Annotated in this window: 82 protein-coding genes, 1 other RNA gene, 1 pseudogene and 1 riboswitch; of the genes and pseudogenes, 52 read left to right on the forward strand and 32 right to left on the reverse strand. The window is 43.4% G+C overall.

The features are described 5' to 3' along the window. Window positions 1–564 precede the first annotated feature (564 nt). The 13 genes from KUV50_RS16640 (at window position 565) to truA (ending at window position 16,370) form a co-directional block, all read left to right on the forward strand. Window positions 565–2,133, forward strand: a complete 1,569-nt coding sequence (locus KUV50_RS16640; RefSeq protein ID WP_222581321.1) for a class I SAM-dependent DNA methyltransferase — start codon at window positions 565–567, stop codon at window positions 2,131–2,133. 163 nt (window positions 2,134–2,296) lie between these two features. After that, window positions 2,297–2,689 carry a GxxExxY protein gene (locus tag KUV50_RS16645; RefSeq protein WP_222581322.1) on the forward strand — a complete coding sequence of 131 codons (393 nt, stop codon included), beginning with the start codon at window positions 2,297–2,299 and terminating at the stop codon, window positions 2,687–2,689. Window positions 2,690–2,769: 80 nt separating this feature from the next. Further along, window positions 2,770–3,858, forward strand: a complete 1,089-nt coding sequence (locus tag KUV50_RS16650) for a restriction endonuclease subunit S (RefSeq protein ID WP_222581323.1) — start codon at window positions 2,770–2,772, stop codon at window positions 3,856–3,858. 51 nt (window positions 3,859–3,909) lie between these two features. Further along, complete coding sequence (locus tag KUV50_RS16655) at window positions 3,910–4,407, forward strand: hypothetical protein (protein ID WP_222581324.1); 498 nt, start codon at window positions 3,910–3,912, stop codon at window positions 4,405–4,407. Window positions 4,408–4,427: 20 nt separating this feature from the next. Then, a complete protein-coding gene (locus KUV50_RS16660) occupies window positions 4,428–4,745 on the forward strand; it encodes a helix-turn-helix domain-containing protein (protein WP_222581325.1) in 318 nt (105 codons plus the stop codon). Window positions 4,746–4,806: 61 nt separating this feature from the next. After that, window positions 4,807–8,244 (forward strand): DEAD/DEAH box helicase family protein, encoded by a 3,438-nt coding sequence (locus KUV50_RS16665; RefSeq protein ID WP_222581326.1) that lies wholly within the window; start codon window positions 4,807–4,809, stop codon window positions 8,242–8,244. A gap of 54 nt (window positions 8,245–8,298) precedes the next feature. After that, the gene (locus KUV50_RS16670) at window positions 8,299–8,865 is read left to right on the forward strand and encodes a Crp/Fnr family transcriptional regulator (protein ID WP_222581327.1); all 567 of its coding nucleotides are present in this window, start codon (window positions 8,299–8,301) and stop codon (window positions 8,863–8,865) included. A gap of 89 nt (window positions 8,866–8,954) precedes the next feature. Then, window positions 8,955–10,337 carry a TolC family protein gene (locus KUV50_RS16675; protein ID WP_222581328.1) on the forward strand — a complete coding sequence of 461 codons (1,383 nt, stop codon included), beginning with the start codon at window positions 8,955–8,957 and terminating at the stop codon, window positions 10,335–10,337. A 13-nt stretch (window positions 10,338–10,350) separates the two neighbouring features. After that, on the forward strand, window positions 10,351–11,313 hold the full coding sequence (locus KUV50_RS16680) for an HlyD family secretion protein (RefSeq protein ID WP_222581329.1): 963 nt from the start codon (window positions 10,351–10,353) through the stop codon (window positions 11,311–11,313). A 7-nt stretch (window positions 11,314–11,320) separates the two neighbouring features. Beyond that, window positions 11,321–12,505 carry an ABC transporter permease gene (locus KUV50_RS16685; protein WP_222581330.1) on the forward strand — a complete coding sequence of 395 codons (1,185 nt, stop codon included), beginning with the start codon at window positions 11,321–11,323 and terminating at the stop codon, window positions 12,503–12,505. Between the two features lie 169 nt (window positions 12,506–12,674). After that, window positions 12,675–13,679, forward strand: coding sequence for an alpha/beta hydrolase (locus KUV50_RS16690; protein WP_222581331.1), 1,005 nt, complete (start codon window positions 12,675–12,677; stop codon window positions 13,677–13,679). 480 nt (window positions 13,680–14,159) lie between these two features. Next, complete coding sequence (locus tag KUV50_RS16695; RefSeq protein WP_222581332.1) at window positions 14,160–15,449, forward strand: sialidase family protein; 1,290 nt, start codon at window positions 14,160–14,162, stop codon at window positions 15,447–15,449. Window positions 15,450–15,566: 117 nt separating this feature from the next. Then, on the forward strand, window positions 15,567–16,370 hold the full coding sequence (gene truA, locus KUV50_RS16700; RefSeq protein ID WP_222581333.1) for a tRNA pseudouridine(38-40) synthase TruA: 804 nt from the start codon (window positions 15,567–15,569) through the stop codon (window positions 16,368–16,370). Between the two features lie 115 nt (window positions 16,371–16,485). Here the strand turns inward: truA and KUV50_RS16705 are convergent, their stop codons facing one another. Beyond that, window positions 16,486–17,511 carry a helix-turn-helix domain-containing protein gene (locus KUV50_RS16705; RefSeq protein ID WP_222581334.1) on the reverse strand — a complete coding sequence of 342 codons (1,026 nt, stop codon included), beginning with the start codon at window positions 17,509–17,511 and terminating at the stop codon, window positions 16,486–16,488. A gap of 368 nt (window positions 17,512–17,879) precedes the next feature. Between KUV50_RS16705 and KUV50_RS16710 the strand changes: the two genes are divergently transcribed. From KUV50_RS16710 to KUV50_RS16730, 5 genes are all read left to right on the forward strand, one after another. Then, complete coding sequence (locus KUV50_RS16710) at window positions 17,880–18,164, forward strand: hypothetical protein (protein WP_222581335.1); 285 nt, start codon at window positions 17,880–17,882, stop codon at window positions 18,162–18,164. Window positions 18,165–18,500: 336 nt separating this feature from the next. Continuing rightward, window positions 18,501–18,923: a DUF1801 domain-containing protein gene (locus tag KUV50_RS16715; RefSeq protein ID WP_222581336.1), complete on the forward strand. Its 423-nt coding sequence runs from the start codon at window positions 18,501–18,503 to the stop codon at window positions 18,921–18,923. A 224-nt stretch (window positions 18,924–19,147) separates the two neighbouring features. Next, window positions 19,148–20,053 carry a restriction endonuclease gene (locus KUV50_RS16720; RefSeq protein WP_222581337.1) on the forward strand — a complete coding sequence of 302 codons (906 nt, stop codon included), beginning with the start codon at window positions 19,148–19,150 and terminating at the stop codon, window positions 20,051–20,053. Between the two features lie 49 nt (window positions 20,054–20,102). Further along, window positions 20,103–20,414 (forward strand): DUF6122 family protein, encoded by a 312-nt coding sequence (locus KUV50_RS16725; protein WP_222581338.1) that lies wholly within the window; start codon window positions 20,103–20,105, stop codon window positions 20,412–20,414. A 115-nt stretch (window positions 20,415–20,529) separates the two neighbouring features. Next, window positions 20,530–22,089 (forward strand): NAD(P)/FAD-dependent oxidoreductase, encoded by a 1,560-nt coding sequence (locus KUV50_RS16730; protein WP_222581339.1) that lies wholly within the window; start codon window positions 20,530–20,532, stop codon window positions 22,087–22,089. Window positions 22,090–22,201: 112 nt separating this feature from the next. On the opposite strand, the gene hemF is transcribed toward KUV50_RS16730, so the two are convergent. Together hemF and KUV50_RS16740 are read right to left on the reverse strand one after the other, a co-directional pair. Then, the gene (gene hemF / locus KUV50_RS16735) at window positions 22,202–23,101 is read right to left on the reverse strand and encodes an oxygen-dependent coproporphyrinogen oxidase (protein ID WP_222581340.1); all 900 of its coding nucleotides are present in this window, start codon (window positions 23,099–23,101) and stop codon (window positions 22,202–22,204) included. Further along, window positions 23,094–23,456: an arsenate reductase family protein gene (locus KUV50_RS16740; RefSeq protein ID WP_222581341.1), complete on the reverse strand. Its 363-nt coding sequence runs from the start codon at window positions 23,454–23,456 to the stop codon at window positions 23,094–23,096. The genes hemF and KUV50_RS16740 overlap by 8 nt, the downstream gene beginning before the upstream one ends. A 205-nt stretch (window positions 23,457–23,661) precedes the next feature. Between KUV50_RS16740 and KUV50_RS16745 the strand changes: the two genes are divergently transcribed. Next, on the forward strand, window positions 23,662–24,492 hold the full coding sequence (locus tag KUV50_RS16745; RefSeq protein ID WP_222581342.1) for a hypothetical protein: 831 nt from the start codon (window positions 23,662–23,664) through the stop codon (window positions 24,490–24,492). A 584-nt stretch (window positions 24,493–25,076) separates the two neighbouring features. On the opposite strand, the gene fsa is transcribed toward KUV50_RS16745, so the two are convergent. The 7 genes from fsa to KUV50_RS16775 form a co-directional block, all read right to left on the reverse strand. Continuing rightward, window positions 25,077–25,733 (reverse strand): fructose-6-phosphate aldolase, encoded by a 657-nt coding sequence (gene fsa / locus KUV50_RS16750; RefSeq protein ID WP_222581343.1) that lies wholly within the window; start codon window positions 25,731–25,733, stop codon window positions 25,077–25,079. A 239-nt stretch (window positions 25,734–25,972) separates the two neighbouring features. After that, window positions 25,973–26,070, reverse strand: an RNA gene (gene ffs / locus KUV50_RS16755) — signal recognition particle sRNA small type. Window positions 26,071–26,106: 36 nt separating this feature from the next. Then, window positions 26,107–26,784, reverse strand: a complete 678-nt coding sequence (locus KUV50_RS16760; protein WP_222581344.1) for an RluA family pseudouridine synthase — start codon at window positions 26,782–26,784, stop codon at window positions 26,107–26,109. Window positions 26,785–26,791: 7 nt separating this feature from the next. Further along, the gene (locus KUV50_RS16765; protein WP_222581345.1) at window positions 26,792–27,526 is read right to left on the reverse strand and encodes a tRNA1(Val) (adenine(37)-N6)-methyltransferase; all 735 of its coding nucleotides are present in this window, start codon (window positions 27,524–27,526) and stop codon (window positions 26,792–26,794) included. A gap of 1,621 nt (window positions 27,527–29,147) precedes the next feature. After that, on the reverse strand, window positions 29,148–30,611 hold the full coding sequence (locus KUV50_RS16770; protein ID WP_222581346.1) for an arginine decarboxylase: 1,464 nt from the start codon (window positions 30,609–30,611) through the stop codon (window positions 29,148–29,150). Window positions 30,612–31,058: 447 nt separating this feature from the next. Then, entirely contained in the window at window positions 31,059–31,187 is a 129-nt protein-coding gene (locus KUV50_RS19480; RefSeq protein ID WP_261395342.1) for a hypothetical protein, read from the reverse strand. Between the two features lie 143 nt (window positions 31,188–31,330). Further along, window positions 31,331–35,722 (reverse strand): T9SS type A sorting domain-containing protein, encoded by a 4,392-nt coding sequence (locus KUV50_RS16775; RefSeq protein WP_222581347.1) that lies wholly within the window; start codon window positions 35,720–35,722, stop codon window positions 31,331–31,333. Window positions 35,723–36,219: 497 nt separating this feature from the next. On the opposite strand from KUV50_RS16775, the gene KUV50_RS16780 reads away from it, so the two are divergent. Both KUV50_RS16780 and KUV50_RS16785 read left to right on the forward strand, forming a co-directional pair. Beyond that, window positions 36,220–36,453: a DUF433 domain-containing protein gene (locus tag KUV50_RS16780; protein ID WP_222581348.1), complete on the forward strand. Its 234-nt coding sequence runs from the start codon at window positions 36,220–36,222 to the stop codon at window positions 36,451–36,453. Further along, window positions 36,437–36,763 (forward strand): DUF5615 family PIN-like protein, encoded by a 327-nt coding sequence (locus KUV50_RS16785; protein WP_222581349.1) that lies wholly within the window; start codon window positions 36,437–36,439, stop codon window positions 36,761–36,763. The genes KUV50_RS16780 and KUV50_RS16785 overlap by 17 nt, the downstream gene beginning before the upstream one ends. Window positions 36,764–36,939: 176 nt before the next feature. Here the strand turns inward: KUV50_RS16785 and KUV50_RS16790 are convergent, their stop codons facing one another. Both KUV50_RS16790 and KUV50_RS16795 read right to left on the reverse strand, forming a co-directional pair. Further along, the gene (locus KUV50_RS16790) at window positions 36,940–37,053 is read right to left on the reverse strand and encodes a nucleotidyltransferase domain-containing protein (protein ID WP_222581350.1); all 114 of its coding nucleotides are present in this window, start codon (window positions 37,051–37,053) and stop codon (window positions 36,940–36,942) included. A 214-nt stretch (window positions 37,054–37,267) separates the two neighbouring features. After that, window positions 37,268–38,809, reverse strand: a complete 1,542-nt coding sequence (locus tag KUV50_RS16795; RefSeq protein ID WP_222581351.1) for an acyl-CoA carboxylase subunit beta — start codon at window positions 38,807–38,809, stop codon at window positions 37,268–37,270. A gap of 440 nt (window positions 38,810–39,249) precedes the next feature. On the opposite strand from KUV50_RS16795, the gene KUV50_RS16800 reads away from it, so the two are divergent. The 11 genes from KUV50_RS16800 (at window position 39,250) to KUV50_RS16850 (ending at window position 48,584) form a co-directional block, all read left to right on the forward strand. Continuing rightward, entirely contained in the window at window positions 39,250–40,434 is a 1,185-nt protein-coding gene (locus KUV50_RS16800; RefSeq protein ID WP_222581352.1) for an ATP-binding protein, read from the forward strand. Between the two features lie 152 nt (window positions 40,435–40,586). Continuing rightward, window positions 40,587–40,994 carry a hypothetical protein gene (locus tag KUV50_RS16805; RefSeq protein ID WP_222581353.1) on the forward strand — a complete coding sequence of 136 codons (408 nt, stop codon included), beginning with the start codon at window positions 40,587–40,589 and terminating at the stop codon, window positions 40,992–40,994. A 97-nt stretch (window positions 40,995–41,091) separates the two neighbouring features. Then, window positions 41,092–41,283 carry a hypothetical protein gene (locus tag KUV50_RS16810; protein ID WP_222581354.1) on the forward strand — a complete coding sequence of 64 codons (192 nt, stop codon included), beginning with the start codon at window positions 41,092–41,094 and terminating at the stop codon, window positions 41,281–41,283. A gap of 181 nt (window positions 41,284–41,464) precedes the next feature. Next, entirely contained in the window at window positions 41,465–41,743 is a 279-nt protein-coding gene (locus tag KUV50_RS16815) for a hypothetical protein (protein WP_222581355.1), read from the forward strand. Window positions 41,744–41,788: 45 nt separating this feature from the next. Continuing rightward, the gene (locus KUV50_RS16820; RefSeq protein WP_222581356.1) at window positions 41,789–42,979 is read left to right on the forward strand and encodes a hypothetical protein; all 1,191 of its coding nucleotides are present in this window, start codon (window positions 41,789–41,791) and stop codon (window positions 42,977–42,979) included. 96 nt (window positions 42,980–43,075) lie between these two features. Next, window positions 43,076–44,290: a hypothetical protein gene (locus KUV50_RS16825; RefSeq protein ID WP_222581357.1), complete on the forward strand. Its 1,215-nt coding sequence runs from the start codon at window positions 43,076–43,078 to the stop codon at window positions 44,288–44,290. Further along, on the forward strand, window positions 44,271–44,798 hold the full coding sequence (locus tag KUV50_RS16830) for a condensin complex protein MksE (protein WP_222581358.1): 528 nt from the start codon (window positions 44,271–44,273) through the stop codon (window positions 44,796–44,798). Before KUV50_RS16825 ends, KUV50_RS16830 begins: the two co-directional genes overlap by 20 nt. Before the next feature lie 176 nt (window positions 44,799–44,974). Next, window positions 44,975–45,931 (forward strand): DUF542 domain-containing protein, encoded by a 957-nt coding sequence (locus KUV50_RS16835; RefSeq protein WP_222581359.1) that lies wholly within the window; start codon window positions 44,975–44,977, stop codon window positions 45,929–45,931. Window positions 45,932–46,132: 201 nt separating this feature from the next. Further along, on the forward strand, window positions 46,133–46,966 hold the full coding sequence (locus tag KUV50_RS16840) for a DUF2249 domain-containing protein (RefSeq protein WP_222581360.1): 834 nt from the start codon (window positions 46,133–46,135) through the stop codon (window positions 46,964–46,966). Further along, window positions 46,963–48,240: a hypothetical protein gene (locus tag KUV50_RS16845; protein WP_222581361.1), complete on the forward strand. Its 1,278-nt coding sequence runs from the start codon at window positions 46,963–46,965 to the stop codon at window positions 48,238–48,240. The genes KUV50_RS16840 and KUV50_RS16845 overlap by 4 nt, the downstream gene beginning before the upstream one ends. Before the next feature lie 11 nt (window positions 48,241–48,251). After that, complete coding sequence (locus KUV50_RS16850) at window positions 48,252–48,584, forward strand: metal-sulfur cluster assembly factor (RefSeq protein WP_222581362.1); 333 nt, start codon at window positions 48,252–48,254, stop codon at window positions 48,582–48,584. Window positions 48,585–48,791: 207 nt separating this feature from the next. Here KUV50_RS16850 and KUV50_RS16855 read toward each other — a convergent pair whose 3' ends face one another. Next, window positions 48,792–49,130, reverse strand: a complete 339-nt coding sequence (locus KUV50_RS16855) for a DUF86 domain-containing protein (protein WP_222581363.1) — start codon at window positions 49,128–49,130, stop codon at window positions 48,792–48,794. After that, the gene (locus KUV50_RS16860) at window positions 49,120–49,428 is read right to left on the reverse strand and encodes a nucleotidyltransferase family protein (protein WP_222581364.1); all 309 of its coding nucleotides are present in this window, start codon (window positions 49,426–49,428) and stop codon (window positions 49,120–49,122) included. Before KUV50_RS16860 ends, KUV50_RS16855 begins: the two co-directional genes overlap by 11 nt. Before the next feature lie 406 nt (window positions 49,429–49,834). On the opposite strand from KUV50_RS16860, the gene KUV50_RS16865 reads away from it, so the two are divergent. Continuing rightward, a complete protein-coding gene (locus tag KUV50_RS16865) occupies window positions 49,835–51,043 on the forward strand; it encodes a pyridoxal phosphate-dependent aminotransferase (protein WP_222581365.1) in 1,209 nt (402 codons plus the stop codon). A 281-nt stretch (window positions 51,044–51,324) separates the two neighbouring features. On the opposite strand, the gene KUV50_RS16870 is transcribed toward KUV50_RS16865, so the two are convergent. The 8 genes from KUV50_RS16870 to KUV50_RS16905 form a co-directional block, all read right to left on the reverse strand. Beyond that, window positions 51,325–51,858 (reverse strand): Uma2 family endonuclease, encoded by a 534-nt coding sequence (locus KUV50_RS16870; RefSeq protein WP_222581366.1) that lies wholly within the window; start codon window positions 51,856–51,858, stop codon window positions 51,325–51,327. Window positions 51,859–52,169: 311 nt separating this feature from the next. Continuing rightward, window positions 52,170–52,703, reverse strand: coding sequence for a Uma2 family endonuclease (locus tag KUV50_RS16875; RefSeq protein WP_222581367.1), 534 nt, complete (start codon window positions 52,701–52,703; stop codon window positions 52,170–52,172). A gap of 39 nt (window positions 52,704–52,742) precedes the next feature. Then, the gene (locus KUV50_RS16880; protein ID WP_222581368.1) at window positions 52,743–53,276 is read right to left on the reverse strand and encodes a Uma2 family endonuclease; all 534 of its coding nucleotides are present in this window, start codon (window positions 53,274–53,276) and stop codon (window positions 52,743–52,745) included. Between the two features lie 62 nt (window positions 53,277–53,338). Beyond that, window positions 53,339–53,983: a TrmH family RNA methyltransferase gene (locus tag KUV50_RS16885; protein WP_222581369.1), complete on the reverse strand. Its 645-nt coding sequence runs from the start codon at window positions 53,981–53,983 to the stop codon at window positions 53,339–53,341. Window positions 53,984–53,995: 12 nt separating this feature from the next. After that, a complete protein-coding gene (locus tag KUV50_RS16890) occupies window positions 53,996–55,282 on the reverse strand; it encodes a hypothetical protein (protein WP_222581370.1) in 1,287 nt (428 codons plus the stop codon). After that, entirely contained in the window at window positions 55,239–56,771 is a 1,533-nt protein-coding gene (guaA, locus tag KUV50_RS16895) for a glutamine-hydrolyzing GMP synthase (RefSeq protein ID WP_315899995.1), read from the reverse strand. Before guaA ends, KUV50_RS16890 begins: the two co-directional genes overlap by 44 nt. A 10-nt stretch (window positions 56,772–56,781) precedes the next feature. Further along, window positions 56,782–57,714, reverse strand: a complete 933-nt coding sequence (nusB, locus tag KUV50_RS16900; protein WP_222581371.1) for a transcription antitermination factor NusB — start codon at window positions 57,712–57,714, stop codon at window positions 56,782–56,784. Window position 57,715: 1 nt separating this feature from the next. After that, entirely contained in the window at window positions 57,716–59,185 is a 1,470-nt protein-coding gene (locus KUV50_RS16905; RefSeq protein WP_222581372.1) for a hypothetical protein, read from the reverse strand. Between the two features lie 193 nt (window positions 59,186–59,378). Between KUV50_RS16905 and KUV50_RS16910 the strand changes: the two genes are divergently transcribed. Further along, window positions 59,379–60,065, forward strand: coding sequence for an IMPACT family protein (locus tag KUV50_RS16910; RefSeq protein WP_222581373.1), 687 nt, complete (start codon window positions 59,379–59,381; stop codon window positions 60,063–60,065). 759 nt (window positions 60,066–60,824) lie between these two features. Here the strand turns inward: KUV50_RS16910 and KUV50_RS16915 are convergent. Continuing rightward, window positions 60,825–61,457 carry a 6-bladed beta-propeller gene (locus tag KUV50_RS16915; protein WP_222581374.1) on the reverse strand — a complete coding sequence of 211 codons (633 nt, stop codon included), beginning with the start codon at window positions 61,455–61,457 and terminating at the stop codon, window positions 60,825–60,827. A gap of 286 nt (window positions 61,458–61,743) precedes the next feature. Between KUV50_RS16915 and KUV50_RS16920 the strand changes: the two genes are divergently transcribed. Further along, a complete protein-coding gene (locus tag KUV50_RS16920; protein ID WP_222581375.1) occupies window positions 61,744–61,896 on the forward strand; it encodes a hypothetical protein in 153 nt (50 codons plus the stop codon). 256 nt (window positions 61,897–62,152) lie between these two features. Here the strand turns inward: KUV50_RS16920 and msrB are convergent, their stop codons facing one another. From msrB to rimO, 3 genes are read right to left on the reverse strand one after another with little or no spacing between them, the layout of a single operon-like run. After that, window positions 62,153–62,662 (reverse strand): peptide-methionine (R)-S-oxide reductase MsrB, encoded by a 510-nt coding sequence (gene msrB, locus KUV50_RS16925; RefSeq protein ID WP_222581376.1) that lies wholly within the window; start codon window positions 62,660–62,662, stop codon window positions 62,153–62,155. Window position 62,663: 1 nt separating this feature from the next. Beyond that, window positions 62,664–63,095, reverse strand: a complete 432-nt coding sequence (locus KUV50_RS16930) for a hypothetical protein (RefSeq protein WP_222581377.1) — start codon at window positions 63,093–63,095, stop codon at window positions 62,664–62,666. Then, a complete protein-coding gene (gene rimO, locus KUV50_RS16935) occupies window positions 63,092–64,399 on the reverse strand; it encodes a 30S ribosomal protein S12 methylthiotransferase RimO (RefSeq protein ID WP_222581378.1) in 1,308 nt (435 codons plus the stop codon). The genes KUV50_RS16930 and rimO overlap by 4 nt, the downstream gene beginning before the upstream one ends. A 64-nt stretch (window positions 64,400–64,463) precedes the next feature. On the opposite strand from rimO, the gene KUV50_RS16940 reads away from it, so the two are divergent. The 8 genes from KUV50_RS16940 to KUV50_RS16975 all read left to right on the forward strand — a co-directional run bounded on the left by KUV50_RS16940 (window position 64,464) and on the right by KUV50_RS16975 (window position 73,583). Beyond that, entirely contained in the window at window positions 64,464–65,051 is a 588-nt protein-coding gene (locus KUV50_RS16940; RefSeq protein ID WP_222581379.1) for a hypothetical protein, read from the forward strand. A gap of 189 nt (window positions 65,052–65,240) precedes the next feature. Then, window positions 65,241–66,923: a dihydroxy-acid dehydratase gene (ilvD, locus tag KUV50_RS16945; RefSeq protein ID WP_222581380.1), complete on the forward strand. Its 1,683-nt coding sequence runs from the start codon at window positions 65,241–65,243 to the stop codon at window positions 66,921–66,923. A 12-nt stretch (window positions 66,924–66,935) separates the two neighbouring features. Continuing rightward, on the forward strand, window positions 66,936–68,690 hold the full coding sequence (gene ilvB / locus KUV50_RS16950) for a biosynthetic-type acetolactate synthase large subunit (protein ID WP_222581381.1): 1,755 nt from the start codon (window positions 66,936–66,938) through the stop codon (window positions 68,688–68,690). A gap of 3 nt (window positions 68,691–68,693) precedes the next feature. Further along, window positions 68,694–69,236 carry an acetolactate synthase small subunit gene (gene ilvN / locus KUV50_RS16955; RefSeq protein ID WP_222581382.1) on the forward strand — a complete coding sequence of 181 codons (543 nt, stop codon included), beginning with the start codon at window positions 68,694–68,696 and terminating at the stop codon, window positions 69,234–69,236. A 14-nt stretch (window positions 69,237–69,250) separates the two neighbouring features. Next, the gene (gene ilvC / locus KUV50_RS16960; protein ID WP_222581383.1) at window positions 69,251–70,297 is read left to right on the forward strand and encodes a ketol-acid reductoisomerase; all 1,047 of its coding nucleotides are present in this window, start codon (window positions 69,251–69,253) and stop codon (window positions 70,295–70,297) included. Window position 70,298: 1 nt separating this feature from the next. Then, window positions 70,299–71,576 (forward strand): threonine ammonia-lyase, encoded by a 1,278-nt coding sequence (gene ilvA, locus KUV50_RS16965; protein WP_222581384.1) that lies wholly within the window; start codon window positions 70,299–70,301, stop codon window positions 71,574–71,576. A 318-nt stretch (window positions 71,577–71,894) separates the two neighbouring features. After that, complete coding sequence (locus KUV50_RS16970) at window positions 71,895–72,257, forward strand: DUF3887 domain-containing protein (protein ID WP_222581385.1); 363 nt, start codon at window positions 71,895–71,897, stop codon at window positions 72,255–72,257. A gap of 108 nt (window positions 72,258–72,365) precedes the next feature. Further along, the gene (locus KUV50_RS16975; RefSeq protein ID WP_222581386.1) at window positions 72,366–73,583 is read left to right on the forward strand and encodes a bifunctional alpha/beta hydrolase/OsmC family protein; all 1,218 of its coding nucleotides are present in this window, start codon (window positions 72,366–72,368) and stop codon (window positions 73,581–73,583) included. Between the two features lie 66 nt (window positions 73,584–73,649). Here the strand turns inward: KUV50_RS16975 and KUV50_RS16980 are convergent, their stop codons facing one another. After that, window positions 73,650–74,519 (reverse strand): RNA polymerase sigma factor RpoD/SigA, encoded by an 870-nt coding sequence (locus KUV50_RS16980; RefSeq protein ID WP_222581387.1) that lies wholly within the window; start codon window positions 74,517–74,519, stop codon window positions 73,650–73,652. Window positions 74,520–74,720: 201 nt separating this feature from the next. On the opposite strand from KUV50_RS16980, the gene KUV50_RS16985 reads away from it, so the two are divergent. Then, window positions 74,721–75,095, forward strand: coding sequence for an START-like domain-containing protein (locus KUV50_RS16985; RefSeq protein ID WP_222581388.1), 375 nt, complete (start codon window positions 74,721–74,723; stop codon window positions 75,093–75,095). Window positions 75,096–75,169: 74 nt separating this feature from the next. Here the strand turns inward: KUV50_RS16985 and KUV50_RS16990 are convergent, their stop codons facing one another. After that, window positions 75,170–75,487: a 2Fe-2S iron-sulfur cluster-binding protein gene (locus KUV50_RS16990; RefSeq protein ID WP_222581389.1), complete on the reverse strand. Its 318-nt coding sequence runs from the start codon at window positions 75,485–75,487 to the stop codon at window positions 75,170–75,172. 65 nt (window positions 75,488–75,552) lie between these two features. Between KUV50_RS16990 and KUV50_RS16995 the strand changes: the two genes are divergently transcribed. The 5 genes from KUV50_RS16995 (at window position 75,553) to KUV50_RS17015 (ending at window position 84,084) form a co-directional block, all read left to right on the forward strand. Beyond that, on the forward strand, window positions 75,553–76,677 hold the full coding sequence (locus KUV50_RS16995) for a DegT/DnrJ/EryC1/StrS family aminotransferase (RefSeq protein ID WP_222581390.1): 1,125 nt from the start codon (window positions 75,553–75,555) through the stop codon (window positions 76,675–76,677). Between the two features lie 6 nt (window positions 76,678–76,683). After that, window positions 76,684–77,970, forward strand: a complete 1,287-nt coding sequence (locus KUV50_RS17000; protein ID WP_222581391.1) for a DUF7033 domain-containing protein — start codon at window positions 76,684–76,686, stop codon at window positions 77,968–77,970. 393 nt (window positions 77,971–78,363) lie between these two features. Next, window positions 78,364–81,015, forward strand: a complete 2,652-nt coding sequence (locus KUV50_RS17005) for an MGH1-like glycoside hydrolase domain-containing protein (RefSeq protein WP_222581392.1) — start codon at window positions 78,364–78,366, stop codon at window positions 81,013–81,015. Between the two features lie 84 nt (window positions 81,016–81,099). Then, window positions 81,100–82,410 (forward strand): mechanosensitive ion channel family protein, encoded by a 1,311-nt coding sequence (locus KUV50_RS17010; RefSeq protein WP_222581393.1) that lies wholly within the window; start codon window positions 81,100–81,102, stop codon window positions 82,408–82,410. A gap of 288 nt (window positions 82,411–82,698) precedes the next feature. Next, on the forward strand, window positions 82,699–84,084 hold the full coding sequence (locus KUV50_RS17015; protein ID WP_261395348.1) for an IS5 family transposase: 1,386 nt from the start codon (window positions 82,699–82,701) through the stop codon (window positions 84,082–84,084). Between the two features lie 546 nt (window positions 84,085–84,630). Here the strand turns inward: KUV50_RS17015 and KUV50_RS17020 are convergent. The 3 genes from KUV50_RS17020 to KUV50_RS17030 form a co-directional block, all read right to left on the reverse strand. After that, window positions 84,631–85,242, reverse strand: coding sequence for an autotransporter domain-containing protein (locus tag KUV50_RS17020; protein WP_222581395.1), 612 nt, complete (start codon window positions 85,240–85,242; stop codon window positions 84,631–84,633). 291 nt (window positions 85,243–85,533) lie between these two features. Next, window positions 85,534–85,857: a hypothetical protein gene (locus KUV50_RS17025; protein WP_222581396.1), complete on the reverse strand. Its 324-nt coding sequence runs from the start codon at window positions 85,855–85,857 to the stop codon at window positions 85,534–85,536. A 346-nt stretch (window positions 85,858–86,203) separates the two neighbouring features. Next, a complete protein-coding gene (locus KUV50_RS17030; protein WP_222581397.1) occupies window positions 86,204–86,980 on the reverse strand; it encodes a pyroglutamyl-peptidase I in 777 nt (258 codons plus the stop codon). Window positions 86,981–87,069: 89 nt separating this feature from the next. Then, a riboswitch (SAM-I-IV-variant riboswitch) is annotated at window positions 87,070–87,167 on the reverse strand. 440 nt (window positions 87,168–87,607) lie between these two features. Between KUV50_RS17030 and KUV50_RS17035 the strand changes: the two genes are divergently transcribed. The 3 genes and pseudogenes from KUV50_RS17035 to KUV50_RS19485 all read left to right on the forward strand — a co-directional run bounded on the left by KUV50_RS17035 (window position 87,608) and on the right by KUV50_RS19485 (window position 89,798). Further along, entirely contained in the window at window positions 87,608–88,435 is an 828-nt protein-coding gene (locus KUV50_RS17035; RefSeq protein ID WP_222581398.1) for a DEAD/DEAH box helicase family protein, read from the forward strand. Next, complete coding sequence (locus tag KUV50_RS17040) at window positions 88,425–89,045, forward strand: hypothetical protein (protein ID WP_222581399.1); 621 nt, start codon at window positions 88,425–88,427, stop codon at window positions 89,043–89,045. Before KUV50_RS17035 ends, KUV50_RS17040 begins: the two co-directional genes overlap by 11 nt. A 246-nt stretch (window positions 89,046–89,291) precedes the next feature. Then, window positions 89,292–89,798 (forward strand): annotated as a pseudogene (locus KUV50_RS19485) (DUF4268 domain-containing protein). A 223-nt stretch (window positions 89,799–90,021) separates the two neighbouring features. Here the strand turns inward: KUV50_RS19485 and KUV50_RS17055 are convergent. Beyond that, the gene (locus tag KUV50_RS17055; RefSeq protein WP_222581402.1) at window positions 90,022–91,137 is read right to left on the reverse strand and encodes a hypothetical protein; all 1,116 of its coding nucleotides are present in this window, start codon (window positions 91,135–91,137) and stop codon (window positions 90,022–90,024) included. Window positions 91,138–93,076 lie beyond the last annotated feature (1,939 nt).

The following is a 93,076-nucleotide window of genomic DNA, read 5'->3' on the forward strand; positions in this document are numbered from 1 at the left end:
ACTAGATAGACTTCAGCGTATTGAATCGGCTGAGGCCTTCTTTCGGTATCTTTAAATTAAGAAAATATTTTGAGAAATAACAATATAAATACTTGGATTAGATCATAGTATCTGTCAGGTTTCCACACACGCTGTGAAGCTACCAATAAAGTGCTGTGGTGCCAAAATTTCTATCGTTAAAGCTCTGCGCTTCCAGATCCCTATGGGCTCACGAATCGCAGGCTCTATCAGGCGATTCGTGAGCCTGCCTGGCTATAATTTTTGTCCCTAATTGCCGGCAGACAGGCGTGAAATGATCTGGAAGCGCCTGGATTACATGTAAAACTGATACCTCTGTGCAATAAATACCCCCCCAACCAGAACCCCGCATGGGGTTCAATATGAATAACCCCCAATAAATAAGGTGCAACCGCTGGATAAAAACTACTCACCAACCAGAACCCCGCATGGGGTTCAATCGGACCAAACTTTTATAACTACCAGATTCCTTTAATTTTTGCCAGCTAAAAATTCTAAAAGACCAGGCAGGTGGTTAACTTAGTGGCCAAACACCAAACCCAACTTATGCTCACAGGAGAATTACGCAACCAGGTCGACAACATCTGGAATACATTTTGGAACAACGGCATCTCTAATCCGCTCACCGTTATCGAACAGTTTACCTACCTGATCTATCTCAAACGATTGGATGATCAGCAGCTGCAGAAAGAAAAAGAAACCAACTTACTGGGCATCCCGATGGATGATCCGCTCTACCCCGAAAAATACGAAGCGCTGCGATGGTCCCGGTTTAAGGATCTGGATCCGGAAAAGCTCTTTGACATCGTATCAAAACCGCAGGCAGATCTGGACAACCTGTCCGCTTTTGAGTATATGAAAAACATCGGTGACAAAGGCGGCGTCTACGCGCAGTATATGAAGGACGTCAACTTTATCATTCCGACGCCGAGGACGCTTTCCAAACTGGTCGATCAGATCGATAAACTTCCGCTCGATAAGCGGGACACCATGGGCGATCTCTATGAATACATGTTGTCCAAAATCGCCGATGCCGGACAGAACGGGCAATTCCGGACCCCACGACACATCATTCGCATGATGGTTCACCTCACGGACGTTCACCAGGATGATGTCATCTGTGATCCGGCATGTGGCACCTCGGGGTTCCTGGTCGCAGCGAACGAATACATCAATGAGAACCACAGCAGCTGGTTCGAAGAAAAAGACTTTCGCGAACACCACCGGGATCATATGTTTTATGGTACGGAGGTCGATTCGACCATGCTGCGGATCGGTGCGATGAACTTGCAACTGCACGGTATTTCACCCCAGCTGAGCTCCAAAGACAGCCTGAGCAACAGCAACGGGGATGTCAAAGATGAATTTAGCCTGGTCCTGGCCAATCCACCGTTCACCGGCAGCCTCGATTATGAAGATGTAGAATCGAGCCTGCTGCAGACCACCAAAACGAAAAAAACCGAACTCCTGTTTATGAGTTTGATTCTCCGCATTCTGAAAAAGGGCGGCCGCGGGGCGGTCATTGTACCCGACGGGGTGGTATTCGGGAGCAGCCGGGCGCACAAAAGTCTGCGAAAAACGCTGGTGGAAGATCATCAGTTGCAGGGAGTTATCTCCATGCCCAGCGGGGTATTCAAGCCTTATGCCGGGGTAAGTACGGCCATTCTGCTGTTTACCAAGACCGGAAAGGGCGGCACCGGCAATGTCTGGTTTTACGATATGAAGGCCGATGGCTACAGTCTGGATGACAAGCGGAACCCGTTGATCGAGCACGATGAACTGGAGCAATGCTTTTCCGCACCGGAGGAAGCGGCGAAAACCGTCGAAGACAAATGCGATATTCCATTAATTATACGGGACTGGCAGGCGATCCGCCACGATTTACAATCCGAACTGAGCGACGGCGATGCCTTCACCGACCGCACCGCCAAAAGTTTCCTCGTACCCAAAAGTGAAATCGTGGAGAACGACTACGATCTCAGCATCAACCGGTACAAAGAAATTGTGTATGAAGAGATCGAATACGATCCACCAGCGGTGCTGATCGACAAAATAAAGCAACTGGATGAAGAACGGAATGCGGCTTTGAGGGAGTTGGAAGGGATGCTGGGGTAGTTTCTTGAACGTGGGTGGAAGGAACCTAAGCCTGGTGGGAGCCAGCGGGTGCCTTTCACCTGAAAACCAGCGGACGGTGGCAAGGACAAAATCCTGGCGCACATTGTCTGAATCAGGATGGTCAGGATTGAAGGATTTGCTGGATTCTTATTAATATTGAAATATGAAATTGGATGATCAAACATACAAAATTAATGGATGTGCGATGAAAGTTCATCGAACACTCGGAAATGGTTTTCAAGAAGTAATCTATCAAAGGTGTTTAGCTATTGAACTGGATAGAGCTAATATTTCATATGCTCGGGAGTTAGATCATGACATATATTATGACGGATTAAAAGTCGGCACCCGAAGAGCTGATTTCGTTATCGAAGACAAAGTAATCGTTGAATTAAAGGCCCTGATAAATCTGGAAAATGTCCATTTGGCTCAAGCCAAGAATTATGTAGTGGCCTATGACAAACCAATAGGTCTTCTTATCAATTTTGGGGCGACTAGTTTGCAGTTTAAAAAAATCTATAATCCCAAATACAATGTTCAATCAAGAAAATCCTAAAATCAAGAAAATCCTGATTCAGACAAACACCCATAAAAACCAAAAACCCCCACAACCAACCCGATAAAAACAAAGACAATATGAAGATGGTAGAATGGAGTAAAGTCCTGACAATTAAAAACGGTAAAAGTCAGAAAAAAGTAATTGATGCAAACGGGAAATATCCAATTTTCGGAAGCGGTGGAAAAATGGGGATGGCTAATGAATTTCTATGTGAAAGTGGTACAACTATTATTGGTCGCAAAGGAACAATAAATAGTCCTATTTTCGTAGATGAAAAGCTCTGGAATGTTGATACGGCTTTTGGAATTCAAGCAAACACTGATTTTTTAAATAAAAAATACTTATTTTATTTTTGTCTTGACTATAATTTCCTTAAACATGATCGGTCAACTACTTTACCAAGCCTAACAAAAGGAGATTTATTAAAAATAAAAATCCCCCTCCCCCCGCTCCCCGTCCAAAAACGGATCGCAGCCATCCTGGACCAGGCCGATGAACTCCGTCAAAAAGATAAGCAACTCATCGACCACTACGACCAGCTCAGCCAGTCCCTGTTCCTGGACATGTTCGGCGATCCGGTGACGAATCCGAAGGGGTGGGAGGTGGAAGAGTTGGGGGAAATAGCTCAAGTAATAATGGGACAATCACCAAAAGGTACGACATACAATGAAAATGGGATTGGAACACCTCTATTAAATGGACCAACTGAATTTGGACCAAAATATCCAACCGAAACTCAATGGACTACAGCACCTAAAAAGGTATCCAAGAAAGGAGATATTCTTTTTTGCGTAAGAGGTGCTACAGCAGGTAAAATGAATTGGGCGAATAAGGAATATTGCATTGGCCGAGGAATCGCTTCAATCAGAAAGAATTCAGATATTTCTTTGAAATACATTTTCAATATTTTGAAAATGAGGTACAAGATATTTCAAGCAGAAAGCAATGGTAGTACATTTATTAATATCAGTAAATCGGATTTATCGTCAATAGAAATTCCTTTAACAAGTTCACGAATACAAAACGAGTTCGCCGACCGGGTCCGGGCGATCGAGCAACAAAAGCAGCAGGCCGAAGAGGCAGCCCGGTACAGCGAAGAATTATTTCAGAGTCTGTTGCAGCGCGCCTTCAAAGGCGAGCTGGTGAAGGAAGATCAAATCACTTAAAAGTGAATAATTAGTGAAAAAGGATGTATTTAATCGTAAAATCACTTAAAAGTGAATATCTTTACCATCCAGTTATTTGAAGAACATGAAAAGTGCAGTTTCTATACCGTCGTGAAGGATGGACAATCGAAATCAGAAACAGATCTGTTTTTTGAAAAGCATGCTGAATCGCATAGAGCTGAGCTTCTAGATTTCATAAAATTGCTTGAATATATCGGCAATGAGAGAGGAGCGAATGAACACTTATTTCGATTTGAAGGACAAGCACTCGCCTTGCCAAAAAATGAAAGAAGGCAAAAACAATTTTTAGAAATAGATTTTAAAGAGTTTCCGCTTCGATTGTTTTGCTTACGGATATCAGATGCATTGATCATCTTCTTTAATGGCGGCATCAAAGATGCTCAGACCGCACAAGAGTCATCTCTTTCTGCACAGTTTAGAGAGGCAAACCAATTTGCAAAAGCAATCGATAAAGCAATTATACAAAAAGACATTGAAATCAACAATCATATACTAATAGGAGAAAATACGGTTGAGATCTATTATTAAACGATCAAAATAAACCAAAAATGGGATACAAAAAGAATGCATTCTTAGAAGAACTAAGAAAAGAAATCACAGCTGAAGATCGAATCTTTACAACAAACTACTACGATTTAGTCATTCGCATTAATGAACTACTAGATAGAAAGGAGTGGACTCAAAAGGATTTTGCAGAAAAGCTTGGTAAACGACCTTCCGAGATAAGTAAATGGCTCAATGGCGGGCATAACTTAACGCTCAAGTCCATTGCGAAGATGGAGGCTGTATTAGGAGAAAAACTAATTGTGGTACCACAGCACAAAAATTCTATGAACACAGTACTGAAAACAGCGGTAGAGTCCTGAAAAGTTTATAATTCTGCAGTAGATTGAAAAGAAAGTCTGGCCATCCCAAAAACAAATCACATTGAGCAACTTTACCTTCCTACAACCCGATTTTCCCGATTTATACCGCGAATGCCGCAAGGCGGAACAATACGCCTGGTCCGAACCCAAGATTTGTGCCATCCTCTGCCGGTCTGCCCTGGAAAAAGGGATGCATATCCTCTATGAATCGGACCAGAGCCTGGTTCTTCCCTACGACACCAACCTCGGTGCCCTGCTCTTTACCGATGAAATGAAAGCCCTCCTGGACCGATCCATGTTCCAGGAACTGAATGTCGTCCGGAAAATCGGCAATGCGGCCGCCCACTCCACCCGGAAGATCAGCAAAAACCAATCGTTCCAGTCGGTCAAGAACATCTTCCGATTTGCACGCCACCTCAGCATCTACTACGGCGACAGTCTGGACAAAGTGCCCCGGTGGGATGAAACCCAACTCCGACGGGAAACCAAAGAACAAAAGACCATCCGCGAGCAGGCCCGGATCATCGCCGAAAAAGAAGAACAACTCGCCAAAGAACGCGAACAACTCCGGGCCTTCCAGGAAGAACTGAAACACAGCGAAGCCCAACGGGCCGCCTTCGAAGAAAAGACCCGCCGGCTGACCGAACGTAAAGAAGCCCGCGAACGGGAACTCATCAGCGAAGAAGTCAATCCACCGCTGACCAGTGAACACGAGACCCGACTCCAGTTGATCGATTTATTGCTGACAGAGGCGGGCTGGACTGACCGCCAACCCGGCCGGGATGTGGAATATCCCGTCACCGGAATGCCCGAAAGCACCAATCGGACAGGAACGGGCTACGTCGATTACGTCCTGTGGGGGCGTGACGGTCTTCCCCTGGCCCTGGTCGAAGCCAAAAGCACTATACACAGCCCCAGAAAAGGCAAGCACCAGGCCAGCCTGTACGCTGATTGTCTGGAAAAAGAATTTGGTCGCCGACCCATCGTTTATTACAGCAATGGCTGGGAGACCTTCCTGTGGGATGATCAGTTTTACCCACATCGGAACGTGTCCGGTTTTCACAAACCCGAAGAACTGCAGCTGATGATCGACCGGAGAAAAACGCGGAAAGACCTGCGGGCATTTGATGTGAATCCGGATATTTCAAACCGCCCCTATCAGCTCGAGGCGATCAAGCGAGTAGCAGCACGGTTTGTGACCACGCAGGACGGGCAGCTGAAAGGGCGACATCGAAAGGCCCTGCTGGTGATGGCGACGGGCAGCGGAAAAACCCGGACGTCCATCTCGATCGTCGATATGCTTACGAAAAACAATTGGGTCAAAAGGGTCTTGTTCCTGGCCGATCGAAATGCGTTGGTGAAACAAGCCAAAAATGCATTTAAAGACCACCTCCCCCACCTGGCCGGAATCGATCTGACCCGCGAGGAAGATCCGGATGCGCGACTGGTCTTCTCGACCTACCCGACCATTTTAAATAAAATCGATGGTACCAAAAATGAGGACGGCCGGTATTACGGGGTGGGTCATTTTGACCTCATCATCATCGATGAAGCCCACCGCAGTGTGTATCAAAAGTACAGAGCCATTTTTCAGCATTTTGACAGCCTGCTCATCGGCCTGACCGCGACCCCCAAAAATCAGGTGGACCGGAACACCTATGAACTGTTTGATCTGGAGGACGGCGTCCCGACCTTTGCCTACGAGCTGCACGATGCGGTGGACCAGGGTTATCTGGTGCCGGCGAAAGCAATCGAAATTCCGGTCAAACTGCCCCTGGAAGGCGTGAGATACAAGGATCTTTCGGAACGCGAGAAAAGAGAATACGAAGAACACTTTGGGGATCCGGGCGAAACCGACTTTGTCGATAACATCAGCGGTTCCGCGGTCAATTCCTGGTTATTCAATAAAAACACCATTGATCAGGTCCTCAAATACCTCATGGAGCACGGCATCAAGGTCAAAGGTGGCGATAAACTCGGCAAGACCATCATATTTGCCAAAAACCACAAACATGCCGTGTTCATCGAAGACCGGTTCAATGCCTGCTTTCCCGAATACAGCAGTACCTTCCTGGAGGTCATTGACAATTACAATGACAAGGCCCAAAGCTTGCTGGATCGGTTTGTCAATGATCAGCAAGAGCTGGATCCACAGATTGCCGTTTCCGTGGATATGATGGATACAGGCGTGGATGCACCCAGGGTGGTTAACCTGGTCTTCTTCAAGAAGGTCTATTCACAATCTAAATTTTGGCAGATGATCGGTCGGGGGACCCGGTTGCGCCCTGATTTATTTGGACCGGGCAAGGACAAGGAATTTTTCCTCATTTTTGACCTGTTGGAGAATTTTAAATTTTTTGATGAGAATCCGGAGGGTTACATTTCTTCTGAAGGAAAGTCACTCACGGAGAAGATCTTCCAAACCAAATTGCAGCTGGCTCTGGCCATCCGCAATTACAAGGAGGTGCAGCCAAAAGACCGGAACTTCAGTGAGCATCTCATTCAGGAACTGCACGGGGCCATCTCCCGGCTCAACGAAGAGAACATCAATGTGCGCCAGGAATGGGAGCACGTCCGTAGATTTAAGCAAGCGGAAGAATGGCAGGATCTCAATATCCACGATCGCGGAATCCTGGTCAATCAACTCGCCAAGTTAACGACCATCGTGGATGAGGAGGAAAAGGCCTTGCGGTTTGATTTCTTGATGTACTCCCTTATGCTGTATTTCTATACCAATGATCCATTGCAGACTCGAAAAATAGACCAATTGACCAACATTGCCGTACAGCTGGAAAAAAAGGCCAATATTCCCGCCATTGGGGATAAACTCCCCATCATCCAACGGGTGCAGACGGATACTTTCTGGCAGAACGCAGACCTCAATGCGCTGGAACAGGTCCGGGAGGCCCTGCGTGACTTGATGGTCTTTCTGGAAGCTGAGCGGACGCCCTACATAGAGTCTGATTTTGAAGATGAACTGGAACTGAAGCAGGTGCGGGAGGATATTCTGCCGGAGTACAAAAAAACGGTGCCCTACCGCGAAAGAGTGGAACAGTTTATCCGCAAGAATAAACACCATCTGGTGATCGATAAACTCTATAAGAACAAGGCTATTACAGCGCAGGAATGGCAACAGCTTGAAGATTTTTTGTACAGCCAGGAATTCATCAGCAAAGAACGATTCGAGCAGGAATTTGAGGATACCACGCTGGGTCGATTTATCCGTCGGATCGTGGGGCTTGATCAAAACGTGGTGAATGAACTGTTTTCCAGCTTTATCCAAAATGAAAACCTCACGCCGAATCAAATTACGTTTGTCCAAAAAATCATCGATTATGTTCAGAAAAACGGATACCTGGATAAAAAACTTCTGGTTTCACCACCGTTCGATCAATTGCATGAAAAAGGTATACTGGGTGTCTTTGAAGGCCAGGATGCCGTCATACGAGCACTGAGTAAAACCATTGATCAAGTCAACACAGGAGCAGAGACCGCGTAATGAAACAAACCCAAAAAGTCATACCAGATACACGCCCAGACCAATAAATATCACATGGATTTAGCAGACCTACTCAAAGAATATGTTCCATTCACACACGATGAACTGAATGGTATCCTGGCTCATTTCACAAAAGAAAGTATTCCCAAAAATGAGCTGTTGGTCCGGGAAGGCCAGATATGCCGAAAACTGTACTTCGTCGAGAAAGGCATCGGAAGAAGCTATTACATCAAAGAAGACGGCAAAGAAGTCACACAATGGTTTTTTGGTGAAGGGGCATTTATGTCCAGTGTGGACAGCTTCTTTAACCAAAGTCAAAGTCATTATTACCTGGAGGTATTGGAAGATGCCGTGCTGTATAGCATTTCGCTGGACAACATTGATCTGCTCTTAGCCCAGTACCACAAAATGGAAAGACTGGTTCGATTGATAACCATAGATATGCTGACCAAAGTGGTCAACAAACTCAATGCCCTCCAGTTCCAGACGGCCAGAGAACGGTACGATTATATGATCTCCGAATACCCGGACATTTCCTATCGCGTTCCTTTGGGTCACATCGCTTCCTACCTGGGCATGACCCAGGAAACGTTGAGTCGAATCAGAAAAAATGAGGGATAATTAACCCTTTCCTTCATTATTTGATCTAGGTCAAATGAAAGTCCTTTGATCGATCTGATATTTGCATTGTAATCAAAAATTAGTACGCAATGCATGTCAATCGATTAAAAATAAGTATCCTGATTATGGCACTGGTCGGGTTCAGTTCAGCAGCGTCCCGAGCCCAACAACTGGATCCGGAGCTTAAAGAACTCATCAGCAAAGGTCTCCACAAAAGCCACAGCGTTCAAATTTACAAAATGGAAGCCGAACAGGCTCAGGTGGACCAAAAGCTGGCCAAATCCACTTTCCTACCCCATGTCACCGTGAATGGGAGTTACACGCGGTTGAACGACGACATTACCTTCGATCAAAACACGCAAAATCTATTGGTAGCCACCCAAAAACTGCTCATCAAAGAAGCCGCTGGTATTCCGTTTCATGCGCCGTTCCCGGAAAATATTCCCTTAACTGAGATAGCTAATCTCCAGGATAAGAACATTTTAAAATCATCGGTCGATGTAGACTGGGTTTTATTTAGCGGGATGCAAGCCACTAATGCTCTGAAAGCCAGCAAACACCAGGAGGCCTCTTTGAATTATCTTGGCAAGGCGGAGGAAGACAAACTGGCTTTGCAGATCATCGAAACCTACGACAAACTGGCGTTGGTCCATGCTTCCAGACAGGTCATCACCACCTCCGAAAAATTCTTGAATGAACAAGCTCATTATGTCAATAAGGCCATTAAGAATGGATTAGCCACCCCCCTTTCCCGTCAAAAGATTGAATTAGCCCAGCAACAACTGGCCTCGAAAGAACTGGAATTCCGGCAAAATACGACCCTGCTCATCGAAGTCCTCCAGCAGCTTACCGGCGAATCCAGGACAAATTTAGCTCAAATAGAGCCCCGATTGTACGCACCATCCCCTGTCGTACAATCAGATCTGGAGAAGCGTCATGAAATAAAGGCACTGGAAGAAGCTGAAAGAGCAACCCAGTATAAAGCTAAAATGGAAAAAAGCAGCTTTATCCCCAAGGTGGCTTTACAAGGACATTATGAATTCCTGGAAGAGAACCTCTCCTTACTGGAACCAAAGTGGTATGTGGGCGTAGGCGTAAAATGGAATTTATTTGATGGGAACAGAGCTCGGCTAAAAAGTCAGAAATCCAACATTGAAAGTCGAAAATACAGGGCAAAAATTAATCAGGCTGAAGAGATGATCGAATTGAGTGTCGTCCAGGCACAACTGAACTATGAATCAGCACTGCAAAATACCCAGATCGCCCAAAAAGAAATCGACCTGGCGCAGGCCACCTATGATATGGTTGACAAACAACATAAAAACAACCTGGCTTCCATCAATGAGGTACTCGATGCCTTGACCGACCTGGAGAAAGCCAACTTCAAACTCCAGGAAACGTATTTCCATCAACGGAGAGCCATGACAGAATTACTCCATGCCAAAGGCAACTTGACTTCTTTTTATAACTAAAAACAAATCAAAAATGAAAGCAATAAAAAATATCCTGATCGGGCTAATCGCTGCAGCAACGATAACCTCCTGCGTCACCGAAGAACCCATCACCCCTTACCGGGGGAAGGTGAAATTTGAAACCATTTCTGTAAGTAGTAAACTGGGTGGTCGGATACAGACGATCTATGTCGAAGAAGGCCAGCAAGTACACCAGGGCGACACGTTGGCCTATATTGACCTGCCGGAAGTCAGTGCCAAAATGAGACAGGCTGATGGAGCCATTCGGGCGGCCAGAGGCCAATTGAATCTGGCCAACAACGGTGCCACCAAAGAACAGTTGAATCAAATCAGCAGTCAAATCCAATCGGCCCGGGCCCAATTGGACTTTGCCCAAGAAAGCTTCCACCGGATGCAAGCTATGTTTCAGGACTCATTGATCAGCCACCAGCAATTTGATGAAATCAAAATGAAAAGGAATATGGCCCAAGCACAGGTTGATGCTCTGGTAGCCAAGCAAAATGAAGTGATGAAGGGAGCGCGTCTGGAACAGATCGATCAAGCCAAAGGCCAACTGGATCGGGCCATCGGCGCCCGGGATGAAGTATTATCGGCTTCCCATGAAAAATACATCATCGCTCCCCGGGATATGTCTATAGAAACGATCAGTCTGCAAGAAGGAGAATTACTTACACCGGGTTATGCCCTCTTCAATGGGTATGAAAAAAACAGCGTGTATTTTCGATTTACAGTTCCGGAATCCAAGGTCTATGACTTTGAAGCCGGTAACCCATTAACGCTGGTCAACCCCTACACAAATCAGGAAATTGAGGGACACATCGCCACCATCAAGCAACTGCCCAGGTATGCCGACATCACCAGCACCTCGCCTTTGTACCAACTTTCAGAATCAATCTACGAACTGAAGGTCATTCCACCCGCTGTGCAGCCCGACCAGAAGTGGTATATGAATGCAACCATACTCATCAAAGAATAATAAGACCATGAAAAAGTTTATGAAACAACTCGGCATAGAGTTTAAGCGAATATTTTCAAACGGGGTGTTGCTCGCGATCTTTTTTGGTGCACCCCTTTTATATGGCCTATTATTCGGTTATGTCTACCAGCAGGCCAAGGTCGTGGATCTCCCCATAGTCATCGTAGATCAGGACAACAGCCCGCTGACGGATAAAATCATCGAAGGATTTGAAGATAATGAAGTTTTGCTCGTGAAAGATGTGCGTGCCACGTCTGGAAATTTGCTGGCGGAAATGCCCCGAGAACAATACGCAGCGGTAATTACTTTTCCCTCCAATTTCGAAGCGGATATTCTTCAAAAGCGCTACCCCGAAGTCCGGGTCGATCTGAATATGGTCAATATCTTAAATGCCAATACGGCCAGTACAAATATTCAGTCCGTATTGATGACCTTGAACGCCGGGATGGAAATAGAAGGACTTCAAAAACAAGGGTTGCATCCCAATCAGGCGTTGAATTCCTTTGAAAGCTTCAAGGTGAATTACAACAAGCTCTACAATTCTGCCGGAAACTATGTCACCTTTATGTTGCCGGGGCTCCTGGCTACCATCATGCAACAGATTATATTTCTAGCCATGGCCTTGGTTTTTGCACGGGATTTTGAAGACGGTTATTTTGGGAAACTGGCACAAGAACACAAATGGGCAACCTACCATCTATTCCTAAAGTCTGTCCCTTTCCTATTAATGCTTCCGGTCATGTGGTACCTCGTCAGTCTTTTTATTCCTTACTTTAAAATAGATGCCTTTATCTACAACGGTCCGATGCTGGTGTTGACCGCCCTTCTAACCCTGGCTTCCATGTTTATCGGTATGTTGTTCTCGATCGCTATTCCGAGTCAATTAAAAGCCACCGAATTACTCATGGTGATTTCTACACCGGCATTTGTCCTGAGTGGCTTCACCTGGCCAAGCCTGGCTATACCCGACACCATCACCAACGTCGCCCAATACATTCCGTTGACCCAATACTTAAGCGGGTTCCGTAAAGTGGGATTTTATGGGGGCGATATGGCTTCCATCCAACCAGAAATACACATGCTATCAATGATCATTGTAGTGACCTTGCTGGCCATGTTGGCTTTGCTTCAATTCAAGATTTTTTCTGCCCGGAAAAAACAGAATAAGATTTTATCTCAACCTCAAAACTAGTACTCCGCTTCATCAATTATTATGGTTAATTATGGCTCCTTGTCGATGGCGCTCCCAGATTGCTCCACTCCGTTCAGCACTCACGGATCGCCAACTATAGCCTGCGATTCGTGAGCATGGAGAGAATCGGAGTGATCTGGAAGCGCAGAATATTTAATTACAATTATTTATGAAACACACCACTAGATTCATGGTCCCAGAATTTCTCGTAGACAATAAAACACGGCTCAATTATACGCCCGATGTACTCGGAGATGGATTTGAGCAATTGGTTCTGCATTTTGAGGACGATTATGAAGGACGCGTCGTGGCGACTTTAGTTCGAAAAAAGTCGGAAGCGCCTACAACCAAAGCCATCCTGTACATTCATGGATTCAACGATTATTTCTTTCAACGGGAAATGGCTAACCGCTTTAATCAGCAAAACTATAACTTTTATGCCCTCGATCTCCGAAAGTATGGTCGTTCTTATTTGAATCATCAGAAACTTAATAATGTGCGATCGATCGAAGAATATGATGCAGAGATCAATGAGGCATTGCAGATTATTCAATTAGAAAAAAACACCGAGGTAATACTCATGGGCCATTCCACAGGTGGTCTTATTGTGACCAACTATGCGGGGCGCCATTTGAACAGTCATTTATTCAACGGCGTGCTGTGCAACAGTCCGTTTTACGAATTCAATTACTCGTTTATAAGTCGAAAGATTGGGCTTCCCATCCTTTCATACCTGGGCAAACACAACCCCAATCTTGAAATTCCAGGGGGTTTATCTCCACTATATGGTTACAGCATTCATCAGGATAAATATGGGGAATGGGACTATTCATTGACCTGGAAACCACATAAAATTGCAAGCGTAAATTTGGGTTTCATCCACGCTATCCATCAGGCTCAGAAGAACGTTCAGCACCAATTGTCGATCGATGTGCCCATGCTAGTTCTATACAGCGATAAAAGCGTGGGTGGTAAAAATTGGTCAGAGCAATTTATGGAGGGTGATTCTGTATTGAACGTCAGCCACATTGAAAAGTATGCCCATCAAATAAAAGGAAAGATCACCTTAAATCAAATAGAAAATGGGATGCACGACCTGGTGCTCTCTCAAAAGCCCGTCCGAGAAACGGTTTACAACAAAATCTTTGAATGGATGGATCATCATTTCAAATGATTATAAAAGATCCGGCTCCACTCTTTTGGACTGGTCATCGTTTTAAAAAAAATTTTTATATAAGGAAGACCTTACTATATAGGGGATTTATTTTACTTTTAACCTGTTCGAAGGGTTTGACCAATTTCTTGTATAAAAACAAGCAGCAATAATTTATACCATTTGTATTTGATAATGACGTATAAGATTTTGTAAATATTCAAAGATTGTCGAAGAAAAAAACGAAGGTATAGCTGGAGTTACACCGAGTATTTTTGACGAAGAGCATCGAAGAATATTTCGGAATATAGGCGGCAATTATGAATTCAAATGGTATTAGGCAAGCTTTTTCTTATTAGACAAACCTAGAATTATTATAAAAAATGAGCATGGGCATCCCTGTACTATTGAGAAACAGTAGCACACCGGACATGCGATAAATACCGGTGTCATGTAGTGAAATGGCATCGATTCACAAAACCAAACACAGTCAACCAACTTATGAATCAACCCCTAACTTCCCGCCGAAAAACCATCATCACCCTGTTTGCATTATGCTGGCTCATTGTGAATTTTCAATGCACAAATACCCCAACAAAAAGCACTGATAACCCAGAACTTCAGCGAATAGAAAATGCAGAACATGTGGTGGTGTACCAAGAGAACGATAAATTCCTTGGCTGGCCGGCCAATAATGGTGCATGGTCCGCAGATGGGGTCAATATGCTCGTGGGTTTCACGCACGGCGACTATGAATTGATCATTGACAATCACAATATCGGGGGGAACCGGCGTAGTTGGTTAGCCCGGAGTACTGATATGGGAAAAACCTGGCAAGGATTTGATCCGGAGGGTTATGTGGGTGATTTTGGCCAAATGCCCGATTTAAGTCCTGTGGATGATCCGATCGACTTTTCGCATCCCCAATTTGCCATGCGAATAGTAGGAACCGCCTACCATGGAGCTCATGACGATCGGGGTCATTTTTTCTTTTCGTACGATGCTGGTCAGACATGGAAAGGGCCCTTCAGTTTTGGGGAGACTGATCTACGGGAATGGCCCGAATTAAAAAACACGACCTTCCAGGGAGAGCTTGAACTAACCCCCAGAACCGACTATATCGTGGAAGGTGAAAATGAATGTCTTATTTTCATGTCTGTTCGATCCAAAGGCGAATTTGGCACAGACCGGCTTTTTTGCGCGCGTACTTATGACGGTGGAAAGAGTTTTGAGTTTGTAGGTTGGGTCATTCCGCCCTATGATGAAGAAAATTCTGATCCAACAGCCAAAATAAAATTGGAGACAGAAGACGCGGACAACCCACACCCACACCAAGCCCGGGCAGTAATGTCCCAGACCATCCGGCTGAAAAATGGTCATTTAATCTGCGCCATGCGCCGAAGGTATGAAAAACACAACTGGGTCGATGCTTATGTGTCCAAGGATCGGGGTCAGACGTGGACCTTCCTTTCCGAGGTGGGGGATGCCGGAGCCGGTAATGGGAATCCGCCCGCATTGAATGTCACCGATCAGGGACGATTGGTGGCTGTTTTTGGAAACAGAGAAGAGCCGGGTACGATGATGGTTGTCTACAGCGATGACGAAGGGCAGTCCTGGAGTGCACCAAAAATTCTAAGAGATGGATATGGGTCAGAGGATATGGAGACGATTGACCTCGGGTATCCTCTGTTATTGCAACGAAAAGATGGTCAAATGGTCGCGTTGTATTATTGGTCCACGCAAGATCAATTGCACCACATTGCGGCCACGATCTGGGATGCCGATCACTAACAAGCGCAAAATAATATGGATGCCAAGAGGATAAAATTTCTTTTTTCAATGTCTCATCGTATTATATTGCACCCTGATGAATCGCAATTTCGTCCAAATTAAATCGACCACGACCATATGATCCGCTATTTCCTACATCTGGGATTTGATGGGACCTCGTATAGTGGGTGGCAGCGGCAAAAGAATACACCAAACACTGTACAGGAAGTTATTGAGCAAACGCTCTTTCAGATTTTTAAAGAAAAGATTACGGTCTATGGCTGTGGCCGCACCGATGCAGGTGTCCACGCCACGCAGTACATCATTCACATTGATCTGGACGCTGCACCGGAGTTCGATCTAAAATACCGCTTGAATAAAAACCTACCCGACGACATCGCCATTTTCGAAATCATCGAAGTCGAAGATAATCAACACTGCCAGTACGATGCAGTAGCTCGTACGTATGACTATTTTATTCATTGGAAAAAAGATCCGATGCTGATTCGGTACAGTGCGTTTTATGAAGATGTGGAGCTGGATTTTAGAACGATGGAAAAAGCGACTGAACTCCTGCGTCACACCTCCGATTTCAGGCCGCTTTGCAAACAGCCCAATCAATACAAAAGCACAATGTGCCGGATCACCCGGTGTGAATTATATGTCAACGAAGAATCGGGGCGATTGCGCCTTACCATTACCAGCAACCGTTTTCTGCGGGGCATGGTGCGGCTCTGTGTTTTCTTTTTACTGGAAGTCGGTCGCGGTGCTATCACGCTTCATGAGTTTGAACAAGTTCTGCACCAGGAGAAGACCCTGAATCAGATGCAGCCCGCTCTCCCCAATGGGCTATTTCTCACCAAAGTGAGTTATCCGTTTTTGGAATTAAAGGATGCCCATCATTTGATCCGAATGAAGCGAATGGGATTTAGCCCTGAATGATGTGCATTTTAATGGCTAAAGCCAACATGTGCGTCATGATAGATACCCCGGGCTGAAGCACCGGGGCTAATCATTTTAAAATACGACTTTCTGAAGTGGACTCTACCTTTAATTTTCACACCGCTATTTTCCACTTTTCCTTGCGGTACTGGGTCGGGGTAATTCCATATTCTTCTTTGAAAATCTTGGAAAAATAACTTTTACTGCTTAATCCGACCTTATGAACAATCTCTGAAATATTGAGATCTGAATAGCGCAATAGTGTAGTCGCCCGTTGCATCCGTGTCGTATGAATATATTGATTGACCGTCATATGATAGAGCATCCTGAAACCATCCTGAAGTTTATTGATATTGAAACCAACCCGATGCGCCAGGTCCGGGACGGTTCCCAAATCTTCCAATTCGTCTTCGATGATCTGTGCTGCCTGGTGGATCAACTCCATTTCGGAGCGTCTTAAAATTCTTTGGTGGTTCGCACCATTGAGATCATCTTCATAAAGCATCAGTTGCTGACTCAATATTTTCAGAACCGTACCTTCCAGATAAACGGCTCTGAGTATCCCTCCCTGAGAAAAGGCATCCAACCGGTCAAACAAACCAGCTAGTGTCACGCTATACATGCCATCTTGAAAGAATGATTCTTCATCCTCATGGTCTTCAAAAATCTTTTGGAGTTGAGAGTGGCACCCGTTGGGCTCACAGTGAAATCGGGTATGAAACTCTGTTTTATCAATTTCTATGCTTCGGATTCTTACGAAAGTTTGCCCGGGAAAGCGGAACAGGTGGCTCTGCTTCGCTCTGCTGGCTAAAATACAATTGTTGTATTTCTCCATGGTGAAATCCTCCGCTTTATCGGCAAATCTAATTTGAAGATTTCCATTGAGGCAGTATAAAAACTTTAAAGGATCCTCACTGGAATCGACAAAGTGAATCTCTAGGTCTTCCAAAAATTCGCAATCATACTTCATCAGACCAAATCCGCCTTCAAATTGAACTGCGGAAATCTGCCCCTGCCCCCAGGAATCAGGGACGTCCAGAACATATTCATTCCCGCTGACCGATGGAGAAATATTCCAGGCTTCCGCTAAGCCTAAGATGACATTCTTCGGTATAAACGAATCAATCTCCAGTTTTTTCATGTGCCCTGTTTCATTTCCGTGCCTAAATTAATAAATACCTGATATATTTTATGAAAATATTCCCGTATTACCGTTAATGTTACTTTTTGATTTAAAATTGTTAATCGATATAACGCAATGAATGTCTCAAAAGCTGGAATTTAATAGATCTGGATCGAAATGTGAGTTACTGAGAACAAACTTTAAATTCTTATACAAGATATAAGACGAGTGGACTATGACCGTGTAAAATAAGCATATGAGTTAAATTATACCCGTATTAAGATAACACGATCAATATCAACACGTTATATTTACAAATAACAGAACAGCATACCGATCAAGATCAAGTATGCTGTGTATTTTTGAACTACTAAAATTCTTTATCCATGATTAATGATCAAAAAGAAGAGCAGATAGAACAACGTGAAAATGCCCGAACGCCGGACCCTGATCCGATCGATAGCGACGATCAGACTGCGCGGTATGACCAGTGGGAAAAGAACTGGGAAAATTACCGGAAGCCTTTAAAACTCAAATACCCCGATCTGACCGATGACGATCTGCGTTATCAGCGGGGTGAATTCGGTCAGATGCTCGGACGCATTGGCGCCAAAACGGGATTGTCTGAATCTCAACTTCAGCGTCAGTTTTTAGAATGGGACAACAGATAATTCCGTAGCAAACGGAATAGTACCCGAAAGTGAGAATGCAATTGTTCTCACTTTTTTTATTTCGTATCTAATGTCATTCCAACGAATAAAAGCCCTTTCTACTTTCATACTCACCAATTCTTATACTTTTATTCGCCCCCTTACAATCACCCCTCTCTCCGGATAATTTTTCTCAAAAAAATCAACGCTTCAGACCTTCTGGCCACAATTCTTAGCATTCTCTCCAGCAGACAGCCGCTTCCCGTGTTTCATTTCTTCCGTATCGTAGGACTACCGTTATTCAAATAATTGATTAAATTCACCTGAGTAAATCAATCCGCTTAAAAGGAATCAAAAATGGCAAAAAACAAAACCCGGGAAACGGACGCAAATGTTGAAGCATTTATCGAGTCATTTGCCAACACGGAACAAAAAAAGCAGGACAGCTTTGAATTGATCAAACTGATGCAGAACATAACTGGGTTTGAGCCGAAAATGTGGGGGCCATCCATCATCGGATTTGGACGATATCACTACAAATATGCCAGCGGTCACGAAGGGGATGCGCCCCTGGTGGGGTTTTCGCCACGTAAAAGTGCAATTTCACTGTACGTGTTTACCGGAAAAGAAGACCACGAATATTTACTGGACAATCTGGGTAAATTCAGAAAAGGAAAAGCATGTATTTACATCAATAAGCTGGCTGATATTAACCAGGCTGCACTCGAAAATTTGATCAACGAAACCATTCGGTTTTTACAGGCTACCTACGGCGAGTAATAAAAGTGGTGCGAAGTAATTCTGCGTAGCAGCCCCACATCGGGTAGAGCAAAAGAACGCAACCTTCGCATGTCGAGATTGATCAATATTCTTTATACTTTCATCGGGATTTGTATCTATCCAAAATTAAATATATTTTTAATGCATACATGACGACCAATTGTACACTATTGAGGACTTCATCGGATTTCATATGGGTCGTCACATATATAATGAAAAATCTAATGACAGAGATACCTAAATACCACGAAACCTTTATTCCAGTTTTAGAAACATTACGATCAGGAAAGGCTCTTCCTAGTAGAGAACTAGCAACCAGAGTCCGAGAAAGATATTATTCTGATTTACCCATGGATCTCTTAGAAAAAAAGAACAGCTCGGGTTCTAATGTATTAATGGATCGAATCGGCTGGGGTAAATCTTATCTTAAAATGGCAAATTTTGTATACTACCCTACAAGAGGAAAAGTTCAAATAACAGAAAAAGGAAAACAAATTCTTAAAAAAGGATCCTTGTCTCTCCACGAACTCCAAAACGATAATGAATTTATAAAACATAGGAATTCCGTACAAAGGAGAAAAGATAAGCAGGTAGAAATAGAAGTATTACCAAACAATATTGAGAATGCTTCACCTCAAGATTTAATAGATTCGGGCTTTACGTCCATTGAAGCAGAAGTCAAAGCTGAACTTTTAGAAAAGCTAAAAGAAATTGATCCTTACTATTTTGAAAAAGTAATTCTAATATTACTTCGACGTATGGGGTATGGAGATTTTATTGAAACCTCAAAATCTGGAGACGGCGGTATCGATGGCATCATAAATGAAGATAAATTGGGGCTTGAAAAAATTTACACGCAGGCAAAAAGATATAACGAAAATAAAGTTCGAGAAAAAGATATAAGAAATTTTATTGGCGCCATGAGTGGTGATACAAGTAAAGGTGTTTTCATCACCACCTCGACTTTTGATGATTCAGCGGTACAAAAAGCAAAGGAAGCGCATCATACTATCATTCTTATAGATGGAGCCCGGTTAGTCGATTTGATGCACCAATACAATGTAGGCACACAAGTAAAAACAATATATGAGATAAAAGAGGTAGATAATGATTTTTTTGAGGGAGAATAACTTGTGACAATCTAATAATTGGAAATACAACACACGACAATTCCAGCCTATGCCAAGCTTTCTCCATTACTTCTTACATTTTGGGTTCCCCCTGGTGATCGCCTGTGTTCTTTTTCGGAAAAACTGGAAGAAAGTCTATCTCATTCTGATTCTGACCATGCTGGTGGACCTGGATCACTTGTGGGCAGACCCCATCTATCAGGCCGACAGATGCAGCATAAATTTTCATCCGCTCCACACCTATTACGCCATGGTGATTTATGTAGTATTCCTTTTCTTGCGTAAACCTTTGAACATCATTGGAATTGGTCTACTACTACATATGTGGACCGATTGGATCGACTGTCTGATGATGAGGTGAAAATTTGGATCTCTATCTATCGTAAAATCTCAACCACATCCTTTTTACGTAGTGTGGATGTTTCTACTATCCCTCATAATTTGGTTTTTCGAAATATCACTATCTTTGGCAGCTAATGACGCCAGACTACATTGATATATCCATCGCCCCGGAATGGGCCAGAGACGACGCCGAGATTGAAAAGGCATTGCAAAAAAAAGGTAAGCGTCCTCACCAGAGATACAACGTCATCAAACGATCTATTGATGCTCGTCGCAAACCCGTGGTATTTAAACTGCGATGCGCCATCTTGCCAAAACCGGGCCAAAACGCCAACCCGGATTCGACGAAACCTCATCTGCACTACAACGATGTCTCTGATGCCACCGAGGTTTTTATTGCAGGCAGTGGACCCTGCGGCCTTTTTGCGGCAATAGCACTTATTGAACAAGGATACAAACCCATTTTGCTCGAACGCGGAAAAGATGTGCGCATGCGTCGCCGCGATTTGGCTGTACTGAACCGGGAGGGCATCGTGAACCCGGAATCCAATTATTGCTATGGCGAAGGAGGCGCTGGCACGTACAGCGACGGCAAGCTGTATACCCGTTCCAAAAAACGAGGCAACGTCGATCGCATCCTGAACTACCTTGTTGCTTTTGGCGCTCCCCGGGACATCTTGATTGATGCCCATCCACACATCGGCACCAATAAATTGCCCAAACTGATCGAAGCAGTTCGAGAATACATATTGGAATGCGGCGGGGAGGTACGTTTTAATACCAAGCTGACGGACATCAAAGTCTCCGCTGACGCTCTTGATCAGATCGAACTCAACGGGAATGAGTGGCTGAACTGCAAAGCACTTATTTTAGCGACCGGTCACTCGGCCAGAAGCATTTTCTATATGCTCCACCGCAGAAATATATTGATCGAAGCCAAACCGTTTGCACTGGGGGTACGGGTGGAACATCCACAGACAATTATTGATCAGATACAATACAAATGCGTCACCCGGAGCGAACATTTACCCCCCGCTTCCTACAGCCTGGTACATCAAGTAAAAAACAGGGGGGTCTACTCCTTTTGCATGTGTCCCGGCGGAATTATTGCACCCTGTGCAACGGCACCCGGTGAAATCGTCACGAATGGCTGGTCCCCATCGAAGCGCAACAACCCATATGCCAATTCAGGAATGGTCGTATCCATTGATGCAGAATTATACGATCCTCAAAACACCGGAAATCCTCTGAAAGCATTGGAATATCAAATGCAGGTCGAGAAAGCGGCCTATAAGCTGGGTGGTGGTCAGCAAACCGCCCCAGCACAACGCCTTGTGGATTTCGCGAATAATAAAGTCAGTGAGGACTTACCGCAATGCAGTTATTTGCCCGGCGTGGTATCCAGTGACCTCCGGGCGTGTCTGCCAGCCGAGGTGCATTTCAGATTACAGGCTGCATTCAAATCATTTGGTCACAAAATGAAAGGTTACTATTCCAATGAAGCTATTTTAGTGGCTACCGAATCCCGAACGTCTTCCCCCATTCGTATTCCTCGCAATGATGGATTGGAACATCCGCAGGTAAGTGGTTTGTTTCCTTCCGGAGAAGGAGCCGGTTATGCAGGTGGTATTGTTTCTGCAGCCATTGATGGTCAGCGATCGGCTGAAGCGGTAGTTGCAAAATTCAATAAGTAAATTTTCCACGAAAACACCTCACAACACTTCACTATAGAATTAGACCCGCAATAGCAGGTGTAGTGCAATGGTATTCGAAGGACGAATGCATGCCCGTCATGAATTGAGCCCCTCAGGCATCCACCCAATTCACTCCTTTTTTCAGCCATTCCTGCGTGTTCACTGCGTTCTTATCCTCTGATTCATCATACTGGTACGCCCAATTTGCTTGTGGGGGAAGACTCATCAGGATGGATTCGGTACGACCGTCACTGATCAAGCCAAACTTGGTTCCCCGATCCCAGACCAGATTAAACTCCACATATCGACCCCGACGTATCATCTGCCAGACCTTTTCCAGGTTCCCATACGGCCGATGGTTCGTGGCTTCATACTGCTCCTGGTAAGTGGGAACAAACACTTCCCCCACATTTTGTACAAATTGAAAAATAGCCGCTTTGTCACTTCCGGATTGTTCGTTGAGGTGGTCAAAAAAGATGCCCCCCACACCCCGGGTTTCGCGCCGGTGTGGAATGTAAAAATAATCATCCGCCCATTTTTTATATTTATCATAACCAGCGGGATCAAAAGCATCGCACACCCCTTTCATTTTTAAATGAAAATTTTTGGCCAATGCAACATCGACATAATGAGGGGTTAAGTCGATACCACCGCCGAACCACCAGTCCGCACCGTCATCCAGTTCAAAATACCGGACGTTCATATGAATGATAGGCACCATGGGTGAGACCGGGTGCAATACGATGGACACACCACACGCTTGCCATTGGTCTCCGTCCATATTCATGGCATCCCGCATTTTAGGGGTCACAGCACCATGCACATGAGAATAGTTCACGCCGCCTTTTTCGATTCCGGCTCCGTGAATGATGCGGGTACGACCACCACCACCGCCTTCCCGCTCCCAAAGATCTTCCCGGAAACGACCTTTCCCGTCCATTTTTTCCAACGCGGTACAAATGTCGTCCTGCAATGACTCGAAGTAGGAGATAATTTCTGTGGTCTTAATCATGGTTTAGTTTGCTTTTAGCGGCTGCAACAATTTTTTTGCTGTTTCCGACAAAATAGGTGTCGTCGATCTTAATCACCGGTCGTTTCAAGAACGCATAATGACTCAACAAAAGTTCTTTGGCTTCATCTTCTCCGAGATCACGCGCTTTCTTGTCCATGGTTCGAAACTGCATGCTGCGCCCATTAATCAAAGCTTTGTATGAACCGACGTTCGCTTTCATCGATTCAAGTTCTTCCTTCGTAACCGGATCTGTTTTGATATCCTTCAAAGTGGCGTTGGAATCCGAGAGACCGAGTTCTTTCAGGATTCTTGAACACGTACTGCAAGTGGATAGATGCCATACCGTAATAGTCATAGAATTCCTATATTTAAGGATTTAATGTATTAGTGCCACAGTGAAACGTACCGCCTGAAAAGATCATTGTTATTGAATCCTACTTCTTTCTTTTCGGAAAAAATCGAATCGAGTTCAGCATGATTCACTAGGTAAAACAACGATGTTCCCCTTTCACATTTTTCTGTTCGTGCACTATATTCAAGAAACACAAAAATAGAAGTCTATGACCAATAACGAAGCAAATTTGATCATTAATTCCAAAGGGGCCATTTATCATATCGGTTTAACGCCGGAAGACATCTGTCCGATCGTCATCACGGCCGGTGATCCCGACCGGGTCACCCAAATTGCAGGTTACCTCGATTATATAGATCAGGAAATTACGCACCGGGAATTTCATTCCGTGAAAGGTCGACTCGGAACGCAGCGGATATTGATTATCAGTACCGGGATCGGGCCGGACAATATCGATATAGTTCTCAACGAGCTGCATACGCTTTACCTCCAGGCCATCCGTCAGGGATTGATTCAGAAAAAAAGACTTAAAATTGTTCGTCTCGGAACTTCGGGTTCCATACACCCGGATATCCCCATTGATACTCTGTTGATTTCTACTGCTGCCGTGGGATTGGACAATGTACCTTCCTTTTATAAGACCACACGAAAATACATCAACGACCAAACCAGTAAACTCCCCTACTACACCGTAAATGCCCCGGGCCAATATTGGAAACATTTCACCCAGATCGAGGGATCGTACACGGGGTCAACGCTGACCTGCGCCGGATTTTACGGACCTCAGTTTCGCACGGTACATCTTCAACCCAGCTGGAAACTATCCGATATCAGGAATCATCTTCAAGAACGCGATGTCGTGGTAACAAACATGGAAATGGAAACAGCAGCCATTTACTTTTTTGCCACAGAACTGGGCCACGAAGCGGTCTCACTCAATGCGATCATTGCGGACCGATTAAACAATCGATTTTCTAAAAATCCGGCTGCCATCGTTACCAATATGATCAATCGTGCTTTCCAAGTCATCGACCGCTAGTGCACCAAATCATAAATAATGTACAGGTATTATCTAGCGCTTCCATCCCCCGGCTTACCCTGTTTAGCCCAAATAAAAGCTCTATTGCAGCTTGACTCAAAAGACCTCGGAGAGGCCCCCTTTCATAAAAATGAACGTTCACAAAAGCTGTCAAAACCCAATACATATACTGCCCGCTAAAAAACTCTGGTTAAAACCAGCTTGCCCCGCATGGATTTTGGGGCCGCTACGGGGGGCTTTTGCTATTGTTTATCGGGTAGTGCACTCCTCTTCCGCTAGTACTTCGATCCCATACAGCGCCCGGAAAAAACGAATAACTCTGATAGACTCCAGGACTGACCTCAAGCAAAAACCACTGCACCCCAGTAACGGATCCAAATTCCCCATCCGCAAGCTAACTTTACCCTGTGGATGAAGTATCACAGGGTGAAGCTGCTCGAGATGAAATGAGATTGTAATTCATTTTATCGACATTGGTAAGAAATAATAGGCAGGTAAGTGCAGTACAGAAAAAGACCTCTACAGCTTCAGTGCCATAGAGGTCTCTAAATATTCATATTTTACCCCAAGTGAAGGATCTCCGGTTATTTCTGGGCATTTTTATGATCAGCCAGGAATTTTTCCAGTCCGATATCGGTCAAGGGGTGCTTAAGCATACCCAGGATCGCATCCAGCGGACAGGTGACCACATCTGCACCATTTCTGGCGGATTCTACGATGTGCAGTGAAGATCGAATAGAAGCTGCTAATATCTCCGTCTCAAAACCCTGGACTGCGTATATTTCGGCGATGTCATGGATCAGCTGCATCCCGTTCCAGTTAATGTCATCAATACGGCCAATAAACGGCGACACATAGGACGCACCTGCCTTGGCACAGAGAATCGCCTGACCGGCACTAAAGACCAGCGTACAATTGATTTTTATTCCGTTATCGGAAAGGTGGCGTATCGCTTTGACCCCGTCTTTGATCATGGGAATCTTAACGACGATATTATCTGCGATCTCCGCCAGATATTCGCCTTCTTCGACCATTTCTTCATATTCAGTGGCAATCACCTCGGCACTCACATCCCCATCTACGATCTTACAGATTTCCTCATAGTGTTTACGGATATTATCTTTGCCGGTGATGCCTTCTTTGGCCATGAGTGAAGGATTGGTGGTCACGCCATCCAACACACCCAGATCACGCGCTTCCTTAATCTGATCGATGTTCGCTGTATCTAGAAAAAACTTCATGATTGTGAATTTTAGAGGTGGAAAAAAATTTGAATAATTGTTGATGTCAAAATCAATGCACAGGGCAAATCCTTTTTAGAGGCAGTATCGTTAGAAAATGTGCCGATAAAATGCGAAATCCGCTTCTGACATGATAATTAACGGATGTGCAAAATGGTTTTATCACAGTGCATTCTGAAAAACTACCTTGTCACTGTCCTTTAACTAACCAAACAACGAGATGTCCGATCAGTTCAAATAAAAATAGAGAACACATGCCGTCCGCTACAACCGCCTACCCTTGCTGCGTTTCCACCCTGGGGGGATTCAGCAGGAGCTGGACGCATGGTTCTCTGTCGCAAAGATAATTAATATCCGCGGTATATCAAAAATTTTAGTCCAAGTAAATTTTCCATTGTTGCAATGACGGAACAGGGGCCTGAATATGAATACGTTCTTTCTTCACCGGATGTACAAATTCCAGACTACGGCAATGGAGCGCAATGGACCGATCCTCCATGTTCTGCTGTGCTTTGTACTTGAGATCTCCGATGATGGGTGTGCCAAGAGATGATAGTTGCACCCGGATTTGATGTGATCTTCCCGTCTTCGGGGAAACTTCCACGAGACATTTGCGATTAATCACCTTAGTCACTTTATAAGACAGCACGCATTTTTTTGCGTCTGGTTTGCCTTGTTTTGTGATAAAGCTGATGTTTTTCTTTCGGTTTTTGGCGATATAATGGGTCAATCGTCCCTCCAGTGGTTCCGGAACGCCTTCTACGAGAGCCAAATATTGCTTCTTGACTTTGTCTTGTTGAAAAAGCTGATTCACCCGCCCAAGTGCTTTGGACGTTTTACTAAAAAGCAGGACCCCGCTCACCGGACGATCCAACCGATGATTGGGCGCCAGAAATACATCGCCGGGTTTATTATAGGTCACTTTGATATATCGTTTCAGAACATCCAGAATAGGCTCATCTCCCGTCCGATCACCCTGCACCAGGAATCCAGCCGGTTTATTGATCGCTATCAGGTGATTATCTTCATAAAGTATTTCTGCTTTCTTCACGATTCGATTAGAGTTTTAGATAAAAGTCACGGGTCAAATTAACATACTCAGATGAAAAATCATTCTTCCGACCTTCATGAATATATAGGTCCTTTTCTTCCAGAAGAACCCCTTGATCATGGGAGAATTCGAGCAAAAAACGCTCTACAGGCTTACCTGGTCGTGTAAAAACACGGGTCCGCCGGGACAGGTAAAGTCGATACTGTTCTGCCAACTCTACAAACCGATAGCCTTCCATGACGGGCAAGATAACACTAAAGCGACCTTTCGGACTCATCAATTGTTTCACGGCACGCAGTAAGTCACTGTGAGGTAACTTGACCGTATGCCGAACCTCATTTTTTGGCTGGCTTTCCGAGAGCGTTCCACCAGTAAAAAAAGGCGGATTACTGATGATCAAGTCAAACCTATCGATCGCCTCCCGGATGTAATCCTGGATCGGAGCGTGGATCATCTCAACCCGTTCTGACCAGGGACTTTGGGCTGCATTGGAACAGGCCTGCTGGTAAGATCCTTCATCAATCTCTACGCCTGTAATGCGATGTAAAAATGCAGATCGCTGTGCCAGCATCAATGCAATCACCCCCGAACCAGTCCCGATGTCCATTGCCGATTCAGCTCCTTTGACCGACACCCAAGAGCCCAGCAGCACGCCATCCGTACACACCTTCATAAGACATCGGTCCTGATGAACGTCAAACTGCTTAAAATGAAACACATCATCTCTTACCAACAAATCCATAATTAACTCATTTTCTGAAATATAGATTCCTCATCAAGCATCCATTTGACAGGAATTAAAAGGCAAATATCGTAATTTTTAAAGAAACTATGGGGACTCTTTTTTTCGATCGCGTGATTCTCAACCATAAAAAAATACAATATGTAGTGAAATACTTTCCGATTTCAAGGTAATTCCATAGCTTTGAGGCACAAATTATATGACAAATATGAAAACTGCACCACGTACTCGTTCGCAAAAAAGAAAAGCCGGATTGTATTTTTTGATTTCGTTCGTTATCATGGTTCTTCTATTAATTATCGAGCCTCAGTTTTTCTGGGTTCCTTTACCTTTCGTCCTGACATACTTGGTGGTCGCATTGGATAAAATGTAGCCCGTCATCACCTGATATTTAATGACTTCGCGTCCTGCTGAATTCTTTAGGCAGTCTATATGCAGATCCATGTCCCATATAGGAATAGGTCTACTGTTGCGCAGTATAAAATTGTCTGATTAAGTTAAATGCGTTACCCTGTCGCTACTGCTATGTTCCTTACCCCATTTTATTCACCACGTCAATTTGTTTTGACACATAATATGCAGTGCATCAATGACATAAATTCCAAGATTGGACATATTACATAGCCCGATTTTGGGTGACGTTTGACTTTTGCGGGTTAAATTATGGTGGTGTATTTACCCACTTCCAGCACCAACGAGCAAACGAATTTGAACGGGAGTTGGTTAATTGTATTCAATACATTATCTTGAATCCGGTAAAAACAGAGGTATTAAGAAATGGAGGAATTATCCGAATACTTATGTAATAAGAAGGACATGGCTTAGGTTTAAGGACGAGGGCTTATCTGGTCGTTTTCCGGCTTTGGAAATTAAGAATGATCGGTGTAGTTTATTGATATCCCCTAGCCTAAAAATAATCGTTCACGAAAGTTCACAAAACCCAATACACCCCCAGTACTAGCTGCTTTAGCTGTCGATAATTTCATTCTCAAGGAATGAAATTATACCATCTCTACATCATTTTTCCTGCTGCATTACTTTTCTTCCCCATGCTCCATTAACTGACCTGTATATACCAACATAAACTGTCCCACATTCCAATTAGAAAATAGATATACTGACCGCTAAAAATCTCTGATAAGTTGGGGCACTTTGTTTCGCGCTCACAAATCACTATATCTGTCCTACGATTCGTAAGCGCAGGAGAAACATCCCCAATTTGTCAGTGCATTTGATTGATCTGATTATAGTACAGCGCATGTTTGCTAACACTTCACAACCCACAAAGATATATTATCCTAGTGCTCCGTTTCATAAATTTTTATAATTAAAATGTACCGAACAAAATTATGCAATTCAGAATCTAATCCGACCTCTCTGAGGTCGCTAGTCTGAGTGCAAATAATATAGCTAACCTAATTAGACCTCTCTGAGGTCTTTTACCTGCAAGGATTCTGACCCAGTCAGGGTCAGATTAGGTTAAATGTGAGTTAAAAAACCAATTCCGACTCAGTCAGGGTCGGATCAGATTGAACTCAGAGTCATTTTGAGATATATGAGGTGTTATTGTTTATAATGACTTATGAAACAGAGCACTACCAAGGCACACCGCTTTAATAATTTATTTTAATCGACTGCCTCTCCGTGCACCCATTTTGTCAGGCTTGGCTTCTTTCGACTGATTGGAATATCCCAGGATGCTGAGCATATGTTCAGAGCTTTGTTCATCACGGAATAAATAATCCACATAATTTCCGGTGGAATCCCGATCGATGACGATGGTCTTCGGTGAGGGAATCAAACAATGTTTGATCCCACCATATCCGCTGATGGCATCCTGATAGGCCCCCGTATGAAAAAATCCTACATATAACGGTTCTGAATCTTTTTCCGAATCAAACTCCGGAAGAAAAACCTGTTGGTTCAGATCTTCCGAATTGTAATAATCCGAATGATCACAACTAATTCCCCCAATATTGACGTTATAAAATGGGCGGTCCCATTTATTGATCGGCAACAGGATGAATTTTTCCAAAATCCCCCAGGCATCCGGGATGGTATTCATCAGACTATTATCGATCATATACCACCGTTCTGTATCATTTTGCCGCTTCTCTTCCAGTACCGTAAAAATAGTTGCACCACTTTCACCCACGGTGTATTTGCCAAATTCGGTAAAGATATTCGGTTCAGCAATCTCTTCAGAGACACAAATTTCTTTAATCGCAGACACTATGTCATTGACCATGGATTTGTAATCAAACTCAAATCCCAGATTATTCCGAATGGGAAACCCGCCTCCGATATTCAAATCCTGAAGTGTCGAACATTTCTTTTTCAATGCAGCATACAGCCGAATCGCTTTATTAAATTCTCCCCAATAATACAGGTTGTCCTTAATGCCCGTATCAATAAAGAAATGCATCATCGTCAGGTTGATGTTCTCCATTTTGGAAATCGTATTCTCATAAAAAGGGAGAATCTCCTCGGGCCGGATTCCCAGCCTCGATGTATAGTATGCCGACTGCGGCTCTTCATTGATAGCCATTCGAATCCCAATATTTATAGGCCGATCGAGTCTTTGGTTGAGCCGATCAAGTTCCGACATGGAGTCCAGAACGACAATGCTGTTCACAAAACCATCAGACTGCAGCTGGATAATCCGATCCAGGTATTCCTGCGTCTTGTAGCCGTTGTGAACAATAATAATCTTTTTATCCAGATGCCCTGATTCGTACAGTTTATAAATAATGTCCACATCGAAGGCCGAACTGGTCTCCAGATGTACATCATACTCCAGAGCCTTTCGAATCACATGCTCAAAGTGGCAGCACTTCGTACAATAACAGTAGTAGTATTTACCCTGATAATTATTGCTCTTCATACTGCGCTTAAACAGGTTCTTCGCTTTTTTTATCTGATCGCCGATCCGGGGAAGATAGTTTAACTTAAATGGTGTGCCATATTTCTTAATTAAGTGACTGATGGATACACCGTAGAATGTGAGTTCGCCATCCAACAGGTCAAACCCTTCCTGAGGGAACTCATAACTTTGTTCGATCAAATCAAAATAAGTACTCTTCATAGCTATTACCTGATGGAATTTTGAGTTATAATAAGCATCACGGAATTCAAAGAAAATGCAAAGTAAAGGATATATCAAAATATTTGCTCCCCATCCGATAAAAATTTCTTTTTCGAAGCCTTCCAAGAGGAATTAAAAGTTAAAAAATACCGGATATTTCCCCTTTACATTTATTTAAGAGCATGGTAGCTTTATAGGCATAATTATTGCGATCAATTTACGTATCTAATTCTATTCACTTCTATAAACCTTTGATTATGAAAATCACAGAAAACAACCCGAGTTGGATCCTGATCCGCCCTATCGTCATTACTGTTATTTTGATTATTCTGATTGGCTTGCTCTTGTCATATTTTTAGGATAAATTTCTACAACGTATTGACGTAATAATTCATTCAACCTCCTGGCCTATCTGATCCTGGAACAGATACTTACACCACACAGGATCTAGTAAACCACATACCGGGATGTATCCGTACCGCCCTGGCTGTGATTATCAGAATATAGCTTTGATTTCCATCCCATAAATCCCTCCAGGCCTAAAGCTTCCATGTTTCTCTCTACTTCTACCCTCATTCACAAAGGGATCAGTCAGCTGCGCCAATGCTATAATACTAGAACTGGTCATCGAAAATAGCTGTCTTAATATTAAAAGGAAAGGGATCCTGACATTTCAGGATCCCTTCCACATTAAAGATAAAATGCAATTCTGTTAATTCTTACGGCAGATAATACAGCTTTCTGTTGACCACGCCAGAATCCATGATCAACCGAATCGTATAGAATCCTGCCGCCGGTAATACCGACCCATCGAAGGTGTATTGCCGGATCGACTGATCTACTTTTTCACGATAGACCTGCTTGCCAGACAGGTTGTAAATTTCACTCCGCTGAAGCTTCCCGGTTTCACCGCTCAGATCAATTCGCACAGAGTGTGAGAATGGATTCGGGTAGGGATTGGAGACTTCAAACACACCTTGCTGTACCTTCGTCTCCAGACGAATATTTTCTTTCAGTTTTTGATCGCTGTATATTTCAGGTGTAAGATTCATCGATAATTGAATCAGTTCCCGATCAATCTGCTCACCGGGTACATTGTCAAATACCAGATAAAAATCGGCTTGTTCCGTCGGTCTTGTTCGCTCTTCTGTGGCAATCCATACCACACTCAAATCCTTTTCATCCATGCTGTAATCGGAGGAAACAATCGGAATTTTACCAGGTTCAATGGCCACCCATGGGACGGAATTACCGTTTGTCAGAGAAAACTGCATCGATTCCACCTGTACAGATCCGCCGAGGCTGACTGGTACCCGGATAAAACCATTGTGAAATTCCGGCTCCCCAAGCACAAAGTTCTCGCGTCCTGTGGTCCGCCGATCACTGGACCGGACCGAAGCACTGTAATTCACATCGCCTTTTTTGACACCGACAAAGTGCAACATCGATCGGTATTCCTGATTTAGCCGGATGGTGGATATCGGTTGCATATCACCATTGATAAACAACCACTGCCGTCCGGGTATGCGATCAATTTTATTCAATAATAGACTTTGGATCATCAGGACATCCAGCACAGAGATCACCCCGTCTTCGTTCATATCAGCAGCCAGCCGCTCATAGGGTGTGGTTGGCGTGGACTTATTCATGGCCATGCGAAATATGCTAAGCGCATCAAAAGCAGTAATGCCATTCAACGGGTTATCTTCTTTCGAGGGTTCTATTCGCAGCGCTTCACTAGTGGTGGGGAAAGCGCCCAGGTTAAAGGTACCGGAATTGTCTGTCATATTACGTCGAATCTCTGCCACCGGTCCGTTCAATCGTACTGAAACCTCTGATATAGGGTATTGCTCGGGTGTTCTGATGCTACCCGCCAACTGATTATCAGAATTGGGACACAAGCCGCGTGGATCCTTCACCTCCAGGCTAAGCACATAGTGGTTCGAATTTCCGGCTTCGTCTACGACCCAAAGTTCGATTAGGTTCGCACCCAACTTATCGCAGGTCACATCAATTGATGTTTGTCCGGGTAGAGGTGGTAATACCTTACCATCATTATCGATCAACCCTTCGCCTTTGTAGCGTAGTAAAACGTCGTATCTAGCCGATTCACAAGGATGTGTCACGGTATAAGGTATGTCCGTCAACCGAAGCTGGTCCTGGGTCTTATTAAGATTGAATGTAATTGATTCCGGACCTTCGATTTTCAATGCTTTGCAATAGCTCACTTTGAATTCAGAAGTCTTTCGGGTTACATTTCGGCACTGATCCTCCGCTTCTACGGTCAGTCGGTAAGAACCACTTGCCAACGCCAGGGAATTGATCTGCAAACCACTACCGCTTTTTACGGTTTCCCATGCCCCTGACAGCTTGCGCTCAATGCGCCAGATGACCGACAATTCCTCCACCGGCGTACAATCATCAATCACCTCGAGGGTTTTGCTAAATACAAATTCACAGCCCTGATCAAAGCAAATGTCTTCCACGTTGCCATTTACAACTTCAGGCCCTTCCGTGTTTTTGATATAAATATATTGCACAAATTCCGGCAGATAATAGGGATCGCTCTCACACCAGTCACTGACTTCCCAGGTTCTTTTTATCGTGTAACAAACACCGGCTGAGTTTTCAAGTGCCTGTGTTACCTCATCGGTATACGCCATGCCCAGGTCCTTGCAGAATTCTTCCCGTTGCAACTGAGGGCCACGCGGCTCTACTTCTACCAGGCTACAACTCATGATCGTAGTATCCGCATAAGGCAGAACAAAATCTTCCGGACGCAACCGGCAATCTTTGGTAATAAATATTTTTTGTATCACCTGGATGGACTCGCTCTCCTCCGGCGTATCAGAACACGGATTGGAAATAGTAAATATCCGTTCGACATATCCTTCTCCACATATTCCGATGTTCTCATCAAAGGTCTCTTCAATGGTCACATTGCAATTGTCCATGACATAACCATCCATAAAGTCCACCGTGCTTTCTACATAGGGTGTGGATCGGCCCTCACTACACTCATACACCTCTATGGCATGATTCTGACGTTCTGCTTCCGAGGTCACGTACTGACCAAAAACACTGGTATTCCCTTTTTCTATTTCTGCCTTGTATTTGGATTGGTAGGTATAGCAGTTCATAGATATATTGGGTAATTTGTATTTTACTACGGGCGGTGATTGGTCTGTGACCTTGACCCGCGTCACCAATTTGGAGTAATTACAAAACGCATCAATCGCTAAAAATTCCACTAAAACGCCTTCGGTACAGACATCTTCACAACAAAAAGGAATTTTATCCGTCCAGCCATAGTCCACCAGCCTGGTCAGACAGGAGTCTTCCTGAAAAGCGATCTTATTCGCAAACTCATCATAATAGTTCCGGACCTCACTGGAGACACTGGTATCTGCCGTGTAACCGCAAGCTGTCTTCCAGTCAACCCGTCGCGCTAAAAGAATTTCGAGCTCGCAGTTGTCAAAACTTCCTTCGTCAAAAGCACTCACGTCGGACCAGACCAGGGATTGTTGATTGGTCAACACCACACCCGGATCATCGTCCAGGACGAGGGTCGGTGGCTTTTTGTCAAATAGCTTGAGAACAATGGTATCCTTGCCCACGTTTCCACAAGCATCATAGGCGGAGTACTCCACCAGGTAATTCCCGATCGTCATATTTCGGAAACGAATATCAGCGTCCGGATCATTCATGTCAAACATGAGCTCCTGATCACCCCATTTGATGGTCACCAGCAATTCTTCCGGTGTGCTGCACTCTTTAATTAAATTAGGAATCGGAAAATCACCCTCCGCTCTGCAATTGTCCGTAATCGCATTCCGATAAAAAGTCGGATAAAGAATTCCAGGTTCAGCACCTTCAATATTATCGTGCTGCTCCATTTCATAGGTGCCTGTTTTAAATTGGATTTCAGGGCCGGTGGTATCCACTACATTAATGATCTGCGTACAGGACTTCTCCCGCACACCTTCGTTCTCATACGAACTGATCAACCAGGTCCTGAATATAGTTTTTGAACCCCCGCACCCGGGTACTTCTTCATCTTCATACGTGAGGTACACTTTACAATACGGGTCCTCAGAATAGATGGATTGCCCCATGAAGGTAGGTGTTCCGGTGCGTAGCGGTTGATTGAGCAATTCGAGAGAGTCACACGTGATCTCAGCGTCCGCGGGACAGGCGATCTCATCAAATATAATCTTTTGTAAAAAAACAGTATCTGTACAATCGGTTTTGTTTCCGTTCTGATCAACAGCTCGCCATACCCGTTCGATATAGCCTTCGATAAATGGATCATTGTCCACATTCACCCATTTGTATTCATTGACTTTGAGCGTATAATTTTCATTGCAATCCGCGATGACTTCCGGTTGACCAAAAAGGTTGTTTTTAGGATCGTAGGCACGTGGATCGCTGCAAAGCACGGTATCATTTTTACAGATCAACCTTGGTCCTGAAAAATCCCCCAGTGTAATATCGGACCGACAAAACTGCCCGGTTTCTTTGTGGGTAATCGTTGCTTTAAAAGTTCGTCCATTGTATCGTTTGGGGACAGGATTGGGAATGGTCAGGTTCTCCAATTCCAGCGTAAACTCAAAGTCATCCAAACATTTTACTTTACCATTGGTGATCACTTCATTAATATCGATATACCGTTCACAATCCATACCAAAGTCCAGAACCAGGTCTTGAAAACAATTGAGATTCAGTCGGTTTAGATCTTTATCTACGTTGATGGTCACGGTGTCGATCAGACCAAGCGGCGGGTAGTAGCTCACGGCAAACATGACCAGCTTGGTATAACCCCGGTCTGTTGTTTTCCACTGAACTTCCACACTCTCACCCCGGTCACTCCCTACAAATTCACCCGGCCCTTCAATAATCCGCCATTGGATGTTCATCGGAAAATACAAGTCAAGACCAATGCGATAAGTGTTGGTCAGTCCCGGGCAAGCGACATCATCACCAACGATGACATCTTTGAGTATTTGCTGTCCCTGTGACTTGGGAACGACAACAAGAAATAAGACAAAACTACATAAGAGGTATAAAAGCCTCCTGGTCTTTTCCTGATGGATGTTAGGATAAATATTCATTTCGATTGCATTTTATTCAATCGATTGAACACAAACATTATGCCAAATCATAATATGTAATCAGATCATGTCCAAAATTTAATACTTTAACAGTTTTGGGTATAGGTGATCTCGCTTCGGTGTCAGACACTAGCCCGGGTGTCTGACACCTGTTGCGGAGGTGAGTGCGGATGGATGGTGTCTGACACCTGTTGCGGAGGTGAGTGCGGATGGATGGTGTCTGACACCTGTACCCGAAAGCATCATTTCCCAACAGGTAATTGTCCTGGATTACGCTAAAGTTTCACTAACCCGGGTGTCATGCTGTGCACTGCAGCACACAGTGAACATCCCGCCCAATTCCGGCTCTCTTGGAATGCGAAAAGGCGGGTATCCCCTTCTAAAAACTAGTTTGGGAACACTTTTAAACTATCTCGGGTTATTAATGTATATGATCGAAATCTGATAATTCATTTTCTGTTAATAAATTTCATTATTTTTAGCTAAAACATACTTACATGATAAAACGCGTTGTAAATATTGATCCGGAAATCATGAGTGGAACACCTGTATTTAATGGAACCAGAGTACCCATAAAAAATTTATTTGACTACCTGGAAACCGGCGACACGATTGAAACATTCCTGGAAGATTTTGATGGTGTTAAAAAAGAACAAGTGGTGAAAGTTCTGGAGATGTCGCACGAGCTATTAGAAAAATCAACTAAACAATTGAATGAAAATATTGCTTGATGAATGCATCACCAAAAGGCTCAAACCATATTTGTCTAAGTTTGAGATTTTTACTGTTTCGGAAATGCGATGGAATGGAATTAAAAATGGTGCACTTTTAGTGTTATGTTTCCAGAATCAATTTGATATATTTTTGACAATTGACAAGGATTTAACCTATCAGCAAAATATTAAAAATTTAGACTTGACAGTTGTAGTACTAAATTCAACTTCAAGTAAAATTGAAGAGCTGGTTCTATTTATACCTGCTTTCATTTCGAAGATTCAAAAATTCGAAAGAGGAAAATTTTATATAATAGATAAGCAATAATTTTTTTCGTCATAAATGATTACTAAATCCTCGAAAATGTATTCTTTTAAAAGTTCATTTTTCAAACTGTTCTCGGTAACCAGGGCCACGCTTATTGCCAGTTTATCCGATAGTTCTTGCTGAAGTTGGACCAACTTAAGAAGGCTAATCCTTTTATTGAAAGAAACCAATATATCTCAATCACTATTACGATTTTCATTTCTGGCATAGGATCCAAAAATACCAATCCGATCCGGTTGGTATTCCGCAAGGGTTTTTACAATTTGATCTTTATTTTCTTTACTTGTCATCGACAATCATTTATCTGTTTTTCGTAATCCAATACTAAAAGAAGCTGAATATGTCAATATCGACAAATGATTTGCTTCATTATATTCTTGAAGAATGTCACTACCTCTAAAAGCAGGATCCCGTCATAGGCGGACAAGCATGCCATACCGCGTCCCGCGGCACGCGGGAGGCAGACACGTTCCTCCAAAAGCAAGATGCTTTTGTTACATTTTTTCACAAGGGTATATTTCCATGATTCCGTTCCGGCCGTGTTTTCCGTTTTTCCCGCAGCGACCGGAAAGCCCGGATCAATGTCCGGCGGGTCTGCGAAGGAAGAATAATATCATCAATGAATCCCAGTTCGGCTGCTTTATAGGGATTGGCGAACAGTTCATTGTATTCGGCTTCTTTTTGCGCCATGGCCTCTTCCGGATCATCACTTTTGGAAATCTCTTTCCGAAAAATAATCTCGGCAGCTCCTTTTGCTCCCATCACCGCAATCTGAGCCGATGGCCAGGCATAGTTATAATCCGCACCAATGTGCCGCGAATTCATTACACAATACGCTCCACCATAGGCTTTTCGGGTAATCACGGTAATACGGGGCACCGTGGCTTCACAAAATGCATAGAGCAATTTGGCGCCATTGGAAATAATGCCGTTCCACTCCTGTTCCGTCCCCGGTAAGAATCCCGGAACGTCTTCCAATACCAGCAACGGAATATTAAAACAGTCACAAAAACGAACAAACCGGCCGCCCTTGGTCGCGGAATCGACATCGAGCACGCCGGCCAGATTCATGGGCTGATTTGCTACCACACCAATACTCATCCCGGCCAACCGGGCAAACCCGGTGATCAGGCTTTGACCAAAATCCGGCTGACTTGCAAAAAAGCTGTCCGGATCTACCAACTCCGTGATGACCTCATGCATATCATAGGGTGTATTGGGATTATCGGGTACAGTCTCATCCAACGCCGGACGCACTTCCTCTTCGGTATCATAGGGCAATACGGCCGGGGCCGCTTGATTGTGCTGCGGAAGATACGACAACAAGGTACGGATATCGTCGAGACAGTCGGCATCGGTCGGAGCCGTACGGTGGGCCACACCGGATTTGGTGGCATGGGTTCGGGCACCGCCCAGCTCTTCCGGGGTCACCTCTTCATTGGTCACCGTTTTGACCACATTGGGTCCGGTGACAAACATATACGATGATCCTTCTACCATAAAAATAAAATCAGTCATCGCCGGTGAATAAACAGCCCCGCCGGCACAGGGTCCCATGACCGCCGAAAGTTGAGGAATAACGCCCGAACACTGGACATTGCGGTAAAAAATATCGGCATATCCCCCCAAGGATGCCACGCCTTCCTGAATCCGGGCTCCGCCGCTGTCATTGAGCCCAATCAATGGAGCTCTGTTCTGCAAGGCGCGATCCATGATCTTACATATTTTTTGTGCATTCGTCTCCGATAAGGTGCCGCCAAAGACCGTAAAATCCTGGGCAAAAACATATACCATTCGGCCATCGATGGTTCCCATTCCGGTAACCACCCCATCTCCTACTATTTTCTGATCCGCCATCCCAAAGTCCCCGTTCCGATGGGTCACAAAACGGTCGTATTCTTCAAAGCTCCCCGGGTCAAGCAGATATTGAATGCGTTCGCGCGCAGTGAGCTTTCCCTTCTCATGTTGACGATCAATGCGTTTCTGTCCGCCTCCCAAGAGGGAAGACTGGATTTTTTGCTCCAGTTGTTCTTTATTTTTATCCATAGTGCGGAAAAGATAATGGAATTTTTGGTGGGGACAAAATGGGTGAAATTATAGTTTCATTGCTAATATCTATCGTCCACAAATGGACTTACCTATCCTGGTATGCATTCCAGGGTCTCACGACCCTGGCGATGACCTGACGTCCGCGAAGCGGACTAAACAAGGACCAATAAACAACAATGAACTACCCCGAGGCAGAGCCATCGGGGTATCAAAATCGGCATTTATATCTCTTCGATGCAAAGCATCGGGGAATTAAACCCAAATTTGATAAAAAAATGTCCTGAGAATTCAAGATTCATGATATGATTTTACATTAGGTGCTAATGAGGTGTGCTAAAGTAGCTTAGTAAATTGTTTTTCCTACAAAACAATATTTAAATTCGTTGTTTGTAAAAAACATTCTGTAATTTTGTTTATTCAAAACAACACTCTAAACGATGGAGCGTCTAAAAAAGATATCAAATAGAAGACAAGAAGGCATTCCAACCGGTTTTCATCGCTACTTGTTCAGTCAGATCAACTGGAATCAAAGGCTGATTATCATCCTGGGGCAGCGAGGAACCGGTAAGACTACATTGCTCCTCCAGAAGATGAATAACGAAGAGAATAGCGCCATATACTTAAGCCTGGATGATGTTTATTTTGAGGCCAACCGTTTGGTAATCCTGGCAGATGAACTCTATGAGCAGGGCTACCGGCATTTTTATCTGGATGAAGTTCATCGCTACCCGCATTGGTCCAAAGATGTCAAGAATATATATGATAGTTATCCCGACATCAATATAATCCTCACCGGATCTTCCATCCTGGATATCAGGAAGGGGCAAGGGGATCTTTCCCGCCGGGCCACCATTTATCATTTATATGGGTTATCATTCAGGGAATTTTTGCAATTGGAATATAATATCACAACTGATACCATTGACCTTGATACGCTCGTATCATCTCATAATGAGCAATCTGCTCATTTTACCGATCTAATGAACCCTCTGAAACTCTACAGAGAATACCTGAAGTATGGCTATTATCCATTTTACAAAGAAGTCCAGAATGCCTTTGGGCAAAAATTACTGGAAACCATTGATCTGGTATTGGAACTGGATATAGCACCCTATGACAGGTTAAATTATTCCACTATACGAAATATGAAAAAATTGGTGTATGTTCTGAGCAAATCAGTTCCTTTCATACCCAATATCAGCAAACTGGCCAAAAAATTGGATACGTCCAGAAATACATTACTCAAACTTCTGGATTCCTTGGACCAGGCAAGAATAGTTTCGCTTTTACGGCGGGATACAAAGGGCGTAAGTTATTTGCAAAAACCAGAAAAAATTTATCTTCAAAACCCAAACCTGGCTTACTGGCTTTCAGAAAGCAACCCAAACTCCGGGAATATGCGAGAGACGTTTTTTTACAGTCAACTTGAACCCATTCATCAAGTCACCTCTGCGCGATATGGCGATTTCCTCATCGATGATCAATACGTATTTGAAATAGGCGGACCATCTAAGACTCGTGAACAAATCCGGGGACTTCCCAATGCCTGGATCGCCGCAGATGGCATCAAAGGAGGAACCGGCAATAAGATTCCCTTGTGGTTGTTTGGTTTTTTGTACTAATGTTCCCGTTCACTTCCTCCCCGGAAAATTTCAATGTATCCACGTTTTATAGTATTTTCACACCAAACGGCAGAAGGTTTTCACCTCCTGTTCCTATGGACGAGACAAAATATTTATGATCAAACGACTTGTTATACTCAATTCTGATATATATGCCAAGGCGGACATCGAAATCGATGATTGCCAATCCCTGCAGATCGTGGGACCCAACAATATCGGGAAAAGTAAAAGGGAGAAGGAACAACGCTGTCGTATGGCTCGATCAAAATGTGGTGCAGGACGGACGCGGGTACAGCAACAATTTTTCCAAAATCTATAAATACCTGATCAACTCCAAACTGATCAATAACCATTCCCTCAAAGAGGCACTCATCGTGGCCGACAACAAGGAAAATGAAAGGGTGTCTTTTTCCCGGAAAAATAAAAGGGATATCCAGACCCTGCTCAAGCACAACCGGGACATCAAAGTGATCAGCAGCATCCGGAAGAGTTTTACCGAATTCAAGGAAATGGTCAGCCAGTACGAAGGCATGAGCAGCATCCTGGCAGAAGGAGTTTGAATTCAATGAACAATATGCCCACCAAAGCGCGACACTCTCCGACACCATTCAGCAAGGAAAACAAAAGCACCAGGAGAAACGCCATCAGCTGGACGAGGTGTTGATCCCTGAAAAAGATAAAGCCAATCAGCACCTGGGGAAACTGGAATTCCACATCCGGCAAATCTGGCAGGATGTGGATCAAAAAGAAAAATTGATCCACGAGATCAGATCCTATGAGGAAATGCCATTCCTGGAACAAACTTTTCACACCCTGGATAGTCGTAATATTACTGGGTTTCGGGGTTGAAATTCTTTGAGAATTCCTGGAACAAACTTTTCACACTCTGGATAGTCGTCGAAAGAAAATCGAAAGTCAGATCACCCAGATCGGCGACCAGGAGCTGAACAGTACCCTGCTGGAGGAAAAGCTCAGGAAAACAGACACAGAGCTCCAGACCCTCCAACGGAAAATCACCCAATACTCCCGTTTGCTGATCCACTCGATTTCAGACCAACAATCCCAAAAAGAACTGCTGAACAGAATCCTCGCGGATGATATCACCAGCCATCTTACCACGGATCATATTTCTGCTCCTGTTTCCCGGACAGAGGCGCTAATGAAAATATTTGACGGTCAGATCCAGCTGCCTGAAGACCTGGAGGGCAAATCCATCGAATCGGTTGAAGATCTGAAAGAACAGATCAACCGTCTGGAAAAGGAAAAAAGTCATACAGAAAGCCTGCTGCCCATCGCCCGTGATCTGTAAAAATACCAAAAGGAGCTGAAGGACATCGGGGATCAGATCAGGGTGGTGAATGATAAAATGGACAAACTCCGTCAGTTGCCGGAGTTAGAAAAAGAACTGCATGCGCTGGGTGGGAAGCTCCGGGAAAATGAGAATGAAAAGAAGGAAACAGAAAAAAAGATCGAAAAAACCCAATCAGAGATCAAAAAAGCTGAAGCGGCCCTCGAAGAAGTCCAGCAGGATATTTTGGAAAAAGAGGCCAGACTTCGCGAAATCCAAACCTGGAAGGTCGAAATTGAACAGATGGGAATAGAGCCTTCAGAAAGTCATTCTGACGATACCCTGGACAACATTTATCATCATATCAGGCGCAACCGGGACGAGCGGAAAGAGGTCAGGTACCGGAAGGACAGCCTTCTTGAAAAACTCAAAGTAAAAACAGAGACCAGCTATGCGAGCGATAAAGATTTCATCGCTTTTATAGATTCGGAACTGGCTACGATGCAGGACAAAGAAAAAGCGATCGACGGGCTGCTCAAGAGTATCTCCACCCAGTTTTCCAATCCCTGCCGTACGATCTATTCCCGGTTTGAAGAATTTAAAGCTTTTATCGCGAACCGGTTCAACGCTAAAATCGGTCAGATTCAGATTTCCGATATCCAGTCTCTTAAAATAGAGATCATCGAGAATGACCGGTTGATCCGGGACCTCGATATGATCCGGGATATCCGGGATCTGAAGTCCGAACTATTGTTCGATGACCAGGCAAAGAACCTGGAAGTGCTCAATCAATACCTGGACAATCAGATCACGCTTACTTTTGACGATCTTTTTGATATAAGACTGCACCTGTACAAAAAGGGACAACACAAAGTAGTGGATCTGAAACATCAGATCGAATCCGATGGCACGGACAAGATGATCCGGCTGATACTGATCATGTCCGTCATCAATCAGATCATCATCAACGATGAGGAAAACAAAGTGGTGATCTTTGTGGATGAGATCGGTACCATCGACGAAGCCAACCGCTTCGAGTTATTGAATTTTTGCAAGGAAAATAACTTTATTCCTATTTCAGCAGCTCCGCTCCATCCGTACGACGGATTTGACCAGAATTACCTGATCCGCCGGAGCGAGGGGAAGATAGTGATCAGTGAAAACAACGGCAATGTAATCAGCTTTATGTGCCTGACGATTATCAGGAGCTTTTTGACAAATACTCGGTCTCCCTCAAGGGTAATAAAGCCCGGATGAGTCGTTCACTCAAGCTATCGGAAGATCCGGTGGTGCAGCGAATCAGGCAACAGGTGACAGAGAACAACCGTTTTTTGGAACAGGAAATTCTGATCGATGTTTAAGTCCGAACCCAAGTCTATCGTCCGATTCCTGGCCACACATTTTGACCTGATCCGGCACTTGTTTGACATTCAGATCCATGAAGGTGTGATCACCCGGCAACAGGTCTCCGATGCGCTGTCGGACTGGGACAGCGATGTGGAAGACCAGCTACTTGAGTACCGGATCCTGACCCCGCAAAACGATGATTTCCTGATCAGTGAGCCATACTTTGTGTTGCTTGAATTTATTTTGCAGCAGTTCAAACCGCTGCTCCCTGAAGAGATCGATATATACGGACAGTCGATCCGGACTTTGTTTTTGCAGATCCGGGAAGGAATTCATCTGGATCGGAATATTCTGCTGGAGCGGATGGATGCGCTGGCCAACCAGATCAAAAAGTTCACCACCGCAATCCGGAATAATACCACCAGTCTGCAACATGAGTCCCGAGAGCTTAAGGCTAATACGCAAAATATGGAGTACGAGGAAAAGATCCGGAAAGCCCGCCATTTGATCGAATTCTATATTATGCCGCTCAATACCATTCTTGATGTGAATCATAGCCAGTCGATATACAACGAATTGCTCCATATCTCACAATACGTGAACAAGATGCGGTTCAACTATGAAAATGAAAGCATCAGGCGTCGTTTTGGGAAATTGTACAACCTGCTCGTCCAATCCAACACGGACATCAGCAGTCAGTCCGCCATCATCAGCAACGAACTCCTTCCTCTGATCGAACGGATCAGGACGGAAAGTGAATACCTGCAGGGGTTTCATATTTATCTCACCAATGGTGATTGCTATAAAAAGTATGATCCGCCGGCCCTCTTTAGTATCAGCAGGACCTATCCCTACCAGCATTTTGTTTATGAAAACACAAAACAGTATTTTGAGCAATTCCGGCATGAAGAATCGGTTTATATCGAAGAAGCAGGCGCTCCGGAAGAACAATGGATATTTGACCAGGAAGAATACAGACAACGGCTGGAAAGCCAGTTGCCGGTGGACGATTTTTTCAGTTGGTGCGGATCCGCCATCAGCGAAGACAAACCGCATTTCCGGCTGGATGAGTATTTTATGATCACCAGCCTGATCTTTGAGGATGATTATGAAATTGAATCGCACCACCCTGCGACCAATGCGATTCTAAAATCTGATGATGTACAGCTGGTACTTCCGCGGCTCAAAATAAAGAAAAAGCATGTATCCGAAAAACCATAAAAAGATCGTAACAGAGTTGATGGATGGCAAATTTATCACACAGGATGATCCGCATTTCCAAATTTTAAAAGATCACAAGGAATTTTATGTCCGGTTTTTTGACCGGTCATTTGGTTATGCATTGCAGAGTACCCCGGAATACCATTACCTTCTTTCACCGGACACGCAGGAAAGCACCTCCAGAGATATCAGCATATTCTTTTCGGTATTGTGCTATGAACTGGACCAGGAGGGACGGAACTTTATGGATGTGCTGAATTTTTCGGATCTGCATATCGATGAAATCACCGATCTGTTCCGGAATACCACCTGGCGGGATCAGGTGCAGGCGAATAAGCAACTGAACAGTCCGGAGAGCCTGCGCCGGCTGATACATTCCACCATGGTCAGACGAAATATTGCGGTAAAACTTCCGGACGATCGTTATGCCTTTACCGCCGCTTATAAATATTTTATCGATTATGCGTGGGAGCTGGTGCGGCCAGATGGGGAGGAAGAGGAGGAGTGAGAGAGATTTGACAGATCTTTCATTGACCGCCGGAGCTGAAAGCGAAGGAGGTAAGATCTGTCAAATTTTTTCTCGAAGATCTGTCAAATCTTTTTTCCTTCCTTATTTTGATTTAATCCAAATAAGGAGTATCTTGTCCTTAATTTAAAAAAAACAGACCAAAATCATACCTAATCATGATCAAAGCAGAACGACTCGACGTGACACAGATCGTGCCCAAATTAAAGCACGCTACCATTTTCGAATACTTCGACGCCCTCGATGCCGGCGAGGGTTTCATCATTGACAATGATCACGATCCCAAACCTTTGTATTACGAATTGCTGGGAGAGCGAGGAAACATATTCAACTGGGAATACCTCGAACAAGGCCCCGAATGGTGGAGGGTCCGTATAGCTAAAAAAGAAAAAAGAAACGGGACCACCGAAACCATCGGTGAGATCGCAGCCAAAGATCTTCGCAAGGCCCAATTGCTCAGAGAAAAAGGCATTGATTTTAGCTGTGGTGGAGACAAAACCGTCAAAGAAGTAGCCGGGGACCTCGGTATCGAAGAAGAACAACTGAAGGAAGAACTGGAAAATAAGAAAACTTCTTCAAATCTTCCTCCTTCGCATAATTATCAGGACTGGGGTATCGACTTTTTAATGGATTACATTGTGCAATCACATCATCAATATGTCAAAAGGAATGCACCCAACTTAACAGATTTGATTCTCAAAGTCACCGAACGACACGGAAATGAACACCCGGAACTGAAAAAATTAGCCTATGCAGCCCGGTTGTTTTTTAACGACTTAGTAGCGCATATGAAAAAAGAAGAATCCATATTGTTCCCGGCCATCAAAGCAATCGATCAGGGAACCGCCTCAAAAGACCAAAACGCCACACCCAAAAACATCAAGTCTGCCGTCCTGATGCTGGAAAAAGAACATCAGATCAGCATGGAAGACTTCACCTATTTCCGCAATTTAACCAATGATTATGAGCTGCCCGAAGCGGCCTGCGATTCCTGGGCTTATTTATATCAGCTTTTGCAGGAATTTGAAGAAGACTGGGTTTATCACGTGCATATAGAGAATAATATCTTATTTCCAAAAGCGCTGGAAATGACTGAAGAATTAAGTAAAAACTAATGGTTCGCTGAAAAATTATTCTGCGTTATCTCAGGGTGTGTTTTGCAGACTGGGCGTCCAATGAAATGATTTGGATGCGCATTCATCAGCCCAACGCAATCAGGAAATACATCACTACAGCGCGAAGATCAAAATTTAGAATTCCGAAATCCATTCCCCACGTTTGAGTAGCAGAATATGGTGACAAATAAAATCAAAGTCATGGAATACAACGAACGCACCAAAATATCGAAAATCATACAACATGACAAAACCAGTATTGATGCCATAGCCCGTATTGCTCCCCCCTTGAAGCGGTTGAAGAATCCGATACTGCGAAAAATCATGGCGTCCAGAGTGACCGTAGCGGAAGCAGCAAGTATGGGTGGTTGTCAGGTAGAAGATTTTATCCGGGCACTGAAACCGTTGGGGTACCTGTACCGCGTTGCAGACAATAATGAAGTTCAGGGTGCCGACGATCAAATACCAGACTGGTTGGAAGACACAGCCAAGACAGACATTCACTCTTTTGACGTACGGCCGATCATTGAAAACGGCACCGATCCGCTAAAGGCGATTATGGCGGAATTCAAAAAAGTAGGGCCCTCAGGTATTTTGTGCATCATCAATACCTTCGTCCCTACCCCATTAATTCATCTTTTGGAAAAGAAACTAGCAGAGAAGACCTACATAAAGACAATCAATGAGAAGGAATACCATACCTACTTCTTAAAAAAAGGGAAGGTTACTAAACCTGATCAACCCACCGAATCCAATGTGATCATGGATGACGAAAATTCCTTTGATCAGGTGTGTCATCGATTCACCACCGATAAAAAGGAAGTGATCGACGTCCGCCATCTTGAAATGCCACTACCAATGCAAACCATATTGGGCGAATTGGAAGAATTACCGGAGAATGAAGCCTTGTATATCCATCACAAGCGGGTTCCCATTTATTTACTGGAAGAACTGGCGGATGGAAATTTTGAAGTTCATATTCATTCTATTGCCGAGGGAAATGTCAAAATGCTTATATTTCACAGCAAACCATGATTAATTATAATACAGGGAAAGTCCCCTCTTCAGCCATTATACTGCCATTTTATGCCACCGGAACTGGGGCCTTTTTGGTACTTTGTCTGCTGTTGGTATGGAGCCCACAGAGTTTACTGATGCATTATTTCAATCCCCACCTGCTGGGAATTGTCCATACGGCGGCTCTGGGATGGGGGACCATGATCATTTTTGGAGCATCGTACCAACTGCTACCGGTCATATCGGAGCACAACCTCCGGAGCAACGATCTGGCGATCCTGTCCTATTATTTACTGATGGCTGGTGTGGTTTTACTGGTTTGGGCGCTCTGGTCCTTCCGGACGGGCTGGATCATGGTCACCGGGGGAAGCATGATCGTACTTGCCTCCCTGCTTTATCTGATCAATGTAGTGCTGACTGGTAGACCGAGCCCCCAGTCCAATATCCAGAAATATTTTATAATCAGTTCAGCCGTTTGGTTGGTATTTACCACCGTCGTCGGCCTGCTTCTGGCGATCAACCTGGGCCATCCATTTTTCAGTCGAGACCATATGACGATACTGAAGCTTCATGCCCACCTCGGCCTGGCGGGCTGGTTTCTACAACTCATCACCGGGGTCAGTAGCAAGCTGGTTCCCATGTTTTTGCTGAGCCACGCCAAGAAGACCAAATGGCTCAATGGGGCCTTTATTCTCCAAAATGCCGGGCTCATCCTTTTTCTAGCCGATGTCTATTTTATAGGATACAGCTCCCGGGTCCTAATCTGGCTGGTGGTGGCTGGTATCGGCGTTCTATGCTGGCTAGTGGACCTGGCAAATCACTATCGGAAACGGATAAAAAAGAAAATCGATCTTCAAATGAAGCAGACCTTTGCATCCATGCTGGCGCTGATAATGGGGATTGGTACGATCCCATTCGTCCATCTCTTATCCGCTTCCGGACAAGGCTCCACATTCACCATGATATATGGTACTTTCGTATTTATGGGGTGGATTACGGGGATCATTCTCGGTCAGACCTTCAAGACCCTCCCCTTCATCGTATGGAATGACCATTATAAAAAACTAACCGGCAAGGTCAAAGTCCCGTTGCCACGAGATCTCTACCGGGCGGGATGGCTCCGATATCAGTTGGGGCTTTTCATCGTGGCACTGCTCTTGTTGATCACAGGTATTGCCACGAGACAGCTGCTCATCATCCGCATCGCGACCTGGTGCTGGCTGGGACTGGCTCTGATGTACGCATTCAATGTCGGCCAGATCCTTTTTCACAAGACCAAAACGACAGAATAAACACTCTAATTATGGGAACGATAAAAAAGTTGGACGACTACACCCCGCAGGAACGAAAGGTCCTTGACCCGCTTTATGATGTCATCGACCCGGAGTTGTTCGTCAACATCGTCGATCTGGGTTTGATCTACAACATCGAGGTGGATTCAGAACAAAACATATTGATTACCATGACTTTCACCACTCCCTTTTGCCCGATGGGGGAATCGATTATCGACGGGGTGGAAAATGTACTGCATATAGAATTCCCGGATCGCGAGGTTCATATCGATCTGACCTTTGATCCGCCGTGGTCCCCTGAAAGGTTGACAAACGAAGGGAAAAAAATGCTTGAGATGAGTTGATGAAGTTGAGGTTTCCTCCTACGTTCAAATAGTCATCGGAACTATGACGAACAAGGAGGTTGAGGTGTTCTATTTGGGAAAGTCGAAATGTTGAGGTTGGCAGACCCGGGAAATGCGAGTGCGGACTTCTAAAAAACAAGAGTCCTGAATTAATTTTGGAGGGAATAAAATCCAAATTTATAAGGAGGAATCATGGAAACACCTATGTTATCTTCGAAGTGCCTGAATATCTTTTTTCAAGATTGGTAAATCCTTGATCAGAATTCGCCACAGCGTTGTTGGATCAATAGAATCATAGGCGTGCACAAGCATATTCCTAAGGCTAATAATATGTTTGCCTCCAGTAACTTTTATATTTGAGTCGATTTTTAATATTTTACCAACGGCTTCACCAATGATCATTAAATCTCGTTCTACTGCTCGAATTGAAACAAAATTTTCATTGAATTTTTCATATTCATGATCATGCATTTCGATTATATCTTCAAGTTCGGAAATGACTGTTTCGATGTCCAAAATGTATTTCAGAATTTCCTTACGCAGCATATAAAGGTACTTTTGTTTGATCCAATTCCTTCCTAAAAACAGGATTCTTGATAGCCCGGTAAGAAATTAAATCAATTGGCCGCTTGAATAATTCTTCCAAATCATCCAACAGCCCAAAAAAAGCATCCCCCCTTTCAATAGGCCCCAGGGAGTCTTCAAACAAAACAGCAAAATCCATATCACTTTTCTCACTAAATTTTCCCGTTGCTGCAGACCCAAACAGATATAGCTCTGATACAGAATGCTTCAAACAGATCGCATTCAGACTTTCCATTTTCGAATTTATGAGATCGTTCATATTATCAAAGATAATGAAGATATTCTGTAAATACTCTTTATTAGCAAAATTATGATTTGTGGCACGCAGAACATAATATTGAACGTCCATCGCTACGACGAAGGTTTCCTATTAAAACTTTGTCCTGCAGGATGGTGCAGCAAATGAATATCTGGTTAAAAATTTAAGCCACTATAAAACAGTGTAGACCGATGTAAATAAATGGGAATTCACAAACAAAAATTCACTTTCCGGTCATCACGGTTGAAAGGTGCGGGGCATTATTCTCCCCCTCAAAAACCGACGGCAAATGCCACGCACGAAGGCTGTGGCAAATCCCATCAGATTTCACAATAAAACTCCCCTCAACTCCCAAATTTTTCTTTACTTTGCACGTTGAAATTAACCATCATCAACTTCAATGAATATGACAAGTACTACACACCCCAAAGTATCTGATCGCGTCCAAAACATGAATGAATCGGCCACGATCAAAATGTCCCAAAAAGCTCGGGAGCTCCGTGCACAAGGACATGAGGTGATTTCACTCAGCCTGGGAGAGCCTGATTTTGACACACCAGAGCATATCAAGGAAGCTGCCATCCAGGCATTACATGATGGAAAAACAAAATACACGCCCGTACCGGGAATCCTACCACTACGGGACGCCATCGTCGATAAATTCAAAAGCGATAACGGGCTGGAATACAGTGTCAACCAGATTGTGGTCTCCAACGGAGCGAAGCAATCCCTGGCCAACGCGTGTCTGGCCTTGCTCAACCCCGGCGATGAAGCCATCATACTGGCTCCGTACTGGGTATCCTATATTGAAATAGCTAAATTAGCAGGTGGAAAACCAGTGGTTGTCAGTGCAGGAATCGAACAGGACTTCAAAGTCACGCCTAAGCAATTGGAAGCGGCTATCACCGACAAGTCCAGGGTGGTAATGTTCTCCTCCCCATCCAATCCCACCGGCAGTGTGTACAGCCGGGAGGAACTGGAGGCATTGGCCGAGGTGCTCCGCAAGTATCCGAATATTATAGTGATCGCGGACGAAATCTACGAACACATTAATTTCGGTGATAAACACACTAGCATAGCGAGTCTGGATGGCATGCTGGACCGCACGGTTACCATCAATGGATTCTCTAAAGGCTATGCGATGACCGGCTGGCGATTGGGTTATATGGGCGCACCGCTGTGGATCGCTAAAGCCTGTGCCAAAATTCAAGGCCAAACTACAAGCGGCGCCAATTCCTTCAGCCAGGAAGCAGCGGTCATTGCGTTACGGAATAAATCGGACGAAATGGATATCATGCGGAAAACCTTCGAAAAACGAAAACGACTCGTGTCGGATAAACTCCGTGAGATCCCCGGCATTCAGGTTCCCAACCCAACCGGGGCGTTTTATATTTTCCCCAATGTCAGTTCTTATTTCGGAAAATCAAGTGGAGTTACCAAGATAGCTAACGCCGATGACTTTGCGGAGTACCTGCTGACAGAAGCTCATGTAGCGACGGTCTCAGGATCTGCCTTTGGGAATGATGATTGCATCCGGATATCTTATGCCGCTTCCGAAAAAGAATTGAATACCGCATTGGACCGAATCAAAGCGGCCTTGGAGAAGTTGAAATAAATTTTAATTTCCTCACGGAGTGACACAGCTTGTCACGCACCAGCGTGGGAGAAGATCACTGAGGTGGCAGTAAGCTAACCTGAGTGTGTGGGTTAAAATGCTTTTTGCCGAGCAGGTTGAGTTCATTACTGCATGTATGTCGGATTGTGCAAAAAGACCTGTCGAGCGTTTCTCCCAAACACTGACAGGTTTTACCTTTTCCCAATTAATTATCTACTTTATAAACCACATCTTCCTTTCCAAATAGCAAGATCTCCGAAACACTGTCAGGTTAATTAACATCAAAACCTGAATTCCTGGTTCAACAATCGGGAGGAGATGAATCCTGTTTCCTCCACGATTAATTCAAAAACTCCATCGTTCAGAAAAAAACCCTGCACTTCCTTTGTAGTAGGTTCTACGATCCAATACTCTTGCACGCCATGACGTTCGTAAACATCTTTCTTTTGGTTCTGGTCATACTTTGAGGTACCGGGGGAAAGTAACTCAACGACCAAATCAGGAGCGCCATGAAAACCATTTTCTTCAATATTAGCCAAACTATCCGCACTGATAAAAATAATATCAGGCTGAAATACATTTTGCTCATCCAGATAGACATCGTAAGGGGCGATCCGAACTTCACCAACAGGATTCTTTTCCAAGAAATTGAATATCCTTACACTAATTATATGCAAAATCTTTTGATGGATATCCGTAGGTGATGGTGACATGACGAGTTGACTTTCGATGAGCTGAGCCAGGGTGCCTTCCGGAAGCGCATCAAAAACTTCCCGGATGGTTCGTGGCGGTGGTTGCGTGATAAGAGTTTCCATACTGCGAAGTTTATCTAAATATAAAGAAAACAACTCCATTAAAAGAATTTTCTCACGAAGAGCCACGGAGAAGATCACTGAGAAACCACAAAGCTAACCTGACATCGTCTGAGCTAAAATGGTTTTTGCCGAGCAGATTAAGTTCATTACTGCATGTATGTCGGATTGTGCAAAATGACTTGTCGAGCGTTTTGCACCTTGCGCCCAAACACTGACAGGTTTTACTTTTTCCCAATTAATTATCTACTTTATAAACCACATCTTCCACTCCAAATATCAAGATCTCCCAAACACTGTCCGGTTAATTAACATCAAAACCTGAATTCCTGGTCCAACAATCGGGAGGAGATGAGACCTGTTTCCTCCTGACTTAATTCAAAAACACCATCGTTTAGAAAAAAACCCTGCACTTCCTTTGTAGTAGGTTCTACGATCCAATACTCTTGCACACCATGTCGTTCGTAAATATCTTTCTTTTGGTTCAGATCAAACTTCGAGGTACCGGGTGATAGTAATTCTATTACCAAATCCGGTGCCCCATGGAATCCATTGTCCTTAATGTTCAACAGATTATCCGACCCGATAAAAACAATATCAGGCTGAAATACATTTTGCTCATCCAGATAGACATCGTAGGGAGCAATAAACACTTCTCCCAAAGGATCCTCTTCCAGATAGTTATAAATCATGACATTGATTTTATTTAATATCTTCTGATGGATCGTTGTAGGAGATGGAGACATGACCAATTGATTTTCGATGAGCTGAGCCAGGGTGCCTTCGGGAAGCGCATCAAAAACTTCCCGGATGGTTCTTGGCGGTTGCTTGGTGAGTATTGTTTCCATAGAATAATTATTAATTATACGAAGGTTTTATAAGTTTCATCAAAAATTAAATTTACGATCCAGCAAACGTGAATGAATAATTCCTGTTGCCTCATGCATTAACTCAAAAACGCCATCGTTTAGAAAATAACCCTGCACTTCCTTTGTAGTAGGTTCTACGATCCAATACTCTTGCACGCCATGCCGTTCGTAAGCATCCTTTTTTTGATTCAGATCATACTTCGAGGTACCGGGCGAAAGTAACTCAACGACCAGATCAGGAGCTCCATGCAGACCATTTTCATGAATTTTTGATAAATTATCAGCAAGAACAAACACAATATCCGGTTGAAATACATTCTCCGCATCAAGATGTACATTATATGGAGCAATGCGAATCTCTCCGATCGGATTATCTTCTAAAAATGTAAGCATTAAAAAATTAATTCGATTCAAAACTTTCTGATGGCTATCCGTAGGTGAAGGCGACATAACGAGATGATTTTCGATGAGCTGAGCCAGAGTGCCTTCCGGGAGCGCATCAAAGACTTCCCGGATCGTTCGTGGCGGTGGTTGTTTGATCAAAGCGTCCATAGATATCTGTGATTTGTATAAATATAATGGATATTCAACAAAATCAGTTCAGATACCGTAGATTATCTCTCTTCTACGATAGGCAGCTGGGACCATTTGTTCCTATGCATCTCCAGATATTGTTCATAATAAGGGACGGCATGTGGAAGTAATTTTTCAGATTCGGGATATTTTCCGGTCATCCGTCGTTGACGCATTCCTTCGAATAAGGTCACTGCACAAGCCACGGAAATATTAAGACTATCCACCATACCATGCTGTGGTATGCAAAAATTTCCATCTGCTTTGGATACTGCTTCATCGCTCACGCCATCATGTTCATTTCCAAATAAGTAGGCACCCGGTAAGGTAAAATCCAGGTCGTAAATAGTACGGGTTTTTTCTGTCGAACTAAGGTATGTGGTATATATCTGATGATACTTCTCGCGCACAGCTTTAAAGCAAGCATCGAGATCCTCAAAATAGTGCACCTGCACCCATTTTCGCGTACCCGCTGTGGTTCGCTTTCCCAATCCAATTTCATTCGGACGGTGATCAACATCAGAATAAAGAACATAAAGATCACCGATTCCCACCGCATCGCAACTTCTCATCACCGCTCCCACATTGTGCCAATCACTCACATTCTCGAGGATCACGGTCCAATCCGGTTGCCGATGGTTGGCTAACTGGATGTATTTTTGATCTCGATGTGCGGTGATCTTCATATAATTGGCTATCTAGTTTATCCGACGGTACTCAAAATCTTTAAAAGATATGATATCGACATGGTCATTGGAGATATACGGCTGACCTTCATCCGATATTCGCTCTCGGAAATTATATCTAAAAAAGCAATCCCGGCAATTTGTATTAATTACTTCATCCGTCAGTTTCCGATTTTCTGAAGATAACCAATCCATCATCATCAGAAAAATATCGTGTCCGTAGTATACATCCTCATTAGCAAAGTAACTGTATTTATTCATAAATTCGGATTCAAACCGCTGAAATGCCCGACTTTTGGTATCGATAAACCGTGAACTGGTGAAATGCAGATTCATTCCACTAAATTGACTAAAATTGATGTGGTCATTGTCCATCCAGGGAGAAAGTACGAATACAGAGATGCTCCTTCCTCTTCTAGCCGCATTAATCGAAGAGAGCAAAGATAAAAAGTAGGCCTCATCAGACGAACGCCAACTCGGAATAATAATAGCTTTTACATTTTTACTAGCCATTAACTGGGTCAGTTCGTTAATATCTTCTTTGGGATTGGAGGAAGTAAAATACTCTTCCAGATTAGTTGTATTTTTCTTGAGAATACGCACCAGGTCAGCTTCTTTTTTATGGCTTAGAATCAGGGTTTGCTCCACACCATATTCCCGGGCTGTCCAATCGACCATACCGCTCAAATGTGATTCAAGACCAGGGTTTAACTGCACATATTTAGGAAATTTATGGATGTCCGGACTGGTGTTCCACGGCGACAAAACGGTGGCTCCGCTACTCTGAGTTAGCTCGATCACGTTGTTTACATCTGTGGTAGAATACGGTGATATTACCAGATCAAATTCTGGGGTAGCCAATATTTTGCGCAGTGCTTCTGGTCTGGTATCGAGCCGTGCTACATCAAAAGTAGTAACTCGAATGTTAACCGAAGGATGGGCAGAATTCGCTGCCATCTTTAAACCTGCATAGAACGACTGCCCCTTATTTTTATGTGCACCACCAAAAGGAAGCAAGCACAAGACATCGTATATATCCTGCTTTTCACCGACCTTATCAGGATAATCCTTGATCACTTCTTCCAGATCTGTCACGTCCTCCCATTCGATTTCCTGAATAACCACCTTCTCTTCCTCCTTGGGTCTATCCGGACGGGTCTTTTCTTTTTTTCCCTGAAACAAGTTCTCTATAAAACCACAACTTTGGACGGAAAATGCTACAAAGATTAATAGAATTAATCCGGGAACAACAGATTTATTCCCATTCGATGGTTGCAGGTGGCTTTGTACTGATATCATAAACTACTCGATTAATCCCTTTAACTTTATTAATAATATCACTGGAGATCTTACCCAGTAAATCATAGGGTATATGTGTCCAGTTCGCGGTCATCCCATCCAGGCTATTCACAGCCCGCAGCGCGACAGTTCCTTCGTAGGTTCTTTCGTCTCCCATCACACCGACGGACTGGACCGGAAGGAGAATAACGCCGGCTTGCCATATTTTATCATACCAACCAGCATTTCGCAGGTGTGATATATAAATCGCATCGGCATTCTGAAGAATCCGCACCCGTTCGGGTGTAATTTCTCCAAGAATACGTATACCCAGTCCCGGACCGGGAAAAGGATGCCGCTTTAGTATCGGAGCTGGTATCCCCAGTTCTTCGCCCACGTTTCGCACTTCATCTTTAAACAACGAACGAAGTGGTTCAATAATTTTTAAATGCAGTTTTTCTGGCAATCCACCCACATTGTGATGCGATTTGATCGTCACTGATGGACCGTGCACTGAAAATGATTCAATGACATCAGGATAGATGGTGCCTTGTCCCAGCCATTTGGCTTCCGGGAATTTTTTGGCTTCTCTTTCGAATACATCGATAAACACTTTCCCGATTGCTTTTCGTTTGGATTCCGGATCGGTGATCCCTGCCAATGCATCATAAAATTCCTGTTCTGCCCGTACTCCGATGATATGAAGTCCCATTTCTTTGTAGCTTTCCAGGACTTCTTCAAATTCATTTTTCCGCAGCAAACCATTATCAACAAAAATACATATCAGATTCTGGCCAATCGCCTGATGTAAAAGGCCGGCCGCGACCGATGAATCCACGCCCCCGCTCAAACCAAGTATGACATGTTCTTCTCCCACCTCCTGCCGGATAAAATCGACCGCATCCTCCACAAACCGGGACGGAGTCCAGTCTGGCGTTAAACCGGCGATGTGAATCAGAAAATTCTCCAGAAACAATGCACCTTGCTCACTGTGTGTTACTTCAGGATGAAATTGGAATCCATACACAGGGTTGTTAAACTCTTCTTCTTTTCCTTTGAATACCGCTATACCGACATCTTGGGTAGTTGCCACGGGCAGGAAGGCATCGGGCAGTTTGCAAATGGTATCTCCATGCGACATCCATACAGGGCTTCGTTCCTGGATTCCATCCAGTATCGGGTCTTCCGGTGCTGCAAATTTTGTCAATTCAGCTCGGCCATATTCTCGACTGTCTGACTGTTCAACCGAACCACCCAAGGTATGTGCCAGATATTGTGCTCCATAGCATATGCCCAACACAGGTGCATGGTCCAGCAATCGGTCTAAATCGACGTGCAGTGCTTGCGGGTCCAACACGGAAAACGGACTTCCCGATAGAATAACAGCTTCGACCTGATCATTAAGTTCAAAGTCATTGTAGGGTTTTATCTCACAATATAGGTTCAGTTCTCTGACACGACGTGCAATCAACTGAGTCACCTGGGAGCCAAAATCTAAAACTAATACCACAACTAAAATTTTATTGTATTAGGCCTCGCCCTGTCTTTCGGACTACATCGGAAGCCACTAAATCTTTGAGTAAGGCATCAAGAATGCCATTTAAAAAATCTTTACTTTTATCGGTACTGTACATTTTTGCAATGTCCACGTATTCATTGATCGTAACCTTGGTCGGAATCGACGGAAATTTTAGAAACTCCGATAGGGCCATCTTGATCAGAACACGATCTACGGTAGCAATACGCTCTATCTCCCAATTCTGCAGAAAGGGAATCAGCTGTTTATCGTAGTCTTCAAAATGTTCCACGATGTCTTCCAACAGGGTCTGACCAAACTCTTCCACCGTTTCATAATCGGGCTTATATTGCTTTAACAATTCTTCATCATCGACGATTCCTTTAATCAATCGCTTCAAAAATCCCTTGACCAGCGAATCATCATCGATCCAGTTGGGGTACGCATCGTAGACCAGTTCAATATACAGGTAATGACTGCACAAGAATTTCCACAATTCCAGCACGATCGTAATATGGTCTTCCACCTGGGGATCTTTGATATCCAGATAATTCAGATATTCCGGGGTTTTGGAGAATTCGAGATATATCTTTTTGGCTTGGGTCGCATCGAGGTATTGGTTGAATGAGTCCTTATTATAATCCCGATAGGTCGCATTCGCCTCAAGAGCTGAAATTACAGGATTCTCATACAACATTGGTCGAAATGCCCGGTCATTCTCAGTAGGGAGGTGTTTGCCTTTCCGCCAATTTTTGTCATTGACTGACATTGCACATATCTGTATGATATTGCGCGTGTTAAAAATCAAAAGCTCATAAGAAGTTGCAACGTGTTGTTTGTAGTTCCGGACCACATTTCGCTCGCTTAGTTCCTTATCCTGAAACCAGCTGTATACGGACTGCATGACTTTTATACGAATGTTTCGTCTGCTTAGCATATCATTGTTGTTTTTGGATGGTTTGACGCAGATCATCGATTGTGAAACTATTGAAGTGCCATTTTTCGAGAATCACTCCATTGCGTACCAACAAAAAACCAGGATTGGAACGAATGATCGTTTTAAGTAATATTTCATCAGCTGTGCCCATGTACAGTTCGCCCCCGACCGCTTCGTTAAGATCGAGAACAGCCTGTTGTCCTGCTCCACCTATGGCCACATAGGTCTTATAGCCCAGTTCATTCATCAACTTTTCTGCAGGAAGTACTTTTTGTTTATAGCGTTCCAGAACATCCCGCGACCACACATATTTTTCGTATTCACGTTCGGCCGGAATCTGGCTCACAATCGTCCGGGTACCGGTGTCCGTCTCCATAAATACGGTATCCGTGCGTACCAATGTTTCTATTTTTGTTTCCGTCCCAGAGGGGCTCAAAACAGGCGAAATCACCCATAAATTGAAATTGGAATCCTGAAGCATCTCATAAGCCATGTCCGAATTATCGACCCCGGTGATGATAAAATCAGACACTTTCGTCGGCTCGATGGTCGGTTCAGTTTTGATCTGATCATATTCCCATTCAGATTTGGGGTACTTTTTAAAGTCTTTGAGGAACTCATCCATGGTGACCTCTTTCGTCTCCCCCGTGATGGTATTTGTAAGTTTGTACCCGAGCACTTCAATCTCACTCATCGCCTGCTCTTCCAATTCCTTTGTAGTACGAACATCAGTGCCTTCTTTGAAAGGACGGAAATCAAACAAAGGCAATATGGCCGTACTGCTGTAATAGGTAAACACCAGCATAAGTAATGTAAAAACAGATGTGGCCAGCAATCGCACATTTGGCGTCCACCACTGATACATGCGGCGATGAAAAACAACAAAAACAATGGCTGGAATAAGAAGAAAAATATCTTTCAAAAAAGAAGTCAACGGACTGAGTTTTAAGAAATCACCAAAACAGCCGCAATCCGACACTTCCATCTGGCCTTCCACCCAGGGGCCCCACTTGGAAAACTCAAAAAATGTAGCTTCAGGCGGAACATATCCAGTCAGATAAGTAAAGCCTGTCAATACCGTAAAAAATGCCACGAGCAACAGAAAAACCCAGGAAATCAGCTTATTTCTCGCACCGATCAGGAGCATAAAACCCACGACCAATTCCAACACAATGACTAAAACCGAAACCGCTACGCCGTGATGTGCCAACAAATCCCACAGTCCGTCCAAAAACTGAAAGGGTGTTCCCGCCAGATGTTTAGAGAAAGCATGAAAGTAGTCTGTCATCTTATACGAGGTCCCCAAAGGATCGATAGCCTTCACAAAACCGGAAATAAGGAAAAACACACCACTAAATGACTGGAGAAACGAAAGTGCCCAATACCGTGTTCTGTGGAATACCAAACCATTGAGTAGGGTGATGAATAACGCAATGGCCGTGATAATGATCAATAATACTGATAGTGTCATATGTTAAAATACGCGTTCGTATGTAAGGTCAAAATGACGCATACCCGAAATTTCGGGTATAATTAAAGTGCAAAGATAACTTTTGTATCCATAGTATAGCGGTATGAACATGATTTTTTTGTGGAACCTTATTCCTTGGCTATTATCAGCAATATTCCTATTTTCCCGCTCATAAAAATGCTGTACAACACACATGGCTGATCAAGAATTCTCCTATCGTACTCTTCAGGGTGGCAGCGAGTCCCTCGTGAAGGACAAAGGGTCAAAGTTCCTGGGGTACGCCCGGTCTGTAGTCTCCGAACAAGAGGCCGACGATTTTCTCACAGAAATCAGATCGATCCACCCCAAAGCACGCCACCATTGTTATGCGTGGCGGATCATGTCGAAGGCAGACTCGTCACCTTCGGAACCTGTCGAATGGTCCAACGATGACGGAGAACCATCCGGTACGGCCGGTCGGCCCATTCTCGGTCAGCTGATCAAAGCAGATGTGACCAATGCCATGATCATCGTAGTCCGCTATTTCGGGGGCACCCTGCTCGGCACTTCCGGGTTAATCCAGGCCTATAAAGCCTGTGCTGAAGCAGTGCTAGAAAATGCTCAGATTATACGAATCATCGAGAAGGAGACCTGGCAGATCGAGTTGGATTTTGGAATCGTCCATCTGCTGGAAGAATGGGCGCCCAAAACCGGGTTTGAAATACTGGAGCGGGAACACCACAGCGTGCGAATGGTGTATACGATGGAAATCGAAAAAAGGAAATCAGATGCCGGACGGAAGGAGTTAATCGCTAAGCTGCTGGATGTATACCCGGCAGAAGTAAATATGGAGAAACTGCAATATGAGACTTTTCAGTTGAGACTTTATTCTTCAAACTGACAACCCCTGATTAGCTCAATTTTTCAGGTATTTGATAATTCACAAAAATATATTCTAGTGCGGCAAGAACAAAGTTCATAAGGCTATTTTTAGATTTTATTCTTGTGTATGCAAAATACTGTCCTGAAAGGACAGCGGTGATTTAGCGATGGGTGCAACCCATCGTAAATTGCATAATAAATTGAGTCCTGTAAGGACGATGCATAAATCATCGCCCTTTCAGGGCTCAATACTATATGCAAAACCAACCGATGGGCTTTACCCATCGCTGTAGCATCATCGTCCTTTCAGGACTTTTTATAATAATAATTCTTAAGAATTCATGGCTGTTATTAACCATACGAACTTCGTTCCGCTTGCACTAGTGCCTCAAAATCTTAATAGCTATAGTTATATTTCCTCTCGGCTGAGCCGAAAATGATTTTCGCAGAAATACTTTCTGACCACGCCGTCGGCTTAATGATATCTGCGTTAATCTGATCTGCAGGAAACAGTGATAACTTTAGGTCGGACAGAGTCTGCGCCGCCTAACCCGCTTTATTCACCACGTCAATCTATCATTACACATAACATGCAGTGTATCAATTCCATAACCCCCAAAATTGGGCATATTACCTAGCCCAATCTTGGGTGACGTTTGACTTTTGCGGGCTAACGGGTGCGATTCCGCCACCCCATCCCTTGTGATTCTGGATAATCCAGGTCAGGAATTAAAACCTCCCCCCAAACACAGAATCCAGGTACACCTCACTCAACCAGCTAATAAGAAATCACCCCCTGGCAACCAATCCGGTGAATCGTGGCCGTCAACACCTGGTGATACAAGATCTCACCATCATTATAACTCCTGTAAATGATATCATAGAGATTATTCGTTTCCAGGTGCTTTGGCACAGAACCAAAGTTTAGGATCTTTTGTAGATCCTTATCATAGAACACCACATTTTGATTAGCTTCATTATATTTTGATGGGGTATTTTTCGCACTGAATACGATATAATCACCCACTCCCAACATCCCGGAATACGAATTATTGATGAAGACGGTTTTCAGATATTTTCCCCTCACATCATAGATATGAATGCTCTTATTCCGGTGATCCGGGAAATATATCTTGTCATCAAGAATGGTAAAATCACCAGTCGCGAATATACTGCCTGGTTCTTTTTCTCCGCTGTCCTTGTGCCACAAATATTTCCCTTCCCGGTCAAAAAGCATGAATTTCTTATTTGGATATTCATTCAACACCCCGATATAATCATCAAACAGTTTTGTTTTGTGCCATCCATCGACCAGCGCATCTATATTGGTTTCCAGAGGGATAAAGTGAAGATTTTTATAAAGATCCGGTGCCAGGATAACCGCAGCATCTTTGGGATCGATCGATATCATAGCTTCCTATTCTGCGTTGGGGAGGGATGAATGATGGTCATCCCTGCAAGACAGTACCATTAAAATCAAAACCATCGAATAACAGCTAATTTTCATGTTACATTTTCATTTTGTATTTCAAGGATTTGTTCTATGAAAATTTTAATATAATTGGCGGATCCACTAAATATACTCAAAATAAAGCAATCGTGTTTTCAACTTTTTGCATTATATGTAGGATATGGTCACCAACGACATACTTTGGAAGGGTATAATCGAAATGAACTTATGGTACGAGAAAGAAGTTATGAATATATTACCAGATCATACAACCATGGGAATAGAAGAACAAATCTTACAATTAGCTGAAGAAAAAGGCCTGGAAAAAAGCCTTGAAAAAGGGACGTGTGGAAACAGAGAAAGAACTAAAAACTACAACCACTCGCATCATGCTACGTGAAGGATTAGGAATTCCTTTAATTTGTAAAATGCTTGACGTACCAAAGAAATTCGTACTTACTATACAAAAGGATATGGAGTCCAGGTGAAATGGTTATTGGGTTATTGTGTTATTGAGTTATTGAGTTATTGAGTTATTGAGTTATTGAGTGAATAACTTTGTAACGGATAACGAAACGAATAGCTTAGTAACTGATAACCAAATCACGGGATATCTGTACAACAAATAACTTAATAACCAGTAACGAATAACTGCGTCACGGCTTCTCCGCTTCAAACCCCAACGCCGCAGAATTCAGACAATAACGGAGTCCGGTCGGTTCTGGCCCGTCATTGAACACATGCCCCAAGTGACCATCACATCGCGCACACAGCACTTCAATGCGCTTCACACCCAAAGAATTGTCTTCTTTTTCCAGGACATATCCCGGTTTAATCGGCTGGTAAAAGCTCGGCCATCCAGTGCCCGATTTGAACTTGGTCTCCGAACTAAACAAAGGAAGTTCACAGGCGCCACATACATACGTCCCTTCTTCTTTATTCTTTAGGAGCTTTCCGGTAAATGCCCGCTCCGTTCCCGCTTCACGCATGACAAAATAAGTCATTTCAGGGAGCTCCTTTTTCCATTCATCATCCGTCTTTTCAATCTTTTCAATATCAGCCGCTTTTTCATTGAGGAACTCTGATTGTCCGGAAGATGGATTGCAGCTCATTAGCCCTACTATACTCATTAGGACCACGAAAAAATATGGGTTATTACGATTCATATTATTTATTTAAAAAGTCCTCGTCTTTTTTCCTCGACCAATTCTCTACCTGTTTGATCAGGGAAGCCACGGAAATAAAAACCAAAAAGGCTATAATCACAAACAAAAACACATTGCGATAGGTTTCCAGATCAAAAATATTTTCGCCACTGATCCAAGTAGCTAACAGGACGCCTATGATCACGAGGCCCGCAAACGCCATCAACGTCTTGTTATAGTATTTTCCGGTGTTCTTTGCATACAGCAGATTGATCGTAGAGAATATGGAGAACACCATACCGGCCGCCATCATATACACCCAAATATTCAGCAAATCCATTGTTTCACCGGCCATCAAAACATAAAGATAGTGGAGAACGAATATGACCAGAAAAACCAGCAGCAAACCGGCAGCCATATAAAATGGATTCTTAAACTTGGCGGTCTCTATCATGATATTGGTTTACCAAAAAGATCATATTCCAGGGCATCGTATATTTTTACATCCACAAAATCACCAATGCGGACGAATGATTCAGCAGGTATGAGAATTTCATTATCCACTTCCGGTGAGTCAAATTCAGAACGACCATAAAAATACTCCCCTTCTTTCCGGTCCACCAACACGCGCATGCGCGCTCCGATGCGTTGATGATTTTTCTTCAAGGAAATATTTCGTTGAATCTCCATTAATCGGTTGACTCTGTCCGTCTTCACTTCTTCCGGTACATCATCTTCAAAATCGTGGGCTGCGGTGTCCTCTTCATGACTGTATGCAAATACTCCGAGTCGATCAAATTCTTGCTCTTTCACAAAATCGACCAATTCCTCAAAATCCGACTCCGTTTCTCCCGGAAAGCCAACCAACATTGTCGTCCGCACAGCAATACCCGGAACCGCCGATCGAATAGTTTGAAGCAACGCTTCGGTCTCTTCCCGAGTGATCTGTCGACGCATCCGTTTTAGGACCGCGTTAGCAGCATGCTGCAAAGGGATATCGAGATAATTGCAGACTTTGGGTTGTTCGCGCATCACGTCAAGAATCTCAAGTGGAAACTTGGTCGGGTAAGCGTAATGCAGCCGGATCCAATCGATGCCTTCCACTTCTGACAAAGCGGTCAATAATTCCGGCAGGGCTCTTTTCTTATAAATATCCAGCCCATAGTAGGTTAATTCCTGAGCGATCAACACCAATTCACGAACTCCGCGGCGCGCAAAGTGACGGGCCTGATCTACCAGACGTTCGATGGGTTGGGAAACATGTTTGCCCCGCATTAGTGGTATTGCACAAAACGCACAGGTACGGTTGCACCCTTCTGAGATTTTTAGATACGCGTAGTGATCCACCGTAGTGAGAAAACGATCGCCAATCAGATCATGCCGGTAATCCGTTTCAAACTTCTGCAAGAGTGCTGGTAACTCCATCGTACCAAACCAGGCATCCACGTCTGGAATTTCTCTTTTCAGATCCTCCTTATACCGTTGACTCAAGCAACCGGTCACATACACTTTTTCGACTTGGCCTTTCTGTTTCCGGTCTACATAATCCAAGATAGTGTTCACAGACTCCTCTTTCGCCAAATCGATGAAACCACAGGTATTAATGATGGCCACATCACAGTCATCAGTCCCTTCATGAACCGCTTCTATCTCATTCGCTTGAAGCTGGGTCATAATATTCTCAGAATCAACCAGATTCTTGGAACATCCCAGGGTGATGACCTTTACTTTTTGCTCGTGAATTCCTTTTGTTCTCACAATATTCCGCCTTTATAAACTTGAAAGGACAAATTTGGCGTTTTGTTTAGTAAATGAGCATAAAGTGAATCGATTTTTTCTATTAATTCTTTTTATAGGGGGACTATTTTCCCCGGGATCAGCCCAGATTAGCCTGCAATCAACCTATCATTCGGGATTAAACCAGGAGGCTGCGTGGCCGGTCTCCAATCAACTGAATGCATCGGTCCATTACTGGACCCGTTTAAAACGGTACAGGCTGGAATTTTTGCCAGGTATACTTTTCCAAAATTTAAGCAATGAAGAACGTACCGATTACCAGAACCTGGGCATCACTGTTCCGGTATCGATATACCCACTGGACTTTGTCAATGACTGTGACTGCCCCACGTTTTCGAAAAATTCTTTTTGGTTTCAGAAAGGTTTTTTTATCCGGTTGACGCCCTCGTGGAGTGCAAATATTAATGCTGAATCGCCCGAAGCTTATGATCAGTTGTTCGGAATCGGCATATCTTTGGGGGTGGATTTTGGATGGTCGGATCTTTTGACAATTACGCCTCAAATTGGATATGATCAGATCCACTCCATATCCGAGGCATCTGGTCGTGGCGGGTACTTACATGCAGGAATAGCTTTTTTATTCCGGCATGATTATCGCAACAGATACCGATAAATCCGTCATTTAATGAGAATATTAACACCTGCAACATCCTAAAGAATGTAATCCACAAAATTACATACCATTGATTGTGTGCACCTTACAGCATATCCATAGGGATAGAACGTTGTAAGCCAATCTCAATTAAATGGCCACAAAAACAGAGTTCTTCTTATCTTCGTATAGAAAGAATAAAACACAGAAATGAGTAAAGATTTAAACAAATATAGCCGACGGTTAACCAAAGATCCTACACAGCCTGCTGCACAGGCGATGCTTCATGCGGTAGGCCTTGATAATGAAGACTTTGATAAAGCACAAGTCGGTATTGTCAGTACTGGTTGGGAAGGCAACCCCTGCAATATGCATCTGAATGACCTTGCCAAAGAAATCAAAAAAGGGGTTCAAGCCGAAGATCTGATCGGACTGATTTTTCATACGATAGGGGTCAGTGACGGAATATCCATGGGAACAGATGGGATGCGGTTTTCGCTGCCCAGTCGTGAAATCATCGCTGACTCCATTGAAACAGTATGTTCAGCGCAGTATTATGATGCGCTCATCACAGTGGTGGGCTGTGATAAAAACATGCCTGGCGCCATGATGGGGATGACCCGACTGGACCGCCCATCGATCATGGTATACGGGGGAACCATTGCCCCGGGGATATTGGGTGGTAAAAAACTGGATGTTGTTTCCGTTTTTGAAGCTCTGGGTCAATTCAGCGCAGGAAACATCACCGAAAAAGAATATTTCGAGGTCATAGAAAATGCTATTCCAGGACCGGGTGCATGTGGTGGAATGTACACCGCAAACACCATGGCATCAGCAATAGAAATGCTGGGGCTCAGCCTGACTTATAACTCATCCATTCCGGCGAACAGTCCGGATAAAATGAAGGAAATGGCCCGTGTCGGAAAAGCCATCCGAATCGCACTGGAAAAAGATCTGAAGCCCTCTGACATTCTGACCAAAACTTCATTTGAGAATGCCATTGCATTGGTGACCGTGTTGGGTGGATCTACCAATGCTGTGTTGCACTTGCTGGCCATGGCTAAAACGGCAGGTATCGATTTGACACTGGAAGACTTCCAACGAGTCAGTGATCGCACGCCCTTGTTGGCAGATCTCAAACCCAGCGGCGTGTACGTCATGGAAGACCTCTATAAGATAGGCGGAGTACCAGGTGTGATGAAAATGATGCTAAAAGAAGATATGATCGATGGGAATTGTCTCACGGTCACAGGGAAGACAGTTGGCGAAGTGCTGGAAGAAGTAGAAGGAATGGAAGAAGGCCAGGAAGTAATACATTCTATCACACATCCGGTAAAGAATACCGGGCACCTTCAAATACTTTATGGTAACTTAGCAACAGAAGGTGCGGTATCGAAAATTACGGGGAAAGAAGGAACCCGGTTCCGGGGTCCGGCCAAAGTTTATGACTCTGAGAAAGAAGCAAACAAAGCCATCATTGACCAGGAAATAGTAGCCGGGGATGTGGTCGTAATCCGGTATTGTGGTCCGAAAGGAGGACCGGGAATGCCGGAAATGCTCAAGCCGACCTCAGCCATCATGGGCGAAGGTCTGGGAGACAAGGTTGCTCTGATTACGGATGGACGTTTTTCCGGAGGAACCCATGGCTATGTTGTAGGGCACATTACCCCGGAAGCACAAATAGGAGGCACCATCGGATTGCTTCAAAACGGAGATATTATTGAGATTAATGCCGAGAAAAATATCATCCAGGTTGAATTGACCGAGGAAGAACTGAATAAGAGACGTGAAAATTGGACCGCACCACCCTTGCGTGCAAAGAACGGGTACTTAAAAAAATATGCTACCTTGGTTTCTACAGCCAGTGAAGGGTGCGTAACTGATCAAGCTTAAAAAACTGATGACATGATAAATGTTAAAAATTCCATTGAACTCGAAGATGTTATCTCGAAAGATCAACAGAAAAACATCAGCGGGGCAGAAGCCGTTATCAAATGCCTGCTTGCAGAAGGCGTAGACACTATCTTTGGTTATCCGGGCGGGGCTATCATGCCCGTGTATGATGCACTTTTTCATTACATGAAGACCATGCGCCATATTCTTCCCCGGCACGAACAGGGTGGGATTCATGCAGCAGAAGGATACGCCCGTGTATTGCGTAAACCAGGGGTGGTCATGGTTACGTCGGGGCCTGGCGCTACAAACCTCATCACAGGCTTAGCTGACGCCATGTTGGATTCGACACCACTCGTCTGTATTTCAGGGCAGGTTTCCAGTGAATTATTGGGTACCGATGCATTTCAGGAGACCGATGTTATCAGTTGTACGATGGCGGTAACCAAGTGGAACTATCAGATCACTCGGGCAGAGGAGATCCCGGAAATATTTGCCAAAGCATTTTATATTGCAAACAGCGGCAGGCCCGGACCCGTATTGATCGATATTACCAAAAATGCACAGTTCGGCATGTTGGATTTCGTTTACAAACAGGTCAAAAAAATCAGATCGTACCGACCGCTGCGAAAACCACTGGATGAACAGCTCAAAAAAGCTGCTCAAATGATCAACAATGCCCAGCGTCCCTATATTTTGGCGGGCCATGGCATTCATATTTCCGGCGCGCAGGACATTTTTAAGGAATTCGTTGAAAAAACAAATATTCCTGTTGGCTGGACGGTCCACGGCATGGGAGTTCTGGACGAGGATCATCCGCTCAACATTGGCATGCTGGGGATGCATGGCAATTACGGACCGAACCTCCAAACTGCAGAATGTGATGTATTAATTGCCATCGGAATGCGGTTTGATGACCGGGTTACGGGAGATGTCAGCAAATTTGCGACACAAGCCCGAGTGATTCACATCGAAATAGATCCGGCAGAAATCGATAAAAATGTTCCCGCAGAAGTAGGAATTTGTGCGGATGCAGGTATGACCCTTAAAAAATTAATCCACCTGGTCGATGCGAAAAATCATGATGACTGGATCAATGAGTTTCACAAACTCTACGAGACAGAAAAGAAAAAAGTCATCGATCGGGCAACCAGTATCGAACCGGACGACAAAAACATCAGAATGGGTCAGGTCATAAATTTACTGGCTGAAATGACAAACGGAAAGGCCATCATTGTTACGGATGTCGGTCAACATCAAATGGCCGCTGCACGGTACTACAAAGCGATGGGCCGAAATATGTTCGTTACGTCCGGGGGAGCCGGAACCATGGGGTTTGGCTTGCCGGCAGCATTTGGTGCCAAAGTCGGACGGCCTGATAAAGAAGTCATATGTATATGCGGTGATGGCGGGTTTCAAATGACCTTGCAAGAACTGGGTATGCTCTCTCAATACAATGTAGGGGTAAAAGTGATTATTCTGGACAACGAATATCTTGGAATGGTTCGACAATGGCAACAATTATTTTTTGATCGACGATATTCTTCAGTAGCTTTGCAGAATCCTGATTTCATAAAAATAGCTGACGGATTTGGGGTACCCGGAAAGAAAATTACAGAAATTGGAGCTTTACAAGAAGGTCTGGAAACTATGCTAGCGACAGATGGTCCTTATTTGCTCCACATCATGGTAGAAAAAGAAGAGAATATTTTCCCGATGGTACCTTCGGGATCCACTCCAGCTGATATGATTCTGGAAAAAGAATAAATTATGAAAAAGGAAGAATTCACCATATCTATTTTTACGGAAGATTTTCCGGGCATCGTTCAAAGGGTAGTCGGTAACTTTACAAAACGCCACATCAATATTATCAGTCTGACGACATCACACTCCTCGGTGAAAGACATTCACCGATTTACGATAGTGGTCGAGATGGAAGAAGAAAAGGTCAAAAAACTGGTGCTTGCGCTCGAACGTTCTGTGGACGTTCTGAAAGCATTTTATTACTTTTCAGATGAGATCGTATACCAGGAGATTGCGCTTTTCAAAGTACCGGCCAGTAAATTCAACGATAGCCTAAAAGTAGAGCGGTTGCTGCGGCGGCATCAGGCGCATGTCTTGTCGCTGGACCAGGATTTTGTAATGATCGAAAAAACTGGTCATGAAGAAGAAATTGACAATTTACTCGCCGATTTAAAAGATATCGGCATCTATGAATTTGTACGTTCAGGGCGTGTTGCGGTTACCAAGCAAATGGAACCCCTGAACAGATACTTGGAATCCATTCAAAAATTAGCAATAGAAAACCATTAAAAAACTTTAACGAAATGGCAAAAATGAATTTTGGCGGTGTCGAAGAGTCCGTCGTAACCAGAGATGAATTTCCCCTGGCGAAAGCCCAGGAAACCTTAAAAGATGAAGTGATTGCCGTCATAGGATATGGCGTACAGGGACCAGGACAAGCGCTTAATCTTCGTGACAACGGAATTAATGTTATCGTCGGTCAGCGAAAACCATCGAAATCGTATGATAAAGCCATCGAGGATGGATTTGTTCCTGGAGAAACCCTCTTCTCAATAGAAGAAGCACTGGAAAAAGGAACCATTATTATGTATCTGCTATCCGATGCTGCTCAAATCGAGCTGTGGCCGACGGTCAAAGAAAAATTGACCCCTGGAAAGGCGCTTTATTTTTCTCACGGGTTTGGAATCACCTACAATGATCAGACCAACATTATACCACCAGAGGGTGTAGATGTGATCCTGGTAGCCCCCAAAGGCTCGGGAACTTCACTGCGCAGATTCTTCCTTGAAGGAAGAGGACTCAACTCCAGTTTTGCAATCCATCAGGATGCCACAGGCAAAGCCAGAGACCGGGTTGTTGCATTGGGTATTGCCGTCGGTTCGGGCTACCTGTTTGAGACTACTTTCAAACGCGAAGTGTACAGTGATCTGACTGGTGAGCGTGGAAGCCTTATGGGTGCTATTCAAGGATTGTTCGAAGCACAATACAACGTATTGAGAAAAAACGGACACTCCCCTTCGGAAGCTTTCAATGAAACCGTCGAAGAGTTAACCCAATCGCTCATGCCTCTGGTAGCTGAAAATGGCATGGACTGGATGTACGCCAACTGCAGTACCACAGCACAACGTGGCGCCTTGGACTGGAAAGATAAATTCCGCGATGCTGTGGCTCCGGTATTTGAAGATCTGTACGCCAGTGTAGCCTCCGGAAAAGAAGCCAAACTATCGATCGATTCCAATAGTCAACCGGACTATCGAGAAAAACTGGAGGTAGAATTGGCAGAGCTTCACGATTCCGAATTGTGGCAAGCGGGCAAGCAAGTGCGCAAACTGCGACCTGAAAATGCCTGATATGTCCAAAGCAATACTAGCAGATTCATCTCTGCTAAATATGGAAATGATTGAACAGGCGGCAGAAAATCTTTCTGCCGTCGTTCAATACACGCCGCTAGTACGCAGCGAAGTCTTATCTGAACGCTATGAATGCAATGTATGGCTCAAGCGGGAAGATATGCAGAAGGTACGATCCTATAAAATAAGAGGAGCCTACAATAAAATGGCTTCAGTAGACCCGGATGCATTACAGAATGGGATCGTCTGCGCCAGCGCCGGTAACCATGCACAGGGAGTTGCATTATCCTGCAGGATGCTGAATGTGCCAGGCACCATATATATGCCCAACACAACCCCAAACCAAAAGGTTAAAAAGGTGGAGTTCTTTGGTAGATCACTCGTAACCATTCATTTGGTCGGTGACACCTTTGACGACTCGTATCGATTGGCCATGGAAGATGCGAAGACCAACCATAAGGTCTTTATTCATCCATTTGATGATCCGCACATCATCGCAGGTCAGGGCACAGTTGGATTGGAAATACTTGAAAAATCTCAATCATTTGATATTGATTATCTTTTTCTGCCTATAGGAGGAGGTGGCTTGGCAAGTGGCGTGGGAACCGTATTCAAAAAGCACAGTCCTTCGACACGAATCATCGGACTGGAACCGGAGGGCGCTCCTGCCATGTATGAATCCTTGCGCCAAAATCACCTGGTGACGCTGGAAAACATTGACCCGTTCATTGATGGGGCGGCAGTGCGACGTGCTGGTGAAAGAACCTTTGAGATCTGTAAAGAAGTGATCGATGACATTACCCTGATTCCGGAAGGCAAAGTATGCACGACCATTCTTCAAATGTACAATGAAGAGGCTATTGTCGTAGAACCCGCCGGCGCCATGAGTATTTCTGCATTGGATTTTTATAAGTATCAGATCAAAGGGAAAAATGTGGTTTGCGTCATCAGTGGCGGGAACAATGACATAACCCGAACGGAAGAAATCAAGGAAAAATCACTCATTTACGAAGGATTAAAACATTATTTTATCATCAATTTTCCACAAAGAGCCGGGGCATTGCGCGATTTCCTGAACAATGTGCTGGGGCCAAGGGATGATATTGCATTCTTCGAATACGTCAAAAAAACAAGCCGTGAATCTGGCCCTGCCATTGTGGGTATTGAACTGAACGAAGTGAATGATTACCAGGGTTTGATCGACCGTATGAAGAAATACGACATTAGTTTTCACAATCTAAATGACGATTCTACTTTATTTGAACTCTTGATTGGCTAGTCGTCTCCTCATTTATTTGTGTTTTATTTATCCGCCAGCCTCCCCAGGACTCATGTGCGGACCCCCGGTAACAGTTCGTGTTGCAGATAACTTTAACAGCTCGTTTATACCTATTCATTCTTGCTATCTCGTTTCATACATAAGAATCCGGTTGGATCTGAAATCCTTCCGGACTTGAAATTGGATCTAATTTTTCGTATGTTTAGAATCATATGAATGATGCAGAAGCGTTGCCAGACAAAGCGTTGGGCTCCTTTGTGAAGTTTAACATTCTGGTAAGCCTCCAAAAGCCTTCTAAACCGTCAACAATTAAAAAGAATGAAGAATCTATTTTTATCTATTTGCCTGATTATTCCGCTGATAGCGTTTGGTCAAAAGGAAAACGAAACCTATAAAAACGTATCGGACGGTCTGATTCGGATGTTCAATGCGGAGAATTACGCAGGCGTCTATGAGATGTATTCCCCGGTACTTCGTAAATTTCAAAATCAGGAAGAGTCTCAGAAATATCTCTCGAATGTGCGGAATAAGTATGGCAAGATAACTGAATGTCAGTTTATAAAATTTCAACAAAATTTTGGCGTATATCAGGCGACGGCCGAAAAAGGCACCTTATTAATACGAATCTCGCTCGATGATCAGCGCCGGTTAGTAGCACTCAACTTTTCACCAAAAAAATAGAAGTCGTTCATTTTACGAAAAAAGCAGTATTGATCCCAATTGATACTGCTTTTTTTTTACCTGCTCGTCAAGACTCACCTCATCTTCAGATATCCAAATAAGGCAACTATGAAAAGCAAAAAAATTTCTTTCCAGAATCAACATGGAGAACAATTATCCGCACGCATCGAATTCCCACCAGAGGGACAGATCAAGTCCTACGCTATTTTTGCACATTGCTTCACCTGCGGGAAAAATGCATATGCTGCACGGCATGTGGCCAGGCAACTGGCGTTGCATAATGTGGCCGTTATGCGATTTGACTTTACAGGGATTGGGGAGAGCGAAGGAGCCTTCAGCCAGACCAATTTCACTTCGAATGTTTCCGACATTATCGAAGCAGCCGGTTACTTGTCCGACCATTACGAACCTGCCAGCCTGCTGATTGGTCATTCATGGGGAGGCACGGCAGCATTGGTTGCAGCGGGTGAACTCGATGAGATCAAGGGCGTATGTACCATCGGCAGCCCCTATGATCCGAGTCATATCGACCATATCCTCAGTGACCATCTGGAGGAAATAAATCAAAAAGGTCATGCTCAAATCCAACTCGGTCCCAATTCGATCAGGATCAAACGCCAATTTCTCGATGACATCCAACAACACAGCCACATGAAAGGACTGGAAGATTTAAAAAAGCCATTGCTTATTTTTCATTCACCACAAGACCGTGTGGTAGGTATTCAAAATGCTGCCCAGATCTATAAAGCTGCCCACCACCCCAAAAGTTTTCTCTCTCTCGACCAATCTGACCACATGCTGAGTGAAAAGCGTTTTGTCCACTACACGGCTGCTATGATCGCGAACTGGGCTGACCACCATTTGGGGATTCAGCCGGAAACAAGTCCGGCGGTTAAAACACCTTATCAAACCATATCGCGAATATCCGAACCCGGTTACACGACGCAAATCTGGTCTGGAAACCACCATTGGATAGCGGATGAACCACTCCGCATCGGGGGTGAGAATCTGGGACCGACACCCTATGACATGTTATCGGCAGCTCTTGGAACGTGCACTGCCATGACCTTGCGGATGTACGCCAACCGAAAAAAATGGGACCTGAAAGAGGTCGAGGTACATGTAGAAAATAATAAAGAACATGCCGATGATCTTCCGGAAAACGACAAAAAGAAAGCTAAGATTGACGTTTTTCGTCGATACATCGAAGTAAAAGGAGCCCTTGATCAGCAACAAATAGACCGTCTCCTGGAGATTGCTGATAAATGTCCGGTGCACAAAACACTTTCCACCACCAACAAAATCATCACTGAATTAATAAAATAGGGCTTAAAAAAAGACCCTCCCCTGAATTGGGAAGGGTCTAAGGAATTTTAATTCTATATAATCAACTTAGCTACCCAAGTAATGTTTTAGTAATTTACTTCGTGAAACAGACCGAAGTTTATTGATGGCCTTGTCCTTGATCTGACGCACTCTCTCCCGAGTCAAACCAAATCGGTCTCCAATGTCTTCCAGCGACATGGGATGCTCCTCCCCGATTCCAAAATACAACTTGACCACATCGCACTGACGTTCGGTGAGTGTGTTAAGGGATCGTGCTATTTCCGTCCTAAGAGATTCATTGTATTCCAACTTCTTATCGGTGCTGTGAATGTTATCATTCTCGAGCACATCCAACAAGGAGTTATCCTCTCCATCCACAAAAGGTGCATCCATGGAAACGTGCCGGGCAGCTACCCCGAGTGTCTTCTCCACTTCCTCCGATCCTATTTCCAGGATCTCAGCCAATTCATCCGAACTCGGTTCTCGCTCATATTCCTGCTCTAGCTGAGAAAAGGCTCTATTGATCTTGTTCAGGGATCCTACTTTGTTCAGCGGCAAACGCACTATTCTTGATTGCTCGGCCAGTGCCTGCAGAATAGACTGCCGGATCCACCACACTGCATAGGAAATAAATTTGAAACCCCGTGTCTCATCAAATCGTTTAGCAGCTTTGATAAGACCAAGATTGCCTTCATTGATCAAGTCACTCAATGACAGTCCTTGGTTTTGATACTGCTTGGCTACGGACACCACAAATCGCAAGTTAGCCTTGGTTAAGTTCTCCAGAGCTTGCTGATCACCTTGTTTAATTCTTTTTGCCAAATCCACTTCTTCTTCAGGCGTAAGCAAATCCACTTTGCCTATTTCCTGTAAGTATTTCTCAAGAGATTGACTCTCCCGGTTCGTAATCGACTTGGTAATTTTTAACTGCCTCATGTAAATTTTTTCTTATATATAGTAAATACAATTCCTGAAATAATTTGCAAAGATACCACTTTACCATTTATTCCATTCACTTTAACCATCACAAATGACAAATGTTTAGAATGCAAAATTAGTTCCAAAGAATAAAAAAGCTTGAAATAATTTGGTAATATGGGGAAATTAAATTTTCTTTTGCCCTTAAAACAAATTACAATGCAAAGAGTTTCTTTCGATATTGAGTTTTTATTCAAAGCTTCGCCCACTATTTTGTATAAATTTCTCACGACACCATCCTGCCTAGTACGTTGGTTCTGTGAGAGTGTAGACATTACAGGCGATACTTATACGTTCGAATGGAATGGTTTTGAAGAGACCGCTTTTATGATTGATGACATCGAAGAAGAGCGCGTGCGATTCCAATGGGAAGAATACCCGGAAGAATTCTTTGAATTCAAAATAGGCACTTCACCGGTGACTAATGAAACCATTCTAACCATTACCGATCATTGCGATGATGATGAAGTAGAGGAACAAAAAGACCTATGGGATTCACAGATTGAAAAATTGCGACGGGAAACCGGTGGATAGATTAGCACTTAAAAACAATTGAACCAAGTTCTGCCGGCCCACATGGAATTTTTCATAGCAGCTGCAGTCAACTGCTATTCTGCAGCTGGTGCCAATTTAAATACCATGCCGTCCAGGGCATCGCTGATCGTGAGCTGACAGCCTAAGCGGCTATTCTCTTCCACGAAGAAAGCCTGGTCAAGCATATCTTCCTCTGCATCAGAAGGATCAGGAAGGTTATCCCCCTCCACTACATACACGTGACAGGTGGAGCAAAGCGCCATGCCGCCGCATGTTCCCAAAACAGGCAAATCACTTGCCTTACAAACTTCCATCAAATTCAACCCCATGTCCGTGGGTACCTCAATAGGATGTTTTGTATCTTCACGGTCGATAATCGTTATTTTTATCATTGTTCCTGTTTTAGGATGCAAATATACAATCCTGGCAATTTTATCCACACATTCAATATTAGATTATGAGAAATATTCAAATGGTTGATTTGCAAAGCCAATATAAAGCCATTCAACATGAAATAGACCAAGGCATGAAAGCTGTTCTTGACTCGGCCGCTTTCATCAAAGGTCCCCAGGTCAGAGACTTCGAGACGAACCTCCAGGAATACCTGGACTGTCGCCATGTCATCGGTTGTGGCAATGGAACCGATGCACTTCAGATTGCATTGATGGCTCTTGATCTTCCTCCAGGTAGTGAAATTATCGTCCCGGATTTCACGTTTATAGCCACCGCGGAAGTGGTATCACTTCTGGGTTATGTTCCCGTATTTGCTGATGTATCCAAAGAAACCTTTAACATTGATCCGGACAGCATCCGAAAAAACATTACATCAGATACTTCTGCCATCATACCCGTCCACCTCTTCGGTCAAAGCTGCGACATGACAGCCATAAAAAACATCGCCGAGGAACATGACCTGCGCATCATAGAAGATAATGCACAGGCCATAGGATCGTATTACAATAATAATGGAAGCAAAACTGCTTTAGGTACCATCGGTGACATTGGATGCACCTCCTTTTTTCCTTCAAAAAATCTGGGTGCGTATGGCGATGGTGGTGCACTTTTCACCCAGGATGATGCCTTGGCAAAAAAAATCCAGATCATTGCTAATCACGGTATGGAAACGCGCTACTATCATGATGTTATCGGTGTCAATTCGCGACTAGACACCCTCCAGGCCGTCGTTCTCAATGTTAAACTAAAACATCTCGACAAATACAATCAAGCCCGGCGGAAAGCAGCTCATATGTACAACAGTTTCTTTGAACACATCCCTGAAATAATCACTCCACGGGAAGTCGAATATTCCCGGCACGTCTTCCATCAATACACGCTCCGCATCCAGGATGACCACCGCGATCCTATTACGCAACGCTTAAAGGATAAAAACATCCCGCATGGAATTTATTATCCAGTGCCTTTGCATAAACAACAAGCCTTCCAAGGGAAAATGGCACGCCACGGTGATTGCAGCCGTTCACTGGAATTGACGCGCGAAGTCATCTCTTTACCGATGCATACCGAACTCACACCCGAAACCATTGAATACATCGCCCAGACGATCACTACCTATTTTAAATAGAGTAGAATGGATCCAAGAAAATCGGCTAAAATACTGGGCTATAATCTTCCCGAGCACCGAAAGAACATAGCCCATTACATGTGGACTATTTTTACAGAGTCTACCCAGCTGACCACGCAGGATCTCAGGGAATTTCCTTTTATCATCGATCGCGATGGGCCATTCCCCATCTCCAAATCATTTGATGATATTCTACACGGGAGCGTGAACAACATTGTTGACAGGTATCGCCTTCCCGAAGGCTTGGATGAATTCAGAAACGAAGAACCTATCGCTTGTGCGTTTTACCTGATGAACAGTCTGCATGAATCTCTCTTGCCCGAATACAAATGGGATAAATACCAAAGGTACCCCTACCAGGAGTCCATCCAATATGCCAATGATTTAATGGAAGTCAACTATGTCCAGGAAATATTTGATCATCAGTATCAAAAAATTTGCGGGAAATCACCACCCCGGATGAACAGCCGCATCATGTGGTCACACGATATCGATTATTTGTACAGTGCCTGGAAAAGTGACCTGATCACGGCCTACAGGACCCGGCAAAGGACCCGGATACCTAGTCTGCTATACAAAGCGCTGACACGTCCCCATCGATGGAACAACATCGAGCAGATCCTACAACTGGAAAAACAAGTTGGTATTCATTCATTATTCTTTTGGATCACAGAACATGGTAAAGCTGCAACAACAAATGATCACTACATCGATCATGCTGATTACTCTTTTCAAAATAAGAACGTTCGCCGGCTTTGGAACAAAATAGTTCAGGCCGGATCAGAAAACGGCCTGCATAAAAGTGCATTCAATTCTTCTTTCCGCGATGAAATGAATAAACTGCCCGATCAAGTTACGATCAACCGCAATCACTTTTTAAAATTGAATGTAACCAAGCACTATAAGGCTCTCGAAAGTTCAGGTCTGAGATACGATGCTTCCCTCGGATTTCCAGAACATCATGGATTTCGCAATTCTTTTGGTCGTCCTTTTCATCCTTATAATATTCCTAAAAATCGTCCGTATTCGTTTATTGAAATCCCACTTCACCTCATGGACACTACTTTTCTAACCTATTATGGATGGGATAAATGCGAAATGATGACGAGAATGAAAGAGTTTATAAATCAACACAAATACGCTTGCACACTCAGTATTTTACTGCACAATTCACACTTTGACTTTCACGATACCGCCGAGGTAGAACATTGGCACCAATTCTTTTATTCTCAGCGCTCTATGCATAGCGTACTCCCCACTCAGATCGGTTCAGAATCAAGGCCGTTTAATTGATGTTTTTCAAAAGAATTATAACATTTTAAGATAATTCCCCAAAATAAGTTTGGATTTTAAATTTCAACATCTTACCTTGTAACTGTTTCTTTTGGGGTTTAGCACGGGAGGAGTCTCTTATCTTATTTAGACTCCTCCGTTTTTTTGTCCGACGCTATATGTAGGCACCTTGCTGTACCAAGAATCCTCTATTTCTATTTCGGCTCTCCATTCTATTGATTTTACCGTTCTTCGAATGAATTCACACCAGCCGGATTCAAAAGTTTGCCCGCTGTACGGTGCATTAGATGTTTGGGAAAATTCATTTTACGCTTTATAAATACAGCGCTAAGAATTAAAAATCTTATATTGCTAATGGCGTAATACGGTTCACCAGATAACAATCGAGTGCAAATGGGAAGTGCAGAAAAAAATCGACTCCAGGAAAATTTTAATTACAAAAGATATTGGCACAAATGGGGCCCCTACCTCAGTGAAAGACAATGGGGAACAGTCCGCGAAGATTACAGTGCTGATGGCTCTGCCTGGACTTATTTCCCCCATGACCATGCCAGAAGCCGGGTGTATCGATGGGGTGAAGATGGCATCGGTGGAATTACCGATACACGTTGCAGAATCTGTTTCAGTCCGACATTTTGGAATGGAAAGGATCCCATTCTCAAGGAACGGCTTTTTGGATTGAGCGGCCTGGAAGGGAATCATGGAGAAGACGTAAAAGAACTCTATTTCCACCTCGAAAACAGTCCTTCCCATGCGTATATGAAGTATTTGTACAAATACCCGCAAAATCCGTTCCCTTACGAGGACTTACTGAGAACAAACGCCAGCCGGTCTAAAAACGACCGGGAATATGAAATCCTTGAAACCGGGGTTTTCGACAACAACGCTTATTTTGACCTCTTCATAGAATATGCCAAAGCCGATGCCGAGGATATACTGATTCGTATAACCGCTCACAATCGAAGTACCAAAGACGCAGAATTATATGTTTTACCTTCAGTATGGCTTCGCAATTTATGGTCATTTCACGATGTTATGGGGGAATACTTCATTGAAAAAAGAAAAAATGAAGACGGCTACGGTAGTGTTGAAGTATACCAGCCTGAACGGGGCCATTACCATTTTTATTTTGAGCGACCTGATCGTTGGTTGTTTACTGGTAACGAAACGAATACAGAACGGTTGTATGATATACCCAATCAAACCCCGTATGTCAAGGATCTGTTTCATACCATGATTCTGGAAAATGACTTCACTCTAATGGATGGTAAAACTTCTGGGACCAAGTTCGCACCAATGTACCAAAGAATGATTTCCGCCGGAGACTCGGTGAATTTCAAAATGCGCTTAAGCCAAAAAGTACACCACAGCAATCCGCTAAAGAATTCTTTTAAAGACGTATTTGACACACGGATCAAAGAATCGGATGCCTACTTCAGAAGTATATCCACAGCAGAAGATGAAGCACAGTTTCAAATCCAGAAACAGGCGCTCTCCGGCATGATGTGGAATAAACAATATTACCACTTTGACATCAACCAATGGTTAAATGGCGATCCGAATCAACCCGCCCCGCCCCAGGAAAGAAAAAAGGGTCGAAACGCCCAATGGATTCATTTGCACAATGAAGATGTATTGTCTATGCCAGACAAATGGGAATTTCCGTGGTATGCCACCTGGGATCTCGCTTTTCATACGATTTCAATTGGCTTGATGGATCTTGAATGGGCGAAGCTTCAGCTCAACAAGGTATTGCGGGAATGGTACATGAGTCCACGGGGTCAAATCCCGGCCTACGAGTGGAATTTTTCTGATGTCAATCCTCCAGTTCATGCCTGGGCTACATTTGAAATATACAAAAGTGAGAAACAAAAAACCGGAAAAAAAGACATTCAGTTTTTAAAACGGGTATTTCACAAGCTCAATATGAATTTTACCTGGTGGGTAAATCAAAAGGATCGCCGCGGAAATAATGTCATGGAAGGCGGTTTTCTCGGTCTGGACAATATTGGCATATTCAACAGGAGCGAAGAAATTCCCGGAGTCGGATTTCTGGAACAGGTGGACGGGACAGCATGGGTATCCATGTTTGCACTCCGCATGCTTCAGATGGCGATTGAAATTGCCGTGGTAGACCCTTCGTATGAAGACATGGCAACCAAATATTTTGAACACTTTGTCTACATCTCAGCCGCTCTCAATAAGATCGGTAAAGATTGGGTGGGATCCTGGGATGAGCAGGACGGATTTTTTTACGACCTATTGATTAATCCCGAGAAGAAAAGTTATCGGCCGATTAAAGTCAGATCGCTGGTGGGTCTCTCCCCTTTATTTGCTTCCTCTATTTTGCGACGCAAAGACCTCGACAAACTTCCGACATTCACCCAGGGCATCAAATGGTTCTATGACTATCGTCGCAAACATTACGAATATGAAGTGCTTGAGGATTATGATGAAAACGAGGATATTCTCCTTTCACTGGTCCCAAAATCCAGACTTAAAAGACTGATTGATGCTATGGGAGATCCGGAAGAATTCTTTAGCCCGTACGGCATCCGATCCCTGTCCAAACAATACGAAAAAGCACCTTATGTATTTACAGTCGAAGGAAAAGAATACCGCATCAAGTATAGTCCCGGCGAATCCACCACCACGTTATTCGGCGGAAACTCCAATTGGCGAGGTCCCGTTTGGTTTCCCATAAACTATCTGATCATAAAAGCCCTGCGGGAATACCATTCTTTTTATGGCGACTCTTTTCATGTCTGTCACCCTCATAACCCCGACAAGTCCATTACGCTGGATGAGTTATCCACTCTGATTCAACGAAATCTCATTTCGATCTTTCTAAAAGATAGTCAAGGTAATCGACCCGTTAACCAGCAGCATGCAGACTGGTTCAAAGATCCTCATTTCAAGGATTATATTTTATTTTACGAACACTTTCATGGCGATCACGGAAGGGGACTCGGTGCGTCTCATCAAACAGGTTGGACTGGGTTAATTGCTAATTTAATCAATGATGTAGCTACAGAAAACAAATAAACCCTATAAACGCAAAACTTCTATTCATACATTTGTTGTATGTGATGTAACTACACAAAAACTCAGGAAAATACATATAATACCATGCGAACAGTTCCAGTGATTATGGAGGACTTCAACGATTGGATGATTGATAAGATCATGGATTTGGGAATACCAAAATGGGGTGCTGATTACGTTCAGCTGGCTATACTTCTGATTGTTTTGGTGATTATTATTTTTATAATTACACCTGTCGTACGGTCTTTTTTAAATAGGTTGTTAGCAAGCTGGGCAAAACGGACAGCTACCAAGTTCGATGATTTTCTGATCGAAAACAAGTTTATCTGGTACTTAACACAATTGATCCCCTACATCATCCTGTCCATTTTCATGCCAATCATTTTACAGGGGTTTAAAGCGTGGATTCCTATCATGACTATCTTCCTGCAGGTATATGGTGTGCTACTTTCTCTATGGATTATTCGGGCGTTTCTAAAGGCATTACTTGACTATGCTCGCACGAAAAAATCCCTTCATGATAAGCCATTGGAATCGTATCTACAGGTAATTATGATTATTCTGTATGTCATGGGTGGGCTATTGCTTTTTTCTATCCTGACCGGCAAATCATTGTGGACATTTCTCACCGCCATGGGTGCAGCATCAGCCATCATACTGCTTGTATTTAAAGACTCCATCCTGGGATTTGTCGCCAGCATCCAGGTCGCCACCAACGATATGGTCCGGATTGGCGACTGGATCCAAATGGACCAGTACGGCGCCGATGGCACAGTGAATGAAATCACACTTAGCACTGTCAAGGTTCAGAATTTTGACAAAACAATCACGACCATCCCTACGTACAGTCTGATTTCCGATTCCTTTATTAACTGGCGGGGCATGCAGGAGTCTGGCGGCCGAAGGATTAAACGCCCCATTTACATCAAAATTTCTACCATCCGCCATTTGACTCATGAAGAGGTTAATGAATTGAAGAAGATACAATTACTGACTTCTTACATCGAAAAGCGACAGAAAGAAATAGAAGATTTTAATGCAGCAAATGCACCCGACAGAGATGTGCTAATGAATGGTCGAAATCTTACCAACATTGGATTGTTTCGAAAATACATTGAACTCTATGCCAATCACAGACCAGATATCAACAAGGAAATGACCTTTATGGTCCGTCAACTCAGTCCCACCGCAAACGGACTGCCGCTGGAGCTATACTTTTTTGCAGACACTACGCAGTGGACCATCTATGAAGCGATCATGTCAGACATGTTTGACCATCTGCTCGCTTCGATTAAATATTTCCACCTGGAGGTCTTTGAAAATCCAGCTTCGGATGACCTGAGGAGTCTGCGGGAACATTTTCCGTCGACATCCACTACGAAATCGTCTTCGTAGTATTACTATTGACAGATTCGTTCCTGGAACTTCCAATGCACATTACTTACGTCTTTATATGACTAACTGAAGAAGGAGGAATGAGGCTTGCACATTGTTGATTCATTTAAGGCCCACCCTCCCAGAGCACTGAGGCTCTGGTTCCTTCATCAGACCAACATTTAGTTGGTCTGGTCCTACGTAGGGCCTCCTCATAAATGTGTAAAGAATTGAAAACCATGTAAATAAGTAGTAAAAGCATTAGTTTCAATGCAAGCTATATTGTATATTTAGTGAAATAGTTTGCACATGGTACAATACACTTCTCAACATCAGCTTAAAATTGAAGAATTTGGCAATCTTTACCAAATGAAACTTAATCCAAAAAATCGATGGGTTCAATTAGCTAATCATTTCCCGTGGGACCGTTGCGTAAAAATATATACACGGCATTTCTCCAATACAGGGAGGAGCACTATTAATCCTCGCATCGTAATTGGCAGTCTTATCATTAAGCATAAACTTAATCTGAGCGATGAAGAGACCGTACAGCTTATCAGTGAGAACCCGTACATGCAATTTTTTCTTGGACTGGATGAATTCTATGCAGAGCCACTTTTTGCACCTTCATTATTTGTAGAATGGCGAAAGAAGCTCGGTAATGATACATTCAATGAATTCTCTGACATCTTATCCAGGATATGTTATGGAGATAAAATGACAAAAGGAGAGAAAACGGAAGTACCCAAGAACAAAGGTAAAATCAAACTGGATGCTAGTGTTGCTGACCAAAATATTGCATATCCTACTGATCTTACTTTACTCAATAAGGCCCGAGAAAAGACGGAAGGGATCATTGATATATTGTATGACCACGTGCGAGATCAAATTAAAGTAAAGCCAAGAACCTATAGAAAGGTAGCACGTAAGAAATATCTGGCTGAATCAAAGAAGAAACAAGTCAACAAAAAGTCGTTGCGAAGTGCTATTCGATACCACCTCAACTGTCTGGATCGTAACATACGCAGCATCAACGAGATGCTGGATATGTTACAAGAAAATCCCTTGCCACATAAAAAGATGCGTGACTTTTGGGTCATCCAGACCCTTAATGATCAACAACGTGAGATGTACGACAATAAAATCAACAGATGCGATGATCGTATTGTTAACATCTCTCAACCGTATGTTCGCCCTATTCTCCGGGGCAAAGCCGGTAAGAAAATCGAGTTTGGCACTAAGCTGGGTCTTTCTCTTGTGGAAGGTATTGCTAAGGCAGAGACGCTCAGTTGGGATGCTTATAATGAAAGCGCAGATTTGATACCGCATGTAGAATCATACAAGAAACTTCATGGCTATTACCCCGAACTGGTGCAAGTGGATAAAATATACGGGACAAACAAAAACAGAAAGTGGTGTCGCGAAAGAAATATCCGGATGACAGTAGTCCAAAAGGGAAAGCAACCAGAACAAACACAATATGAAAAAAGGAAGCAGCGAAAGGAATTTAATGAGCGTAATGAAGTAGAGGGGAAAATAGGTCAGGCAAAGCAATCATATGGCATGAATAATATTAAAGCCAAACTCAGTAAGACCTCCCAATCGTGGATCGGATTAATAATCTTTGTAACCAATCACCTGGGCTTCCGGTTTCCATCAGTCTGCGACCATATTTTTCCATTTCCTCTTCATTGAAAACGTATCTTTTTGCTAGTTTCCATGGCTCTTCTAGGATTTTTCAAGGAGGATCTCCTTAAATAATCCGCCTTTAACTTGTAGCATCATTTTTTCGTCCATTTTGTAATTGTTGAATTCTTCTAGTTTTTTCATAATTAAAATTTTAAAGTTTTGCCTGCTTTTTATAAAGTCGTTCTCGGCATTAATGTGACTTCAGGATGCCTCTTGATTAGGTCTCCTTTGAAAACCTAAAATCATAGAAACCTATACCCCAATTAAAATGATCATCATAATTCGTGAATGCTATCCGACCTACAATTTACGGACCCAGGGTGCCATATTTAGTCAGTTTGGACAAAAATTTAAATTTATTTCATATTTTCATTTTCTATATATTTTAGAGGACGGCGACCATTATTTGATGTTTCGCCTCCCGGTGGTATAGGCTTTTTAGGATAATCGCAATGGTGACAAAATTGGTGAATCAGTGAATGGTATATATCCAGCCTGATGAAAATGCGGTACTCCTCGGTTTCAAATTTTGAATCTATGAAGAGACCCTAATTAATTCGGTAGCAGGATGCCAAAGGACAGGTTGAAATTGGAGTCTCCGTCTGCAAACAAAACGGTTGGTGTGAGATAGAATTGGTTGATCAGGAACGAACTGCCTATGTTAAATCCCACTCCACTGTAGCGATTGGAAAACCAGAGTAGGTCGACATCCAGTTTGGTTCGGCTGTAGTTCAGACCTGCAAAAGGGATAATAACGAAACTGGATTTGGTGGTGATGCGATGGGACACTATGAGGTTGAGACCGATCGTACCCGCTGTAAAATCCAGATCTTTAAAGTTATTGTGTTGGTAGGAAGCTCCGATTATCACATTGAGCGGGGCATTGTTTTCGCCCTGCCTGACCGCACGATACGCCAGGAAAGGTTTGATGGCTGTGGAAGTCAGATCGGCATCATTGGATTCTTCCAGGCCCAGGGTGATTCCCATCGTAAATTGGCCACTTTCGGTATAGGCAGCACCGAGGCCCACGAGGGTGGAGTATTCGTACGGACTGATTTGACCGTAAATCGTGAATCCGCTTTCGCCGGTATCGAATTGGTCGGTTTGGGAATAGGCGTGAAGGGAAATCAGCATCAATATGTGGAGGATAAGTAGTTTTTTCATGATCTTATGGGCTTTGAATGATTAAATAGGTGCAAGAATACGATGATTGTTGATCCGGCTGCTAAGGTAGGGCGGAGTTGTGCGGATTTATTTCACAATAAAAAGAAGGAAACCTTGGATATTGGGCGTTCCACGGTCTATGATCCGGGTTAGAAGATAAAATTTATGGCTTTGGGTTCGTTTCGACCTGTCTAGGGGACAGGACTGAAAAAAGTGATTTCTTAAGCCATACTGGGTAATCTACAGACTTCGGTACCCCTTGGAGCATAGAGGCACCGATCTCAAATGGATTTACTGGCTAAAGCATTCGGTGATGTCAAAGTAGTAATTTTCGATACGGGTGATGATTTCATCTTCGGTGACCGTTTTGGTTTCAATTTTCATTTGATCGAAAACTTTTCCATTCTGATGGATTAAAGACTGTCGAAGGAGTTTCCAATCGATCCGGCGTCCGATGCCCAGGCATCGTAGGATGGCATATTCTGTTGCTGTGTAATCATTGGATCCGGTTCTGTGGATCACGATTGGATTGTCGATCGAATTTCCGGTTCCTCCAGAAATGGGAAAATCGATTCCGAAATCGTTTTTGAGAAGTTCTTTTAAATTTATATCCATGAAGTTTGGCTTTGCTTTGTGGTTTCTCCAGGTGGAGTTTAGTGTTGCATATCAGAATGGAAAGATCCAGTGTTCGTCTGGATCATTTATGGTTCAATTTGATTTTTATTTTCATATGAAAATTTCGTTTTATGGGGATAAAATGTGGATCTCAGCTAGCCTGTTCAACGCCTATCTGCATTCGTTAGTTTCCAGTGAGGCAAGTTGGTTTGCAATAATAGGCTGGTAGTGTGAAATATTATTTCACATATTCATTGCCTGGGTGCATTTTTAGGTGAAAAATACCAGCGTAGCCCCTTCCTTTGGGAGCACAAGTGGAGAAGGAGCCCACCGCCGTCATGTGTTTTTATCGTCGCCTCAAGCTATACGGAATGTGATTTTCGTCCAGAAATTTGACAAAAGTTGAGAAAGCATTCCGCCCTTTGAATCCATTGTGAATGGCCACCAATAGTTCGGTTTTATTCTTATCCTGGATTCGGAAGTAATCGAACAAATGCGACAGGTGATTTTGGGCCACGGTGCAGTATTCCTCGGATTCACTATGATCTGTAAGCTTCCAATAATCCACCACCAGATTATCATTGTCGTAGTACGCGTTGGATTGCAGATAAATAGAGTTATTGGAGTAGTCATAGAGTGAAACTTCATCTTTTTTTATAGCAGGAACCACACGGGTAGGTTTTATCTTCCCAGTAGACCAGGGATCACCAAAGTCCACATCTTCCGGTGTCTTGACGATCTCAAAGATCTGATAGCCGGGCGGAGCATCATATGGAAGAACCTGATCGTCCTGCAGCAATATCCCACTGCTTATGGATCTTATTTTCAACCGATGAGAAGAGGTGGTGATTTCTGGAGGATAATCGCCATGGCGACCACCTGACCATTTCCATTTTGTTGTTTTGACATGATACAATTTGTGATTATACAACCAGGTCATCACGAAGGTCCCTCCATATTGATTTGAACGAGATTCCATTCTCAGGTGGATGGGAATACCTCGCCATAAGAGGGAGGTTTTGATGGGTTTTGTCGGGATATTCCATCGAAATGCGATGGTGTTTGGATCGATTCGGATCCATTCCCCGGTGGGGGACTTTTCGAGGTCTGGTATGTTTTTCATGTCTTTATATAGTATATGGTTAGCAATAACCAAGTATCAACGAATATTGCCGAGGTATAGACGGGAAAATACTACCAATAGCCATGATCAGGTCATTTTTATTTTGACGGTATGTCCTCATCCATTGACCACCGCGGAGTTTTATCTCTCGGTTGGTATCAATTTGCATTGATTCTTGATGAAATCGACTCAAAGATAGCGTTTATTTGGGCGTTTTTCAACAAAAAGTTATTTCAGCAAGATTTTTATCCCGAACTATTCACCACATACAGTTCAAAAACGATGTATGTATTTGATTGTCAATCTATTATTTGTACAAAATTGAGAAATTTCATTCCTCAATTTTGGGTATGTTTGGTATTTGCTTCAAGCATCTGTTTCGTTGCGAACCCCTTGAAATAGCTTACTATGTCTACGGAGTCCGACGCCTCACATCTACATAAAGCAAATACCATGAATAATTCGGGTTATGTTCGATGGTTGTAAAGGTTCATAGATCAAATGAAGGAAAAAGAAGAACATCTTGGCTGTAATATTATGTGGAAGTTGTGCAGATTTGTTTCACAATTAGCATTTTTCATTTTAAACTGATTATAGGTATTTTTAGTGGGTAAAATATTCGCCAGAATGAAACCCAATCCCGAAGAAATTAATGAGCTTGTTACTAAATTGATTGATGAGTATAGAATATCCACACGATTTATCAATATACTTTGGAAGGAATCTGACCATTACGAGCAATTGAGAGAATTGATAGAAACCAGAGTGAGTAAAGTGGATAAACTCAAACTGCTAATCAACAGCAAAGAAGCGTTATTTTTCTCTGGTTCGTCGAAAAGAATTATCCAACTAAGGGCCAAACTACTCGATAACATGGCGGATCCTGTGCTCCAGGAATTGTATTCCAAATTCGGAAAAGAGAATTATTGTTATTATCGTTCCATGGCTGTGAGGGAGTTATCCAAAAAGCGATGGATTTCCGGAAGATCCTGGCCCCTGGCATTTGTAAATACCTTTGGATTTCCCAGAGTATTCGCCGGGATGAAATCAACTAAAAGACCGCCAAGATTCATGGATGTCTTACCCTTCAAACCGCCTCCACCATTAAAACGCTTTCAAAAAGAAATTAAGAAAAACCTGATCACTGTGCTCAATAATGAAGGCGATCATACGCGGTGCATCGTTTCACTGCCCACTGGTGGCGGTAAAACCAGGACGGCCGTGGAAGCATTTATTGAATGGTTGAAACCCCGTTTTGATAAAGGGAAATATCTGATTTGGATCGCACAAAGTGAAGAACTATGCAACCAGGTCATCGAATGCATTGGGGAAATTTGGCAGGCTACTGAGTTCACAGAGCCCTTGCGCGTCTATCGATATTTTACGAGCGGTTTGGAGATCAGCAAGCTTACTTTCGATTCCAAAATTTCTGGAATAATAATATATGAATATTGACGTGAGTGCAAAATTTTTCAATATCACCGAACTGGAAAGGCCTGGGCATTACCCGTTATCCCTGGAGTTTTATGGTGGAAATATCCTGGACATACATTCTGATGTGATGCGAATCTCCTCCTTTAAGGGTGATTATTTTCCTACGGATGGATCAATTCTTTCATGTACAAACAGTTCGTACACAAATTCCTTATATTTACTGAGGAATCCTTATTCCCACCAATTTAAAAACCAAATCCGGAAACCGATCATGTATTTAATCAACCCAACAAGTAACAGTATACACAAGGTAAGAACCGTCACATTTAAAGAACTAGGTTTCAGAGAAAGGGACCATCTCCAGGAGTGGATAGCTAAAAATCCTTCCTGCCTTAATGAAGAACTATTGATTATTCAAAAAGAGTTTTCAGGGTTTAAGGATACCAATGAACGACTCGACCTCCTGGCTCTGGACAAGCAGGGGAACCTTGTTATCATCGAAAACAAACTGGATGATAGTGGGCGTGAGGTAGCATGGCAAGTATTGAAATATGCCTCCTACTGTTCTAGCTTGAGTACTGAGGATATCACACAGATATACAACTCATACCTAGGAGACAATACTGCGTGAGAAAAATTTGAAGACTTTTTCGAAAATGATGACTATGAAGAAAAATTAAATGCAGGGAATTCCCAGAGGATTATGATGGTATCAGGTTCCTTTCGAAAGGAAGTTACTTCTACCGTCATGTGGTTAATGAATTATGGACTTAGGATTCAATGTTTCAAAGCTACTCCCTATAAAATGGATGATTCGGTTTTGATCAACTTTGACCAAATCATTCCTGTCAAAGACACGGAAGACTTCATTATATCTATGGCGCAAAAAAACAGGGAGAATATTGAACGACAAGAAGAATTAAAAAGTCGACACCACTTAAGAATAGAGTTTTGGGAAAAGATGCTGGAAGCACTGAGCGCTGTAAATACATTATACCAAAATGTAAACCCAACAACGGACAATTGGCTATCAGCCGGATCTGGTGTCGGTAGCATACACTACAGCACAGTCGTTACAAAACTCGATTCCTGTATTGAATTGGTCATAAGTGGTAAATCCCAAGAATCAAATAAGGTGATTTTTGATCTATTGAAGGACAGACATGCAAAAATAGAATAAGCTTTTGGGAAGCCACTGATCTGGGAGCGGTTGGATGACATAAAACAGAGCAAGATAAAATATGAAATAGGGAACTTAAATTTATATAACAAGGATGATTGGGCTACTATGATCCAGTTCTTTGTTGAAGTTCTTCCGAAATTCGAAGAAGCTTTTAAGCCGCACATTGAGGGGATAAAGCAAAAAATAAAGGGGCTAAGGTAGAGCCATGGGTCGATACTCCGGATTTGTTACCCCCGTTTTACCAGGGGGGTCAACATGCTCAGCATTATTACCGGTGAATTCCAGGATAAAAATCACGCTTTTCGATCATTTAAACCCTTTTTTCCAATACTGACCTTGGGGGCCAATATTTGCTGTGCCTTTGTGAAGCCGATACGGTGAGGCCAATCCGGATGGTCAGATAAGTATAAAATTTTATTTGTGATTAATCAGAGATCTTAATCCTATTAATTTTGATCTCTTGAGAAAATTCATCCACAGTATACTGATTCAGGAATCCATCAATTTCACTTTTAGTGATAGGAGGAGGATGCATGGAAAGCATAAGGTCTAAGGTTACTGTAAAAGGCTCCGTAAGATATTTAAATTGGCCGTTTTTCGTTCTCCAGGCGAAATATGTTCTCCATTGGCTTGAAAACCATGATGGTAAAAATCCCACATCATCTATTCCATCATTATCCAGATCTCCTAGATTATATAAAGTACCTCCTGCAGCAGGGTCAACAACAATCTTTTGTCTTTTTGGATCGGAGGAATGTATCACGGTAAAACAAGAATCAGGAATAAGGCAAAATCTTTCTAAATTTCTGTCTGCCGTCATGGGTTTTTCTACCCATATATACTCATAATTGTTACTGTGATTATTCCTTATTCTAATGACTGGTCCCTTTTCTACAATGGGTTTATCATTAAGTACGGCCTCAGTGATCAAATCACTTTCTTCCACAATTAGCCATTTTCCTTGAATATACTGGAATTGTAAGTATGCAGGATATTGAGTGGCTGTTTTGCCGTTTTGAACTAGTTTAATAAAGCTACACCTTATATTATCGCCTATATATTCTATCCTAATTTTACCTAAAACTTTATGACCAAAATTTTTTGAAGAAAGTATATACGATTTTTTTTGCTCGATACACTCGGACTTCGACATGATCTTTCCGTAATAATTTACTTCATCTGCATAATAGTTTGATAAAGAGAGTTCATATTCATTGTCTACCAAATAGTTGATGCATTCATCCCAACCCATAACAAGTGATTCAAAGTTTTCAATCATCTTATTGTTTAGACCCAGCAGATTTGATGTAATAAGCAATAATAGGATGAATGTCATGCTCAAAAATCGCTTTGGAAAATGAGGATTTCTCTCCATTGTATCAAGGTTAAAAGTGGTATGATATAATTCGACTGAATCTTTTAAACAAATATAAACAATTGTACGCAAATCAGTGATGTGATGACCAAATTTGGGTATTTCGGTTCGTATTGTGCCAGTGTTTTTAAGGGTGCCAGTGAAATTCGGTTCAAATCGTGCCACGGGTAGTAGTTTATAACGGTTCGTTTTGTGCCACATATGGGTTTAGCACCCAATTTCATTTCACCATTCCGAAAGATCAAGTTAATGGCATGGGGGCGTAAAGTTTGTATTTTGGCCCAAGAAATAGCTATTGCAAACAAACTTGATTCAATGGGCTTAAAACAAATTATTCAATAAAATGAAGATAGTGAATATTGCGGTAATACTGCCCCCTATGCCGGTGATTATCCCCCCTGGGAGTTTTTGGTTTTTTGGGTGGGGGTTATACCGACAATATTACCGTTTTTTCTTAAATTCTCAACACTAATTCCGATTAGATGGGCAATATGAATCTATCGATCCAGGATTAAATCCGTCCGAGATTCTGGGGTAGTCTTACCAAAAACCTCGAACAAACTGGTAACGGTTAGCTGACTTATAATGATGGTGGATTACGAGGAATGAGAGTATTCAATTATTTCCATTTGATCAAATTGTGGTTGCAGATATGTGGGGCCTACGTCATTCAATATCAATAGATTGCCCCCTCTTGATGTATTCCCCAATGGCATAAATCGCAATATGCGTGTTGTCATATCCACGAATAGCACCAATCTGAAGCTAAAAAATGCCTGATCTCGGAATTGATTTATTAGTTGAGTCACTCAAGTCGCCACTATTCCCAATCCTGTTGCTATGCTTGATGAAGATCATCCAAATACACACCCAAAGTCAGTTAATGATGTTGTCGGGGGGTATTTCCATGTTCGCATAGCAGTTTTGGGGAAGCAAGGCCGGAATATCCAAAATCAGCATATTTCGTAATCAAATCTACCCTCGTTTTAATAGCGTATGATGATCAACTTGAGATTACCTCAAGATGTTGGTACACATTTAAATTGAAATATGCTCGGTTTTATGGGTTTTTTCTACAAATTGATTACATTAGCAAGTCAACTAGCCCCAAGCTATCATGTCTGAATTACCAATTCAACAGGAAAAAGTAAGAATCACCCGGAGAGAGGAAAGGGAGGAGGCACAGGCCTTCGTGGTATTTCCCTACTACCTGGACATTCACCGTCGGTATAATGAGGTCAACGGGCGTTTGAAGCAAACCATTATAAGTTGGACGCATAAGGCTGAGAGGATGACGGGGCAGCTGTGCGAAAATCTCAAAGTATACTCCTCGACTAAGTATATAAAGAATTCCAGATTAAATCCAATAACAAAGAAACGCAACGAATTACTACTTAGAACGGCAATAAAAGCAAAAATGTGGATTGAAGTAAGATGTGCGGTAGATAGTATAGGAATATAATCGAGACAAAACTTCCCGGCTATATACGGGGATAGAAATATAGCGGAAAAAAGGTAAGGATATAAAAAAGTTGGCAGCAATTATCTAATGGAACACATACTAGAAGAATACAAAGCAGTACGAGAAGAAATTGTGAGATTAGAGAAAGAACAAACGATTATTTCATTCTATGTTCTGACTGCATCTATTGCAGCAGCTGGGCTTGTTGTTAAATTTTCGTCATTTGCCCTAATAGTTCCGATTATATATTTAATCATTATAATCTGGGGGTTAGAGCGGTATCTAGTTTCCTCTAATCTTAGAGTTAGATTGAGTTCATATATAAAAGTGATACTCGAACCTAAACTTAAAGGAATTAATTGGGAGACTAATAATTTGAAATTCAAGGAAGAAAAAAAATTTATACAAAATAAATATTTCAGACGCCTAACAAATCTCTTTACCCTTTTACTCCTCGGTCATATTTGAGGAAAGGGAGTATTATAATGGCAATCATGTCTCAATCCTATTCTTACTGGTACTCGGGCTTGTTTAAAATTTTGTGTATTCGCTCAAAATTGATTCTGATTTCATGAGTAAAGTTAAATAATCATTTTATGACTTTCACCCGATCCGGGAATAAGATAGTCAGTTGGTTAAAAA

This window comes from Membranihabitans marinus (assembly GCF_019802045.1).
GTDB lineage: Bacteria > Bacteroidota > Bacteroidia > Chitinophagales > Saprospiraceae > Membranihabitans > Membranihabitans marinus_A.

Coding starts and splice junctions, on each gene's coding strand:
- KUV50_RS16790 (WP_222581350.1), bottom strand. CDS start 37,053: ATGACAAGTAAAGAAAATAAAGATCAAATTGTAAAAACCCTTGCGGAA.
- KUV50_RS16885 (WP_222581369.1), bottom strand. CDS start 53,983: ATGAAGATCACCGCACATCGAGATCAAAAATACATCCAGTTAGCCAAC.
- KUV50_RS19480 (WP_261395342.1), bottom strand. CDS start 31,187: ATGAGGGTAGAAGTAGAGAGAAACATGGAAGCTTTAGGCCTGGAGGGA.
- KUV50_RS16995 (WP_222581390.1), top strand. CDS start 75,553: ATGAGAAATATTCAAATGGTTGATTTGCAAAGCCAATATAAAGCCATT.
- KUV50_RS16915 (WP_222581374.1), bottom strand. CDS start 61,457: ATGATATCGATCGATCCCAAAGATGCTGCGGTTATCCTGGCACCGGAT.
- truA (WP_222581333.1), top strand. CDS start 15,567: ATGATCCGCTATTTCCTACATCTGGGATTTGATGGGACCTCGTATAGT.
- KUV50_RS16770 (WP_222581346.1), bottom strand. CDS start 30,611: ATGAAGAGTACTTATTTTGATTTGATCGAACAAAGTTATGAGTTCCCT.
- KUV50_RS16640 (WP_222581321.1), top strand. CDS start 565: ATGCTCACAGGAGAATTACGCAACCAGGTCGACAACATCTGGAATACA.
- KUV50_RS16680 (WP_222581329.1), top strand. CDS start 10,351: ATGAAAGCAATAAAAAATATCCTGATCGGGCTAATCGCTGCAGCAACG.
- KUV50_RS16805 (WP_222581353.1), top strand. CDS start 40,587: ATGCCAAGGCGGACATCGAAATCGATGATTGCCAATCCCTGCAGATCG.
- KUV50_RS16980 (WP_222581387.1), bottom strand. CDS start 74,519: ATGAGGCAGTTAAAAATTACCAAGTCGATTACGAACCGGGAGAGTCAA.
- KUV50_RS16650 (WP_222581323.1), top strand. CDS start 2,770: ATGAAGATGGTAGAATGGAGTAAAGTCCTGACAATTAAAAACGGTAAA.
- KUV50_RS16845 (WP_222581361.1), top strand. CDS start 46,963: ATGATTAATTATAATACAGGGAAAGTCCCCTCTTCAGCCATTATACTG.
- KUV50_RS16685 (WP_222581330.1), top strand. CDS start 11,321: ATGAAAAAGTTTATGAAACAACTCGGCATAGAGTTTAAGCGAATATTT.
- KUV50_RS16920 (WP_222581375.1), top strand. CDS start 61,744: ATGAATATATTACCAGATCATACAACCATGGGAATAGAAGAACAAATC.
- KUV50_RS16780 (WP_222581348.1), top strand. CDS start 36,220: ATGATAAAACGCGTTGTAAATATTGATCCGGAAATCATGAGTGGAACA.
- KUV50_RS16675 (WP_222581328.1), top strand. CDS start 8,955: ATGCATGTCAATCGATTAAAAATAAGTATCCTGATTATGGCACTGGTC.
- ilvC (WP_222581383.1), top strand. CDS start 69,251: ATGGCAAAAATGAATTTTGGCGGTGTCGAAGAGTCCGTCGTAACCAGA.
- KUV50_RS16835 (WP_222581359.1), top strand. CDS start 44,975: ATGATCAAAGCAGAACGACTCGACGTGACACAGATCGTGCCCAAATTA.
- KUV50_RS16970 (WP_222581385.1), top strand. CDS start 71,895: ATGAAGAATCTATTTTTATCTATTTGCCTGATTATTCCGCTGATAGCG.
- KUV50_RS16975 (WP_222581386.1), top strand. CDS start 72,366: ATGAAAAGCAAAAAAATTTCTTTCCAGAATCAACATGGAGAACAATTA.
- KUV50_RS16860 (WP_222581364.1), bottom strand. CDS start 49,428: ATGAACGATCTCATAAATTCGAAAATGGAAAGTCTGAATGCGATCTGT.
- KUV50_RS16670 (WP_222581327.1), top strand. CDS start 8,299: ATGGATTTAGCAGACCTACTCAAAGAATATGTTCCATTCACACACGAT.
- KUV50_RS16870 (WP_222581366.1), bottom strand. CDS start 51,858: ATGGAAACTCTTATCACGCAACCACCGCCACGAACCATCCGGGAAGTT.
- KUV50_RS16730 (WP_222581339.1), top strand. CDS start 20,530: ATGACGCCAGACTACATTGATATATCCATCGCCCCGGAATGGGCCAGA.
- KUV50_RS16865 (WP_222581365.1), top strand. CDS start 49,835: ATGACAAGTACTACACACCCCAAAGTATCTGATCGCGTCCAAAACATG.
- nusB (WP_222581371.1), bottom strand. CDS start 57,714: ATGCTAAGCAGACGAAACATTCGTATAAAAGTCATGCAGTCCGTATAC.
- KUV50_RS16710 (WP_222581335.1), top strand. CDS start 17,880: ATGATTAATGATCAAAAAGAAGAGCAGATAGAACAACGTGAAAATGCC.
- KUV50_RS16825 (WP_222581357.1), top strand. CDS start 43,076: ATGTTTAAGTCCGAACCCAAGTCTATCGTCCGATTCCTGGCCACACAT.
- msrB (WP_222581376.1), bottom strand. CDS start 62,662: ATGAATCGTAATAACCCATATTTTTTCGTGGTCCTAATGAGTATAGTA.
- KUV50_RS16855 (WP_222581363.1), bottom strand. CDS start 49,130: ATGCTGCGTAAGGAAATTCTGAAATACATTTTGGACATCGAAACAGTC.
- KUV50_RS17000 (WP_222581391.1), top strand. CDS start 76,684: ATGGATCCAAGAAAATCGGCTAAAATACTGGGCTATAATCTTCCCGAG.
- KUV50_RS16725 (WP_222581338.1), top strand. CDS start 20,103: ATGCCAAGCTTTCTCCATTACTTCTTACATTTTGGGTTCCCCCTGGTG.
- KUV50_RS17005 (WP_222581392.1), top strand. CDS start 78,364: ATGGGAAGTGCAGAAAAAAATCGACTCCAGGAAAATTTTAATTACAAA.
- KUV50_RS16765 (WP_222581345.1), bottom strand. CDS start 27,526: ATGGATTTGTTGGTAAGAGATGATGTGTTTCATTTTAAGCAGTTTGAC.
- KUV50_RS16830 (WP_222581358.1), top strand. CDS start 44,271: ATGTATCCGAAAAACCATAAAAAGATCGTAACAGAGTTGATGGATGGC.
- ilvB (WP_222581381.1), top strand. CDS start 66,936: ATGATAAATGTTAAAAATTCCATTGAACTCGAAGATGTTATCTCGAAA.
- KUV50_RS16840 (WP_222581360.1), top strand. CDS start 46,133: ATGGAATACAACGAACGCACCAAAATATCGAAAATCATACAACATGAC.
- KUV50_RS16695 (WP_222581332.1), top strand. CDS start 14,160: ATGAATCAACCCCTAACTTCCCGCCGAAAAACCATCATCACCCTGTTT.
- ilvD (WP_222581380.1), top strand. CDS start 65,241: ATGAGTAAAGATTTAAACAAATATAGCCGACGGTTAACCAAAGATCCT.
- hemF (WP_222581340.1), bottom strand. CDS start 23,101: ATGATTAAGACCACAGAAATTATCTCCTACTTCGAGTCATTGCAGGAC.
- KUV50_RS17025 (WP_222581396.1), bottom strand. CDS start 85,857: ATGGATATAAATTTAAAAGAACTTCTCAAAAACGATTTCGGAATCGAT.
- KUV50_RS16875 (WP_222581367.1), bottom strand. CDS start 52,703: ATGGAAACAATACTCACCAAGCAACCGCCAAGAACCATCCGGGAAGTT.
- KUV50_RS17030 (WP_222581397.1), bottom strand. CDS start 86,980: ATGAAAAACATACCAGACCTCGAAAAGTCCCCCACCGGGGAATGGATC.
- KUV50_RS17040 (WP_222581399.1), top strand. CDS start 88,425: ATGAATATTGACGTGAGTGCAAAATTTTTCAATATCACCGAACTGGAA.
- KUV50_RS16880 (WP_222581368.1), bottom strand. CDS start 53,276: ATGGACGCTTTGATCAAACAACCACCGCCACGAACGATCCGGGAAGTC.
- ilvN (WP_222581382.1), top strand. CDS start 68,694: ATGAAAAAGGAAGAATTCACCATATCTATTTTTACGGAAGATTTTCCG.
- KUV50_RS16890 (WP_222581370.1), bottom strand. CDS start 55,282: ATGATATCAGTACAAAGCCACCTGCAACCATCGAATGGGAATAAATCT.
- KUV50_RS17010 (WP_222581393.1), top strand. CDS start 81,100: ATGCGAACAGTTCCAGTGATTATGGAGGACTTCAACGATTGGATGATT.
- KUV50_RS17035 (WP_222581398.1), top strand. CDS start 87,608: ATGAAACCCAATCCCGAAGAAATTAATGAGCTTGTTACTAAATTGATT.
- KUV50_RS16690 (WP_222581331.1), top strand. CDS start 12,675: ATGAAACACACCACTAGATTCATGGTCCCAGAATTTCTCGTAGACAAT.
- KUV50_RS16910 (WP_222581373.1), top strand. CDS start 59,379: ATGGCTGATCAAGAATTCTCCTATCGTACTCTTCAGGGTGGCAGCGAG.
- KUV50_RS16800 (WP_222581352.1), top strand. CDS start 39,250: ATGGAGCGTCTAAAAAAGATATCAAATAGAAGACAAGAAGGCATTCCA.
- KUV50_RS16850 (WP_222581362.1), top strand. CDS start 48,252: ATGGGAACGATAAAAAAGTTGGACGACTACACCCCGCAGGAACGAAAG.
- KUV50_RS16775 (WP_222581347.1), bottom strand. CDS start 35,722: ATGAATATTTATCCTAACATCCATCAGGAAAAGACCAGGAGGCTTTTA.
- KUV50_RS17020 (WP_222581395.1), bottom strand. CDS start 85,242: ATGAAAAAACTACTTATCCTCCACATATTGATGCTGATTTCCCTTCAC.
- fsa (WP_222581343.1), bottom strand. CDS start 25,733: ATGAAGTTTTTTCTAGATACAGCGAACATCGATCAGATTAAGGAAGCG.
- KUV50_RS16720 (WP_222581337.1), top strand. CDS start 19,148: ATGACAGAGATACCTAAATACCACGAAACCTTTATTCCAGTTTTAGAA.
- KUV50_RS16930 (WP_222581377.1), bottom strand. CDS start 63,095: ATGATAGAGACCGCCAAGTTTAAGAATCCATTTTATATGGCTGCCGGT.
- KUV50_RS16645 (WP_222581322.1), top strand. CDS start 2,297: ATGAAATTGGATGATCAAACATACAAAATTAATGGATGTGCGATGAAA.
- KUV50_RS16705 (WP_222581334.1), bottom strand. CDS start 17,511: ATGAAAAAACTGGAGATTGATTCGTTTATACCGAAGAATGTCATCTTA.
- KUV50_RS16985 (WP_222581388.1), top strand. CDS start 74,721: ATGCAAAGAGTTTCTTTCGATATTGAGTTTTTATTCAAAGCTTCGCCC.
- KUV50_RS16740 (WP_222581341.1), bottom strand. CDS start 23,456: ATGACTATTACGGTATGGCATCTATCCACTTGCAGTACGTGTTCAAGA.
- KUV50_RS17015 (WP_261395348.1), top strand. CDS start 82,699: ATGGTACAATACACTTCTCAACATCAGCTTAAAATTGAAGAATTTGGC.
- KUV50_RS16715 (WP_222581336.1), top strand. CDS start 18,501: ATGGCAAAAAACAAAACCCGGGAAACGGACGCAAATGTTGAAGCATTT.
- KUV50_RS16990 (WP_222581389.1), bottom strand. CDS start 75,487: ATGATAAAAATAACGATTATCGACCGTGAAGATACAAAACATCCTATT.
- KUV50_RS16660 (WP_222581325.1), top strand. CDS start 4,428: ATGGGATACAAAAAGAATGCATTCTTAGAAGAACTAAGAAAAGAAATC.
- ilvA (WP_222581384.1), top strand. CDS start 70,299: ATGTCCAAAGCAATACTAGCAGATTCATCTCTGCTAAATATGGAAATG.
- KUV50_RS16785 (WP_222581349.1), top strand. CDS start 36,437: ATGAAAATATTGCTTGATGAATGCATCACCAAAAGGCTCAAACCATAT.
- KUV50_RS16795 (WP_222581351.1), bottom strand. CDS start 38,809: ATGGATAAAAATAAAGAACAACTGGAGCAAAAAATCCAGTCTTCCCTC.
- KUV50_RS16905 (WP_222581372.1), bottom strand. CDS start 59,185: ATGACACTATCAGTATTATTGATCATTATCACGGCCATTGCGTTATTC.
- KUV50_RS16745 (WP_222581342.1), top strand. CDS start 23,662: ATGACCAATAACGAAGCAAATTTGATCATTAATTCCAAAGGGGCCATT.